Origin of the sequence: Streptomyces sp. CA-250714 (genome assembly GCF_050936705.1) — a bacterium.
In the GTDB taxonomy this organism is placed as follows: domain Bacteria; phylum Actinomycetota; class Actinomycetes; order Streptomycetales; family Streptomycetaceae; genus Streptomyces.
Genome location: NZ_JBNJMI010000001.1, coordinates 2106170 through 2221512, shown reverse-complemented (window position 1 = coordinate 2221512; position 115343 = coordinate 2106170). Strand labels below are relative to the sequence as shown.

The 115343-nt window shown below is 70.6% G+C and carries 78 protein-coding genes, 1 tRNA gene, 1 rRNA gene, 1 pseudogene and 1 riboswitch (1 of these 82 cut by a window edge); of the genes and pseudogenes, 57 read left to right on the top strand and 24 right to left on the bottom strand.

Going from position 1 to position 115343, the window contains the following annotated elements:
- The 3 genes from rrf to ACQEU8_RS09665 form a co-directional block, all read left to right on the top strand.
- Positions 1-59 (top strand): 5S ribosomal RNA (rrf, locus tag ACQEU8_RS09675); it begins 58 nt to the left of the window's first position.
- A gap of 98 nt (positions 60-157) precedes the next feature.
- A complete protein-coding gene (locus ACQEU8_RS09670) occupies positions 158-862 on the top strand; it encodes a DegT/DnrJ/EryC1/StrS family aminotransferase (RefSeq protein ID WP_433098891.1) in 705 nt (234 codons plus the stop codon).
- Between the two features lie 71 nt (positions 863-933).
- Positions 934-1006: transfer RNA gene (locus ACQEU8_RS09665), tRNA-Thr, on the top strand.
- Between the two features lie 81 nt (positions 1007-1087).
- On the opposite strand, the gene ACQEU8_RS09660 is transcribed toward ACQEU8_RS09665, so the two are convergent.
- Complete coding sequence (locus ACQEU8_RS09660) at positions 1088-3709, bottom strand: SpoIIE family protein phosphatase (protein ID WP_433098889.1); 2622 nt, start codon at positions 3707-3709, stop codon at positions 1088-1090.
- Positions 3710-4170: 461 nt separating this feature from the next.
- On the opposite strand from ACQEU8_RS09660, the gene ACQEU8_RS09655 reads away from it, so the two are divergent.
- The 8 genes from ACQEU8_RS09655 to ACQEU8_RS09620 all read left to right on the top strand — a co-directional run bounded on the left by ACQEU8_RS09655 (position 4171) and on the right by ACQEU8_RS09620 (position 18540).
- Positions 4171-9840: a HAMP domain-containing protein gene (locus tag ACQEU8_RS09655; protein ID WP_433098887.1), complete on the top strand. Its 5670-nt coding sequence runs from the start codon at positions 4171-4173 to the stop codon at positions 9838-9840.
- A 248-nt stretch (positions 9841-10088) separates the two neighbouring features.
- A complete protein-coding gene (locus ACQEU8_RS09650; RefSeq protein ID WP_433098885.1) occupies positions 10089-10787 on the top strand; it encodes a response regulator in 699 nt (232 codons plus the stop codon).
- Between the two features lie 210 nt (positions 10788-10997).
- Entirely contained in the window at positions 10998-13781 is a 2784-nt protein-coding gene (locus ACQEU8_RS09645) for a DNA translocase FtsK (RefSeq protein ID WP_433098883.1), read from the top strand.
- 276 nt (positions 13782-14057) lie between these two features.
- Positions 14058-14858 carry a RodZ domain-containing protein gene (locus tag ACQEU8_RS09640; RefSeq protein WP_433098881.1) on the top strand — a complete coding sequence of 267 codons (801 nt, stop codon included), beginning with the start codon at positions 14058-14060 and terminating at the stop codon, positions 14856-14858.
- A 113-nt stretch (positions 14859-14971) separates the two neighbouring features.
- A complete protein-coding gene (gene rimO / locus ACQEU8_RS09635; RefSeq protein ID WP_433098879.1) occupies positions 14972-16624 on the top strand; it encodes a 30S ribosomal protein S12 methylthiotransferase RimO in 1653 nt (550 codons plus the stop codon).
- Entirely contained in the window at positions 16621-17445 is an 825-nt protein-coding gene (pgsA, locus tag ACQEU8_RS09630) for a CDP-diacylglycerol--glycerol-3-phosphate 3-phosphatidyltransferase (RefSeq protein WP_433098877.1), read from the top strand. The genes rimO and pgsA overlap by 4 nt, the downstream gene beginning before the upstream one ends.
- Positions 17442-18029, top strand: a complete 588-nt coding sequence (locus ACQEU8_RS09625) for a CinA family protein (RefSeq protein ID WP_433102276.1) — start codon at positions 17442-17444, stop codon at positions 18027-18029. Before pgsA ends, ACQEU8_RS09625 begins: the two co-directional genes overlap by 4 nt.
- A 130-nt stretch (positions 18030-18159) precedes the next feature.
- Positions 18160-18540, top strand: coding sequence for a helix-turn-helix domain-containing protein (locus ACQEU8_RS09620; RefSeq protein WP_209240443.1), 381 nt, complete (start codon positions 18160-18162; stop codon positions 18538-18540).
- A 564-nt stretch (positions 18541-19104) separates the two neighbouring features.
- On the opposite strand, the gene ACQEU8_RS09615 is transcribed toward ACQEU8_RS09620, so the two are convergent.
- On the bottom strand, positions 19105-19899 hold the full coding sequence (locus ACQEU8_RS09615) for an SDR family NAD(P)-dependent oxidoreductase (protein WP_433098874.1): 795 nt from the start codon (positions 19897-19899) through the stop codon (positions 19105-19107).
- Between the two features lie 33 nt (positions 19900-19932).
- Positions 19933-20799, bottom strand: coding sequence for a DNA-formamidopyrimidine glycosylase family protein (locus ACQEU8_RS09610; protein ID WP_433098872.1), 867 nt, complete (start codon positions 20797-20799; stop codon positions 19933-19935).
- Positions 20800-20956: 157 nt separating this feature from the next.
- Between ACQEU8_RS09610 and ACQEU8_RS09605 the strand changes: the two genes are divergently transcribed.
- Positions 20957-21592, top strand: coding sequence for a MarR family winged helix-turn-helix transcriptional regulator (locus tag ACQEU8_RS09605; RefSeq protein ID WP_433098870.1), 636 nt, complete (start codon positions 20957-20959; stop codon positions 21590-21592).
- 60 nt (positions 21593-21652) lie between these two features.
- Here the strand turns inward: ACQEU8_RS09605 and ACQEU8_RS09600 are convergent, their stop codons facing one another.
- Complete coding sequence (locus ACQEU8_RS09600; protein WP_433098868.1) at positions 21653-26485, bottom strand: DNA glycosylase AlkZ-like family protein; 4833 nt, start codon at positions 26483-26485, stop codon at positions 21653-21655.
- A gap of 187 nt (positions 26486-26672) precedes the next feature.
- Here ACQEU8_RS09600 and ACQEU8_RS09595 point away from each other — a divergent pair, with 187 nt between their 5' ends.
- The 3 genes from ACQEU8_RS09595 to ACQEU8_RS09585 all read left to right on the top strand — a co-directional run bounded on the left by ACQEU8_RS09595 (position 26673) and on the right by ACQEU8_RS09585 (position 28714).
- Positions 26673-27524 carry an AraC family transcriptional regulator gene (locus ACQEU8_RS09595; RefSeq protein ID WP_433098866.1) on the top strand — a complete coding sequence of 284 codons (852 nt, stop codon included), beginning with the start codon at positions 26673-26675 and terminating at the stop codon, positions 27522-27524.
- A gap of 189 nt (positions 27525-27713) precedes the next feature.
- On the top strand, positions 27714-28412 hold the full coding sequence (locus ACQEU8_RS09590; protein ID WP_433102274.1) for an AzlC family ABC transporter permease: 699 nt from the start codon (positions 27714-27716) through the stop codon (positions 28410-28412).
- The gene (locus ACQEU8_RS09585; protein WP_433098864.1) at positions 28409-28714 is read left to right on the top strand and encodes an AzlD domain-containing protein; all 306 of its coding nucleotides are present in this window, start codon (positions 28409-28411) and stop codon (positions 28712-28714) included. The genes ACQEU8_RS09590 and ACQEU8_RS09585 overlap by 4 nt, the downstream gene beginning before the upstream one ends.
- A gap of 45 nt (positions 28715-28759) precedes the next feature.
- Here ACQEU8_RS09585 and ACQEU8_RS09580 read toward each other — a convergent pair whose 3' ends face one another.
- Positions 28760-29665, bottom strand: coding sequence for a hypothetical protein (locus ACQEU8_RS09580; RefSeq protein WP_433098862.1), 906 nt, complete (start codon positions 29663-29665; stop codon positions 28760-28762).
- 79 nt (positions 29666-29744) lie between these two features.
- On the opposite strand from ACQEU8_RS09580, the gene ACQEU8_RS09575 reads away from it, so the two are divergent.
- The 4 genes from ACQEU8_RS09575 (at position 29745) to recX (ending at position 33564) form a co-directional block, all read left to right on the top strand.
- Positions 29745-29939: a DUF3046 domain-containing protein gene (locus ACQEU8_RS09575; protein ID WP_433098860.1), complete on the top strand. Its 195-nt coding sequence runs from the start codon at positions 29745-29747 to the stop codon at positions 29937-29939.
- Positions 29940-30261: 322 nt separating this feature from the next.
- Positions 30262-31368 carry an AI-2E family transporter gene (locus ACQEU8_RS09570; RefSeq protein WP_433098858.1) on the top strand — a complete coding sequence of 369 codons (1107 nt, stop codon included), beginning with the start codon at positions 30262-30264 and terminating at the stop codon, positions 31366-31368.
- Between the two features lie 303 nt (positions 31369-31671).
- Complete coding sequence (gene recA, locus ACQEU8_RS09565; protein ID WP_433098856.1) at positions 31672-32844, top strand: recombinase RecA; 1173 nt, start codon at positions 31672-31674, stop codon at positions 32842-32844.
- Between the two features lie 3 nt (positions 32845-32847).
- Positions 32848-33564: a recombination regulator RecX gene (gene recX, locus ACQEU8_RS09560; protein WP_433098854.1), complete on the top strand. Its 717-nt coding sequence runs from the start codon at positions 32848-32850 to the stop codon at positions 33562-33564.
- 21 nt (positions 33565-33585) lie between these two features.
- Here the strand turns inward: recX and ACQEU8_RS09555 are convergent, their stop codons facing one another.
- From ACQEU8_RS09555 to ACQEU8_RS09530, 6 genes are all read right to left on the bottom strand, one after another.
- Entirely contained in the window at positions 33586-35664 is a 2079-nt protein-coding gene (locus ACQEU8_RS09555) for a glycoside hydrolase (RefSeq protein ID WP_433098852.1), read from the bottom strand.
- 350 nt (positions 35665-36014) lie between these two features.
- A complete protein-coding gene (locus ACQEU8_RS09550; RefSeq protein WP_433098850.1) occupies positions 36015-37730 on the bottom strand; it encodes an FAD-dependent monooxygenase in 1716 nt (571 codons plus the stop codon).
- Between the two features lie 215 nt (positions 37731-37945).
- Positions 37946-38878 (bottom strand): amino acid ABC transporter permease, encoded by a 933-nt coding sequence (locus ACQEU8_RS09545; protein ID WP_433098848.1) that lies wholly within the window; start codon positions 38876-38878, stop codon positions 37946-37948.
- Positions 38875-39522, bottom strand: coding sequence for an amino acid ABC transporter permease (locus tag ACQEU8_RS09540; RefSeq protein ID WP_433098846.1), 648 nt, complete (start codon positions 39520-39522; stop codon positions 38875-38877). The genes ACQEU8_RS09545 and ACQEU8_RS09540 overlap by 4 nt, the downstream gene beginning before the upstream one ends.
- Positions 39523-39703: 181 nt before the next feature.
- Positions 39704-40615: a glutamate ABC transporter substrate-binding protein gene (locus ACQEU8_RS09535; protein WP_433098844.1), complete on the bottom strand. Its 912-nt coding sequence runs from the start codon at positions 40613-40615 to the stop codon at positions 39704-39706.
- A 111-nt stretch (positions 40616-40726) separates the two neighbouring features.
- A complete protein-coding gene (locus tag ACQEU8_RS09530; RefSeq protein ID WP_433098842.1) occupies positions 40727-41512 on the bottom strand; it encodes an amino acid ABC transporter ATP-binding protein in 786 nt (261 codons plus the stop codon).
- 339 nt (positions 41513-41851) lie between these two features.
- Here ACQEU8_RS09530 and ACQEU8_RS09525 point away from each other — a divergent pair, with 339 nt between their 5' ends.
- Entirely contained in the window at positions 41852-42577 is a 726-nt protein-coding gene (locus ACQEU8_RS09525; RefSeq protein ID WP_433098840.1) for a response regulator transcription factor, read from the top strand.
- 26 nt (positions 42578-42603) lie between these two features.
- The gene (locus tag ACQEU8_RS09520; RefSeq protein ID WP_433098838.1) at positions 42604-44031 is read left to right on the top strand and encodes a sensor histidine kinase; all 1428 of its coding nucleotides are present in this window, start codon (positions 42604-42606) and stop codon (positions 44029-44031) included.
- Here ACQEU8_RS09520 and ACQEU8_RS09515 read toward each other — a convergent pair.
- Together ACQEU8_RS09515 and ACQEU8_RS09510 are read right to left on the bottom strand one after the other, a co-directional pair.
- The gene (locus tag ACQEU8_RS09515) at positions 43997-47068 is read right to left on the bottom strand and encodes an alpha-mannosidase (protein WP_433098836.1); all 3072 of its coding nucleotides are present in this window, start codon (positions 47066-47068) and stop codon (positions 43997-43999) included. The genes ACQEU8_RS09520 and ACQEU8_RS09515 overlap by 35 nt on opposite strands.
- Positions 47069-47154: 86 nt before the next feature.
- The gene (locus ACQEU8_RS09510) at positions 47155-48153 is read right to left on the bottom strand and encodes a TAXI family TRAP transporter solute-binding subunit (RefSeq protein ID WP_433102272.1); all 999 of its coding nucleotides are present in this window, start codon (positions 48151-48153) and stop codon (positions 47155-47157) included.
- 348 nt (positions 48154-48501) lie between these two features.
- Here ACQEU8_RS09510 and ACQEU8_RS09505 point away from each other — a divergent pair, with 348 nt between their 5' ends.
- From ACQEU8_RS09505 to ACQEU8_RS09495, 3 genes are all read left to right on the top strand, one after another.
- Complete coding sequence (locus ACQEU8_RS09505; protein WP_433098834.1) at positions 48502-48966, top strand: ATP-binding protein; 465 nt, start codon at positions 48502-48504, stop codon at positions 48964-48966.
- 82 nt (positions 48967-49048) lie between these two features.
- On the top strand, positions 49049-50569 hold the full coding sequence (gene miaB, locus ACQEU8_RS09500; RefSeq protein ID WP_433098832.1) for a tRNA (N6-isopentenyl adenosine(37)-C2)-methylthiotransferase MiaB: 1521 nt from the start codon (positions 49049-49051) through the stop codon (positions 50567-50569).
- 134 nt (positions 50570-50703) lie between these two features.
- On the top strand, positions 50704-51411 hold the full coding sequence (locus ACQEU8_RS09495) for a class III extradiol dioxygenase subunit B-like domain-containing protein (protein WP_433098830.1): 708 nt from the start codon (positions 50704-50706) through the stop codon (positions 51409-51411).
- A gap of 205 nt (positions 51412-51616) precedes the next feature.
- Here the strand turns inward: ACQEU8_RS09495 and ACQEU8_RS09490 are convergent, their stop codons facing one another.
- Both ACQEU8_RS09490 and ACQEU8_RS09485 read right to left on the bottom strand, forming a co-directional pair.
- Positions 51617-51889, bottom strand: coding sequence for an antitoxin (locus ACQEU8_RS09490; protein ID WP_433098828.1), 273 nt, complete (start codon positions 51887-51889; stop codon positions 51617-51619).
- Between the two features lie 53 nt (positions 51890-51942).
- On the bottom strand, positions 51943-52284 hold the full coding sequence (locus tag ACQEU8_RS09485) for a hypothetical protein (protein ID WP_433098826.1): 342 nt from the start codon (positions 52282-52284) through the stop codon (positions 51943-51945).
- 254 nt (positions 52285-52538) lie between these two features.
- Here ACQEU8_RS09485 and miaA point away from each other — a divergent pair, with 254 nt between their 5' ends.
- From miaA to hflX, 6 genes are all read left to right on the top strand, one after another.
- Positions 52539-53507, top strand: a complete 969-nt coding sequence (gene miaA / locus ACQEU8_RS09480) for a tRNA (adenosine(37)-N6)-dimethylallyltransferase MiaA (RefSeq protein ID WP_433098824.1) — start codon at positions 52539-52541, stop codon at positions 53505-53507.
- Positions 53508-53614: 107 nt separating this feature from the next.
- Entirely contained in the window at positions 53615-54139 is a 525-nt protein-coding gene (locus tag ACQEU8_RS09475; protein WP_433102270.1) for a hypothetical protein, read from the top strand.
- Positions 54140-54216: 77 nt separating this feature from the next.
- Entirely contained in the window at positions 54217-55110 is an 894-nt protein-coding gene (gene dapF / locus ACQEU8_RS09470) for a diaminopimelate epimerase (RefSeq protein WP_433098822.1), read from the top strand.
- Positions 55111-55265: 155 nt separating this feature from the next.
- Positions 55266-57395, top strand: coding sequence for a RelA/SpoT family protein (locus ACQEU8_RS09465; protein ID WP_433098820.1), 2130 nt, complete (start codon positions 55266-55268; stop codon positions 57393-57395).
- Positions 57396-57592: 197 nt separating this feature from the next.
- Positions 57593-59140: a M1 family metallopeptidase gene (locus ACQEU8_RS09460; protein ID WP_433098818.1), complete on the top strand. Its 1548-nt coding sequence runs from the start codon at positions 57593-57595 to the stop codon at positions 59138-59140.
- A gap of 215 nt (positions 59141-59355) precedes the next feature.
- Positions 59356-60852, top strand: a complete 1497-nt coding sequence (gene hflX, locus ACQEU8_RS09455) for a GTPase HflX (protein ID WP_433098816.1) — start codon at positions 59356-59358, stop codon at positions 60850-60852.
- Positions 60853-61040: 188 nt separating this feature from the next.
- Here the strand turns inward: hflX and ACQEU8_RS09450 are convergent, their stop codons facing one another.
- Together ACQEU8_RS09450 and ACQEU8_RS09445 are read right to left on the bottom strand one after the other, a co-directional pair.
- On the bottom strand, positions 61041-62240 hold the full coding sequence (locus tag ACQEU8_RS09450; protein WP_433098814.1) for a trypsin-like serine peptidase: 1200 nt from the start codon (positions 62238-62240) through the stop codon (positions 61041-61043).
- A gap of 72 nt (positions 62241-62312) precedes the next feature.
- Entirely contained in the window at positions 62313-63539 is a 1227-nt protein-coding gene (locus tag ACQEU8_RS09445) for a trypsin-like serine peptidase (RefSeq protein WP_433098812.1), read from the bottom strand.
- 291 nt (positions 63540-63830) lie between these two features.
- Here ACQEU8_RS09445 and ACQEU8_RS09440 point away from each other — a divergent pair, with 291 nt between their 5' ends.
- From ACQEU8_RS09440 to ACQEU8_RS09425, 4 genes are all read left to right on the top strand, one after another.
- Complete coding sequence (locus ACQEU8_RS09440) at positions 63831-65933, top strand: IucA/IucC family protein (RefSeq protein WP_433098810.1); 2103 nt, start codon at positions 63831-63833, stop codon at positions 65931-65933.
- 41 nt (positions 65934-65974) lie between these two features.
- Positions 65975-66676 carry a GNAT family N-acetyltransferase gene (locus ACQEU8_RS09435; protein ID WP_433098808.1) on the top strand — a complete coding sequence of 234 codons (702 nt, stop codon included), beginning with the start codon at positions 65975-65977 and terminating at the stop codon, positions 66674-66676.
- A gap of 74 nt (positions 66677-66750) precedes the next feature.
- Positions 66751-68553 carry an IucA/IucC family protein gene (locus ACQEU8_RS09430; RefSeq protein WP_433098806.1) on the top strand — a complete coding sequence of 601 codons (1803 nt, stop codon included), beginning with the start codon at positions 66751-66753 and terminating at the stop codon, positions 68551-68553.
- A 159-nt stretch (positions 68554-68712) separates the two neighbouring features.
- Positions 68713-70695 carry an ATP-dependent DNA helicase gene (locus ACQEU8_RS09425; protein ID WP_433098804.1) on the top strand — a complete coding sequence of 661 codons (1983 nt, stop codon included), beginning with the start codon at positions 68713-68715 and terminating at the stop codon, positions 70693-70695.
- Between the two features lie 135 nt (positions 70696-70830).
- Here the strand turns inward: ACQEU8_RS09425 and lexA are convergent, their stop codons facing one another.
- Positions 70831-71562, bottom strand: coding sequence for a transcriptional repressor LexA (gene lexA / locus ACQEU8_RS09420; protein WP_433102268.1), 732 nt, complete (start codon positions 71560-71562; stop codon positions 70831-70833).
- A gap of 831 nt (positions 71563-72393) precedes the next feature.
- On the opposite strand from lexA, the gene nrdR reads away from it, so the two are divergent.
- From nrdR to ACQEU8_RS09385, 7 genes are all read left to right on the top strand, one after another.
- Entirely contained in the window at positions 72394-73083 is a 690-nt protein-coding gene (gene nrdR, locus ACQEU8_RS09415; RefSeq protein ID WP_433098802.1) for a transcriptional regulator NrdR, read from the top strand.
- Between the two features lie 160 nt (positions 73084-73243).
- A complete protein-coding gene (locus ACQEU8_RS09410) occupies positions 73244-76141 on the top strand; it encodes a vitamin B12-dependent ribonucleotide reductase (RefSeq protein WP_433098800.1) in 2898 nt (965 codons plus the stop codon).
- 295 nt (positions 76142-76436) lie between these two features.
- Complete coding sequence (locus ACQEU8_RS09405; RefSeq protein ID WP_433098797.1) at positions 76437-77045, top strand: YdbC family protein; 609 nt, start codon at positions 76437-76439, stop codon at positions 77043-77045.
- Between the two features lie 15 nt (positions 77046-77060).
- Entirely contained in the window at positions 77061-77720 is a 660-nt protein-coding gene (locus ACQEU8_RS09400) for a histidine phosphatase family protein (protein WP_433098795.1), read from the top strand.
- Positions 77721-77732: 12 nt separating this feature from the next.
- A complete protein-coding gene (locus ACQEU8_RS09395) occupies positions 77733-78935 on the top strand; it encodes an ADP-ribosylglycohydrolase family protein (RefSeq protein WP_433098793.1) in 1203 nt (400 codons plus the stop codon).
- A gap of 164 nt (positions 78936-79099) precedes the next feature.
- Complete coding sequence (locus tag ACQEU8_RS09390) at positions 79100-79777, top strand: ribonuclease HII (protein ID WP_433098791.1); 678 nt, start codon at positions 79100-79102, stop codon at positions 79775-79777.
- 113 nt (positions 79778-79890) lie between these two features.
- The gene (locus tag ACQEU8_RS09385; protein WP_433098789.1) at positions 79891-80508 is read left to right on the top strand and encodes a hypothetical protein; all 618 of its coding nucleotides are present in this window, start codon (positions 79891-79893) and stop codon (positions 80506-80508) included.
- Between the two features lie 241 nt (positions 80509-80749).
- Here ACQEU8_RS09385 and ACQEU8_RS09380 read toward each other — a convergent pair whose 3' ends face one another.
- Positions 80750-82939 (bottom strand): DEAD/DEAH box helicase, encoded by a 2190-nt coding sequence (locus tag ACQEU8_RS09380; RefSeq protein WP_433098787.1) that lies wholly within the window; start codon positions 82937-82939, stop codon positions 80750-80752.
- A gap of 139 nt (positions 82940-83078) precedes the next feature.
- Between ACQEU8_RS09380 and ACQEU8_RS09375 the strand changes: the two genes are divergently transcribed.
- The 6 genes from ACQEU8_RS09375 (at position 83079) to ACQEU8_RS09350 (ending at position 93408) form a co-directional block, all read left to right on the top strand.
- On the top strand, positions 83079-84320 hold the full coding sequence (locus ACQEU8_RS09375; protein ID WP_433098785.1) for a DUF4192 domain-containing protein: 1242 nt from the start codon (positions 83079-83081) through the stop codon (positions 84318-84320).
- 95 nt (positions 84321-84415) lie between these two features.
- Entirely contained in the window at positions 84416-85171 is a 756-nt protein-coding gene (locus tag ACQEU8_RS09370) for an NUDIX hydrolase (RefSeq protein ID WP_433098783.1), read from the top strand.
- 127 nt (positions 85172-85298) lie between these two features.
- A complete protein-coding gene (locus ACQEU8_RS09365) occupies positions 85299-88031 on the top strand; it encodes an ABC transporter ATP-binding protein (RefSeq protein ID WP_433098781.1) in 2733 nt (910 codons plus the stop codon).
- Positions 88032-88325: 294 nt separating this feature from the next.
- The gene (locus ACQEU8_RS09360; protein WP_433102266.1) at positions 88326-89363 is read left to right on the top strand and encodes a FadR/GntR family transcriptional regulator; all 1038 of its coding nucleotides are present in this window, start codon (positions 88326-88328) and stop codon (positions 89361-89363) included.
- Positions 89364-90627: 1264 nt separating this feature from the next.
- A complete protein-coding gene (locus ACQEU8_RS09355) occupies positions 90628-92238 on the top strand; it encodes an RNA polymerase sigma factor (protein WP_433098779.1) in 1611 nt (536 codons plus the stop codon).
- Positions 92239-92532: 294 nt separating this feature from the next.
- A complete protein-coding gene (locus tag ACQEU8_RS09350) occupies positions 92533-93408 on the top strand; it encodes a serine protease (RefSeq protein WP_433102264.1) in 876 nt (291 codons plus the stop codon).
- 308 nt (positions 93409-93716) lie between these two features.
- Here ACQEU8_RS09350 and ACQEU8_RS09345 read toward each other — a convergent pair whose 3' ends face one another.
- Positions 93717-93941, bottom strand: a complete 225-nt coding sequence (locus tag ACQEU8_RS09345; RefSeq protein ID WP_433098777.1) for a DUF7455 domain-containing protein — start codon at positions 93939-93941, stop codon at positions 93717-93719.
- Positions 93942-94497: 556 nt separating this feature from the next.
- Here ACQEU8_RS09345 and ACQEU8_RS09340 point away from each other — a divergent pair.
- From ACQEU8_RS09340 to ACQEU8_RS09330, 3 genes are all read left to right on the top strand, one after another.
- Entirely contained in the window at positions 94498-96621 is a 2124-nt protein-coding gene (locus ACQEU8_RS09340; protein WP_433098775.1) for a DNA gyrase/topoisomerase IV subunit B, read from the top strand.
- A gap of 292 nt (positions 96622-96913) precedes the next feature.
- Positions 96914-97372: a DUF485 domain-containing protein gene (locus ACQEU8_RS09335; RefSeq protein WP_433098773.1), complete on the top strand. Its 459-nt coding sequence runs from the start codon at positions 96914-96916 to the stop codon at positions 97370-97372.
- A complete protein-coding gene (locus tag ACQEU8_RS09330; RefSeq protein WP_433098771.1) occupies positions 97369-99030 on the top strand; it encodes a solute symporter family protein in 1662 nt (553 codons plus the stop codon). Before ACQEU8_RS09335 ends, ACQEU8_RS09330 begins: the two co-directional genes overlap by 4 nt.
- Positions 99031-99050: 20 nt before the next feature.
- Here the strand turns inward: ACQEU8_RS09330 and ACQEU8_RS09325 are convergent, their stop codons facing one another.
- Both ACQEU8_RS09325 and ACQEU8_RS09320 read right to left on the bottom strand, forming a co-directional pair.
- Positions 99051-100754, bottom strand: coding sequence for a sensor histidine kinase (locus tag ACQEU8_RS09325; protein ID WP_433102262.1), 1704 nt, complete (start codon positions 100752-100754; stop codon positions 99051-99053).
- 166 nt (positions 100755-100920) lie between these two features.
- The gene (locus ACQEU8_RS09320) at positions 100921-101874 is read right to left on the bottom strand and encodes a sucrase ferredoxin (RefSeq protein ID WP_433098769.1); all 954 of its coding nucleotides are present in this window, start codon (positions 101872-101874) and stop codon (positions 100921-100923) included.
- A gap of 194 nt (positions 101875-102068) precedes the next feature.
- Between ACQEU8_RS09320 and ACQEU8_RS09315 the strand changes: the two genes are divergently transcribed.
- Positions 102069-103286: a CobW family GTP-binding protein gene (locus ACQEU8_RS09315; RefSeq protein WP_433098765.1), complete on the top strand. Its 1218-nt coding sequence runs from the start codon at positions 102069-102071 to the stop codon at positions 103284-103286.
- Between the two features lie 92 nt (positions 103287-103378).
- Here ACQEU8_RS09315 and ACQEU8_RS09310 read toward each other — a convergent pair whose 3' ends face one another.
- Positions 103379-105838 carry a DNA gyrase/topoisomerase IV subunit A gene (locus tag ACQEU8_RS09310; RefSeq protein ID WP_433098763.1) on the bottom strand — a complete coding sequence of 820 codons (2460 nt, stop codon included), beginning with the start codon at positions 105836-105838 and terminating at the stop codon, positions 103379-103381.
- Between the two features lie 274 nt (positions 105839-106112).
- Here ACQEU8_RS09310 and ACQEU8_RS09305 point away from each other — a divergent pair, with 274 nt between their 5' ends.
- The 3 genes from ACQEU8_RS09305 to ACQEU8_RS09295 all read left to right on the top strand — a co-directional run bounded on the left by ACQEU8_RS09305 (position 106113) and on the right by ACQEU8_RS09295 (position 110119).
- Positions 106113-107453, top strand: a complete 1341-nt coding sequence (locus ACQEU8_RS09305; protein ID WP_433098761.1) for a M16 family metallopeptidase — start codon at positions 106113-106115, stop codon at positions 107451-107453.
- A gap of 86 nt (positions 107454-107539) precedes the next feature.
- Positions 107540-108910 carry a M16 family metallopeptidase gene (locus ACQEU8_RS09300; protein ID WP_433102260.1) on the top strand — a complete coding sequence of 457 codons (1371 nt, stop codon included), beginning with the start codon at positions 107540-107542 and terminating at the stop codon, positions 108908-108910.
- Between the two features lie 215 nt (positions 108911-109125).
- A riboswitch (cyclic di-AMP (ydaO/yuaA leader) is annotated at positions 109126-109283 on the top strand.
- A 14-nt stretch (positions 109284-109297) separates the two neighbouring features.
- Positions 109298-110119 carry a M23 family metallopeptidase gene (locus tag ACQEU8_RS09295; RefSeq protein WP_433098759.1) on the top strand — a complete coding sequence of 274 codons (822 nt, stop codon included), beginning with the start codon at positions 109298-109300 and terminating at the stop codon, positions 110117-110119.
- A 172-nt stretch (positions 110120-110291) separates the two neighbouring features.
- On the opposite strand, the gene ACQEU8_RS09290 is transcribed toward ACQEU8_RS09295, so the two are convergent.
- Positions 110292-110573, bottom strand: a complete 282-nt coding sequence (locus tag ACQEU8_RS09290; protein ID WP_433102258.1) for an HPr family phosphocarrier protein — start codon at positions 110571-110573, stop codon at positions 110292-110294.
- Positions 110574-110674: 101 nt separating this feature from the next.
- Here ACQEU8_RS09290 and ACQEU8_RS09285 point away from each other — a divergent pair.
- The 3 genes and pseudogenes from ACQEU8_RS09285 to ACQEU8_RS09275 all read left to right on the top strand — a co-directional run bounded on the left by ACQEU8_RS09285 (position 110675) and on the right by ACQEU8_RS09275 (position 115309).
- Positions 110675-113421: pseudogene (locus ACQEU8_RS09285) on the top strand (GNAT family N-acetyltransferase).
- A 71-nt stretch (positions 113422-113492) separates the two neighbouring features.
- The gene (locus tag ACQEU8_RS09280; protein ID WP_433098757.1) at positions 113493-114092 is read left to right on the top strand and encodes a DUF5998 family protein; all 600 of its coding nucleotides are present in this window, start codon (positions 113493-113495) and stop codon (positions 114090-114092) included.
- Between the two features lie 23 nt (positions 114093-114115).
- Complete coding sequence (locus ACQEU8_RS09275; RefSeq protein ID WP_433102255.1) at positions 114116-115309, top strand: alkaline phosphatase family protein; 1194 nt, start codon at positions 114116-114118, stop codon at positions 115307-115309.
- Positions 115310-115343 lie beyond the last annotated feature (34 nt).

The window sequence follows — 115343 nt, the reverse complement described above, 5'->3', positions numbered from 1 at the left end:
CTTTCAGCGCCGATGGTACTGCATGCGGGAGTGTGTGGGAGAGTAGGACACCGCCGAACGATCTTTACAAGTCGTGGTCCCTGGACGTCAGTCCAGGGACCACGACTTTTTTGTGTCTGGTCACCGGCAGTTCACGTTACGTGGACATGATCCGACCATGGCGACAACACAGTTGAGCGCAGCAGGCGTCGGTGCAGGTGACGAGGTCGTGGTGCCGTCGTTCGGCGGAGCCGACGTCGCGCAGGCCGTGCGGGACCTCGGAGCCCGGCCCGTCTTTGCTGACATCGATGCCGATACCTACTGTCTCGATCCCGCGTCCGCGGCAGGTGTGGTGACCTCGCGGACTGCGGCCATCGTTCCCGTTCACCTCTTCGGTCGCTCCGCGGATATGACCGAACTGCGTGCGCTGGGGGCGGAGCATGCCGTTCCTGTCGTCGAGTGGGAGCAGCTGCCTCGTACGGATGCGATCGACGCGGTGCGGAGGCGCCAGTACGCCACGTACCTGGGGCGTCGGCTCAGGGGCGTCGTCGTGCCGGCGGTCGGGGAGGGGGTCGAGCACGCTTTCACGGCGTATGTCGTGCGGGTGCTCGGGAACGGGCGTCCGGACCGGGATGCCTTTCGGCGGGCGCTGCGGATGAGGGGCGTCGAATGTGACGTTCCTGTGCGGGTGCCGGCCCACCGGTTGCCGGAGTACGCGCAGTACACCGAATACGCGCCTGCTGTGCGGTTGCCCGAGGCGGAGCGGGCTGCCGACGAGTGCCTGTCCTTGCCGTTGAGCGCTGCCATGACGAAGAAGGACCTGCACCGTGTGGTGTCGGCCTGCAACGGGCTTGGTGGGCTGTTGCAGGAGCGCGCCAGCTGAGTGTGATGGGGCGGTCCAGCGCCAGTTCGATCCAGTGCCGTGGATCGGGTAAGATCTCTTCCGCTGACCGCGCCCCAATAGCTCAGTCGGCAGAGCGTCTCCATGGTAAGGAGAAGGTCAACGGTTCGATTCCGTTTTGGGGCTCTTCATAAGCGAGTTGAAGGCCCCCGCCAATTGGCGGGGGCCTTCTTCGTTGGTGCACCGTTGTGGCGTGCCCCGTAGCTTCTACTCCGGGACCCGCATCGCCAGAATGGCCATGTCGTCCGAGGGGGCGTCGCTGGCGAAGCGTTCGACAGCGCGCATGATGCGGGCTGCCACCGCACCGGCGTTGAGTCCCGTGCAGGTGCCGAGGACGTCGGCCAGGCCGTCGTCGCCGAGCATGCGGGTGCCCTCGCGGCGTTCTGTCACGCCGTCCGTCACGCACAGCAGTACGTCGCCCGGGTCGAGGGAGACGGTCTGCTCGTACAGCTCCAGGTCCTCCATGACGCCCAGCAGTGGCTGGGGGTCGGCGGCGGGTTCGACGCTGCCGTCCTGGCGCAGGCGCAGCGGCAGGGGATGGCCCGCGCAGACGACCTTCAGCTCGGCGCTGCCGTCCTCCTGAGGGTGCATCTCGCCGTAGAGGAGGGTGAGGAAGCGGCTGCGCGCCCCCTCGTCGAGGATGGCGGTGTTGAGGCGCTCCAGTACGGCCGGTCCGCCGAGGCCCTCGCGGGCGAGCAGGCGCAGCGCGTGCCGGGCCAGGCCGGTGACGGCGGCGGCCTCGGGGCCCGTACCGCAGACGTCGCCGATGGCGAAGCCGTAGACGCCTTCGCGGATCTCGAAGAGGTCGTAGAAATCGCCGCCGACCTCGTTGCCCTCGCCTGCGGCGCGGTAGATGACCTCGCGCTCGATCCCGCCTGTGATGTCCGGGAGTTCGGGCGGCAGGAGGCTGCGCTGGAGGGACTGGCTGATGGCGGTGCGCTCGGAGTAGAGGCGCGCGTTGTCCAGCGCGAGGGCGGCACGGCGGGAGAGGTCCTCGGCCAGTTCCAGGATCTCCTGGCGGAACCGCTCGTCGGTGGGTTTGCCCAGGGTCAGCATGCCGATGACGCGGTTGCGCGCCACCAAGGGCAGGACGACGGTCTCGCCGCCGACGGCCGCCGCGGTGGCCAGGCTCGTGCCGGCGGAGAGCTGGTGGTCCTCGCCTTCCAGCGAGACGCTGCGCAGCGAGGTGCGCATGGCGGCGGAGTGTGCGGCCTCGGTGGGAGCCGTCCACACGCGGGCTCCGGGCGTGGGCACGGGCTCGGGTGGGTCGACCTTGGCGAGCAGTCCCTTGAGGTTGTCGATGCGGTCCTCGTCCTCGTGCAGTACGTAGGACAGCTTGGGCTCGGAGCCCTGGTCGGCGACGGTGTAGACGGCGCACCAGGTGGCCAGGGTGGGGACCGTCATCTGGGCCATCAGGGCGAGCGTCTGGTCGCGGTCGAGGGTGCCGGCGAGCAGATCGGAGGCTTCGACGAGGAAGGAGAGCGAGCCGCGCCGCAGCCGTTCCAGCTCGGTGAGGCGGGCACGTTCCACGGCGAGGGCGATGCGGTCGGCGGCGAACTGGAGGCGCAGCGCCTCCTCGTTCGTGTACCGGCCCGGTGCCTCGGTGGCGACGCCGAGGGAGCCGGTGAGCCGGCCCTCGACCTTGAGGGGGACGGTGACCACGGAACGCATGCCCGTGCCGTCCAGCAGAGGTACGGCGCCGGGGACGACGGTGAGGTCCTCGTGTACGGACGGCATACGGGCCGAGCCGTACCGGCCGCTGCCGGTCTCCACGGGGACGCGGGCGAAGCGCTGGCGGGCCGAGGGGAGGCCGGTGGAGGCGCGGACCTCCAGCTCCGTCTCGTCGTCGGTGGCCAGCAGCAGATACGCGGAGTCGCCGTCGAGCATGTCCCTGGCACGTTCCACGGTGCGCTGGAGCAGGCCGTCGAGGTCGTCGGGGGCGGGGGAGCCGATGAAGACCTCGAAGGGGTCGGCTGCGGACTGCTCCTGGGAGTCGCCGGCGGTGCCGGTGTTGTCGTGCGAGTGGACGCGGGGCGGGGACTGGAGTACGGCGCGCTCGTGCTCGCGCACCAGCAGGCAGACCGTGGAGGGCTCGCCGTCGCTGTCGCGTACGCGCAGGTGGGAGGCGTAGACGGGGATGGTGCGGCCGTCCGAGCCGCGCATGCCGTAGGAGCCCTCCCAGCGGGAGAGGCGCAGCGCCTCGGCGACGCCGGTGCCGGTGCCGGGGGTGTGCGGCCAGGCGGCGAAGTCGGTGAGCGGCTTGCCGACGACCTGTTCCGCCGGATAGTCGAACAGTTCGGTGGCGTCTTCGTTCCAGGCGCTGATCGAGCCGCTGCGGTCGACCTGGATGACGGCTACCCGGACGCGGGTGTCGGTGACCGGCAGGGCGGTGTCCGGGAGCGCGGGGCCTGCCGTACGGGTACCGACGGGGCGCTCGGGGAGGTCGAGACGGAACCAGACGCGCTTGTCGGCCGCGGTGTAGTCGACGCCCCAGCGGGTGGCCAAGGCCGAGGCCAGCAGCAGTCCGCGGCCTCCCTCGCGGTCGGGGCTGGCGGGCTGCGGATTGACCTCCTGGAGCGGCAGCTCACGCTCCGGGTAGCGGTCGATGACCTCGATGCGGACGCCGTCCTCGTCGCGCAGGCACAGCACCTCCGCGGCGGTTCCGGCGTGCACGACGGCGTTGGTGACCAGTTCGCTGGTCAGTACGACGGCGTCGTCGACGATGTCGGACAGGCCCCAGCCCTGGAGGGTGTCGCGTACGAAGCCGCGCGCGGTGGCGACGGACCGGCCCACCGGTTCGAAGGTGGCGGCGGCTCGTGCGGTGATCACTGGTCTCCCCATGGATGTCCTGTCGGCCAGGCGCACTGGTGTGCGCTGTGCGGTCAGGGCCGTAACGGTCCCTGCCTCGTCGTTCGGGCCTTGTTGTGAGCCCACGGCGTTCGGGGGGATCCCGGTGGGGAATCCCCCGCGCTCGGCGCTCTGCTCTTGCGTCACCGCAGCGCCCCTCCGTCGCCCTTCGTACTCACACCGCTGCCCCCTGCGAAGCCCCTACCCATCCGACCCGGTCGGGCACCCCGCCGACATGGGGGTGAACGGACAGCCGGGTGCCAGGTTACTTACGTATCCACGGCGAGTGGCTGCCGGATGCGGGTGATTTCCCTCCGGGTCCGCGAACGCAGTGCGATATGCCATGCTGCCGAACTGTTATCGCCGGGTTCGGGCAGGGTGAAACACTGGGAAGGCTCGGAGTACAAGGGCCCGGGCAGGAAGGTCGACCCGCAGGAGGGGCAGTGGAGTCTGGCGCAACCGCGCGTAGCGGCAACACGCGCGTGAAGGGCGGACGGTCCCGGAGGAGCGGGACGATCGAGGTGGACGCCGCCGCCGTCAACAAGCTCCTGGCAGGGCTGACGGCGATGCGGGACGGGAATTTCCGCAAGCGGCTCACCGTGACCGGAGAGGGCCCGATGGCCGAGATCGCCGCGGTCTTCAACGAGGTCGCGGACCAGAATCTGCATCTGACGGGCGAGCTGTCCCGGGTGCGGCGTGTGGTGGGACGTGAGGGAAAACTCACAGAGCGGTTGCAGACCGGTACGTGTGAGGGCTCCTGGGCGTCGGCGATCGACGCGGCGAACGCGCTGGTGGACGACCTGGTGTGGCCCGTCTCCGAGGTGGGCAGGGTGCTGTCTGCTGTCGCCGACGGTGACCTGGAGCAGCGCATGGATCTGCGCTCGCGCGGGGCCGAGGGCGGCGGGCATCCGCTGCGCGGGGAGTTCCTGAAGGTCGGCCGCACGGTGAACGGGCTGGTGGACCAGCTTTCGGCGTTCACGGACGAGGTGACCCGGGTCGCCAGCGAGGTGGGCACCGAGGGAAAGCTGGGCGGCCAGGCGCGAGTGCGCGGAATGTCCGGTTCCTGGAAGGATCTGACCGATTCCGTCAACACCATGGCGTCGCGGCTGACGGCCCAGGTGCGGGACATCGCGCTGGTGACGACGGCGGTCGCCAAGGGTGACCTGTCACGCAAGGTGACCGTTCATGTCGCCGGCGAGATGCTGGAGCTGAAGAACACCGTCAACACGATGGTCGACCAGCTCTCCTCCTTCCAGTCCGAGGTCACCCGGGTCGCGCGCGAGGTCGGCACCGAGGGTGAGCTGGGCGGCCAGGCGCGGGTGCAGGGCGTCGCGGGCGTGTGGAAGGACCTGACGGACTCCGTCAACCTGATGGCGGGGAATCTCACCTCCCAGGTGCGGGAGATCGCCCAGGTGACCACGGCGGTGGCCAATGGCGATCTGTCGCAGAAGATCACCGTGAACGCGCGGGGCGAGGTGGCGCAGCTCGCCGAGACGATCAACGCGATGACGGACACGCTGCGTACACTCGCGGACGAGGTCACACGGGCGGCGAGCGAGGTCGGCACCGATGGCGTGCTGGGCGGCCAGGCGGTCGTCCCGGGCGCTGCCGGGATCTGGAAGGATCTGACCGATTCGGTCAACTCCGCCTTCCGTAATCTGACCGCTCAGGTGCGGGACATCGCGCAGGTGACGACGGCGGTGGCGAACGGTGATCTGTCGCAGAAGGTCACCGTGGATGTCTCCGGTGAGATGCAGGAGTTGAAGAACACCGTCAACACGATGGTGGACCAGCTCTCCGCGTTCGGTGCGGAGGTGACCCGCGTCGCCCGGGAGATCGGCGTCGAGGGTGAGCTGGGCGGCCAGGCGGCCGTGCCCGGCGCGGCCGGCACCTGGAAGGATCTGACCGACTCGGTCAACACCGCCTTCCGCAACCTGACGGGCCAGGTGCGCAACATCGCGCAGGTGACGACGGCGGTGGCGAACGGTGATCTGTCGCAGAAGGTCACCGTGGACGTCTCCGGCGAGATGCTTCAGCTGAAGAACACCGTCAACACGATGGTGGACCAGCTGTCGTCCTTCGCCGAGCAGGTGACCCGGATGGCCAGGGATGTGGGCACCGAGGGCCGGCTGGGCGGTCAGGCGCGGGTGGACGGCGTCTCGGGCACCTGGAAGGACCTGACGAACTCCGTCAACTTCATGGCCAACAACCTGACGTCCCAGGTGCGGCAGATCGCTCAGGTGACGACGGCGGTCGCGCGTGGTGATCTGTCGCAGAAGATCGAGGTCGATGCCCGGGGCGAGATCCTGGAGCTGAAGAACACCATCAATACGATGGTCGATCAGCTCTCCGCCTTCGCCGACCAGGTCACGAGAGTGGCCCGGGAGGTCGGTACGGAGGGTCGGCTGGGCGGCCAGGCGCAGGTGCCGGGCGTTGCGGGTGTGTGGCGCGATCTGACCGACTCCGTGAACGGTATGGCGGGCAACCTGACCTCTCAGGTGCGCAACATCTCGCAGGTGGCGACCGCGGTCGCGCGTGGTGATCTGTCGCAGAAGATCGACGTGGACGCGCGGGGCGAGATCCTGGAGCTGAAGACCACGCTGAACACGATGGTGGACCAGCTGTCGTCGTTCGCCGAGGAGGTCACCCGGGTCGCCCGCGAGGTCGGCACGGAGGGCATCCTGGGCGGCCAGGCGGAGGTCAAGGGTGTCTCGGGCACCTGGAAGGACCTCACGCAGTCCGTGAACTTCATGGCGAACAATCTGACCTCGCAGGTCCGCAACATCGCCGAGGTCACCACGGCTGTCGCGCAGGGCGATCTGTCGAAGAAGATCACCGTCGACGCCAAGGGCGAGGTCCTCGCCCTGGTGACGACCGTCAACACCATGGTGGACACGCTCTCGTCGTTCGCCGAGCAGGTGACCCGGGTGGCCCGCGAGGTGGGCACCGAGGGCATTCTCGGCGGGCAGGCCAGGGTGCGTGATGTGTCGGGCATCTGGAAGGACCTCACCGACAACGTCAACATCATGGCCAACAACCTGACCAGCCAGGTGCGCAACATCTCCCAGGTCGCCACGGCGGTCGCGGGCGGTGACCTGACCAAGAAGGTCACCGTCGAGGCCAGTGGCGAGGTGGCGCAGCTCGCGGACACGGTCAACACGATGGTCACCACGCTCTCGTCGTTCGCGGAGCAGGTGACTCGGGTGGCCCGTGAGGTGGGCACCGACGGCGTGCTGGGCGGTCAGGCACGTGTGCAGGGCGTTGCGGGTACGTGGAAGGACCTGACGGAGTCCGTGAACTCCATGGCGTCCAATCTGACCGGCCAGGTGCGGCAGATCGCCATGGTCACCACCGCCATCGCCAAGGGTGATCTGACCAAGAAGATCGACATCGAGGCCAACGGTGAGATCCTCCAGCTGAAGACGACCATCAACACGATGGTCGACCAGCTGTCGTCGTTCGCCGAGCAGGTCACCCGGGTGGCCCGTGAGGTGGGCACCGAGGGCCAGTTGGGCGGTCAGGCGCGGGTGCCGGGTGTTGCCGGTACGTGGAAGGACCTGACCGACTCCGTCAACGAGATGGCGGGCAACCTGACCCGTCAGGTGCGGGCGATTGCCGAGGTCGCCACCGCGGTGACCCGCGGCGATCACAATGTCCGTATCGATGTGGAGGCGGCGGGGGAGATCCTGGAGCTTCAGGGCTACATCAACACGATGATCGCCAATCTGCGGGACACCACTCAGGCCAACCAGGAGCAGGACTGGCTCAAGGGCAACCTGGCGCGGATCTCCGGGCTGATGCAGGGCCGCCGCGACCTGCGGGACGTGGCGGGGCTGATCATGAGCGAGCTGACGCCGGTGGTCTCCGCGCAGCACGGCGCGTTCTTCATCTCGCTGCCCGAGGGCACCCCCGAGGGCGCGGTGGGCGTCGGCGCCGGGCCCGGCGAGGACGGCAAGTACGAGCTGCGGATGCTGGGCAGCTACGGCTACTGCACCGACAGCATGCCCACGTCCTTCCTGCCCGGCGAGTCGCTGATCGGTACGGCGGCGAAGGAGAAGCGCACCATCGAGATGGGCAATGTGCCGCCCGGCTATCTGAAGATCTCCTCGGGCCTGGGTGAGGCGCCGCCCGCACATCTGGTGGTGCTGCCCGTCATCTTCGAGGGCACGGTGCTCGGCGTGATCGAGCTGGCGTCGTTCCAGCCGTTCGGGCAGATCCAGAAGGACTTCCTGAACCAGATCGCCGAAATGATTGCGACGAGCGTCAACACCATCAGCGTCAATATGCGTACCGAGCGGCTGCTGGAACAGTCGCAGGAGCTGACGGCGCAGCTGAAGGAGCGCTCGGCGGAGCTGGAGAACCGGCAGAAGGCCCTCCAGGAGTCCAACGCGGCGCTGGAGGAGAAGGCCGAACAGCTCGCCCAGACCAACAGCGACATCGAGATCAAGAACCGGGAGATCGAGGAGGCGCGGCAGGTTCTGGAGGAGCGTGCCGAGCAGCTGTCGGTCTCGATGCGCTACAAGTCCGAGTTCCTGGCCAACATGTCGCACGAGTTGCGTACGCCGCTCAACTCGCTGCTGATTCTGGCCAAGCTGCTGGCGGACAACGCGGAGAACAACCTCTCGCCCAAGCAGGTCGAGTTCGCGGAGACCATCCATGGCGCGGGCTCGGACCTGTTGCAGCTGATCAACGACATCCTCGATCTGTCGAAGGTCGAGGCGGGCAAGATGGATGTCAGCCCGACGCGGATCGCACTGGTGCAGCTGGTCGACTATGTGGAGGCCACTTTCCGGCCGCTGACGGTGGAGAAGGGGCTGGACTTCTCGGTGAGCGTATCCCCGGAGCTGCCGGCCACGCTGCACACCGACGAGCAGCGGCTCCTGCAGGTGCTGCGCAACTTGCTGTCGAACGCGGTCAAGTTCACCGACAGCGGCGCCGTCGAGCTGGTGATCCGCTCGGCCCGTTCGGATGTGCCCGACGCGATCCGCGAGCAGATGCTGGAGCACGGTTCGCTGCGGGATCCGGACTCGGAGCTGATCGCCTTCTCCGTGACGGACACCGGTATCGGTATCGCGCAGAGCAAGATGCGCGTCATCTTCGAGGCGTTCAAGCAGGCCGACGGCACCACCTCGCGCAAGTACGGCGGAACGGGCCTGGGGCTGTCCATCAGCCGGGAGATCGCGCGGCTGCTGGGCGGTGAGATCTACGCGGTCAGCGAGCCGGGCCGGGGCTCCACCTTCACCCTGTACCTGCCGCTGCACCCGACGGAGCTGCCGCCGCAGGGCTACGGACAGCTCGCCTCCGGCAGCGGCCCGCTGGCCCTCCCCGAGGCGCGGACGGGCGCGGCGGCGGCTCCGGCTGCCGAGTCCGAGGAGGCGGCGCGCCCGGCACCCGGTGAGGGCGCCGAGACGCCCCCCGTAGCGCCCGAGCAGACCGCGGAGGAGGCGGCGCACTCACTGGCCGACCGGCGGCGGCTGCGGGACGCCAGCGGCCAGGCGCAGCCCGAACTGCCCCCGGAGGCCCGGCCGTCGGGCCCGTCGGCCGAGAACGGCGCCGGGGTGGTCAACGGGACGGCCAACGGCGCGGGGCCACGGGGCAACGGGGCTCAGCGGGCGGCCGCGCCCGGCGAGCAGCCGGGCGGGGCACCGGCCGAGACCGCCGAGGCGTCCGGACAGGGAGTGGCCACCCAGGGTGACCAGGAGGCCCCGGCCACCGCGGCCGGCGACACCGGTGATCTGGCCGGCCGGAAGGTGCTCATCGTCGACGACGACATCCGCAACGTCTTCGCGCTCACCAGCGTGCTGGAACAGCACGGCCTGCAAGTGCTCTACGCCGAGAACGGCAGGGAGGGCATCGAGGTGCTCGAGCAGCACGACGACGCGGCCGTGGTGCTGATGGACATCATGATGCCGGAGATGGACGGTTACGCCACGACAGCGGCCATCCGCAAGATGCCGCAGTTCGCCGGGCTGCCGATCATCGCGTTGACCGCCAAGGCGATGAAGGGCGACCGGGAGAAGAGCATCGAGGCCGGTGCTTCCGACTACGTCACCAAGCCGGTGGATACTGATCATCTGTTGGATGTCATGAGGCGGTGGATGGAGGGCGGGTGAATATGACACCGTGTCGATGAGGGCCACATGTTGACTCAGTGTGGTCAAGCGCGTGTGGAAACACGGTAAACCGGGAACCTTTTGGTCCCCTGGGGCGTTTCTGCTACGTGCACAGTGACATCACGGTGACAGGGTGTGGCGGGCCGCAGGGTGCGGCTACCATGACCGGCACAAGGACGGGCGGCGGCGACAGGAAGCCGCTCCCAGGGGCGGCGTCCGAAAGGCTGCCGGGGCGAGGAGGACGGGCCATGGTGCAGAAGGCCAAGATCCTCCTGGTCGATGACCGGCCGGAGAATCTGCTGGCGCTGGAGGCCATTCTCTCCGCGCTCGATCAGACGCTGGTACGGGCATCGTCAGGGGAGGAAGCGCTCAAAGCGCTGCTGACCGACGACTTCGCGGTCATTCTGCTGGATGTCCAGATGCCGGGGATGGACGGCTTCGAGACAGCCGCCCATATCAAGCGCCGCGAGCGCACCCGCGACATCCCGATCATCTTCCTCACGGCCATCAACCACGGCCCGCACCACACCTTCCGCGGCTACGCGGCCGGTGCGGTCGACTACATCTCCAAACCGTTCGATCCCTGGGTGCTGCGGGCGAAGGTCTCGGTCTTCGTCGACCTGTACATGAAGAACGTTCAGCTGCGCGAGCAGGCGTCGCTGCTGCGGCTCCAGTTGGAGGGCAACGGCAGCGGCGAGCGGCGCCCCGGCACTGCCGAGGACGGCGACGAGGCGCAGGGCCTGCTGGTCGAGCTCTCCGCGCGGCTGGCGGCCGTAGAGGAGCAGGCGGAAGCGCTCACCAAGCAGCTGGGCGACTCGGCTGACGCGGCGACAGCTGCGACGGCCGCACATCTGGAGCGCAAACTGGCCGGGTTGCGCAGCGCACTTGACGCGTTGGGTCCCGGCACGGACGGCGATCCCTCGCACCAGGTGTCCTCCCAGAACTGACCCTCCCCGGAACGGAACGGGTCCCTCCGGCGGAACGGAACTGTTCCCTCCGGGTGTTCACCGAGCCCGCTTCCTCCGGGGCCGGCACGTTCTTCCGGAACTCTCACGCTCGTCCCGCAACTGACGCCAGGTCCGGAACCGTGGCCTGGGGCAGGTGTGGTGCCCCGGGCATCCGTGCCTCGGGTGCCTGGCACAGGTAACCTCACACCTATGGCCTCACGTGCGTCGGGAACAGGAAAGGCTGCCAAGAAAGCACCCGCGAAAAAGGCTGCCCCGAAAGCCGCGAAGGCGGCCCCGGCGAAGAAGGCGCCGCCCAAGAAGGCACCCGCCAAGAAGGCCCCGGCCAAGGGCGGCAAGGGCAAGGGGGCGCCGTCGCCCACCAGTGGCGTCCTCAAGGTGCTGAAGGCGTGCTGGCTCGGTCTCGCGCACGCCGTCGGCGCCGTCTTCCGCGGGATAGGACGCAGCGGCAAGGCGCTGGATCCGGCCCACCGCAAGGACGGCCTGGCGCTGCTGCTGCTCGGTATCGCACTGATCGTCGCGGCGGGTACCTGGTCCAACCTCCAGGGCCCGGTGGGCGATCTGGTGGAGATGCTGGTGACCGGGGCGTTCGGCAGGCTGGATCTGCTGGTGCCGATACTGCTCGGCGTCATCTCCGTGCGGCTGATCCGCCACCCGGAGAAGCCCGAGGCCAACGGCCGTATCGTGATCGGGCTTTCGGCGCTGCTCGTCGGTGTGCTGGGGCTGGTCCACATCGGCTGCGGCGCGCCCGGCAGGGGCGAGGGGGACGACGCGCTGCGGGACGCGGGTGGCCTGATCGGCTGGGGTGTCTCCCGGCCGCTGATCGCGGCCATGGGCGAGATGCTGGCCGTGGCGCTGTTGGCGCTCGTCACCGTCTTCGGGCTGCTCGTCGTGACGGCCACGCCGGTGAACGCCATCCCGCAGCGGCTCCGGGCCGCCGGGGTCCGGCTCGGTATCGTCCAGCCGGTGCCCGGCTACGACTACGACGTCGAGCCGGACGAGGAGGAGCCGGCCCCGGCGCGGCGGGCACACACCATGCGCAAGGAGCAGATCGCGCCCGCGCTCGCCGAGAAGGAGGCCCTCGACCGCCGTCGGCGGGCCGGCCGCCAGGGCAGGCGGAGGACCGGGACGCAGGAGCCGCTGCCCGAGGACGGCGTCGTGGTCAGCGGGAGCGCGGGCGAGACCGAGCGGACGCTGGACGCGGTGGATGTGGCCGCCGCTGCCGCCGCCTCGCTGGACGGCGCCGTGGTCAACGGAATCCAGCCCTCGCCGGTGGTGGCCGATCTGACCAGCTCCGTCGCCAAGTCCCGCGGCAGGAAGCGCCGGAGCCAGCACGCGGAGCCCGCGCTACCGGGCGCACGAGGCGAGGAGGGCCAAGTCCAGCATGCTGCTCCCGCCGCCGACGAGGCCACCGAGCGCACCCCGGTACCCGACCTGACCAAGGCGCCGGCGCCGCCGGAACCGGCAGAGCTGCCCCCGCGGGCTGAACAGCTCCAGCTGTCCGGGGACATCACCTACGCGCTGCCGTCGCTCGACCTGCTGGAGCGTGGCGGTCCCGGCCGTTCCCGCAGCGCCGCCAACGACCAGGTGGTGCAGTCGCTGACCACCGTCTTCACCGAGTTCAAGGTGGACGCCGCGGTCACCGGCTTCACCCGCGGCCCGACCGTCACCCGTTACGAGGTCGAACTGGGCCCGGGCGTGAAGGTCGAGAAGATCACCGCGCTGGCCAAGAACATCGCGTACGCCGTCGCCAGTCCCGATGTGCGCATCATCAACCCGATCCCCGGCAAGTCCGCGGTGGGTATCGAGATCCCCAACAGCGACCGCGAGATGGTCAACCTCGGCGATGTACTCCGCTCCGCCGAGGCAGCGGGCGAGGAGCACCCGCTGCTGGTCGGGCTCGGCAAGGATGTCGAGGGCGGCTACGTCTCGGCCAACCTGGCGAAGATGCCGCACATCCTGGTCGCGGGCTCCACCGGCTCGGGCAAGTCCTCCTGCATCAACTGCCTCATCACCTCGGTGATGGCCAGGGCCACGCCGGAGGATGTGCGGATGGTGCTCGTGGACCCCAAGCGGGTCGAGCTGACCGCCTACGAGGGCATCCCGCACCTGATCACGCCGATCATCACCAACCCGAAGAAGGCCGCCGAAGCGCTCCAATGGGTCGTCCGCGAGATGGATCTGCGCTACGACGACCTGGCGGCATTCGGATTCCGCCACATCGACGACTTCAACGACGCCGTGCGCACGGGTCGGGTGCAGGCGCCGGAGGGCAGCGAGCGGGAGCTGACGCCGTACCCGTATCTGCTGGTCATCGTCGACGAGCTGGCGGACCTGATGATGGTGGCTCCGCGTGACGTGGAGGACGCGATCGTCCGGATCACCCAGCTGGCGCGGGCCGCGGGCATCCACCTGGTGCTGGCCACCCAGCGGCCGTCGGTCGACGTCGTCACCGGCCTCATCAAGGCCAACGTCCCCTCCCGGCTCGGTTTCTCCACCTCGTCGCTGGCCGACAGCCGCGTCATCCTCGACCAGGGCGGCGCCGAGAAGCTCATCGGCAAGGGCGACGGGCTGTTCCTGCCGATGGGCGCCAGCAAGCCGATCCGGATGCAGGGCGCCTACGTCAACGAGCGAGAGATCCATGCGGTCGTCGAGCACTGCAAGGCGCAGATGACGCCTGTCTTCCGGGAGGACGTGACCACCGGCCAGAGCAAGAAGAAGGAGATCGACGAAGAGATCGGCGACGACATGGATCTGCTCTGCCAGGCGGCGGAGCTGGTCGTCTCCACCCAGTTCGGCTCCACCTCGATGCTCCAGCGCAAGCTGCGGGTCGGCTTCGCCAAGGCGGGGCGGCTGATGGACCTGATGGAGTCGCGGGGCGTGGTGGGCCCCAGCGAGGGCTCCAAGGCGCGGGACGTGCTGGTCAAGCCCGACGAGCTGGACGGGGTGCTCGCGGCCATCAGGGGCGGCGAGTAGGCCCGCACAGCACTGCCGACACCGGCTGCACGGGCGGCACAGCTCACTCGAAAGGGCGAGCGAGGCAACCGTTTCCGTGGTCTATACGTCAAGTTGAGGGAAGGGACGGCTAAGGCGTCGGCGCACCCGGTTCGTACGGGCGCCAGTCGGCGCGGCTCGGTCATACGTACGCCATACATATGGCGTACAAAGTTGCTCCGCCCGCTTGCCCCACCCTTTTGCCTCGCCCCTAGACTGAACCTCCAGCAGGTGGCTACACGCTCGAAAGGCGCCCCCGTGTCCATCGGCAACTCCCCCGAAGAGGACCGGCCCCCGGTCGGTCGAGCCCTCCAGCAGGCCCGAATCGACGCACGGTTGACCGTGGAAGAGATCAGTACCTCCACGCGGGTGCGAGCCCCGATCGTGCAGGCGATCGAGCAGGACGACTATTCCCGGTGCGGTGGGGACGTGTACGCGCGCGGTCACATCCGCACGCTCGCGCGCGCCGTCGGGCTCGACGGTGACGCCTTGGTCGCGCAGTACGACGAGGAGCACGGCGGCCGCCCCGAGCCGACCGCGCCCGCCACGCTGTTCGAGGCGGAGCGCATCCGCCCCGAGCCGCGCAGGCCCAACTGGACCGCGGCCATGGTCGCCGCCATCGTCGCGGTGATCGGTTTCGTCGGCTTCACCCTGGTCAGCGGTGGCGGCGGGGACTCGGGCAAGCAGGCCGCAGAGGAAGCACCGTCCCCGGCCCCCTCCAAGCCCGCCGACAAGCCGTCCCCCTCCAAGACGAGCGATCCCAAGCCCTCCGAGAGCGCCATCGCAGGGGCACCCGGCGACAAGGTCACCGTGCGGATGACCGCGGAGAAGGGCAACAGTTGGGTCTCCGCGAAGGACCACAACGGGCGGCTGGTCCACGAAGGAGTGCTCAAGGAGGGGCACTCCAAGACCCTCACCGACGACAAGCGGCTCGATCTGGTGCTCGGCAACGCGGGCGGCGTGAAGCTGTACGTCAACGGCAAGCAGGTCAAGCACGCGGGCGAGGTCGGCCAGGTGCAGCGGCTCAGCTACACCCGCGGCGACCCCGAGGCCGGCTGATCCGCCGGTCCCACTGCTGACCTGGTCCGGGCGGCTGACCTGCCCGGGCCGGTGAGCTGGGCGGCCGCAACCTGGCGGCGGGCGGTGCCGACGGGACGAAGTAGGCTGAGCCCATGCCCGAACGCCGTACCGTCGCCCTTGTCACTCTCGGCTGCGCACGTAACGAGGTGGACTCGGAGGAGCTCGCAGGCCGCCTGGCGGCGGATGGCTGGGACCTCGTCGAGGACGCCGCCGAAGCAGATGTCGCCGTCGTCAACACCTGCGGTTTCGTCGAGGCCGCCAAGAAGGACTCCGTCGACGCGCTGCTGGAGGCCAACGACCTCAAGAGCGCGGCCCGTCAGGGCGAGGGCAGAACCCAGGCCGTGGTGGCCGTCGGCTGTATGGCCGAGCGGTACGGCAAGGAGCTCGCCGACGCGCTGCCGGAGGCGGACGGGGTCCTCGGGTTCGACGACTACGCGGATATCTCCGACCGGCTCGGGACGATCCTGAGCGGTGGTGTGCACGCGCCGCACGTCCCGCGCGACCGGCGCAAGCTGCTGCCCGTGAGCCCCGCAGAGCGCCAGGGCGCCGCTGTCGCGCTGCCCGGGCACGGAGCTGTGGAGAAGGCCGGGACGGCGGATTCCCGGGCGGCACAGGGGGCGCAGGAGTCCGCTGAGGCGGCTGAGTCCGCGCCCGCCGACCTGCCCGAGGGGATCGCGCCCGCCTCGGGGCCGCGCGCGCCGCTGCGGCGGCGGCTGGGCAGCAGCCCCGTCGCCTCCGTCAAGCTCGCCTCCGGCTGCGACAGGCGCTGCTCCTTCTGCGCCATTCCCTCCTTCCGCGGCTCCTTCATCTCCCGCCGCCCCGCGGACGTGCTCACCGAGACCCGCTGGCTGGCCGAGCAGGGCGTGCGGGAGATCATGCTCGTCTCGGAGAACAACACCTCCTACGGCAAGGACCTGGGCGACATCCGGCTGCTGGAGACGCTGCTGCCCGAGTTGGCGGCCGTCGACGGCATCGAGCGGGTGCGGGTGAGCTACCTCCAGCCCGCCGAGATGCGGCCAGGGCTGATCGACGTCCTCACCGGCACCGAGAAGGTGGCGCCGTACTTCGATCTGTCCTTTCAGCACTCGGCGCCGGGAGTGCTGCGTGCGATGCGGCGCTTCGGTGACACCGACCGTTTCCTCGGACTGCTGGAGGAGATCCGTAAGCGAGCGCCCCAGGCCGGTGTGCGGTCGAACTTCATCGTCGGCTTCCCCGGCGAGAGCGAGCAGGACCTGGCGGAGCTGGAGCGCTTCTTGACCGCGGCCCGCCTCGACGCGATCGGAGTGTTCGGGTACTCGGACGAGGAGGGTACGGAGGCCGCCGGATACGCGGAGAAGCTGCCCGCCGACGAGGTCGCCGAGCGGCTCGCGCACATCTCGCGGCTTGCCGAGGAGCTGACCGCCCAGCGCGCCGAGGAGCGGGTGGGGGAGACCGTGCGGGTGCTGGTCGAGGCTGTGGACGAGGAAGAGGGTCCCCTCGGGCGCGGTGCGCACCAGGCTCCGGAGACCGACGGCCAGGTGCGGCTGCTGCTGCCGGAGCCGGCCGGTCCTGCGGACGGGGAGCAGGAGCTGACGGTCGGCCGTATGGTCGAGGCGCGGGTGGTCGCGGCCGAAGGCGTGGATCTCGTCGCGGAGCCGCTCGTGGCGGCTGTTGCGGGCCATGGTGCCGTTCCGGCCACGCGCGCCGGTGCCCTCGGCACTGCTGCTGACGGACCTCGCCGGGCCGGCGAGGAGGCGGGCAGATGACCGGAGTGCCGGCCTCCGCGGCACGGCGTGGCACCGTTCCCAAGCCGAAGGCGGTGAGCACCGTACGCCCTGTGAGCCTGTGGAACATCGCGAACATCCTGACCATGGTGCGGCTGCTGCTGGTACCGGGGTTCGTGCTGCTCATGGTGGCGAACGGCGGGCACGATCCGGCCTGGCGCTCGTTCGCCTGGGCCGCCTTCACCGTCGCCATGATCACCGATCTGTTCGACGGGGAGCTGGCCCGCCGGTACAACCTCGTCACCGACTTCGGGAAGATCGCCGACCCCATCGCGGACAAGGCGATCATGGGCGCTGCGCTGATCTGCCTCTCCGCCCTCTCCGACCTGCCCTGGTGGGTCACCGGCGTGATCCTCTTCCGGGAGCTGGGCATCACGCTGCTGCGGTTCTGGGTGATCCGGCACGGAGTGATTCCGGCCAGCCGCGGCGGCAAGCTGAAGACCCTCGCCCAGGGCGTCGCCGTCGGCATGTACGTCCTGGCGCTGACCGGGCCGCTGGCGACGGCCCGGTGGTGGGTGATGGCGGTGGCCGTCCTCCTGACCGTCGTCACCGGCCTCGACTACGTACGGCAGGCCGTGGTGCTGCGCCGGGCGGGGCTGGCGGCCGAGGCAACGGCAGCCGGACCGTCCGCGGCCGCTCCGTCCGCCCCTGGGGATGCGGGGGAGGCTGACGACGACGGCGCAGCGCACGACGGTGGTGGCGGAGAGAACGTAGCTGCGGCGGGGGACGGTAGTAACGCCGAGGACGCGGGGAACGAAGTAGACCCGGGAGGCGAGGGGAACGCAGGGGGTGAACGGTCCTGACGGATGTGGAATCGCGGGCCGGCGGTGTGCTGGCGCTGCTCGCCGGGCGGAGCCAGACGCTCGCCGTCGCGGAGTCGCTGACCGGGGGCTTGATCGCCGCTGAGATCACAGCCGTCCCTGGTGCCTCACGAGCCTTCTGCGGTTCCGTGACGGCATATGCGACCGCGGTCAAGAGGGATGTACTCGGGGTGGACGGGGCACTCCTTGAGGAGCGGGGCGCTGTCGACGCCGAGGTCGCGCTCGCGATGGCGCGGGGCGTACGCACTGCTCTGGGCGCCGACTGGGGCCTCGCGACGACGGGTGTGGCCGGTCCGGAGCCTCAGGACGGGCAGCCGGTCGGAACGGTGTTCGTCGCTGCCGTCGGCCCAACGGCCGAGGCGGTGGTGGAGAAACTGCGGCTCGAAGGCAGCCGGAGCGGCGATCGAGCCGGTGACAGCGGTGAGGAAGCCGGGGAACGTGTGCGTGCCGGGATTCGTACGGAGAGTGTTCGAGGAGCGCTGGAGCTGCTCTACAAGGAACTGATCGAAAATGCTGGAGGGCAGGATAGGGAACAGACCGGGGGGAATGGATGTTTGCAGCCCTGAGTGAACACGACATCGCTCCCCGCACGGCTGCGTGCCAAGGCGGTACGGTGGAGCCTGAAGGAGTCGGGGCCAACTGGCCGTCCCGATACAGGCTGTGGAAGACGCCGCGCGTTGAGAGGGAGGAGCACCGATGATTCTGCTCCGTCGCCTGTTGGGTGACGTGCTGCGTCGGCAGCGCCAACGTCAGGGTCGTACCCTGCGCGAAGTCTCTTCGTCCGCCAGGGTCTCGCTCGGATACCTCTCCGAGGTGGAGCGCGGCCAGAAGGAAGCCTCGTCCGAATTGCTCTCGTCGATCTGTGACGCACTCGATGTGCGGATGTCCGAGCTGATGCGAGAGGTCAGTGACGAGCTGGCGCTCGCGGAGCTCGCCGAGTCCGCGAAGAGCGACGCAGTGCCCGCGCCGATGCGGCCGGTGCTCAACCCGCTGTCCGTCACCTCGGTCACCGGAGTGCCCGAGGAGCGTGTCACGATCAAGGCGCCGACGGAGGCCGTGGACGTGGTCGCCGCCTGACCGCCGTGTGACGTCCTCGGCCGTGCACCTCTGCCGTGCGCGTCGGCCGTGTGACGTCGGTGGCGCGAAGGGCGCATGAGACGAACGACAGACCCCGCTGGAGGAACCCGGCGGGGTCGTCTCGCGTTCGGCGCCGCGGAGTCGCTGGACGTACGCCAGGACGCGGACGCTCCTCAGGCTGCGGACTGCTCGTCGCACTGTGTGACCTACGCTTCGTGGTCGCGCGGTTGCCCGGAGTGCGGGACGATGGCCGTGTTCTCGACTTCGTCGATGGTCTCGCGTCCCTGCCGCGCGCGGCGTTCCCGCCCGGTGCGGACGAGTGCCGTCGCGGGAGGTGGCGGCGTGCCGGGTGTGAGCCCCTTGCTGCTGTGCCGCTGGGTGATCGGCAGCGCCTGTACGGTCGGCTGGTTGTGTGCGATATGGCGGGTGGCCGTAGGGGAAGGCGGCCCGGTGGAAGCTTCGGTGACAGCGGGGGGATGGGGGCTGAGCGTGATACCCGTGCATGTGGCGCGGGGCGGCGCGGGGGAGAGGGGCCGAGGCGGGGAGCGGGTGGCGCCCGGCGGGCTACCACGGCATCGCGACGCCGCCGTTGGGGCGCAGGATCTGCCCCGTTGTGAAGGATGAGGCGTCCGAGACCAGGTGCAGCACCGCGTGGGCGACCTCCTGGGCCTCACCGACCCGCCCCAGCGGCGACATCCTGGCCAGGGCGGCCTCCGCACGCTGCCGGCTCGCCGCGTCGTCCCGTTCCGTCATGGGCGTACGCACCCAGCCGGGTGCCACCGCGTTGACCCGGATGCCGTGCTCGCCGAGCTCGGTGGCGAGGGTTTTTGTCAGCTGGACGACGGCGGCCTTGGCGACGCCGTAGCACAGCAGCCCGGGGGAGCCGGTGTCGATCGCACCGGAGGCCATGGTCACCAGGGCGCCCCGGGTGCCGGTTCCGATCATGCTGCGGGCGGCTTCCTGGCAGGTGTGGAGGACTCCCTTGAAGTTCACGGCGAGTACCCGGTCCAGGTCCGCCTCCTCGGTCTCCAGCACCGTGCTGCGGTGCATGATTCCGGCTATTGCCGCGGCGATGTCCAGGCTGCCGCCCGTGCGCACTGCCGCCGCGACAGCGTTGCTGAGTGCCGCACGGTCGGTCACCTCCAGTGGGTGCGCCCAGGCGTCGCCTCCCGCCTGCTTGATCAGCTCCGTGGTGCGGGCCAGGCCCTTCTCGTCCCGGTCGGCGCAGTGCACGGCCGCGCCCGCCTGGGCGAGCAGTACGGCGGTCGCGCGGCCGATGCCGCTGGCGGCGCCGGTCACCAGGGCGGTGCGGCCGGTCAGGTCGTATGCCGGGAGGCTGCTGTACGCCGGAGGGCTCATGGTGAACGACGCTACGGAGAACCTGACGGAGCGTCAATTGCTCGGTGGCCTGTGGTCGCTGGGCGCCGCGCGGTCGCCGCTGGGTTCACCGGCCGTCGGGGGCTGGCAGTGCGGGCAGTACCAGACCGTGCGGGGGCGGTCCGGCGGTCCGTGGGAACCGGTGCGAATCGGGGTGCCGCAGCGATAACAGGGGCGGTTCTCGCGGCCGTACACCGCCAGATTGCGGTCGGGGCGCGGGCTGTTGGTCGTACGGCGGCGGACGCGGTCCTTGTTCGCCTCCAGCAGCCGCTTGGCCGCGGTGAGCAGACGGGTCGGCAGCGGAGGCGGCAGTGAACCCACCGGGGCCCAGGGCGAGGTGCGGGCGAGGAAGCACAGTTCGGTCGCGTAGACGTTTCCGATGCCCGCCAGGTTGCGCTGGTCCAGCAGCGCCTCGACCAGCGGCCGTGCCGGATCCTGGAGCAACCGCCGCTCGGCTTCGGCCGCGTCCCAGTCGGGTCCGAGCAGATCGGGCCCCAGGTGGCCGACTGCCGTGAACTCCTCCGCAGTGCGCAGCAGTTCCAGCACAGGGAGCTGGATTCCGGCCGCCGTGTGCGAGTCGGTGGCCAGCAGTGCGCGGACCTGGTGTGCCGGTCCGAAGCCGCCGGGAGGGCTGGTCCTGCCGGGCGGGTTGGCCTTCACACGCCAGGAGCCCTCCATACCCAGGTGCGAGTGCACCGTGAGGCCGCCTTCGAGGCGCATCAGCAGGTGTTTGCCGCGCGGAGTGACGTTCAGCAGCGTGCGCCCGGACAGATCGACGGTGGCCAGCCGGGGCACCCGGAAGTCCGTACGGGCCAGCTGGTGCCCGGCCAGTGCGGAGTGCAGGGTGTGCGCCGTACGCCAGACGGTGTCTCCCTCGGGCATCCGACCGTCACTCCTTCAGTGATCTTCCGGCATCCTGACGGCATCGCGGGCCATCACCGGCTCCTTGTGGACATATGCCCATGGTCGCAGGAACCACTGGCCGAACCGGGGACAGCGACGAGAAGTGGGAGACGATCACGGGATACGATCCGGGGCCATGGGGCAGTGGGGATACGAACGACAGCACGACGCGCTCGACGTGGACGGAGAGGCCGAGGCCGAGCAGAGGGATGCGCTGGAGGGGGCGCGGGACTGGGTCGACGACCATGTCGACCGCTGGCAGCCGGTGCTGCCCGAGCTCAACCCCCATATCGAGGGCGCCGTCACCCGCATGCAGTTCCTCGCCGACCATCTGCGGCGGGCGGGAGAGCAGGCCCTGGCGGAGTTCGGGCTGCGCCGGGAGGAGCATGAGGCGCTGCACATGCTCGCCGGACACGGCGGCCGAAGAGACCTCACCCAACTCGCCCTCGACCTGGGAGCGGCCCCCAGCACCTTGTCCGAGCGGCTGGACGTCCTGGAGAAGCGCGGCTTCGTCACCCGTGAGTCCGCCGGCGGCCGGACCACCGCCGAGGGCGAGCAGGGTGAGCGGATTGAACTCACCGATGAGGGGCACGCCACCTGGCTCGCCGCCATAGAGGCGGCCGGCGAGGAAGAGCGCCGCCTGTTCGGCGCCCTCGACTGGCACGAACAGCGTCTTCTGGCCGGTCTCCTCCGCCAGATCATGCTGGCGACCGAGACGTACGACGGGACAGCCGGGACGGACGACCAGGACTGGACGTACGACCAGGGCTGACGGACCCCGTTGCGGGCCGACCCGGTGGGCGGCAGGCGGTAGGGCGCTGCCGCCTGCCGTCTAACCCGCCCGCAGCCGCAGACCACGCGGGGTCGGGTGGAAGCCCGCGGCCTCCAGCGCCGTGCCCAGCGGGGCGGAGAGCGCCGCCGTGCCGTTGACCCGCTCCACCGTGACAGTACCCAGCGCGCCTTGGCGTGCTGCCTGAGCCAGCGCTTCGACGGCGGCCGCCAGCCGGGCGGTGCCGGGCTCGCCGCCGGCTGCGGCGGCCGGCTGAGCCTGGGACTCCCTGGTGGCGCCCTCCGGCGCCTCGGGGTCGTGCGTCCAGGCCAGCAGCGTCTTGCCGCCCCGCTCGACGTACAGCGTCAGCACGCCGTCGACCAGCACCACCAGCGCGCCCGCCTTGCGGCCCGGCTTGTGGGTGGCGCCCGGCGGGGGCGGCGGCCAGGGCAGCGCGGCGCCGTAGGCGTTCGCCGGGTCGGCGGCGGCCAGCACCAGCGCGCGCGGGCCGGTGCGTGCGCCGCCCGGGCGCGAGTCGCCGTACACCCCCGGAGTGCCGTACGCACCCGTGGCTTCGCCCTCCCGTTCGCGGGCAGTACTGACCGCGCGCAGCCTGTCCACGGCGCCGTCCATCGCGAACTGTGCGGCGCCCAAGCCTTCGACCACATAGCCGCGCCGCGCCTGCCCGCTCTCTTCGAAGGCGGACAGCACCCGGTACGCGGCGGAGAAACCGCCCTCCACTCCTTCGGCGGCCACCGCGCCACGGGTCACCACGCCGTGCCGGTCCAGCAGCGTGCGGGCCAACGCGTGCGCCCGGTGGGTGGGTTCGCTCTCCGGCTCGGGCAGCAGCGACCAGCGGCCCGCGACGGTCGGTGGCGCGGAGGCCGGTGCACGGCCCGGCCCTCTCCGTCCGACACCGCTGCCCGCGGCCACCGCGGCAGCGGTGAACGAGCCGTAACGACCGCGTGGGGTTGGCCGCTTGGCGCGGTGTGCCGACGCTCCCGCCGTACGTCCTGAGCCCAGCAGCGCCCGCAGCGGCGCGAGCGTGTCGCCGGTGACCCTCCCCGACCAGACCAGGTCCCACAGTGCCTCGGTGAGTTGCGGATCGGTCGCCTCCGGGTGCGCGGCGCGTGCTCGTTCGGCAATCTGCCGGAAGAACAACCCGTATCCGCCCTCCAGTGCGGAAAGCACCGCCTGGTGCACCGGTGTCAGCTCCAGGGGATGCGGGGGAGGCAGCAACAGCGGGGCGGTGTCGGCCAGATGGAGGGAGATCCAGCCGTCATTGCCCGGCAGCGCCCCCGCGCCCGCCCAGACGATCTCCCCCGAGGCCGTCAGCTCGTCCAGCATGGGCGGGGCGTAGTCGGCGACCCGGCCGGGCAGCACCAGCTTCTCCAGCGCGGACGCGGGAACGGGCGCGCCCTGCAACTGTTCCACCGTGCGCAGCAGTCCCTCGACGCCGCGCAGGCTGTTGGTGCCCACGTGCTGCCACTGCGGCAGAAACGCGGCGAGTGCCTGGGGAGCGACCGGCTCCAGCTCCTGCCGGAGTGCCGCCAGCGAGCGGCGGCGCAGCCTGCGCAGCACGCCGGCGTCACACCACTCCTGGCCGATACCCGAAGGGTGGAACTCCCCCTGCACCAGCCGCCCGCTCGCCGCCAGCCGGTGCAGCGCGCCGTCCGCGACGGCGGTGCCGAGACCGAAGCGGGCCGCGGCGTCGGCGGAGGTGAACGGGCCGTGTGTACGGGCGTAGCGCGCCAGCAGGTCGCCCAGTGGATCGGCGACCGGCTCGGTGAACGCCTCGGGTACGCCGACCGGCAGCGCGGCACCCAGCGCGTCCCGCAGCCGTCCGGCGTCCTCGACCGCGGCCCAGTGCTCCCGGCCCGCGATCCGCACCCGGATGGCCCGGCGGGCCGCCTCCAACTCCGGTGCCCAGCCCGGCTCGGCGCCGCGCTCCGCGAGCTCGTCCGAGGTGAGGGGGCCCAGCAGCCGCAGCAGATCCGCCACACCCTCCACGTCCTTGAGGCGGCGGTCCTCGGTGCGCCACTGGAGCTCCCGCTCCAACTCGTGCAGCACATCGGCGTCCAGCAGCTCCCGCAGCTCCGCCTGGCCCAGCAGCTCCGACAGCAGCCGCGAGTCCAGGGAGAGTGCGGCGGCCCTGCGTTCGGCCAGCGGCGAGTCGCCCTCGTACAAGTACTGCGCGACATAGCCGAACAGCAGGGAGCGGGCGAACGGGGACGGCTCCGGGGTGGTGACCTCGACCACCCGCACCCGGCGGGACTCGATGTCGCCCATCAGCTCCGTCAGGCCCGGCAGGTCGAAGACGTCCTGGAGGCATTCGCGGACCGCCTCCAGGATGATCGGGAACGAGCCGAACTCGCCGGCCACCTGGAGCAGCTGGGAGGCTCGCTGCCGCTGCTGCCACAGCGGGGTGCGCTTTCCCGGGCTACGGCGCGGCAGCAGCAGCGCGCGCGAGGCGCACTCCCGGAACCGGGCCGCGAACAGTGCCGAGCCACCCACCTGGTCGGTGACGGTCTGCTCGATCTCGCCCTTGTCGAAGAGCACGTCGCTCACGCCCAGCGGCGGCTGGTCGGGGTCGGCCGGCAGCTCCTGCTCCGGCGTACGAGGGGAGCGCGGCTCTGCGTCGAACTGCGGGTCGAACAGATCGAGGTCCATCAGCTCGGCGTCCGGCAGGCGCAGCACCAGTCCGTCGTCGGCGTGCATGACCTGGGCGTCCATGCCGTACCGCTCCGTCAGCCGCGCGCCGATGGCCAGCGCCCAGGGGGCGTGCACCTGCGCGCCGAACGGGGAGTGCACCACGATGCGCCAGTCGCCCAATTCGTCGCGGAACCGCTCCACGACGATCGTCCTGTCGTCCGGCACATGACCCGCGGCCTCGCGCTGCTCCCCCAGGTAGGCCAGCAGATTGCTGATCGCCAGCGCGTCCATGCCGGAGGCCGCCAGCCGCTCCTCGGCCTGCTCGCGGGTCAGCGAGCCGATCTCGCGCAGGAAGGCGCCCAGTGCCCGCCCCAGCTCCAGCGGCCTGCCCAGCTGGTCGCCCCGCCAGAACGGCAGCCGCCCCGGCACCCCCGGCGCGGGAGTGACCAGCACCCGGTCGCGGGTGATGTCCTCGATCCGCCATGTCGTCGTCCCCAGGGTGAAGACATCGCCGACCCGGGACTCGTAGACCATCTCCTCGTCCAGCTCCCCGACACGGCCGCCGCCCTTCTTCGGGTCGGCGCCCGCCAGGAACACCCCGAACAGCCCGCGGTCCGGGATGGTGCCGCCGGAGGTGACGGCCAGCCGCTGCGCCCCCGGGCGGCCGGTGACCGTGTTCGCCACCCGGTCCCACACCAGGCGCGGACGCAGCTCAGCGAACGCGTCGGACGGATACCGCCCGGCGAGCATGTCCAGCACCGAGGTGTACGCGGACTCCGGGAGCGCGGCGAAGGGTGCGGCCCGCCGCACCAGAGCCAGCAGTTCGTCCACGTCCCAGGTGTCGACGGCCGTCATGGCGACGATCTGCTGGGCGAGGACGTCCAGCGGGTTGGAGGGGATGCGCAGCGCCTCGATGGCGCCCTCGCGCATCCGCTCGGTGACCACGGCGGACTGCACCAGATCGCCCCGGTACTTCGGGAAGACCACGCCTGCCGAGACCGCGCCCACCTGGTGGCCCGCCCGCCCCACGCGTTGCAGCCCGGAGGCGACCGAGGGTGGCGACTCGACCTGGATCACCAGATCGACGGCGCCCATGTCGATCCCCAGCTCCAGGCTGGAGGTGGCCACCACGGCGGGCAGCCTGCCTGCCTTGAGGTCCTCCTCGACCTGGGAACGCTGCTCCTTGGAGACCGAGCCGTGGTGCGCCCGGGCGATGAGCGCCGGCGCACCCGTGACCGCGCCCGCGTTGCCCATCAGCTCAGCCGGTGAGTGGTCCTCGGGCATGGGCTCGCCCGTGGCGCGCTCGTAAGCGATTTCGTTCAGCCTGTTGCACAGCCGTTCTGCCAGGCGGCGGGAGTTGGCGAAGACGATGGTGGAGCGGTGCTCCTGGATGAGATCGGCGATCCGCTCCTCCACGGAGGGCCAGATCGACGGCTTGCCGCCGCCACCCGGGCCCGCAGCGTCGGGCCCTGCCGCGTCCTGCACGGGGGAACTGCCCAGCTCGCCCATGTCCTCGACAGGCACCACCACCGACAGCTCGAACTGCTTGCCCGAAGGCGGCTGCACGATCGCGGCGTTCCGGCGGGGCGAGAGAAAGCGGGCCACCTCATCCACCGGGCGCACGGTCGCCGACAGCCCGATACGGCGCGCGGGGCGCTCCAGCAGGTGATCCAGCCGCTCCAGGGAGAGCGCCAGATGAGCACCGCGCTTGGTGCCCGCCACCGCGTGCACCTCGTCGACGATGACCGTCTCGACGCCGGATAGCGCGTCACGGGCACCGGAGGTCAGCATCAGGAACAGCGACTCGGGCGTGGTGATCAGGATGTCCGGCGGACGGCGGGCGATCGACCTGCGCTCGGCTGCGGGCGTGTCACCGGAGCGGATCCCGACCTTGATCTCCGGCTCGGGCAGACCCAGCCGTAGTGACTCCTGGCGGATGCCGGTGAGCGGACTGCGGAGATTGCGCTCCACATCGACGGCGAGCGCCTTCAGCGGCGACACGTACAGCACCCGGCAGCGCTTGAGCGGGTCGGCGGGCGGCGGCGTGGCGGCCAGGGCGTCCAGCGAGGCGAGGAAGGCGGCCAGCGTCTTGCCGGATCCGGTCGGCGCCACCACCAGTGCGTCCGACTCCTCGGCCAGCGCACGCCAGGCCCCCTCCTGCGCCCCGGTGGGCTCGCTGAAGGCACCCGTGAACCATGCACGGGTCGCCGGTGAGAAGGCGTCCAGCGCCGATGTCCGACCCATGCTCCCCATCGTGCAGCACGGCACTGACAGCGGCCCGGGTCCGGCGCCGATGCCGATGCGGAGGCCGCGTCCGGCGCCGATGCCGATGCGGACGCCGCGTCCGACGCCGCCGACGCCGGAAGTGGCGGCCCCCGTCGGGCGGGGGACCGGCACCGCGCGGTGCGTCGGCGGGGCGGAGAATGGGGGCATGACGCAGAGGGAGAGCGCGCACTACTGGCAGTCACCGAAGCTGCCAGGTGTCGACCTGCTGCGTGCCCGCTACGTCCGTAAGACCTTCGCGCGGCACACGCACGAGACGTATGTGATTGCCGCGATCACCGAGGGCGTGGAAGCGTTCCACCACGGCGGCAGCGTGCACCGGGTGGGCCCCGGCGGACTGGCACTGATCAACCCCGACACGACGCACACCGGGCACGCCGGTGTACCCGAGGGCTGGCGTTACGAGGTGCTGTATCCGGACGCCTCCCTGGTGGCCCGGATCGCGGCCGAGACCACCACCATCCGGGGCACCCCGGGGTTCACCGCCCCGACGGCTGACGACTCCGTCGCTGCCCGCCAGGTGCAGGCGATACACCGGGCGCTCGAGGAGGGCAACGCACTGGCCGCCGACACTCTCATGCACACGGTGGTCGCCCGGCTGCTGCGACTGCACGGAGGTCCGCTGCCCGAGCGGTCAGTGCGCACAGCAGGCGCTCAGTACGCACTGCGGGCCCGCGCGGTGCTGGAGGAGCGGATGGCGGACCCGCCGTCCCTGGAGAGCCTCGCCGCCGAACTGGGCACCAGCCCCTTCGCGCTGCTGCGCGCCTTCCGCCGGCTGTACGGAATGCCGCCGCACGCCTGGCTGACGGACGCGCGGGTGCACCGGGCACGTGCCCTGCTGGACGCGGGGCTGCCGCTCGCCGAGACCGCCACCGCCGTCGGCTTCACCGATCAGGCCCATCTGACGCGGCACTTCGGGCGGATCATGGGCGTCCCGCCCGGCGCCTACCGCCGCGGCCGTGCAAAAACGTACAAGAATGCGTGGCACCCGGCCTCCTAGCGTGACCGTGTGCCAGAGCAGAGAGAAAACTTCGACCAACCGGAGGCGCCGGACACCGGTCCGGCGCGGAAGACCCTCGTCATACCGCACGCACCCGATGAGGGCGCACCGGAAAGTCCACAGGGCCGCCACGACGACCGCGCAGCCGTACGGGACGGCTGTGCAGTCCTACGGAACGACCGTGCTGTCGTGCGGGACGCGCTGGGTGTGGGGATCGCCGTCGGGCTGTCCGGATTCGCCTTCGGCGTGACCGCCGCCGGTGCCGGTATCTCCCTCGCCCAGACGTGTGCGCTGAGCCTGTTCGTGTTCACCGGAGCCTCGCAGTTCGCCCTCGTCAGCGCGCTGGCCGCCGGTGGCGCCCCGCTGACTGCTGCAGCCGGTGCCTTCTTCCTGGGGTTCCGGAACGCCTTCTACGGGCTGCGGCTGTCGCGGCTTCTGGGGCTGCGCGGCGGTGCCCGGATCGCGGCCGCGCACTGGGTCATCGACGAGACCTCGGCCGTCGCCCTCGCACAGCGCGGGCAGCACGCCGTCCGGCTGGGCTTCACCGTCACCGGGGCGACGCTCTTCGCCCTCTGGAACCTCACCACCCTGCTCGGCGCGCTGGGCGCGGAAGCACTGGGGGACACGGACACCTGGGGCCTGGACGCAGCAGGCCCAGCCGTTTTCCTCGCCCTGCTGGCGCCCATGCTGCGCACTGCTGTCGAGCGGGTGACAGCAGGACTCGCTGTCGTCCTGGGTCTGGGGCTGCTTCCTGTACTGCCCGCTGGTGTGCCGGTCCTGGTGGCCGCACTGGCGGCACCCCTGGTCCTGCTGGTGCACAGCAGAGGGCTGCCGAAGCACCAGGGGGAGCGGGACGAAGAGCGGACGGCGAAGGAGGAGTCGCGGTGAGTGTATGGATCGCCATAGGGGCCACGGCTCTCGGCTGCTATCTGGTGAAGCTGCTCGGCCTCTCGGTGCCCGCAGGCGTGCTGGAGCGGCCGTTGGTCCAGCGGCTGGCCGCGCTGCTGCCAGTGGCACTGCTGGCAGCACTGATCGCTCAGCAGACCTTCGAAGACCAGATGTCCCTGGTGCTCGACGCGAGGGCGGCGGGCCTGGGCGCAGCGGCTGTCGCACTGGTGCTCCGTGCCCCGTTCCTCGTAGTCGTCGCCGCTGCCGTACTGGTCACGGCAGGCGTACGAGCGCTGACCTAGGCGGTGACCGGATCTTGTCCGGCCCTCGGGTTCTCGCCGAGCCGCTCAGAGGCGCCCGTACGCGCGCAGCGTATGGAGGGCCTTCAACGTCACCAGAGGGCGTCCTTCCAGTGCCGTTCCCGGTGCCCATCTGCGCCAGTTGATGTCCCATCCGCCGTCGTCCTGCTGGCGGCCGGCCAGATGGTCGAGTCCGCGTTCCAGCTCCACGTCGGAGAACCAGCGGCGGGCCAGTGAGTCGGGCGTGCGCGCGAAGTCGGTCACATAGTGGTACTCGCCCGGGGCGTACCCGTCGGGGAGGGGGAAGTCGGCTGTGCGGTCCGGGTCCGTCACGGCGAGGCGCTGCTCGCGTACGAGCGTGCCCAGCCGCCCCGCGGCGGCCTCGGCGCGCGGCCGGTCGGGCACGCCGTCGAGGAAGGCGAGCGCTGCCCGTACCTCGTAGGGATGGGTCTTGCCCATCGACTCGATGGTGTTCCAGCAGTAGTCCGTGGCGCGGAACAGCCAGGCGTGCCAGACGCTGTTGCGATGCAGGGTGCCGACCACGGGGCCGGTCGCCAGCAGGTCGCTGGGCGGCGAGTCCGACACCGGGATCCACGGCGCGGCCGGGTAGCCGCGCAGCGAGGGATGCACAGCGGGGAGGGCGCCCTCCGTGGTGGAGACCGCCGTCAGATAGCGGCCGATGCGTTCCACCCGCTGCCCGGCACAGCGACCGATGCTGTCCAGCACCCGCACAGCGGTGGCGGTGTGCAGCGGCTGGCTCACCGGACCGCGCAGGTCGGGCTCCAGCGCGTGACCGTAGCCGCCGTCAGCGTTGCGGTAGGCGTCGAGCGCCGTCTCGACAGTGCTCGGGTCACCGTCCAGGAAGTCGTGCTCGAAACGCCGCTGTTCCAGCACGCGCGCCGTCAGCCAGATGAAATTCTCCGCGCGGGAGAGAACCGATCCACAGGGAGCCATTCTCCGACGGTAGGCCCGCGCGGCCCCCGGGTCACTGCTGTCGGCCGGAGCCAACCCTTCAGGGCGGGATACTGGAGTCATGCGGTTGACGGACTTCTGGCAGCGGATGGCGGAGCACTTCGGCGAGGCGTACGCCGACTCCTTCGCGCACGACCATGTGATGTCCGGTCTCGGCGGCCGGACAGTGCACGAAGCGCTGGCCGCGGGCTGGGACGCGAAGGACGTCTGGCGCGTGGTGTGCGACGTCATGGAGGTCCCGGCGCACAAGAGGTGAGTCGTTTACCGGACGCCGTGTCCCGGAGCGCGAAACTTGCCCGGTGGGTGCACCAGACGACGGCGACCGGGACCGGAACAAGAGGGACGGCGACGGAGAGCGGGACGGTCGCGCCGAGGACGACACCGGGAGGGGCCGTGCGGCCGGGGCGTCGGGTGGCGGTGAGGGCTTGCCGGGTGGGAGCGGGGGACAGCCGAGCGGGAGTGCGGGCGCGCAGAGTGGGCGTGCGCACTCGCCGGGTGGGAGTGCGGACGCGCCGGGTGGGAGTGCGGGCCCGCCGGATGCGCCGCAGGGCCCGCAGCGGGAGGCGCGGTCTGCACGGATGCCCCGGTGGTTGCCGCGTGCCTTTGTGCTCGCCCTGGCCCTCTTCGGTGCCTATCAGATCCTCAGCTGGGCGTTTCTGCGCACTCTTGGACTGCTGCTGAACGTCCTGATCGCGTTCTTTCTGGCACTGGCGATGGAACCCGCCGTCGCCGCTCTGGCCCGGCGCGGAATGCGGCGCGGGCCGGCCACCGCGCTGGTCTCCGTGGTTCTCCTGGCAGCCGCGGCCGGGTTCTTCGTGGCGCTCGGCTCGCTCTTCGCCGAGCAGGTCAGCCGCATCGTGGAGAACCTGCCCCGGTACGTCTCCGAGGTGCTGCGCTGGAGCAACACCCACTTCCACACCGATCTGGACGTCGACAAGCTCCGCTCCAAGGTCATCCACTCCGACTGGGCGCAGAATTTCCTGCGCAGCGGAGCGCAGAACGTGTGGGGCATCTCCGCGACCGTGCTGGGCGGGGTCTTCCAGCTCCTGACGGTGGCCCTGTTCACCTTCTACTTCGCCGCGGAGGGGCCGCGGCTGCGGGTGGCACTGTGCTCCGTACTGCCGCCCGCGCGGCAGGCGGAGGTGCTGCGTGCCTGGGAGATCGCGGTGGTCAAGACGGGGGGCTACATCTTCTCGCGTGCTCTGATGGCGCTGATCTCCGCCGGTGCGCACTACGTCTTGCTGGTGCTGCTCGGGGTGCCCTACGCCGCCGCGCTGGCCGTCTGGGTCGGGGTGGTCTCGCAGTTCGTGCCCACGGTCGGCACCTACATCGGCGGTGCGCTGCCGCTGCTGATCGCGTTCACCGTCGATCCCTGGTCGGCCTTGTGGGTGCTGGTGTTCATCGTGATCTACCAGCAGCTCGAGAACTACATCCTCCAGCCGCGCATCACCGCGCGGACCGTGGACATCCATCCCGCGGTCGCCTTCGGCTCGGTGATCGCCGGGACCTCGCTGATGGGGGTCGTCGGCGCGCTGGTCGCGATCCCCGCCATGGCGACGCTCCAAGGGTTCCTCAGCGCGTATGTGAAGCGCTACGACGTGCCGGACGAGCGGGTCGGAGCAAGTGCGCGGGAGCGGCGGGGCCGGAGTGGACGCGGGCGGTGGTGGCGGCGGGGCCGCAGCTGAACGGGGGCGACTTTCGCGGGGATACGACCTGATTCCGCGGGCCCACGACCTGCGTCCTTCTGCGGGCGCACGGTCCGCACCGCGTCCGCGAGACCGCCTCTCACCTGCGGTTTTCCGAGTTATCCACAGGAAAGCGGGGCGACTTGACGCAAAATTCGAACATCGATTCTTATAGAGGCTCCGGCGAGCACGCCCGCTCAGGCCATGGCCCAGTGAGCGCGGGTCCGGACCGATTGTCAGTGGCAGGCGCTAGCGTCGTTTGACGTGAAGCGATCGACTCAAGCAAACAACCGGGTGGCACCCATGGCAGGAACCGACCGCGAGAAGGCGCTCGACGCCGCGCTCGCGCAGATTGAACGGCAATTCGGCAAGGGCGCCGTGATGCGCATGGGCGAGCGGCCGAACGAGCCGGTCGAGGTCATCCCCACCGGGTCGACCGCCCTTGACGTGGCCCTCGGCGTCGGCGGTCTTCCCCGCGGCCGGGTGGTCGAGGTCTACGGACCGGAGTCCTCCGGTAAGACGACCCTGACCCTGCACGCGGTGGCCAACGCTCAGAAGGCAGGCGGCACGGTCGCCTTCGTGGACGCCGAACACGCGCTGGACCCCGAGTACGCCAAGCGTCTCGGTGTGGACACGGACGCGCTGATCCTCTCCCAGCCGGACAACGGCGAGCAGGCCCTCGAGATCACCGACATGCTGATCCGGTCCGGCGCGCTCGACCTGATCATCATCGACTCGGTCGCGGCGCTGGTGCCCCGGGCCGAGATCGAGGGCGAGATGGGGGACTCCCACGTCGGCCTCCAGGCCCGGCTGATGAGCCAGGCGCTGCGGAAGATCGCCGGTGCGCTCAACCAGTCCAAGACCACCGCGATCTTCATCAACCAGCTCCGCGAGAAGGTCGGCGTGATGTTCGGCTCTCCGGAGACCACCACTGGTGGCCGTGCGCTGAAGTTCTACGCCTCGGTGCGGCTCGACATCCGCCGTATCGAGACGCTGAAGGACGGCACCGACGCTGTCGGCAACCGCACCCGCGTCAAGGTCGTCAAGAACAAGGTCGCGCCGCCCTTCAAGCAGGCCGAGTTCGACATCCTCTACGGCATGGGCATCAGCCGTGAGGGCGGCCTGATCGACATGGGCGTGGAGAACGGCTTCATCCGCAAGTCCGGCGCCTGGTACACGTACGAGGGCGACCAGCTCGGCCAGGGCAAGGAGAACGCCCGCAACTTCCTGCGGGACAACCCCGACCTCGCCAACGAGATCGAGAAGAAGATCAAGGAGAAGCTGGGCATCGGCGTGCAGCCGCAGGAGCCGACGGGCGAGCCGGGCGCGGATGCCGCGGAAAGCACTCCGGTAGCGCCCCCGGCGGCAGACACACCGGACGGCGCGGACGCCGCAGCGGCCAAGACCGTCCCGGCCCCCGCGGCCAAGGCGGCGAAGACGAGCAAGACGTCCAAGGCCGCCGCGGCCAAGAGCTAGCCCGTGACACGGCGCAGCGACTGGCCGGAGTACACCCAGGACCCGCCCCCGCCCCCGGCCTCCGTCCCTCGGGACGACGGCCCGGTGGCGGACATCCAGGACAGCGATGGTCCCGCTTCGTCGAGGGCCGAAGCGGGACCATCGCGTGCGTCGTCCCGGACCCCCGGCCGAGGCCCGGACGGGGGCCGGGGCTCGGGGCGGGACGCCGAGCCGCAGGATCCGGTCGAGCGGGCCAGAGCCATCTGTCTGCGGCTGCTCACCGGCACGCCCAGGACGCGCAGGCAACTCGCCGACGCGCTCCGCAAGCGCGAGGTGCCCGAGGATGCCGCCGAGGAGGTGCTGGCCAGGTTCGAGGACGTCGGCCTGATCGACGACTCCTCGTTCGCCGCCGCCTGGGTGGAGTCCCGCCACCACAGCCGGGGGCTGGCCCGCAGAGCGCTCGCTCGCGAACTGCGGACCAAGGGCGTGGACTCCTTGGTGATCGACGAGGCGGTCGGCCAACTCGACTCCGAGCAGGAGGAGGAGACCGCACGCGCCCTGGTGGCCCGCAAGCTGCGCTCCACCAGAGGGCTCGACAGGGACAAGCGCCTCCGTCGGCTGGCCGGAATGCTGGCTCGTAAGGGCTACTCCGAGGGCCTCGCCCTCCGGGTCGTCCGGCGAGCGCTGGAAGAGGAGGGGGAGGATCCCGAAGTACTGGAAGAGCACTTTCCCGGCCTGTGAGGGGAAGGCCGCCCGGGTGGTTCAGCCCTGGGCCGGGCAGAGTCGGCGGGTCTTGGACTCGTTCTTGAGCTTCGCGTCCACACAGCCGCCGGGCAGCCCGGCATAGGCCTTCTTGCCGAAGTTGGCCGTCACCGTCAGGGTGCCGTCGCCGAACACCGAGCGCTGGACCTGGTGGTCGCCGGTCAGCCGGCGGAAGTCCGTCATCCGTTCGGTGCCGGCAGCCCGGTGCAGGGGCGCGAAGTAGCGCTGCAACTCGGCCATTTCCTTGCCGGTGGAGTCCAGGGTGGCGTCGGTGAGGACGAAGTTGAGCGGGGTGTTGTAGAGCACCGACATCAGCGCGCGGTCGGTCTTCTGCGCCGGGAGCTTGTCGTAGGGCATCTCCCAGCGGTCGGTATTGATCAGCGAGTCATGCAGGGCGGTCTCGTACAGCGGGACCCGGTAGGCGGGGTCGAACATCGACTTCGCCAGCGGCGCCGGAAGCTTGGTTGGCTTGAAGAACGCGCCGGGCGCGCCGGCCGGATAGTAGGTGCCCCACTTCTTCTTGTCCTTCTGGAACGCCCACAGCCCGTCGTTGACCGGGGTCTGCGCACCGTGGTTGAAGGCGAGCACCGGCGCCGACCAGGAGACGGCGGACTCCGAGCCGACGACGAAGCCGTCCTTTCCGCCGAGCGCGCGCATACGCGCCATCCGGTGCGCCCGGTCCTGTTTCTTGGTCATCGGATGGCTCTTGGAGAAGTCGCTGAACAGCTCACCAGCCGCGTCCACGTCCAGGAAGACGCTGTTGGCCCCGTTCTTGGTCATCTTCTTGGCGCGCTTGGCCAGATAGTGCTTCGTGGGCTCCGACTTGGCGAACGCCGCAGAGCTGAGGTAGCAGCCGCGTCCGCGGAAGCCGGTCTTGATCTTGCCCTTCCAGTCGCGTATGCAGTAGTCCGGATAGACCGTGTCTGGCCATTTGGCGACCGGGGTGTCGGCGTTCTTCGGGTCCTGTCCGTTGGCGTAGGTGTCATAGGGGCCGACGAGATAGCCCTGCTTCTTGGCGGCGGCCACCGCCTTCCTGTTCATGGGGCGGTCGTCGGCGTCGTAGCCGAGCCACAGTCGGGTGTTGCCCTGCTTACGCAGTTGCCGTACGGCCTTCGCGCTGCGGGCGCCGCCCCACAGATAGGCGTGTTGGGCACCGAGCAGTTTTTCGACCTCCGGACTTTCGGCGATCTTCTCCTTGAGGGTGCGCAGTTGGCCGTGCTCGCGCAGCCAGCGGTGGTAGTCGGCGGCCGGCGCGACGGGGGAGGCAGAGGTGAGGGAGAAGTTCACGGTGTAGTCGAGGGTCTTCTCGCGGCGGGAGAAGCCGTGCTTGGCGGTCGCGTTCAGCTTTCCCCCGGCCGAGGCGAAGCCCAGCGAGGTGCCGACGCTCTCGGGTACGAGATAGCTGACGCCGTGTCCGCCCGTGGTGTAACCCCACAGCGGCAGGGTGAGAGAGCCCAGCTCGGCCTCGGTGCCCACGAGGCCCGCCTGCTCGGAGTTCCAGAAGGTGTCCTTGGCCGGTACGGACAGCCCTTCGCCCCGCGGCACCTGAAGGGCGGCGTTCTTTCCGGCTGTTCCGGTGCCCTTGCCGGTGACGGGCCAGGCGAGTTTGCCGTCCCGCTGCGAGTGCACCGTCATCCGCAGCCGTCCCCGCTCGCCGGCCGCGGTCACCCGCAGCCCCTTGGCGGGGTACGACCAGGAGGCGCGGGAGCCGTGGACCTCGACGGCGCTCGGTTTGCCCAGCCCTTCGGTGCCGGCCGCGGCGGAGACCGGGACGGTCGCACCGCCGTCGGTGCGGCCCGTGACCCGGAGCGAGGCGGTGTCGACCGTGGTGGTGCCGCCCGCCACCGGGATGTCGACCGCGTCGCCGTGCACGCGGGGTGCCGCGGCGGGGGAGCCCGCACCCGGCCCCGCGAAAGCGGCGTAACCCGCCGAGGCGGTGGTCGCCGTGACTGCGAGCGCCGCCGCGATGCCGAGGGCACGGTTGCGCCGTCGGCGCGCGGCTCCCGCGGTGTCCCTGTGTCCCCGCCGTTGGTGGGTCTGCTGATTGTCCCCGTGCAGGGGGATCTCCGGTTCGTCCATGATCGCCAGCATGGAGAGGGCGGTTAAGAGCGATCTAAGAGCGACCGTGCAGCAACGTACCCCCGCCCGCATGCAGGCGCCCCCGCGCGCAGGCGCACTCCCACCCGCCGACGCACCCCGCCCCCGCGCGCAGGCACGCGCCGCCCCGCGTGCCCCCCGCGCGCAGGCGCACGCCGCCCCCCGCCTAGGCGCACCCCCACGGCAGATGCACCCCCACGCGCAGGCCCCCACCCGCAGACGCACCCCACCCCCGCGCGCAGGCGCACCCCCACGCGCAGATGCACCCCCCGCGGCCAGGCACGCGCCGCCCTCCGCGCAGGCCCCCGCAGACACGCCCCCTCCCCGCCCGCTCAGCCGTGCGCCCCTCCGCGTACCACCTCGGCACACGTGCGCAGCGCGCTGGAGCGCCCCGCGGGGAAGGCGGCGGCGAGGTGGCCGTCGGCGCGGACGGCCAGCACGGTGTGTGCTGCCGCCCCCGGATAGCTCTCGGCGACCAGCAGCGTGGCGCGCAACGGCAACCCGTCGACGGCGGCTGCCAGTTCGGGCATCATGCCCGCTGTCAGCCAGTGCCGGCTGTCCCACACCCCGGTGCCGGGCGCCACCAGCAGCACCAGCAACTCGCCGCCAGGACCACCCAGCCACTCGTGCAGACTGCCGCGCGACCCGTCGGTGGCCGTGACCGGAACGTCGCACACCGGAGCGCCGGGTGCCGTACCGACGGGCACCTCACCGATGCTCCCGCGTGCCGGTGTCAACGGCGTGCGGGTGTACGCGGGTGGCGCGCCCAGCAGGCCCCGCCCCAGGTGACCGTCGGTGAGCAGGCCCAGATGGGCGCGCGCGCCCCCGCCGGGGAGCAGCGCGCGCAGTCCGCCGCCGCGCCGTACGACGGGCAGGGCCTGGTCGACGGCGCGCAGCCGGGCGACCATGGCGCCGCGCCGTTCCGTTTCGTAGCTGTCCAGCAGGGTGTCCGCTGCCGGGCCGTGCCCGTGGTGCCAGGCCAGTGCGAGTTTCCAGGCGAGATTGGCGGCGTCCCGCAGTCCCTCGTCGACGGACTGCACCCCCAGCGCACCGGTCAGATGCGCGGCGTCCCCGGCGAGGAAGGCCCGGTTCACGCGCCAGTGCCGGGCCAGCCGCTGGTGCGCGGTGTGGACACCGGTGTCCACGAGTTCATACGGGCCGATGCCGCTGCCCGCGCCACCGTTCTCGGCCCCGGCCCCCCGGCCGTCCGCTCCGTCGGGCGTGAACCGGGCAGGTGCGGCAGTTGTGGCTGGTCGGGCGGACTTCTCCGCGGACTTCTGCGACTCCTCGGACCAGACGGCGAGCGTGTCCGCCACCCGTTCCAGCATCTCCTCCGGCGTCACCAGGTCGCCGCGCGGCGGCAGCAGCCAGTCCAGCCGCCACAGGCCTCCGGCGAGCGGCCGGGCCGCGACCTCGCCCGGCGTACCACCCGGGTCGCGGTGCAGCAGTGCGCCGCCCACCTCTCCGGGCTCCCATGCGCCCTCGTCGTCGTACTCGCCCTCCTCCCACGGAAGCCGCACCCGCAGCGCGGCGACCGCGTGCCGCTCGACGGCCGTACGACCCGGGAAACGCACCCCGAGCAGTTTGCGGACCATGGAGCGGGCGCCGTCGCAGCCGACGGCGTAACTGCCGCGCCACCAGGTGCCGGAGGAGCCACGGGTGTGCACCGTGACGCCACTCGCGTCCTGTTCCAGCAGGTCGACATGGCTGTCGGTGACGATCCGGGCGAGTTTCTCGTCCGCCAGCGCGCTGCGCAACGTGTGCTCCAGGGCGTGCTGTTCGATGTGCACCGGTGCTTGTTCCGGGGGGATGTCGACCGTGTCGATCTGCTGCGCGCGCCGTTGGGTCCGCCAGGAGCGCCAGCGCAGTCCGGGCAGCGCGGGCAGCACGGCGGCGGTGTCGGGGCGCAGGACGCAGGTGCGCGCCGCGCGGGGCAGCGGGTTGCCGTCGGTGGAGTCCAGGACGAGGGAGGGAACGGCGTGCCGGGCGAGAGCGAGGGAGAGGGCGAGCCCGGCCGGACCCGCCCCGACGACGATCACCGGATCCACAGTGTGGAGACCTCACAGCCCTGGTGGTGCTGACGGGGGCGGGGTTTCTCCGGGGGTGGAGCCTGGTGCGCGATCACGCTGGTATGCAACCCATTGCCTGAGCGGGCGTCAAGTGAGGCCCTGAGATGGCGAGGCGGGTGGCGGTGGTGCCCTGCGGGCAGTCACCGCCACCCGCCTCGATGGGGCAGGGGCCGCGGTCGGCGTGGTGGATGGCCTCAGTTCTTGGGGATCTCGTCCTGGATCTCGTCCCTGGGCTCCCTGGGCGCTGGAGTCGGAGTGAGGTCGGTCCCGCCGGCCGGCGCGATCTCCTTGAGCTCCTTCGCCTCAGCGGGCACGATGCCCGCCTTGGACCGGCGGCCGCGCTTCTCGACGAACTTGGCCAGCCAGGCCAGGGCGAGACACAGCGCGATGTAGATGGCACCGAAGACGATGACCGTCTGGACGGTCGGATAGACGCCGCCCACCGGGGTGTTGTTGGCGATGAGCCGGGCCGAGTACAGCAGCTCCGGGTAGAGGATCATGAAGCCCAGCGAGGTGTCCTTCAGGGTCACCACCAGCTGGCTGATGATCGAGGGCAGCATGGAGCGTACGGCCTGCGGGAACAGCACCGAGGCTGTCACCTGGGTCTTGCGCAGTCCGAGCGCGTATGCCGCCTCGACCTGGCCCTTGGGTACCGCGTTGACACCGGCGCGCAGCACCTCGGCCTGGACACAGCCGTTGTAGATGGTCAGGCCCAGCACGAGCGCCCACATGGGCGTCATCTCGCCGACGATGCCGACCCACAGGGCGAAGATCGTGATCAGCAGCGGGATCGACCGGAACAGGTCGATGAAGACGACGGCCACCCAGCGCACCGGCTTGTGGTCCGACAGCCGTGCCACACACAGCACTACGGCGAAGGCCAGCGAGAAAACACCCGCCAGGGCGAACACCTTCAGTGTGGACAGCAGGGCGTCGAGGATGTTCTCCCGGATGCCCGCGTAGTTGAAGATGTCCCACAGCTCGCCCGCGAACTGCCCCTTGTCGTACAGCCGGTAGCAGACCCAGGCGATCAGGCCGAGGAAGGCCAGACTGCCGACGACGGAGTAGATCAGGTTACGGACGCGAGCCTTCGGGCCTGGCGCGTCGAACAGGACGCTCGCGCTCATCGGGCGACCTCCAGACGGTTCTCCAGCAGCCGGAAGAGGCCGTTGATGGCGTAGGTGATGATCAGGTAGCCGAGGGTGATCCAGATGAAGATCACGGCGATGTCGTAGCCGTCGTTGCTCAGCGTCTTCTGGATGTTGAACAGATCGACGTTGTCGAAGGCGCCGGCAATCGCGGTGTTCTTCGTCAGGGCGATGAATATGCTGCTCAGCGGCGGTACGACCGAGCGCGTGGCCTGGGGGAGCACCACGATCCGCATGGTCTGGGTGAACGTCATGCCGATCGCGCGGGCGGCCTCGGCCTGGCCCATCGGCACGGTGTTGATGCCGGAGCGCACGGCCTCGGCGACGAAGGCGGAGGTGTAGAAGCCGCAGGCGCAGACGGCCAGGATGAAGGAGTTGACGCCGGGGAAGAGCACCTTGGGCACCACGAAGAACGCCACCAGGAAGAGCAGCGTCAGCGGGGTGTTCCGCAGCACCGTCACCCACAGGGTGCCGAATATGCGCAGCGGCGGCACGGGCGAGACGCGGCAGCCCGCGATCACCAGGCCGAGCACGACGGCGAGCAGCGCGCTGACGACCGTCAGCCACAAGGTGCCGAGGAATCCCTCGCGGAACAGCGCCAGGTTGTCGAGAAGTACGTTCATGAATTCTCCGCGAGGAGTCGCGTAGGGGCGGCGGAAAGGGCCGGACCGGGCACGGGGCTGTCACCCGCCGGGTGGGGGGCGACGCCGGAGTGAACGGAGTGCCCGCGGGAGTGGAAGGCGTGCCCGCAACAGCACGCCCCGCCCCGCGCGGCGCTGGCGCCGGGGAGCGGGGCGTGGGGCATCACTTCTCGGTGATCTGGGGCGGCGTCTTGAACTTGGAGCCGGACTTGCCCAGCGTGGCTTCGTACGCCTTCTTGTAGTCGCCGTTGTCCTGGTGCTTCTTGATCGCGTCGGCGACGGCCTTCTGGAGGGCCTTGTCACCCTTCTTCAGCCCGACGCCGTAGGGCTCGTCGGAGAACGGCTTGCCGACGACCTTCAGCTTGCCGGGGTTCTGCGCGGCGTAACCCATCAGGATCGCGTCGTCCGTGGTGACCGCGTCGACCTGGCCGTCGAGGAGCTGCGAGACGCACTCCGAGTACTTGCTCAGCTCGGTGACCTTGGCGCCGTACTTGGGCTCCTTGATGGTCTGGAGCGGGGTCGAGCCGACGATGGAGCAGACCTTCTTGCCCTTGACCGAGTCCGGTCCGGTGACCGCCTTCTCGTCCTTGCGGACGAGCAGCGAGGCGCCGGCGTGGAAGTACGGACCGGCGAAGTCGATCTGCTTCTTGCGTTCGGGGTTGATCGTGTACGTACCGATCATCAGGTCGACGTCGCCCTTGGAGACGGTGGTCTCACGCGCTCCGGAGTCGACCGTCTTCCACTCGATCTGCTTGGGGGAGAAGCCCAGGTCGGCCGCGATCATCTTGGCCATCTCGATGTCGAAGCCGGAGTACTTCTTGGTCGACTGGTCCTGGAAACCGAGGTAGGGCTGGTCGGCCTTGGCGCCGATGATGATCTTCCCGCGCTTCTGAGCCTTCTTCAGGACGGCCGAGTCGATCTTGACGTCCTTGGCGACCGAGTACTTCGGCAGCGCCTTCTCGTCCGTCTGGTCCTTCGGCTTGTCGCCGGCGGACCCCTCCTTGCCACCGCAGGCCGCGGTGGCGGCGAGAGCCAGGACAGCGGCTGCCGCCGCGGCGGTCTTGTGGAACTTCATAGTGAACATCCCTTGCTTGAACAGTCGTTGGCCCAGTTCGCTGGTGCGCCGCCCGTTCGGCGCGCCGTCCCGCCGGGACGGGGCCGTGGGTGCGGGCTCAGTGGTGCAGGCTCAGTGGTGCAGGATCTTCGAGAGGAAGTCCTTGGCACGGTCGCTGCGCGGGTTGCTGAAGAACTGCTCGGGGGCGGCCTCTTCCACGATCCGGCCGTCCGCCATGAAGACCACGCGGTTCGCGGCCGACCGGGCGAAGCCCATCTCGTGCGTGACGACGACCATGGTCATTCCGTCCCGGGCCAGCTGCTGCATGACTTCCAGGACTTCATTGATCATCTCGGGGTCGAGGGCCGAGGTCGGCTCGTCGAAGAGCATCACCTTCGGGTCCATCGCCAGTGCCCGGGCTATCGCGACACGCTGCTGCTGGCCGCCGGAGAGCTGCGCGGGGTACTTGTCGGCCTGGTTGCCGACGCCGACCCGGTCGAGCAGTGTGCGGGCTTTCTCCTCCGCCACCTGCTTGTCCGTCCTGCGGACCTTGATCTGGCCCAGCGTGACGTTCTCCAGCACCGTCTTGTGCGCGAAGAGGTTGAAGGACTGGAAGACCATGCCGACATCGGCACGGAGTTTCGCCAGTTCCTTGCCCTCCGCGGGCAGCGGCTTGCCGTCGATCGTGATGCTGCCCGAGTCCACCGTCTCCAGCCGGTTGATGGTGCGGCACAGCGTGGACTTGCCGGACCCCGAGGGGCCGATGACGACCACGACCTCGCCCGGGGCGATGGTCAGGTCGATGTCCTGGAGGACGTGCAGCGCACCGAAGTGCTTGTTGATGTTGTCCAGCACGACCAGCTTGTCGGTCGCGGACTCGGGACCGCCTGCGTCCTTGGTCACCGATACTTCGCTCATCGACGTGTAGCTCCGTCCTCGTCGGTTGCGAGGACCTTAGTGAGCGGTCGGCGTGACCGTCATTACATCTGAGCTGAAATTGAGCATAACGATCCGGCTGCGGCCCCCCACACTGGGTAAAGAGTGCGATGGGGCTGACAGGCGGCTCCGCGGCCCGCCCGGCTCCCGGTCGGTGACCGGCCAGGACGGTCGCCGTAGCGGCTGGATGACGGTCGTCGTACCGGCTGTATAACGGATGCCCCCGCGATCCCGGAGAACCCTTGACTCACCTGCGCCGATCGGCGTTGATGCACTGTTGGGCCGTTCGCCGGAGGCGGTGGAAAAACAGGAGGGTGTCGGGTGAGACTGCTGCTCGTCGAGGACGACGACCGCGTCGCCGCGGCGCTCTCCGCCGTGCTCGCGCGGCACGGCTTCGAGGTCACCCACGTGCGCAGCGGCGCCGAGGCACTCGACGAATTGCTGGTCGGCGGCCAGGAGGGACCCGGTTTCGCCGTCGTACTGCTCGACCTGGGCCTGCCCGACCAGGACGGCTTCGAGGTGTGCGGCCGCATCCGCCGCACCAGCTCCACCCCGGTGATCATGGTGACCGCCCGTGCCGACGTACGGTCCCGGATACACGGGCTCAACCTGGGCGCGGACGACTATGTCGTCAAGCCCTACGACATGGGGGAGCTCCTGGCCCGCATCCACGCGGTCGGCCGCCGTACGGTCGGCGAGGAGGCCCCCTCGGCCGGTGAGCGGGGGGCCGCCCAGCGCACGGACGGGGCCGGCACGCTCCGGCTGGGCGCCGTGACCATCGAGCTGCCCACCCGGCAGGTGAGCGTGGACGGCGCTGTGGTGCCGCTGACCCGTAAGGAGTTCGACCTGCTGGCGCTGCTGGCCCAGCGTCCCGGAGTCGTCTTCCGGCGCGAGCAGATCATCAGCGAGGTCTGGCGCACCAGCTGGGAGGGGACCGGGCGCACCCTGGAGGTGCACGTCGCCTCGCTCCGCTCCAAGCTGCAGCGGCCCGCGCTCATCGAGACGGTGCGCGGGGTGGGCTACCGCATGGCCGCCCAGGGCGACTGACCGGCCAGGCCGACCGGAACGACGACGTGCGCAGCCGCCTCCTCCCCCTCCTGATCATCCTGCTGGCCGGGATCCTGCTCGCCCTGGGATTCCCGCTGGCGGTGAGCCAGGCACAGGCCGAGCAGCAGCGGGTGGTGGTCGACAGGATCGACGACACCGCGCGCTTCGCCTCGCTCGCCCAGTTCGTCACCTCCACCAGTCAGCCGGACGAACGCCGGGACACCCTCCAGCACGAACTGAACCGCTACCACGATCTCTACGGCATCCGTGCGGGTGTCTTCTACCGCGACGGCCGCACCATGGCCGCCTCTCCTGACGGCTGGCGGGTGCCGGGCGAGAGCCAGGAGGCGGGCAGGAAGGGCCGGCCGGACGGCGCGCGTGCCTTCGCCGAGGCACTGGCCGGGCGCCGCAGCCACGACCCGCCCCAGGTGTGGCCCTGGCAGGGCGACGGCCGGATCGCTGTCGCCTCTCCCGTCATCCGGGACGGTGACGTGGCCGCCGTGGTGCTGACCGACTCGCCCACCGGGCCGATGCGGTCGCGGATCCTGCGCGGATGGCTGGCCATCGCCGTCGGTGAGGGCGCCGCGATGCTGCTGGCCCTTGGGGCCGCGCTGCGCCTCACCGGATGGGTGCTCAAGCCCGTACGGACCCTGGACCGGGCCGCCCACGAGATCGCCACCGGCAAGCTCACCTCCCGCGTCGTCGACTCGGTGGGCCCTCCCGAGCTGCGCAGACTGGCGCACTCCTTCAACGAGATGGCGGGCAATGTGGAGAGCGCGCTGGAGCAGCAGCGCGCATTTGTCGCCGACGCCTCGCACCAGCTGCGCAACCCGCTCTCCGCGCTGCTGCTGCGGATCGAACTGCTCGCACTGGAGCTGCCCGACGGCAACGAGGAGATGGCCTCCGTACGGGCCGAGGGCAAGCGCCTGGCGCGGGTGCTGGACGACCTGCTCGACCTGGCACTGGCCGAACACTCCGACACCGCGCACGTCCAGCTGACGGACGTCGCCGAGATCGCCGCCGAACGCGTCGCCGCCTGGCGGCCCACCGCCGAGCAGAAGGGCGTGGAGCTGACGGTGTCCGGACAGTCGGCCGCCACCGGGTGGGCCGACCCGGTGGCGCTCTCCAGCGCGCTGGACGCCGTTGTGGACAACGCCGTGAAATTCACCCCGGAAGAGGGCTGCGTCACCGTCACGGTGCGCGCGGAGGGCGACAGCGTGACGGTCGAGACGGCGGACGGCGGTCCCGGGCTGACCGACGAGGAACTGGAGCGGGTGGGCGACCGCTTCTGGCGCAGCGGCCGCCACCAGAACGTCTCCGGCTCGGGACTCGGCCTGTCCATCACCCGCGCCCTGCTGGCCGGGGGCGGCGCCGGGCTGTCCTTCGCACACAACGAGCCGCAGGGACTGCGGGTGCTGATCACCGTTCCCCGGAACGCCCCAGACGCAGAGTGAGGATCTGGAAGGGCCGCAGCGTCACCCTGACACCGGCTTCCTCCACGGTGTGGTGCGCCTGCGGGTCGGACAGCGGCCGCTCCAGTAGATCCGTCTCGGTCACCGAGGTGACGGGGAAACCCGGTGCCAGCAGTGCGCTCGCCCGGCCGCCCAGCGACTCGTAGAGGCGTACGACCACATCGCCGCTGCGGTCGTCCGCCAGTTTCACCGTCTCGGCGACGATCTGGTCGCCCTGCTCGCCCTCCAGCGCCACCAGTGGTGTGACGGGGCCGCCGTCGCCGTGGACGGTCCGCTCGGGCAGGTTGATCCAGTGGCCCTCGCGCACCGCGTCCTGGAGGGTCGCGCCCGGCACCAGCCCGTAGCGCATCCGGTGCCTGCCCTGGTCCGTCTCCGGGTCCGGGTAGCGGGGTGCGCGCAGCAGCGAGAGCCGGACCGTGGTGGTCTGGCCGCCGTCCTCGCGGATGTCCCGTGTGACGTCGTGCCCGTACGTCGAGTCGTTGACCAGCGCGGCACCCCAGCCCGGTTCCTCCACGTGCAGCCAGCGGTGCGCGCAGATCTCGAACTTCGCCGCCTCCCAGGAGGTGTTGGTGTGAGTGGGCCGGAAAACGTGCCCGAACTGCGTCTCCGCGGCGGACCTGTCGGCCTTCACATCCAGCGGGAATGCCGCCTTGAGCAGTTTCTCGCTCTCGTGCCAGTCGACTTCGGCCTCCATGAGCAGTGCGGCGCTGCCCGCGCACAGGGTCACCGTCTGCACCACGGTCGACCGGCCGAAGGACCGGGTCGCGCGGACAGTGGCACTGTTTCCGTCGGCCTCGGCGACGGTCAGCTCGTCGGCGTGCGTCAGATCGGTGGCCGTGTGCCGGTAGAACGAGTCGACATCCCAGGCGTCCCAGTGGTTGGGCAGGTCGGGGTGCAACTGGAGGAGGTTGGCCGCCTGCCCCGGTGCCACCGCCTCCCGCCCGGCGCGCTGGTCGTACGCGGAGACGACCAGACCCCGGTCGTCCACCTCCACGCGCAACAGCCCGTTGTCCAGCGTCCAGCCGCCGCGCGCCCGCTCGGCCACGGTGACGGCTCCTTCGCCCTGTGCGGGCCCGTGCGGTCCGTGACCGCCGGCAGTCCGCGCGCCGCCCGCGGGGATGCCGCGGCGGAAGTGCGGGGAGCCGTTGAAGACCAGCTCACGCTCCCCGCGCCCGGCGAGGGCCCGCTGCGCCCCGTCGACGATCCCCGTCAACTCCTCGGCCACGCGCGCGTACGTCTCGCGGGCTTCCCGGTGCACCCAGGCGATGGAGGAGCCCGGCAGGATGTCGTGGAACTGGTGCAGCAGCACCGTCTTCCACAGACGCTCCAGCCGCTCGTACGGATACGCATAACCGCTGCTGCGCACAGCCGCGGTCGCCGCCCACAGTTCGGCCTCGCGCAGCAGTGACTCCGAACGCCGGTTGCCCTGCTTGGTCTTGGCCTGCGAGGTGTACGTCCCCCGGTGCAGCTCCAGATACAGCTCGCCCTGCCACACCGGTGCGCCCGGATACTCCTGCTGCGCCTTCTCGAAGAACGCCGCGGGCTTCTCGACGGTCACCCGCGGCGAACCGTCCAGATCGCGCAGCCGCGCCGCGCGGGCCAGCATCTCGCGGGTCGCGCCGCCCCCGCCGTCGCCGTAGCCGAACGGGACGAGCGAGCGGGAAGCGGCGCCCTTCTCACGGAAGTTGCGCGCCGCGTGGGCCAGCTCCTCGCCGCTGAGCGTCGAGTTGTAGGTGTCGACCGGCGGGAAGTGGGTGAAGACCCTGGTGCCGTCGATGCCCTCCCACCAGAAGGTGTGGTGCGGAAAGGGGTTGGTGCTGCTCCAGGAGATCTTCTGGGTCAGGAACCACCTGGAGCCGGACAGCTTCACCAGCTGCGGCAGGGCCGCCGTGTAGCCGAAGGAGTCGGGTAGCCACACCTCCTGCGTCTCGATCCCGAACTCCTCCAGGAAGAACTTCTTGCCGTACCCGAGCTGACGCGCCATGGCTTCGCCGCCCACCATGTTGGTGTCCGACTCCACCCACATGCCGCCCACAGGAACGAACCGGCCCTCGGCGACCTTCTCCTTGACCCTGGCGTACACCTCGGGCCGGTGTTCCTTGATCCAGGCGAACTGCTGGGCCTGCGACATGGCGAAGACGAACTCCGGACGGTCGTCCATCAGCGCCACCATGTTGGACGCCGTACGCGCCACCTTCCGCACCGTCTCGCGCAGCGGCCACAGCCACGCCGAGTCGATGTGCGCGTGCCCCACCGCGCTGATCCGGTGCGCGGAGGCCCGTGCGGGGGCCGTCAGCGCTGCTGTGAGCCGCTCCCGGGCCCGACCGGCGCTGCCGGGAACGTCGGCCAGGTCCAGGGCGTCCAGCGCCCGCTCCAAGGCGCGCAGCAGCTCCCACCGGCGGGCGTCCTCCAGCGGTAGCTCACGCATCAGCGAGCCCGCCACCTCGAGATCCAGCGCCAGCTCCCACACCTGCGGTTCGAAGACCGCGAGATCCATCCGCGCCAGCCGGTAGAGCGGCGCACTGTCGGCGGTGAGCACATCACCCTGATAGGTCGGCGTCTGCGGCGTGTTGACGACCGGGTTCGAGGCCGCCTCCACGAACAGCTCGATCTCCTCCCCGCCGGCGGCCGGATCCGCCAGCCGCACCCAGGAGTTGCGCGGGTGCAGCCCTTTGACCGCCTCGCCGTCCGCGCGGTAGACCAGCCCCTCGCACTGGAAGCCCGGCATGTCCCGCTCGAAGCCGAGGTCCAGCACGGCCTCCACGGTCCGGCCGGCCCACGCGTGCGGCACCTGTCCGGTCACCCGGAACCAGGTGGTGCCCCAGGCCGGCCCCCAGGCCTCTCCCACGGCGGCCGGCCGGTAGGGCGCCGAGATGCCCTCCACGACCGGTACGGGCTCTCCCGGCGCCTCCCAGCGCTCCACGGTCAGCGGCAGCGCGGAGGTGTGGACAGCGGGCCGTACGCGCTCCTCCAGCACCCGGCGCAGCCGGTCCTCGACGGTGCGGCGGTCGTCATGCATCGATCGGCTCCTTGGTGGGGTCGGGGCCTGGCGTCGGCAGCGACGTTCCGGTCAGGACGATGATTTCCGTCAGGACGATGATCCCGTCAGGGCTTGGCCGAGCGGTAGTAGCGGCGTGCTCCCTCGTGCAGCGGCACCGGGTCTGTGTAGATGGCGGTGCGCAGGTCGACCTTCTGGGCGGCGTGCACCTCACGCCCGATCTGGTCCCTGCTCTTGATGACGGAGCGGGTGATGCCCTCCGTCAGTTCGGCGTCCGTGCGGTCCATGGTCACCAGAATGTTGGCAATGGCCACGGTCTTTACGGACCGGCCGCGCTGCACGGTGGGATAGGCGTCGGGTGCCATCACGGCCGCGCGGTAGTAGCGCATTTCGGGGCGCTGTTCGTGCAGCCGGGGCAGCAGATCGCCGAGTGGCACCAGACGGATGTCCGTCCGTTCCGCCAGCCGCTCGATGGCACCTGTCGGCAGTCCGCCCGACCAGAAGAACGCATCCAGCTTGCCCTTGGACAGCAGCTTGGGCATCGTGTCGATGCCCTTGCGCACCGGGCGCACATCGTGGTCCATGTCCAGCCCCGCGGCCTTCAGCAGCCTCTTGGTCACCAGAGCGACCCCGGAGCGCTTCTCACCGACCCCCACACGCAGCCCTTTGAGGTCCTTGGCGCTGTCGACGGGCGAGTCCCTGGGCACGACCAGGTGCATGTAGTCGTCGTACAGCCGCGCGCACGCCCGGATGTGGGAGGCGCCCTTTCCGCCCTTCTCCTGGTAGGCGGCGAGCGCGTCGGAGGCGGTGATGGTGAAATCCGCCTGCCCGGAGACGATCCGCGACACGTTCTGCACCGAACCCTGGCTGTGCTGGAGCGTGAGATCGACCTGCGGCAGATCCCGGCCCAGCCGCTGCTTGAACAGCGTGCCGTACCGCTCGTACACCCCGGTGCGCACACCGGTGGCGAAGGTGATCTTTCCACTGGGCGAAGAGGAAGGGGATGGCCGCAGCCACCACACCAGCAACCCGCACACCACGAGCACCGCGGTAGCCGCCCACAGGAGGCGTCGCCGACCGGTGCTGAATCCGTCCGGGCGGCGCATCGGACGGGACACCGTTCGCGGACGCAGGCTGGCCATGACAGGCGATACTGCCAGCACCGCGGCCACGAGGGGAGTGGTGGGCGTCACCCGAAGCCCTCACCAGGAGCGGCAGTCCCCGTGCGAACGCGCCGATTCGCGAACTGCAAATTTCACACTGTCGCTTGCTGAGTGGAAGTGCGTGGGGCCATAGTGACGGTCAGACCACGCGCGTCACGGCTCTTCCAGGGCCGGGACCAGCTCGACGGAAGGCGCCTCCACGTGTACGCCGCCCCCGCTCGCAGGGATCCCGCAGCAGCCTCCACGACAGCGTCTGCGTCTCCGGCGTCCGACGGTGCCCCGCACCCGGCAGTGCCGTCCGGACACGCGGAAGACCCCACCTGGCAGCTGCGCTTTCCAGCACGGGAGCAGTACATCGCCCGGGCGCGTGTCGCCCTCACCGCGTGGCTGAAGGAACGGCAGGACCCGGAGATATCCGCAGAGGCGGTGGACGACGCCGTACTGCTGCTCTCCGAGCTGACCACCAACGCCGTCGTGCACACCCGCTGTCTGCCCGACGCCGAGCTCGTCTGCCGCGCCTCCCTCGCCGCCCGGGAGACCCCCACTGCCGCACTGCTGCGCATCGAGGTGCACGACCACGCGGAAGGTGACGACAGGCCGCAGCTGAAGGACAGCGAGGACGCCGACGAGAGCGGCCGGGGCCTGTGCATCGTGGCCGCGCTCGCCGCCGACTGGGGGGTGCGGCCCTCCTCAATCACCGACGGCAACGCGGTATGGGCGACGCTGCGGCTCCCCGGTGAACTCCCCGCCGAGTGACGTGTGTCACAGTGCCCCGGTAGCGGTGCGGGGCACCCGCCCGGACGGCCGGGCCACCCGCGAGAACGCCTACCCTTGTCGCATGAGCAGCAGTGACCGGAGTCAGACAGTGGACGTCAAGGGGACGTACGAGGTGCGCACCTTCGGGTGCCAGATGAACGTCCATGACTCCGAGCGGATGGCGGGCCTGTTGGAGGACGCCGGCTACGTCCGCGCGCCCCAGGGCGCCGACGCCGCTGACGTCGTCGTCTTCAACACCTGTGCCGTACGCGAGAACGCCGACAACCGGCTCTACGGCAACCTCGGCCAGCTCGCGCCCAAGAAGGCCGCACGCCCCGGCATGCAGATCGCGGTCGGCGGCTGTCTGGCCCAGAAGGACCGGGACACCATCGTCAAGAAGGCGCCCTGGGTCGACGTCGTCTTCGGCACCCACAACGTCGGCAAGCTGCCCGTCCTGCTGGAACGCGCCCGCCTTCAGAACGAGGCGCAGGTCGAGATCGCCGAGTCGCTGGAGGCGTTCCCCTCGACCCTGCCCACCCGCCGCGAGAGCGCCTACGCGGCCTGGGTCTCGGTCTCCGTTGGCTGCAACAACACCTGCACCTTCTGCATCGTCCCGCAGCTGCGCGGCAAGGAGAAGGACCGCCGGCCCGGCGACATCCTCGCCGAGATCGAGGCGCTGGTCGACGAGGGCGTCAGCGAGATCACCCTGCTCGGTCAGAACGTCAACGCCTACGGCTCCGACATCGGCGACCGCGAGGCCTTCAGCAAGCTGCTGCGCGCCTGCGGCCGCATCGAAGGACTGGAGCGCGTCCGGTTCACCTCGCCGCACCCCCGCGACTTCACCGACGACGTGATCGCCGCCATGGCCGAGACGCCCAACGTGATGCCGCAGCTGCACATGCCGCTCCAGTCCGGCTCCTCGCGCATCCTCAAGGCGATGCGCCGCTCCTACCGGCAGGAGCGCTTCCTCGGCATCATCGAGAAGGTCCGCGCCGCCATCCCCGAGGCCGCGCTCTCGACCGACATCATCGTCGGCTTCCCCGGCGAGACCGAGGAGGACTTCGCCGAGACGCTGCACGTGGTGCGCGAGGCCCGGTTCGCCCAGGCGTTCACCTTCCAGTACAGCAAGCGCCCCGGTACGCCTGCCGCCGAGATGCCAGGACAGATCCCCAAGGAGGTCGTCCAGGAGCGCTACGAGCGACTGGTCGCCCTCCAGGAGGAGATCTCCTGGGAGGAGAACAAGAAGCAGGTCGGCCGCACGCTGGAGCTGATGGTCGCCGAGGGCGAGGGCCGCAAGGACGACGCCACCCACCGGCTGTCCGGCCGCGCCCCCGACAACCGACTGGTGCACTTCACCCGGCCCGAGCAGCCTGTGCGCCCCGGCGACGTCGTGACCGTCGACATCACCTACGCGGCGCCGCACCACCTGCTCGCCGAGGGCCCCGCCAAGGCCGTACGCCGCACCCGCGCAGGCGACGCCTGGGAGCGCCGCACCACGGCGCCCGAGGAGCAGCAGCAGGGCAAGGGCGTCATGCTCGGCCTGCCCTCTGTCGGCGCCCCGGACCCGCTGCCCGCCGCCACCGGCGGCTGCGGCCTGGGCTGATGCACGGGCCGACCGGCAGGGCGTAGATCGTCGGCCACAACCGTGTCACCTGTTTCAGCCGATCTCGCACGCTCGGGTGAGTCACGGCGCGGGCAGGGTGGGAAGTGGTTCGTACGGCACTTAAGCTGCGCGCCATGCTTGTCGCCGCAGCCGTATGCCCCTGCCCCCCGCTGCTCGTGCCCGAGGTCGCGGGCGGCGCCGCTCCCGAGATGGACGCGGCGCGTGCCGCCTGCTACGACGCCCTCGGCGTACTGGCAGCGGCCCGCCCCGACCAGCTGTATGTGCTCGGCCCCGCCGAACCGTCCGGCCGCGGTCCGCATCCGCAGGGCGCGCGCGGGTCGTTCGCCGGATTCGGCGTCCCCCTCGAAGTGAGCCTCGGCAAGGGCGAGCCCGCCCGGCGCGAGCTGCCCCCGTCGCTCGCTGTCGGCGCGTGGCTGCTGGAGCGCACCGACTGGACCTGCTGCCCGGTCGAAGGGCTGGGCATCGGAGAACCGCTCGCGCGGGCCCGCTGTGCGGAGACGGGCCGCGAGCTGGCGGCGCAGGCGGACCGGGTGGCGCTGCTGGTGATGGGCGACGGCAGCAACTGCCGCACGCTCAAGGCACCCGGCTACTTCGACGAGCGGGCCGCCGCCTTCGACGCGGAGGCGGCCCGTGCGCTGGGTGACGCCGACACTGCCGCACTGCTCGCGCTGGACGAGGAGCTCGCGTACGAGCTGAAGGCCGCCGGCCGCTCTTCCTGGCAGACCCTCGCGGGCGCCGCGCAGGGTGCCGATCTGGCCGGACGGCTGCTGTACGACGAGGCGCCCTACGGCGTCGGCTACATGGTCGCGAACTGGTCGTAACGGGGCGTACTCACCGGCGCACTCACGTCAGGGCGCACGCCGCCACCGGTGTGTGCCGCCACCCGTGTACGCCGTCACGGGCGTACGCACAAGGCAGCGGGGGTGCGGTGCCGATGCGCACCGGACACCCCCGCTGAGCGCCGACGATCTGCCGGAAGCCCGCTGTGCCGGAGATCCGCTCCTGGCGGGCGCCGGCTGTGCGGGCTCAGGACCCGGAGGTACCGCCTCCGCCGCCCGTCGGGCCGGAGCCGCTGCCGCCCCCGCTGGGTCCGGAGCCGGTCTGACCGCTGCCCGAGCCGCCTTCACCGCGGCCTTCGTCGCCGAGCCGCCGCGTCGCGTCCTTGGCCTTCTGGGCACCGGTGTTGATCTTGTCGCTGTACTTGCCCTTGGTCTTGGAATCCGCAAGCTTCGCGGCCTTGTCCACGCCCTGCTGGACCTTGTCGCCGTGCTGGCCGAGCATGCCTTTGATCTTGTCCATGAAGCCCATCGCGGTCCCCTTTCTGCCATGCCGTGCGGGCCTGGCCGCGCGGCCTATTTGCGGGCGTTCTCGCCCGTCTCGCTGTCGGCGGCCTGGTCGGCCGACGGCTGCTTGGGAATGCCGACGTTCGCCTCGACAGTACCGGCACCGCCCGCGTCGGCCGCCTCTGTTGCGTCGGCCGCCGGTGCGGCCTCGTCGGTACCGGCCGCATCGCTCGCGGGTGCCGTGGCTTCGGCCTCGGCGGCCGACGGGCTCTCCCTGGAAGAATCGCCGTCCGGGCTCTGCGCTTCGCCCTGACCCGGCGTTCCGGCATCCGGCCCCGGCTGTACGGACCCGTCGCCCTGCCCGGCGGCGCGCTCCTCCGCTCCGGCTTCCTGCGCTCCGGTTTCCTCCACGGGGGTGGCGTCACGGCTGTCCTGTGTTGACTTGCTGGACGAACGACGGAGAAGCTTCGCAAAAACGCCCATATCTACTCCAGATCCTACTCGTGTGGGCGAAATCCCGCGCCTTGCGGAGCGTCCCATTGCGCCGCCCCGGGGCACCGGTGCGGAAACCGGCTGTCGGAACCTCGCAACGGGCAACGACCCCGCGAGCGTCCCGTCACGTCGCTCGTTCGAGAAGCCACAGGCGGGTTTGCGAGACTTGACCCGTGAATGCCGCAGCCGCCCCCTCGCCCGCCTCGTCGGACTCCCCGCTCTCCGTACCGGTCGTCGCCGTCGTGGGCCCCACAGCGGCCGGCAAATCCGACCTCGGAGTCTTTCTCGCCCGCGAGCTCGGCGGCGAGGTGATCAACGCCGACTCGATGCAGCTCTACCGCGGCATGGACATCGGCACCGCCAAGCTGACCGTCGAGGAGCGGCAGGGCGTACCGCACCACTTGCTCGACATCTGGGACGTCACCGCTGCCGCGAGCGTCGCGGAGTACCAGCGGCTGGCCCGGGCCGAGATCGACCGGCTGCGTGCCCAGGGGCGCATACCCGTGCTGGTCGGCGGCTCCGGACTGTATGTGCGCGGGGCACTGGACGCCATGGAGTTCCCCGGCACCGACCCGCAGGTGCGCGCCCGGCTGGAGGCGGAGCTGGCCGAGCACGGTCCGGGCGTTCTGCACGCACGGCTGGCGACGGCCGATCCGGAGGCCGCCCGCGCCATCCTGCCCAGCAACGGACGCCGCATCGTGCGCGCCCTGGAGGTCATCGAGATCACCGGGCGGCCCTTCACGGCGAATCTGCCCGGCCACGAGGCCGTCTACGACACCGTGCAGATCGGTGTGGACGTGGCCAGGCCCGAACTGGACGACCGGATCGCCCGCCGGGTGGACCGGATGTGGGAGGCCGGGCTGGTGGACGAGGTACGCGAGCTGGAGCGGCACGGGCTGCGGGAGGGGCGCACGGCTTCGCGCGCCCTCGGGTACCAGCAGGTGCTCGCGGCGCTGGCGGGGGAGTGCACGCTCGAGGAGGCGCGCGCGGAGACGATCCGCGCTACCAAGCGTTTCGCGCGCCGTCAGGATTCCTGGTTTCGCCGGGACCCACGGGTGAACTGGCTCAGTGGGGCGTCGGCGGACAGGCGGGAACTGCCTGGTGCTGCGCTGGCGTTGCTCACGAAAGCGGTTACAGCCTGATCACGTGATGGCATCGGGAAGCCCTGCGCAACCGTCCCGTTACCCCCGGCGTGCCATCATCGACCATCGTTGGGTGCCGTGAAGCGGAGTTGGGAGGGCGCGTGGCAATGGAGGCCAGCCCTCGGGACAACTCCTCACCTGCGGATGCCGAGCCACTGTCGGACCGGGAGCCCTTGTCGGACGCCGAGCCGCTGTCGGACCAGGAGCCGTTGTCGGATCCCGAACCGCTGTCGGACGGTGAGCCGCCGGAGGAGTCCGCCGCGGAGGAGCCCGAGCCGGAGCCAGGTCCTCCGGTGGAGCCGCACGAGCTGCGTCCGCAGCGCAAGCTGCGCCTGTGGCAGCTGGCACCCATCGTGGTGCTCGGCGCCCTCGGCTCGCTGATGTTCGCCTTCCCGCTCGCCTTCGAGCCCGGCGGCAGCTCGGGAGCTGTGGTTTCGATGCTCGGACTGCTGCTGTGCGGTTGCGCGGCGGGGTGGGGTGTGATGGCAGCCCGCAGGGTGGGGCACACCTGGCCGGGGCTCCCGGCACGCGGGTCCGGCGGACGTCCGGACTGGCGTGTGGTCCTGATCTACGCCGTCGTGGTCTGCACCGCCGTCGTGCTGGCCGTCTGGCGAGTCGCCAGGCTGCGCTGACCAGTCGGCTGCCTGTACCAGTACCCGCGTACTGCCCGCACCTGGGGGCGCGCATGATCTCCCGTACGATCGACAGCGTGACCAGCGCATCAGGCGTGCCGTTCCTCAAGGGCCACGGCACAGAGAACGACTTCGTGATCATTCCGGACCCGGACGGGCTGCTCGACCTGTCGCCGCAGGCAGTGGCCCGGCTGTGCGACCGGAGGGCGGGCATCGGCGGTGACGGTGTGCTCCGCGTCGTCCGCTCGGCTGCGCACCCTGAGGCGAAGCCCATGGCCGCCGAGGCGGAGTGGTTCATGGACTACCGCAACAGCGACGGCTCCGTCGCCGAGATGTGCGGCAACGGGGCCCGGGTCTTCGCACGCTATCTGGAGCGTGCGGGGCTGGCCGCTCCCGGCGACCTCGCCATCGCGACCCGGGCGGGCGTGCGCAAGGTCCACATCGCCAAGAACGGCGGTGACATCGCCATCGCCATGGGCACGGCCCAGCTGACGGAGCCGGACCACCCGACGGACGGGACCGGGGACAGGATCACCGTCAGCGTCGAGGGGCACACCTGGCCGGTGCGCAAGGTCGGCATGGGCAATCCGCACGCCGTCGCGTTCGTCTCGGACCTGGCGGACGCCGGCCGGCTGCTGGACCCGCCCGAGGTGCGGCCTGCCGCCGCCTACCCGGACGGCGTCAATGTGGAGTTCGTCGTGTCCCGGGGGCCCCGGCATGTCGCGCTGCGCGTGCACGAACGGGGCGCTGGAGAGACCCGCTCCTGCGGCACCGGCGCCTGCGCCGTGATGGTCGCGGCAGCGCGCAGGGACGGCGCCGACCCGCGCAGGGACGGCACCCCGGTGACCTACACCGTGGACGTGCCCGGTGGCCGGCTGGAGATCACCGAGCGGGCCGACGGCGAGATCGAGATGACCGGCCCGGCCGAGATCGTCGCCGAAGGCAACATCGAACCGGGTCTGCTTCCCTGAGCGCCCCGGCATCGCCGCTCCTGTGACGCGCCGCTGACCCGCCGTCGCACGATGGGGTGATCCGCCTCACGCCGGACAGGAGCCGGTCGGCGGCACATGATGGGGTCGGTAGCATCGCACCCCCGGCCCGGGGTGCGCAGGAGCGGGAGGTGCCCATGAGCGCGGTGCGCAGTCTGCGGAAACTCAGCAGAGTGGCACTGCTGGGCGCCACGCCACGGGACTCCCTGCCGGACGCCATCGAGCACGTCGCGAAGGTGCACAGGGCGCACCACCCGGGGGCCGATCTGCGACCGCTGCGCAAGGCCTACATGCTGGCCGAGTCCTCGCACCGGGGACAGATGCGCAAGAGCGGTGAGCCCTACATCACCCACCCCCTCGCGGTCACCCTGCTGCTGGCCCAGCTCGGCGCTGAGACAACCACGTTGACCGCCTCCTTGCTGCACGACACTGTCGAGGACACCGCGGTGACGCTCGAACAGGTACGGCGCGAATTCGGGGACCAGGTCTGCTATCTCGTCGACGGTGTCACCAAGCTGGAGAAGGTCGACTACGGTTCGGCAGCCGAGCCGGAGACGTTCCGCAAGATGCTCGTCGCCACGGGCAACGACGTACGGGTCATGTCGATCAAACTCGCCGACCGGCTGCACAACATGCGCACCCTGGGCGTGATGCGGCGTGAGAAACAGGTCCGCATCGCCAAGGTGACCCGGGACGTGCTGATCCCGCTCGCCGAACGGCTCGGCATCCAGGCGCTCAAGAGCGAACTGGAGGACCTGGTCTTCGCGATCCTCCACCCCGAAGAGCACACCAGGACACGCGAGTTGATCCGCGAGCACAACTCGCATCCCGACCCGCTGACGGGTTTCGCCGCGCAGGTGCGCCGCACACTGCGCGAGGCCGGGATCACCGCGCAGGTGCTCATCCGTCCACGGCACACGGTTTCCGTGCACCGGCTGCGGCTCAAGCGCGGCCAGTTGGGCGACTGCGACTTCGCGCGACTGCTGGTCCTCGTGGACGAGGACGCGGACTGCTATGCGGTGCTGGGGGAGTTGCACACCTGTTTCGCTCCCCTGGTCTCCGAGTTCAAGGACTTCATCGCCGTCCCCAAGTTCAACCTCTACCAGTCGCTGCACACCGCGATCGCCGACGAGCAGGGCAGGGTCGCCGAGGTGCTCGTACGCACCCGCCGGATGCACCAGGTGGCCGAGACCGGTGTCATCGCCCTCGGCGACCCGCACGCTGCGGCGGAGCCGGCTGCCGACGCGGACGGAGGCGCGGCCACCGCTGACGGAGCCGGGGAACGGACCGACCCGACCCGTCCCGGCTGGCTCTCCCGTCTGCTGGAGTGGCAGAGCCACGCGCCCGACCCGAACACCTTCTGGCAGGAGCTGCGCGACGAACTGGCGCAGGACCTGGAAATCACCGTCTACTGCGCCGTCCCGGGAGCGGAGGGCCCCGGCGGCGGCGCGCTGCCGCTGCCTGCCGGCGCGACCTGTGTGGACGCCGCGTACGCCCGGCTGGGGGAGGCGGCTCACCGGTGCATCGGGGCCCGCGTCAACGGCCGGCTGGCGGCGCTCACCACGGTGCTGCGGGACGGGGACGCGCTCCAGCTCTTCCTGGAGTCCAGCCACGGCAGCCCCTCGGGGCCGTCCCCTGAGTGGCTCGACCACGTCCGCACCCCGTCCGCGCGGCTGGCCATCCGCGAGTGGCTCGCCGCGCACAGCCGGCGCGAAACCGACGACCCCAGGAACGAGCGCACCCCAGCCGAGAGCGACCGCCTCCCGGGCCTTGAGGAGGAGCAGCAGGCGGAGCACGCGGAGTACGGGGAGAACATCCCTGTGGTGCCCGGCCACCCCGGCACGCCCGTTCGGCTCGCCCGCTGCTGCACGCCCGTACCGACTGACGCGGTCACCGGGTTCCCGGTGCGGGGCGGTGCCGTCACAGTGCACCGCGACAGTTGCCGGTCGGTGGCCCGGATGGCCTCCGACGGGCGCCTCACCCTGCCGGTGCGCTGGGAGCAGAGCGACGCCGGATGCAGGGTCACCCTCCGGGCCGAGGCGTTCGGGCGGCCGCATCTGCTCGCCGACCTCACCGAGACCATCGCCGCCCAGGGCGCGGCCGTCGTATCGGCCGACGTCGAACCTCCACGCGAACAGCGTGTGCGGCACACCTACACTCTCCAACTCCCCGACGCGGCAGGGCTGCCCGCACTGATGCGCGCCATGCGGCGGGTGCCGGGGGTCTACGACGTCACCCGCGCCGTCCGCCAGGCCGCCGCGAACTGACGGGCTGTCGCACGCGAACTGACAGCTTCGCGCAGGCTGTCCGCTCGGCGGGGCATCGGGCCTTACGAGCATCGGACCGTACAGGCATCGAACCGTACGGGCACCGGACGTACGGGCGGAGGCGCGGTACGTCCCCTTTCGGGTGGACGAGCCCGGACGGCGTCGGCACCGGCAGCAGCCGCTGGTAGCGATGATCCATGGCCTTCTCAGCCCTCGCAGCCTTCACCCGCTCACCCGCCGGACGACGCGGCGCGGTCGCCGGCACGGTCACCGCCACAACCCTCGCCCTGCTCGGCGCCGCGCTCCCCGCACCGAAGGCCGCCGGTATCGGCGACCATCTCTTCCCGCATCTGGGCAACCCCGGCTACGACGTCAGTGCGTACGACATCTCCTTCGACTACAGCGGTGACAACAGCAAGCCGCTCACCGCCCGGACCGTCATCGACGCGCGCGTCACCGCCGGACCCCTGGACCGGTTCAATCTGGACTTCGCGGGCGGTGACGTCCGCTCGGTCGAGGTCAACGGGCAGTCTGCCGAGCACGTCAGGGTGGGAGAGGACCTGGTGGTCACCCCGCGGGCACAGCTGCGGCGCGGTGCCTGGCTGCACATCGAGGTCCGGCACACCAGTGACCCCACCATCAAGAACGGCGGCTGGGTGCGCACCGATGACGGTCTGGCCATGGCCAACCAGGCCGACGCCGCGCACCGGGTGTTCCCCGGCAACGACCACCCGGAGGACAAGGCCATGTTCACCTTCCGGGTGCGGGCGCCGCGTGGGCTGACCGCCGTGGCGGGCGGACTGCCGGCCGGGCGGTCCCGCGCGGGGACGGACACCGTCTGGACGTACCGGATGGGCCACCCGATGGCCACCGAACTGGCACAGGTGTCGATCGGCCGTTCCACTGTTGTGCGCTCGACAGGCCCGCACGGGCTGCCGCTGCGCCACGTCGTGCCCACCAAGCAGCGCGAGGTGCTGGAACCGGCGCTGAACGAGACATCCCGGCAGATCGCCTGGATGGAGCGGCGTGCGGGAGCGTACCCGTTCGAGACCTACGGGCTGCTGGCCGCCGCGGCGCACACCGGCTTCGAGCTGGAGACGCAGACGCTCTCCCTCTTCGAGAGCGAACTGCTCGCCTCCCGAAAGTACCCGGACTGGTACAGAGAGTCGCTGATGATGCATGAGTTGGCGCACCAGTGGTACGGCGACAGCGTCTCCCCGCGCCGTTGGACCGATGTGTGGCTGAACGAGAGCCACGCGACCTGGTACGAGTGGGAGTACGGCGCGGAGCGGGGCGGTTTCCCGGTGGAGAAGCGGGCGCGCGCCGCGTACGAGCAGTCCGACGCCTGGCGCAAGCGCTACGGGCCGCCGGCCGCGCTCCTTCGGCCCCGCAACTCCGGCAAGATCCAGTTGTTCAGCCCCATCGTCTACAACGGCTCCGCTGTCGTGCTCTACGCGCTGCGCGAGCGGATCGGCAAGGAGGCGTTCGGACGGCTGGAGCGCGCCTGGCCGCACCGGTACCGCGACTCCAGCGCCACCACCGCCGACTTCATCTCCCTGGCCAGTGAGATCTCCGGCAAGGACCAGAGCGCGTTCCTGAAGAAGTGGCTCTACGGGAAGACCACCCCGCCCATGCCCGGACATCCGGACTGGTCCCAGCGGCAGCCGGCCAACAGCCCGGCCGGGAGCGGAACAGGGCATACGGGCGAGGGCTCTGCGAGGCCCGTCGCGCAGGATCACCCGTAGTCCTCGCTGCGCCACCACCCGTAGCCCGCCTGTGCCGCTCCCCGGGAAGCCCGGCAAATACGGGTGACGACGTCGCTGCGTCGTGCGACCATCCTTGTGGCCGCGTGGCGCGGCGGCACGGGAGCGGTCCTGAGCGGACCGGCCCGCCGGGGGAATCTTCCCCGCCGCCGGGGCGTTGTGCGGTACACAACCTTTCCTCGACCTTAAGGATCCACTTGACCCACTCCTCTTCCCTTCCACAGAACGGCCAGCGCATCACGACGAACCGCCGAGCCGGCGCCCTGATGGAAGAGGACGTCGCTCTTGGTCACACGTTCGACGAGAACCGTGACGGTGAACAGTTCGACCGCTCCGACCGGGCGGCGCTGCGGCGAGTGGCCGGTCTCTCCACCGAGCTGGAGGACGTCACAGAGGTTGAGTACCGGCAGCTGCGCCTCGAGCGCGTCGTGCTGGTCGGCGTCTGGACCTCCGGCACGGCGGACGACGCCGAGAACTCCCTCGCGGAGCTGGCAGCCCTCGCCGAGACGGCCGGAGCCCTGGTGCTCGACGGCGTCATCCAGCGCCGGGACAAGCCCGACGCGGCCACGTACATCGGCTCCGGCAAGGCCGCCGAGCTGCGGGACATCGTCCTGGAGACCGGCGCCGACACCGTGGTGTGCGACGGTGAGCTGACCCCTGGCCAGCTCATCCACCTCGAGGACGTCGTCAAGGTCAAGGTCGTCGACCGCACGGCCCTGATCCTCGACATCTTCGCGCAGCACGCCAAGTCCCGTGAGGGCAAGGCGCAGGTCGCGCTGGCGCAGATGAACTACATGCTCCCCAGGCTGCGTGGCTGGGGTCAGTCGCTCTCCCGGCAGATGGGTGGCGGTGGCTCCGGTTCGGCCGGTGGCGGCATGGCCACGCGTGGTCCCGGTGAGACCAAGATCGAGACCGACCGGCGGCGGATTCGCGAGAAGATGGCGAAGATGCGCCGGGAGATCGCGGAGATGAAGACCGGCCGTGAGGTGCAGCGGCAGGACCGCAGGCGCAACAAGGTGCCCTCGGTCGCCATCGCCGGCTACACCAACGCGGGCAAGTCCTCGCTCCTCAACCGGCTCACGGGCGCGGGCGTGCTGGTGGAGAACGCGCTGTTCGCCACCCTGGACCCGACCGTGCGCAAGGCCGAGACACCGAGCGGCAGGGGCTACACGCTGGCCGACACCGTCGGCTTCGTCCGGCACCTTCCGCACCACCTCGTGGAGGCGTTCCGCTCCACCATGGAGGAGGTCGGTGACGCCGACCTGATCCTGCACGTGGTGGACGGTGCGCATCCCGCACCTGAGGAGCAGCTCGCCGCAGTGCGCGAGGTCATCCGCGAGGTGGGCGCGGCCGACGTGCCCGAGATCGTGGTGGTCAACAAGGCGGACGCCGCCGATCCGCTCGTACTGCAGCGGCTCCTGCGGGCCGAGAAGCACGCACTGGTCGTCTCCGCCCGCACCGGCCAGGGTGTCGACCAGCTGCGAGAGCTGATCGACAACGAGCTGCCGCGCCCCTCCGTCGAGCTGGAGGTGCTGCTGCCCTACACCGAGGGCAAGCTGGTCTCCCGGGTGCACACCCAGGGCGAGGTGCTCTCCGAGGAGCATCTCGAACAGGGCACGCTGCTCAAGGCACGGGTGCACGAGGAGCTCGCCGCGGAGCTGCGCGCGTTCCAGCCGCTGGCCGCCCGGCCGTAGCCCGGCCGCCCGACAGACAAGGGCAGCAGGGCAGCCGGAAAGGCCGCGTACAACAGCACAGACAAGGGTCCGCCCCCTCCCGGAGACCGGGAGGGGGCGGACCCTTGTTCAGCTCTTCAGCTCTTCAGCTCTTCAATTTGTGCAGCTTTCGGCTTGTTCAGTTGTTCAGCGCGGATGCGGCGTGCCGGTCAGCCCTTGCGGCTGGCGGCGTTGAAGACCTGCTTGGCCGTCGAGCCCAGCTGCGGTCCCGCGAGCCAGGTGGCCGGCTGCGGGCCGATCGAGTTGACGGAGATCAGCTCGGGCTTGCCGCCGGCGCCCTTGATCAGCCAGGCGCCCCCCGAGGAACCGCCCGTCATGGTGCAGCCGATGCGGTACAGCGCGGGCTGCGACGGGTCGATCGTCAGCGCGCCGGGGCGGTCGGTGCACGAGTACATCCTGGCACCGTCGAAGGGCGGCGCGGCCGGGTAGCCGTAGCTGCTGACGCCGCGGATCCGGGACGACGAGGGCGCCTTGAAGTTGACCTTGATGGCGTTGCCGACGGTCTCCTCCAGCGACTTGCCGGACTTGTTCACCGGCTCGACGCGCAGCACCGCGAAGTCCTGCTGGGAGCCGCCGCCCCCGGACTTGGCGCCCTTCTGGATCCAGTAGTTGGTGGTCTGGGCCCACTTCACCCACCACTCGCCGTACGGAGCGACCTCCTGCGGCGGGGAGCTGTTGACCGCCGGCATGGAGCGGCCCTTGTCGTTGAAGGCCGGGATGAAGGTGATGTTCCGCAGCCAGCCGCCGCTCCTGCCGGAGTGGACGCAGTGGCCCGCGGTGGCGACCAGGTTGGACTTGCCCGGGTGGCGCGGGTCCTTGACGACCGTGCCGGAGCAGACCATCGGGCCCTCCGGGGTGTCCATGAAGACCTTGCCGGCCGGAGCCGCGTTCCGGGTGTACGGCGTCTTCACGGACCGCGCCTTGACCGGGCGCGGCTCCGCGGTGTTGGCGGCGCCCGAGGTGCTCTTGACGTTCTTGGGGACCTTCTTCTGGTTGTCCTCGGCCTTCTTCATCCGCCCCAGGTTCCAGTGGCCCTTGATGTAGGGGTTGACGAAGTCCTTGGCCTCACGCACCCACTGGTCCTTGTCCCAGTTCTTCCAGGCGCCGTTCTTCCACTTGTCGAGGTCCTGGAGCGAGGTGGGGAGGTCCTTCGGCAGCTTGTCGGGGATGCCGATCTGGTCCTTGCCGCCGCCGGAGTCCTGCGCGCCTTCCGAGGCGGCGGGCTTGGCGTCGTTCTTCTTGCCGGAGTCGTCGCCCGTGCAGGCGGTGGCGGTGAGCGCCAGCGTCGCGGCGAGCGCCGCTGTGACCAGGACCGGACGCCCGCGTCCGGCGCTGCGTATAAGTGACATGGTTCGAGGTCCCTTTGCCGTGTCGAACGGGAAGCGCGCGTCATGCGCACGGTGTTCAGGCCGCATCGGCGGTCAGCTCTCCCTGCTGATCGCGTCGAAGACGGCCTTGGCCTCCTTGCCGAGGCGGGCGCCGGCCAGCCAGTCGGCGGTGATCGGGCCGATGGAGGTCACCGAGAGCAGTCGGGTGCCCGAGGCGTCGAGCCAGGGGCCGCCGGACGATCCGGCCGTCATGGTGCAGCCGATCCGGTACATGGTGGGCTGTCGCGGGTCGATGGTGAGACGGCTCGGCTTGTCGGAGCAGCGGTACATCCTGGCCCCGTCGAAGGGCGGTGCCGCCGGGTAACCCACAGCGCCGAGGCTCTTGATCGACTTGACCCGCGGAGTGCTGAACGCGGCCTGGACGGCGCCGCCCGCCTTCTCCTCCAGCGAGGCGCTGCTGCTCTTGTCCTCGGGCTGCACCTGTAGCACCGCGAAGTCCTGCTGGGCGCCCTTGCCGCCGCGCTCGGCGCCGTTGTCGATCCAGTGCTTGGTCGTACGGGCGCGCTTGGCCCACCAGATGCCGTCGGGGGCCACGTCACCCTTGGAGGCGTTCGCCAGCTGCTGGTTCGACAGGCCCTTGGGGTTGTAGTCCGGCACGAAGACCACATTGCGGTACCAGCCCTTGCCCGCGCCGCCGTGCACACAGTGGCCTGCGGTGGCGACCAGGTTGGACTTGCCGGGGTGGCGCGGGTCCTTCAGGACCGACCCGGAGCAGACCATCGCGCCCTTCGGGGTGTCCATGAAGACCTTGCCGACGGGCAGCTTGTCCTTGGTGTACGGCGTCTTGACGGCGGCGGCCTTGACCGCCTTCGGGGTCGGGTCGGTGACGCCCTCGTCCTCACCGGTGCCGTCGCTGCCGCCGCTGGGCTTGTCGTCGATGTCCGAGTCGTCGACCTTGCGGTCGTTGCCGTCCGCGTCCTTCATCCGGTCCGGGTTCCACAGGTCACGGATGATCGGGTTGAAGAAGTCCTTGGCCTCCTTCAGCCACTTGTCCCGGTCCCAGTTCTTCCAGGCGCCCTTCTTCCACGCGTCCAGGTCGTCAAGGGAAGTCGGCAGATCCTTCGGGAGGTCGTCAGGGAGTCCAAGGTCCTTCTTGGCGTCCCGGCTCGGCTTCTTCTCCTGGGAGGCAGCCGGGCGGGGCTTGTCGTCCGCCTTGTCGTCCTCCGGGCCGCAGGCTGTAGCGGTGACCGCCAGTACGGCGGCAACCGCTGCCGCGGCCGGCGCCGGGCGGCGCCGCGCGGACCTGGCTATCGATGACATCGCTGAACTCCCCCTGAATGGATCTTGTGCCTGTTGACTTGTCATGCACCTCGCCGGAGCGGGGCGGGCCCCCACTATGCCCGGTGGTGTTCGGGACGGGCACACCAGGGTGTGCGGTTCCCCAGCGCACACGCGGTCGCAGCGCGCCCCCGGATTGCCACGTATTCCGCTCCAAGCGGAGAGGGATCTTCAACGAGCCCGTGATTCGGGGCCGTTCACCTCGTTGGTGCCTCTGGGGGACAGTGGCTCGCTGCCCAGCGCGCCCAGTCGACACCAGCCAAGGAGACCTGAGTGAACGCGCGCTCCGGAGCCGACGAGCCCAAGGACCCGGTCCGTCAAAGGCCAGCTGACCTGATCGAGCCGACGGTCCCGCAGCAGGGGCGCCGTATTGCTCCGCATTACGGCGAATTGCCGGAGCACAGCGCACCGCAGGAGGTCCGCGAGCCCTCGGTGCGCCACGAATCGCCGGGCCGCCCCGAAATGCCGCAGTACCGCGAAGTCCAGCAGCGCTGCGAAGTCCAGCAGCGCCGCGATCCACTGGAGCACCCGGACCCCCGCGTTGCCGCCGACGCCGCGGCGCTGGAGAACCTGCTGCGCTGCTGGGTGCGCGAGACGGCTCCGGCCCGCCCCCAGGACGGGTTGCTGCGTATCCCGCTGCCTGCCAGTGGCACCGCGCTGCTGGTTCCGGTACGGCACTGGTCGCCCGTCGGATGGCACCGGTTCGACCCGCCGTACCTCGAGAGGGCGCCCGAATCCGCCATGCCGCTGCAAGCTGTCGCGGTCGCCGCGCTGATCGGACGCGAGGCCGCACACGCCACCCGGCGCGTCGGCGGGACCAGGCCAGGTGCCGGGCCGGTCGAGGGCGCGAGCGCCGCCGAGAACACCGCACTGGTGGGCCGTGTCGCCGACTCCGTACAGCGCACCGCCCGGTTTCTCGCCGACCGTCGCGAGCACCCCGAACCCCCGCCCGGGACCGACCCGTTCCTGGAGGGCGAGCAGGCGCTGGTCTTCGGCCACCCCCTGCACCCCACGCCCAAGAGCCGGGAGGGGTTCTCCGACGCTGAAGAGCGCACGTACTCGCCCGAACTGCGCGGCAGCTTCCCGTTGCACTGGATGGCCGTCCACCGCTCGGCGCTCGCGGGGGACTCCGCATGGACGGACCGGGGCAGGCCCGTCTCTGCCACCCAACTCGCGCTGCGGCTGAGCGGGCAGGCACTGGTCGGACGCCTACCCGAGGAGTACGTACCCCTGCCCCTGCACCCCTGGCAGGCCAGGGAGGTACGGCACGACACCGCCGTCCGCGCACTGCTGGACAGCGGACTGCTGCACGATCTGGGGCAGACGAGAGAGCACTGGAGCCCGACCTCGTCGGTGCGCACCGTCTTCCGGCCGGACAGCACCGCCATGCTCAAACTGTCCGTCGGGCTGCGCATCACCAACTCCCGCCGCGAGAACCTCCGCAAGGAACTGCTGCGCGGCGTGGAGGTGCACCGACTGCTCCGCGGTGATCTGGGCCGCGCATGGCGGGCGGCCCACCCTGGCTTCGACATCGTGCGCGACCCGGCCTGGCTCGGCGTCGACGTCCCCGGCGAGGGACGGCTGCCCGGCTTCGACACCGTCATCCGGCACAACCCCTTCGGCGCGGGGGAGGACGCCGTCTGCCTCGCGGGTCTGACAGCGCCCGTCCCGCTCGCCCCCGCCCCCGACGCACCCCCGCGCGCCACCTCCGCCCCCACCACACCTGACCCCGGATCGCACAGCCCACCCGGCGCCCTGCGCTCCCGGCTCGACCGTACGGTCCGCGCCCTCGCCCGGCGCACCGGGCGGCAGGTGGGAGCGGTGGCGGCCGAGTGGTTCCTGCGCTATCTGGACGCCGTCGTACGACCCATCCTCTGGCTGGACGCGCACGGGGGCATCGCCCTGGAGGCGCACCAGCAGAACACCCTCGTTCTGCTGGACGAACACGGCTGGCCGCAGGGCGGGCGCTACCGGGACAACCAGGGGTACTACTTCCGCACCTCCCACCGGGAGGCGCTCAGCCGTCGGCTGCCCGGTGCGCAGCTCGGTCTGGAGAGCGACACCTTCGTCGACGACGAGGTCACCGACGAGCGCTTCGCCTACTACCTGGGTATCAACAACGTCCTCGGCCTCATCGGCGCCTTCGGCTCCCAGCAGCTCGCCGACGAGCGACTGCTGCTCGCGGCGTTCCGGCGCTTCCTCCAGAGCGCCGCACGCGAGGAGCCCGCCTCGCCGCTCGCCGCGCTGCTGCTCGACTCTCCCACGCTGCGCTGCAAGGCGAATCTACTCACCCGGCTGCACGGCATGGACGAACTCGTCGGCCCGGTCGACACCCAGTCCGTCTACGTCACCCTCGACAACCCGCTCACCCTCTGACCACCTGGCCCTCGGCCCCTCGCACGAGAGGAGACGTCGTCATGCCGCACCCCCAGCCGGGTTCCGCACCGCCGGCCGGTATCCCCGGCGCGGACCCGGCGGAATCCGGCTCCAGCACCAGCAGCGACGACCCCCTCACAGCCCCCAGCGACACCACCGACGAGGACACTCTCGACCTCGAACTGCCCCCCGCGAGCCGGCCCGCTGTCGCGACCGAGGCGGGCCGGTTCCAGTTGGTGCCCGTCCGCCTCGCCCTCGATCTGCCGTTGATCTCCGCCTGGATGAACGACCCGGCAGTGGCGGCCTTCTGGGAACTGGCCGGCCCCGAACGGGTCACCGAGGCCCATCTGCGCGCCCAACTGGAGGGCGACGGACGCAGCGTCCCCTGTCTCGGGGTGCTCGACGGCGCACCGATGAGCTACTGGGAGCTCTACCGCGCCGACCTCGACCCGCTCGCCCTGCACTTCCGCACCCGGCCGTACGACACCGGCCTGCACCTGCTCATCGGCGGAGCTGCGCACCGGGGGAGAGGGCTCGGCACGCTGCTGCTGCGTACGGTCGCCGATCTCGTGCTGGAACAGCGCCCCCGGTGCACGCGGGTGCTGGCGGAACCGGACGTGCGCAATGTCCCCTCCGTCGCCGCCTTCCTCGGTGCGGGCTTCCGGTTCAGCGCCGAGCTCCAGCTCCCCGGCAAGCGCGCGGCCCTGATGGTGCGGGACCGCGAGCTGCGCCACGCGCTCTGACCCGGCGGCCGCGGCCCCGCGTGCTCCGCGGCCTCCGACATCTGAATCCACGCCTCCCACAAGGAGCAACTCCCGTGTCCCGAACCTCGTCCTCTTCCTCCTCCCGTGACGTAGCACCGCTAGCCGTCCCCGCGGGCCTCGAATCAGGGGCCGACCACTGGAACCGAGCGACCCGGCGGCTGCTCGCCAAGATGATCGGCGAGTTCTCCTACGAGGAGATCCTTCAGCCGCAGCCCGCGCCCGGCGCCGGACCCGGGTGTTACGTCCTCCCCGTCGACGACGACCTCACCGTCCGCTTCCGGGCCCGCCGAGGTGCCTACGGTCACTGGAACGTCGACGCCAACTCGCTGGAGCCCGGACTCGACCCGCTGCGTTTCGTCTCCCGCGCCCGGACCCTGCTGGGGCTCAGCGGTGAGACGGCCGGCCACTACATCCGCGAGCTGACCGCCACGCTCACCGCCGACACCCATCTGCTGGCCTCCGCCCTGCCCGTCGCGGATCTCGCCTCGCTGGGCTACGCCGAGCTGGAGGGGCACATGGCCGGACACCCCTGGCTGGTCGCCAACAAGGGGAGACTCGGCTTCTCCGGTGCCGACGCCGCATGCTGGGCACCCGAGATCCGCACGGCGCGCCCGCTGCCCTGGCTCGCCGTCCACAGGGGGGTCGCGACGTACAACGGCGTGCCCCGGCTGGCCGACGCGGAGCGGCTGTACGCGCGCGAGCTGAGCGACGAGACCATTGCCGCCTTCCACCAGCTGCTGCGCTCGCGCGGAGTGTCCCCGCAGGACTACCTCTGCATGCCCGTGCATCCGTGGCAGTGGGACGAGACAGTCGTGCCGCTGTTCGCCGCCCAGCTGGCCGCGCAGGAGATCATCCCGCTGCACAGTGACGGCGATCTGCGGCTGCCGCAGCAGTCCATCCGTACGTTTCTGAACATCAGCAGGCCCGACCGGCATGCCGTCAAGCTGCCGCTCGCCATTCTCAACACGCTGGTGTGGCGCGGTCTGCCGACCGACCGTACGCTCGCCGCCCCGGCCGTCACCGGCTGGGTGCAGGGGCTGTGCGAGAGGGACGCGTTCCTCTCCGAGGAGTGCCGGGTGATCCTGCTGGGCGAGGTCGCCTCCGTGGCCGTCTCGCACCCGGTGTACGAGCCACTGGAGGACGCGCCCTACCAGTACCGCGAACTGCTCGGCTGTATCTGGCGCGAACCCCTCGTCCCGCTGCTCGGTGCGGACGAGCGGGCCCGTACGCTCGCCTCGCTGATCCACACCGACGCGCACGGCAACTCCCTCACCGCCGAACTGGTGGCGCGCTCCCGACTGGAGCCCCAGGTCTGGCTGAAGCATCTGTTCGCGGCGCTGCTGCCGCCGCTGCTGCACTTCCTCTACCGCTACGGCACCGTCTTCTCGCCGCACGGGGAGAACGCCATCGTCGTCTTCGACGGGCAGGACGTACCGGTCAGGCTGGCCATCAAGGACTTCGTGGACGACGTCAACGTCAGCGCCGAACCGGTGCCCGAGCTCGATTCCATGCCGGAGGACGTACGACGTGTTCTGCTGACCGAACCCCCCACGTTCCTCACCCAGTTCATCCACTCCGCACTCTTCGTCGGCGTCTTCCGCTATCTGGCCCCACTGTGCGAGGCGCAACTCGGCGTGAGCGAGGACGACTTCTGGTCACTCGTCCGAGCCGAGATCGACCGCTACCACGAGCGTTTCCCCGCGCTGAAACCACGCTTCGAAACCTTCGATCTGCTCACCCCGCGCATCGAACGGCTCTGTCTCAACCGCAACCGGCTGCACGCCGACGGCTACCGCGACAGATCCGAGCGCCCGCACGCCGCGGTCCATGGGACGGTGCGCAATCCGCTGTACTGAGGGCGGTATCGCCTTACGGAACGGAAAGCCGAACCGAGCGTGCTCAAATGCTCGCGGAGTGCGCCTGTGCGGGCTGATCCGGTCGTGGCCGGAAGGAACCGTTCGCCGGGGGAAGCAGCGGGGCGGAGTGTCAGTGGTGCCGCGTAAGGTGTCGGGTCTATGAGCAAGCCCGCCCTCACCGAACTCCTCCAGGCCGCCGTCACCGCCGTCGCCGGCACCGAACGCCCAGGTCAGGCCGCGATGGCCGAGGCCGTTGCCGAGGCTGTCGAGACCGGCCGCCACCTCCTCGTCCAGGCGGGCACCGGCACCGGAAAGTCGCTCGGCTATCTGGTTCCCGCGCTCGCCCACGGTGAGCGGGTGGTGGTCGCCACCGCCACGCTCGCCCTCCAGCGCCAGCTGGTCGAGCGCGATCTGCCGCGCACCGTCGAGGCCCTGCATCCACTGCTGCGCCGCCGGCCGGAGTTCGCCATGCTCAAGGGCCGCTCGAACTATCTGTGTCTGCACCGGCTCCACGAAGGCGTCCCGCAGGAAGAGGAGGACGGGCTCTTCGACCCGTTCGAGAGCGCGGCCCCCACCTCGAAGCTCGGCACGGATCTGCTGCGGCTGCGCGACTGGTCCGACGAGACGGAGACGGGCGACCGCGACGACCTCAAGCCGGGCGTCTCCGACCGCGCCTGGGCCCAGGTCTCCGTCTCCTCCCGGGAGTGCCTGGGGGCAAAGAAATGTGCGTACGGCGCCGAGTGCTTCGCGGAGGCCGCCCGGGAGCGCGCCAAGCTGGCCGACGTGATCGTCACCAACCACGCGCTGCTGGCCATCGACGCCATCGAGGGCGCCCCGGTGCTCCCCGGCCATGAGGTGCTCGTCGTCGACGAGGCGCACGAGCTGGTCTCCCGCGTCACCGGAGTCGCCACTGGAGAGCTCACCCCCGGCAGCGTCAACCGTGCCGTGCGCCGCGCCGCCAAGCTGGTGGACGAGAAAGCAGCCGACCAGCTCCAGACCGCCTCCGAAACCTTCGAACGACTGATGGAGCTGGCCCTCCCCGGCCGGCTGGAGAAGGTCCCGGAGGACCTGGAGTACGCCCTGATGGCGCTGCGTGATGCCGCGCGCACCTGCCTGAGTGCGCTGGGCAACACGAGGGACAAATCGGTCCAGGACGAGGACGCGGTCCGCAAGCAGGCCAAAGCCTCGATCGAGAACGTCCATGACGTCGCCGAACGGATCCTGGAGCACTCCGAGTTCGACGTCATCTGGTACGAGCGGCACGAGCGCTACGGAGCCTCGCTGCGGGTGGCGCCGCTGTCGGTGTCCGGCCTGCTGCGGGAGAAGCTCTTCGCCGACCGCTCCGTCATCCTCACCTCCGCCACCCTCAAACTGGGCGGCGACTTCAACGGGGTCGGCGCCTCACTGGGCCTCGCCCCGGAGGGGATCGTCAGTGAAACGGATGGCGAGGAGGCCGAGACGCCGCCCTGGAAGGGCCTGGACGTCGGCTCCCCGTTCGACTACCGCAAACAGGGCATTCTGTATGTAGCCAAACACCTGACTCCTCCCGGCCGTGACGTCCAGCGCAGCGACATGCTGGACGAACTCGCGGAGCTGGTGGAGGCGGCGGGCGGCCGGACGCTGGGGCTCTTCTCCTCCATGCGGGGCGCGCGGGCCGCCGCCGAGGAACTGCGCGGCCGGCTGGGACTGCCGATCCTGCTCCAGGGCGAGGAGACGCTGGGAGAGCTCATCCGGCGGTTCGCGGACGACGCGGAGACCTGTCTGTTCGGCACGCTCTCGCTGTGGCAGGGCGTGGATGTGCCGGGCCCCAACTGCCAGCTGGTGGTGATGGACAGGGTGCCGTTCCCGCGCCCCGACGACCCGCTGATGAGCGCCCGGCAGAAGGCGGTCGAGCAGGCCGGTGGCAACGGCTTCATGGCGGTGGCGGCCACCCATGCGGCGCTGCTGATGGCGCAGGGCGCGGGCCGGCTCGTACGGGCGACGGGGGACCGGGGCGTGGTGGCGGTCCTGGATCCGCGGCTGGAACGGGCCCGGTACGGCAGCTTCCTGCGGGCCTCCATGCCCGACTTCTGGTACACGACCGACCGCAATCAGGTCCGCCGCTCCCTCTCCGCCATCGACGAGGCAGCCAAGCAGGCGTAGTTCGGCCGGTGGGCCGCTCACAACGGCGGGCCGCCGGTTCCGGTGCGGAGGGAACCAGCGGCCCGTAAGCCCTCGGCCCGGATTGTGGGCCGCCCAGCAGTCTGTCGTATGTCGTGCAGAGAGGAGACGAGGGGCTCAGACCCTGCGCAGCACGGCGACGACCTTGCCGAGAATCGTCGCGTCGTCACCCGGGATCGGCTGGTACGAGGAGTTGTGCGGCAGCAGCCACACATGGCCGTCCTCGCGCTTGAAGCGCTTCACGGTGGCCTCGCCGTCGAGCATCGCCGCCACGATGTCGCCGTTCTCCGCGACGGGCTGGCGGCGTACGGTGACCCAGTCGCCGTCGCAGATCGCGGCCTCGATCATCGAGTCACCGATGACCTTGAGGACGAACAGCTCGCCGTCGCCGACCAGTTGGCGCGGCAGCGGGAAGACGTCCTCGACAGACTCCTCGGCGAGGATGGGTCCGCCCGCGGCGATCCGGCCGACCAGCGGCACATAGGAGGCCGACGGCTTCCCCGCGGTGTCGGCGGCGGCCTGGGCGCTGCTCGGGGCGTCCGAGCCGCGTACCTCGTAGGCACGGGGGCGGTGCGGGTCGCGACGCAGGAAACCCTTCCGCTCCAGGGCCATCAGCTGATGCGCCACCGAGGAGGTGCTGGAGAGCCCGACCGCCTGGCCGATCTCCCGCATGGACGGCGGGTAGCCGCGCCGCTGGACCGAATCGCGGATCACCTCGATCACCCGGCGCTGCCGATCGGTGAGTCCAGAACTGTCGGCGCGGATGCCTGGAGGTCGGCCGGGGAGCGAACGCTTCGCTTGTTGGCCTTCCTGAATCTCTGCGTTCATGGCGTCATTCGCGGGCTGAATTTCGTCAATCGGCTGAGCTGCTGCCTGCGCTGCGCGGTTCTGGGAGGTGATGGTGGCGCTGTCTGCGGTCGTGGTCACGTCGTCGGCCCCTCTCGAGAAGTTCTCCCTAGCTGGACAACGGTAGTTGGTTTCGAAAGGTTGCGCCAAACACACGTTCGAGTGAAAATCCGGAGTTCGCCTGACTTCTACAGCTCGATGGGTGTATAGGTCGCGCCGCCTGTCTCACCGGGCGTAGCGGGCCCTTTCGGAATGTGCGGACGCCGCGTATGTCGTGTGTCGCTGTCATGTGCCTCGGGGTGCCTCTGTCATGCGCCTCGAGCGCACCGAACAAACATCGCGTACGTCGTTCCTGAGCGTTTCCTCGCCGCGCTCAGCGTCGCCGTCGCGAGTGTTTCCGAGCCTTGTTTCCCGTCGCCGCCCGTTGCTGTCCGTAATTACATCTGCCGTCGAACTTTTGTCCCGCCGCGTCGCCACTTCGGGTCACCACCGCGCCGCCGCCGCTCCGTCGTCGCGCCACCGCACTGCCCGCGGCAGCTCGCCGCTGTCCCGCACAGTCTGGCAGGCGTGCCCCGGCGGCTGCCCGCCGCCCCGCTTCGCGTAGGCTCGTAGGCCGTGTCGGGGAGCGACACGCGTGGTGGCCGACTTGACCATCGGCTACCAGATCTAGTGGTTTGATGAGCGCGCGCCACCAGAAGTTGTGTCCCCGGGTGCTCACGCTGGGGGATCTTCGCCTATGCTGGTGGCCCGTCGAGGGGCCCCTGTGACGGGGGTGCCACGGCGTGATCTGTCATGCACGGTGAGGGCCCTGTGGGCTCTGGGAGGGTGGAAACGATGCATTGCCCCTTCTGCCGGCATCCCGACAGCCGCGTGGTCGACAGCCGCACGGCCGACGACGGAGCGGCCATCAGACGGCGGCGCCAGTGCCCCCACTGCTCCCGTCGCTTCACGACCGTGGAAAATGCATCACTCACAGTGATCAAGCGCAGCGGCGTCACCGAGCCCTTCAGCCGGGACAAGGTGATCGCCGGTGTCCGCAAGGCGTGCCAGGGGCGCCCCGTCACCGAGGACGCTCTCGCCCAACTCGGACAGCGGGTCGAGGAAGCCGTCCGGGCCACCGGGAGCGCGGAGTTGTCCACGCATGACGTCGGACTCGCCATACTCGGCCCGCTCCAGGACCTCGATCTGGTCGCCTATCTGCGATTCGCCTCGGTCTACAAGGCGTTCGAGTCCCTGGAGGACTTCGAGGCGGCCATAGCCGAACTGCGCGAAGCGCATCCGCGTCACCCCGACCCCGGCTCCGGCCCCGGAGCACAGGGCGGCGAGACCGCCGGTGGCCAGGAGGAGGCCGGTGCCCGGGAGGGGGGCGTCCGGGCCGGTAAGGGCCGGACGGCCGGGGGAGAGGCGCAGGCGTCGTCCGGGGTACCCGCGCCCACCGGCGGTGCCGGGGCCCGGCTGGCGGACACCCCGGGCGAGCAGGCCGACGGGGCCGACGGCGCCCCCGCGGCCGCTGCCGCCGACTGAGCGGCCGGCCCCGCGGTGCGGGGCCCACAGCCGGGGCACGACCTCGGCGCACACAGAGACCTGGCCTGGACACGCACCGTGTCCGGGCCACCAGACAGGCACAGTTCTCGGGGAAGAACCGGGGCATGTTGGGGCGTTATGCCCCACACAGGGAGGCGGAATGACAGAGACGACGAGCGGCCCGGCACGCGGCTCCCGCGCAAAGGGCGGCAAGGCGAACAACGGACTGCGCATCGAGCGCATTCACACGACCCCCGGAGTGCACCCGTACGACGAGGTGAACTGGGAGCGCCGCGACGTCGTCATGACCAACTGGCGCGACGGCTCGATCAACTTCGAGCAGCGTGGCGTCGAATTCCCCGACTTCTGGTCGGTGAACGCGGTCAATATCGTCACGAGCAAGTATTTCCGCGGTGCCGTGGGGACCCCGCAGCGTGAGAACAGCCTCAAGCAGCTGATCGACCGGGTGGTGAAGACCTACCGGGCGGCCGGTGAGCAGCACGGGTACTTCGCCTCCCCCGAGGACGCCGAGATCTTCGAGCACGAGCTCGCCTACGCCGTGCTGCACCAGATCTTCGCCTTCAACTCCCCGGTCTGGTTCAACGTCGGAACCAAGCAGCCCCAGCAGGTCAGCGCCTGCTTCATCCTGTCCGTCGACGACTCGATGGAGTCGATCCTCGACTGGTACAAGGAAGAGGGCATGATCTTCAAGGGCGGCTCCGGGGCCGGCCTGAACCTCTCCCGTATCCGCTCCTCCAAGGAACTCCTCTCCTCGGGCGGCAACGCCTCGGGCCCTGTCTCCTTCATGCGCGGTGCCGACGCCTCCGCAGGCACGATCAAGTCGGGCGGCGCGACCCGCCGCGCCGCCAAGATGGTCGTCCTGGACGTCGACCACCCCGATGTCGAGGCGTTCATCGACACCAAGGTCAAGGAGGAGGAGAAGATCCGCGCCCTGCGCGACGCGGGCTTCGACATGGACCTGGGCGGCGAGGACATCGCCTCGGTCCAGTACCAGAACGCCAACAACTCGGTGCGCGTGAACGACGAGTTCATGAAGGCCGTCGAGTCCGGCTCGAAGTTCGCGCTGCGTGCCCGGATGACCGGTGAGGTCGTCGAGGAGGTGGACGCCAGGAAGCTCTTCCGCAAGATGGCCGAGGCCGCCCACGTCTGCGCCGACCCCGGCATCCAGTACGACGACACCATCAACCACTGGCACACCTCGCCGGAGTCGGGCCGTATCACCGCCTCCAACCCGTGCAGTGAGTACATGCACCTGGACAATTCCTCGTGCAACCTGGCATCGCTGAACCTGATGAAGTTCCTGCGCGACGACGACAGGGGCAACCAGGCCTTCGACGCCGAGCGCTTCGCGAAGGTCACCGAGCTGGTCATCACGGCGATGGACATCTCCATCTGCTTCGCCGACTTCCCGACCGAGAAGATCGGCGAGACCACCCGCGCCTTCCGTCAGCTGGGCATCGGCTACGCCAACCTCGGCGCCCTGCTGATGGCCACCGGCCACGCCTACGACAGCGACGGCGGCCGCGCCCTCGCCGGTGCGATCACCTCCCTGATGACCGGCACCTCCTACAAGCGGTCGGCCGAACTCGCCTCCGTGGTCGGCCCGTACGAGGGGTACGCCCGTAACGCCGAGGCGCACCGCCGGGTCATGAAGCAGCACAGCGACGCCAACGACGCCGCGACCCGGATGGACGACCTCGACACCCCGGTGTGGGCGGCCGCCACCGAGGCGTGGCAGGACGTGCAGCGGCTCGGTAAGAAGAACGGTTTCCGCAATGCGCAGGCATCGGTGCTGGCCCCGACCGGCACCATCGGCCTGATGATGGACTGCGACACCACCGGCGTCGAGCCCGACCTGGCCCTGGTCAAGTTCAAGAAGCTCGTCGGCGGCGGCTCCATGCAGATCGTCAACAACACGGTGCCCAAGGCGCTCAAGCGCCTCGGCTACCAGCCCGAGCAGATCGAGGCGATCGTCGAGCACATCGCCGAGCACGGCAACGTCGTGGACGCGCCCAGCCTCAGGCCCGAGCACTACGAGGTCTTCGACTGCGCCATGGGCGAGCGCTCCATCTCCCCGATGGGCCACGTACGGATGATGGCGGCAGCCCAGCCGTTCCTGTCCGGCGCCATCTCCAAGACGGTCAACATGCCCGCGAGCAGCACCGTCGAGGACGTCGAGGAGATCTACCTCCAGGGCTGGAAGCTCGGCACCAAGGCGCTGGCCGTCTACGTCGAGAACAGCAAGGTCGGCCAGCCGCTGTCGGCGAAGGCCAAGGAGGAGAAGAAGGCGGAGGCGACGGAGCCGGAGAAGGTCGTCGAGTACCGCCCGGTCCGCCGTCGGCTGCCCAAGGGCCGCCCCGGCATCACCACCTCCTTCACGGTGGGCGGCGCCGAGGGCTATATGACGGCCAACTCCTACCCGGACGACGGCCTCGGTGAGGTCTTCCTCAAGATGTCCAAGCAGGGCTCCACCCTGGCGGGCATGATGGACGCCTTCTCCATCGCCGTCTCCGTCGGCCTCCAGTACGGCGTTCCGCTGGAGACCTACGTCTCGAAGTTCACCAACATGCGCTTCGAGCCGGCCGGTATGACGGACGACACCGATGTGCGGATGGCGCAGTCGATCGTCGACTACATCTTCCGCCGCCTGGCGCTGGACTTCCTCCCGTTCGAGACCCGTTCGGCACTCGGCATCCACTCGGCGGCCGAGCGCCAGCGTCACCTGGAGACGGGCTCCTACGAGGCGACGGAGGAGGAGTTCGACGCCGACGCCCTGGCGCAGTCGGCCCCCAAGGCCGAGCAGTCGGTGGCCCCCGCTGAGGAGGCCAAGGACGCCAAGGACGCGCAGCGCACGGCCACCGAGCCGGAGGCCGCGACACCCGCGCCGAGGGAGGCCCACAACTCCACGGAGCTGATGGAGATGCAGCTCGGCCTCAACGCCGACGCACCGCTGTGCTTCTCCTGCGGCACCAAGATGCGCCGCGCGGGCAGCTGCTACCTGTGCGAGGGCTGCGGCTCGACCAGCGGTTGCAGCTGACGGGCCGCGCTGCTGACGGCGCTTGGTGAGAGCCGGCAGCCGCGGGTTCGTACCGCGGGTTGAGGGCTCGTACCGCTGACCGGGGCGGGGACCGACCGAGTGGTCGGTCCCCGCCCCGGACGTTTGTCCGGGGGGAACCGGAGGAGCAGTGGTCGTGCCGGGGGAGACCACGGCCGGGGGGCCGTATCCGAAGGTGACCAGGCGAGGCGCGTCGGAAAGCGGGCACATCAGTACGAGGCACGGGGGTGCCCTCGACCGGGGTAGGGGGTCGCTGAGATGGCCGTACGATAGCGCGGTGCTGGTCAAGTGGATGCGCTGCACCGTCGTCGACCGCCCGGGGTTCGCACGGGCACAGCGGAAATGGGCAGGGCTGCTCGGCGAGCCCGGTTTCCGGGGGCAGGGCGGCGGATGGAGCCGGTCCCGGGAAGGAGTCGTCCACCTCTTCGGCTTCTGGGAGAGCCGCGCCTTCTACGACTCCTTCATGGCACGCTCCCACGACCGGCTGCACGCCGCCCAACTCGGCACATACAAGGAGATGCAGGTCAGGCTCTTCGAATACCGCTTCGACGTGAAGACCGGCTTCCGTCCCGTCTTCGCGGACGCGGACCTGCTGCGCGTGGCCCACTGCCGGGTGCGCCCCGACCGGATCGAGCACTACACGCTGATGCAGGAAAAGGTGTGGAACCCGGCGATGGCCGGTTCCCCCGGGATGCTGCGCGGCGTCTTCGCTCAGGCGAACACGGAGGACGAGTTCCTGGTCCTCTCGATGTGGGACTCCACCGCCGAATACGGAAAGTATCGGGTGGAGCGCGTGGAGCGGTTGGCGTTGCGAGCCCAGACCGGCGCCGACATCACCCACGTCACCGGGGACGTGATCGATCTGGAGCCGTCCTGGACCGTCTGACCTAGGGTGGAGCTCATGGCACGTCCTCGCCGTATCGTCCTGCTCCGCCATGGAGAGTCGGAAGGAAACGCCGACGACAGCATCTACGAGCGCGTGCCTGATCACGCACTGCCACTGACCGAGCGCGGGCTGCGTCAGGCCGAGGAGGCAGGCAAGCGACTCCGCGAGGTCTTCGGCGACGAGCGCGTCTCCGCCTACGTGTCGCCCTACCGTCGCACCCGCGAGACCCTCGCCGCCCTCGCCATTGGCCCCGAGCAGATGCGAGTGCGCGAGGAGCCCAGGCTGCGCGAACAGGACTGGGGGAACTGGCAGGACCGGGAGGACGTACGGCAGCAGAAGAAGTACCGCGACGCATACGGCCACTTCTTCTACCGCTTCGCCCAGGGCGAGTCCGGCGCCGACGTCTACGACCGGGTCGGCGCCTTTCTGGAGAGCCTGTGGCGCAGCTTCGATGCGCCCGACAACCCGCCGAACGTACTGCTGGTCACACACGGGCTCACCATGCGGCTGTTCTGCATGCGCTGGTTCCACTGGACCGTGGAGGAGTTCGAGTGCCTCTCCAACCCACGCAACGGTGAGACCCGCGCCCTCCTCCTCGGCCCCGACGGCCGCTACCACCTCGACCAGCCATTCGAACGCTGGCAGACCCCCCGTCCCTACGGAAGCCGCCGCTAACATCGTCGGAACATGAGCGCTCGATTCCCTGCCTCCGTCCCTGCCCGCGCTGAGCGGGTCTCCCGTGCCCTCGCCAGCCTGCGCGGCCTGGCCGTGGGCGATGCCCTCGGCTCCCAATTCTTCGTCCCCACCAACCTCTCCTCTCTGCGCCGCCGGGAGCTGCCGCCCGGCCACTGGCAGTGGACCGACGACACCGAAATGGCCGCCTCCGTGGTGGCCGTGCTCGCGGCGCACGGTCATATCGACCAGGACGCGCTGGCCGCCTCGTTCGCCGAGCACCACGACTTCGACCGCGGCTACGGCCCCGCGGTGAACCGGATGCTGCGGCTCATCCGCCAGGAGGGCGGCGACTGGCGCCAGTTGGCCGCTTCCCTCTTCGAGGGCCAAGGCTCCTGGGGGAACGGCGGCGCCATGCGGGTGGCCCCGCTCGGCGCCTGGTTCGCCGACGACCCGGAGCGCGCAGCCGACGAAGCCGAACGCTCCGCCGAGGTCACCCACCGACACCCCGAAGCCGTCGCCGGCACCCGCGCTGTCGCCGCAGCCACGGCCCTCGTCGCCGCTACGGAACCCGGCCGCCCCGAGGCCCCCGAGCGCCCGGCCGACTGCCTGGACGACGGCCCGGACGAGGCAGCGGCAGGAGCCCCGGAGGTCGGCGCCGGTACGGTCGACGGCCCCGGCCCCGGTGCGGTTGGAGATCCCGGCGTCGGTACGGTCGGCGGTTCCGGCGACCGCGCACGGAGCGGAGCTGCCGGCGGAAGCGGTGCCACCGGTGGGCGGGGAGGCGGGACCGCGGGCGACCGTCCGGGCCGAGGCCCGGACGAGGCCGATGGCGGGCCGACCGCGCCACTTACCCCCGAGACACTCCTGGCCCGCGTCCAGGAACTCGTCCCCCGCAGCGCCGTACAAGCCGGGCTGCGCCGCGCCGCCGATCTGCTGGACTACGCCGACGTCGGCACTGTCGCGGCGGTCCTCGGCTGCGGCCGTCGCACCAGCACACAGGACACGGTGCCGTTCACGCTCTGGGCCGCCGCCCGGAATCTGGGCGACTACCGCGCGGCCTTCTGGACCACCGCGAGCGCCGGTGGCGACGTGGACACCACCTGCGCCATCGTCGGCGGGATCGTGGCGGCCGCAGGACCCGGTTCGGCTCCACCCGAGGAATGGCAGGAACGCACCGAGCCATTTCCCACCTGGCTCCTCGACGCGGTGCGCTGAGCTACCCCGAGCCGGAAGTCGAGAGAGCGCGCTCCATTTCGCGGACTCTCCGTCACCAATTCACCCCCTTCCGCGATCAACGCTGCCTTGTCCCGACTCATTCACCGTCTTCTGCGGACTCCCCTGAACTCCCCGCCCCCACAGCGGATACGCTAGTTATTGCCATGCCGTACGAGTCTCCAACCCATCGCGTCGAGCGCTCGCTCCGCGCCACCACCGGTGCCAAGATTGTCGCCGGGGTGGATGAGGTCGGCCGTGGAGCCTGGGCGGGACCCGTCACGGTCTGCGCCGCGATCACAGGTCTGCGTCGTCCTCCCGCCGGCCTCACCGATTCCAAACTCATCCCCGAGCCCCGCCGCAGCGAGCTCGCCGAAGAACTGATCAGTTGGGTCACCGCCTACTCTCTCGGTCACTCCACGCCAGACGAGATCGACGAACTCGGCATGACCGCCGCCCTCCGGCTCGCCGCCGTCCGCGCCCTGGATGGCCTGCCCCAACGCCCCGACGCCGTGATCCTGGACGGCAAGCACGACTACCTCGGAGCGCCCTGGCGCGTGCGTACCGTCATCAAGGGCGACCAGTCGTGCGTCGCCGTCGCCGCCGCCTCCGTCATCGCCAAGGTCCGCCGCGATGCCCTGATGGCCGAACTCGCCCCCGAGCACGCAGAGTTCGGATTCGAGGACAACGCCGGATACCCCTCACCGGTGCACAAGGCGGCCCTGGAAAAGATTGGCCCCACCCCGCATCACCGGCTGTCCTGGGCGTTTATGGATGCCCTGACCCGTTGGAAGCACCTCAAGCGCATCCGGAGCGAGCCCACAGAACAGATCGGCCTCTTCTGAACCGGAACTGTTGGACGGCGCCGTCACGAAGTACCGGAACTCCGCCGCGGGAATACCCGCGTAACCCGTACCCGCTGACACGTCTGTTTCCTTCATTTGATAGACAACACCTCATGCCTCTCACTCCCGAGGAGCCACAGATTTACGAGAGCGTCCCGGGCGCCCGCGCATCAGCGGGAGCATCCCGAACTCCGCAGGCATCCCGCACCGCAGCCCCTATTCCCGGCCCTCGCCAAGCATCGCGCCCCACACCACCGCGCGGCGCCGGCAAAGGCCCCAGCACTCCCGGCCGCCCCGGCGGCCCTCGCCAGGCGAATCCGCCGGGCTCGGCCAAGCCCTCCTCTCCGGCCACCACTGCCCGGATCCAGCTGATCGCCGCGACCGACGCGACCGCGGTGGAGGTTGCCGACGAGACCGTCGACAAGCTCCTCGACGAGGGCCGGGCGCCCGGCGAGATCCTGCTCCTGACCACCGGTGGCCAGCACCCCTGGGCGGAGCATGAGCTCTCCTTCGGCGAGGACTCGTACTGGCGCCAACTCGCCGACGCCGAGGACGTCTTCTGCGCCCACGCCTCCGTCGTGACCCGCACCACCCAGCGCCCTGTCGTGCTGCTGGCCGTCAACGGCGGTACCGACCCGGAGGCGGCAGCAGCACTGCCCGCGGCCCTGGACAAGGCCACCGAACAGCTCATCGTCTGCGGCGACCCCGAGCGCGTGCGCGCCCTGCTCTGACCATGCCCTCGCCTAGGCAGGTGCTGGCCGCGACGCGGCGCTGACTCGATGGGGCCGAGCCCGGAGGGCGAGATCCGAGTGGGGGGGCGCCCCGAGCGGAGGCGGTGCGCCGAACGGTGACGGAAGCGCCCGGCACCAGGTCCCCGAGCGGGCTGGAGTCACCTCCTTTGTTGCAACGCCGTGATCACGATGGTCTGTTGGGGTACTGCGGCACTCTCCGGGGGTCAGTTGTGCCGTCCGGTCAGGTCTGGGATGCGAGAACCAGCGGCAGCACCTCCTTGGCGCCGGCTCGGCGGAGCATCCGCGCGGCTACTGCGAGCGTCCAGCCCGTGTCGGTGTAGTCGTCCACCAGCAGGACGGGGCCCTCCAGCATGGGGAGGGACTCGGCCAGCTCCGGCGGCAGCGCCAGCGTCTCGTGGACCGCGCGCAGACGCTGTGCTCCGTTGCTGCGTGCCGCGTTCATCACCCCGAATTCGTCGGCGCACGCCACCGCACCGAGCAACGGGATGCGGCCGATGTCGGCAATCCGCTCAGCGAACGACCGCACCAGTTGTGGGCGGGTGCGGGACTCGACCGCCACGATGCCCGCCGGCCGCTCGGATGCCTCAGGTGCCCCCGAGGCCCAGCCGCCGGGTCCCTTGGCCCAGTCCGAAAGCACGGTCACCGCGCCGTGCAGTACATCGTCCGGGACCGGTCCGTCCCCTCCCTGCGCCGACAGCAGCGGACGCAGCCGGTTCCCCCAGCCGATGTCGGACAGCCGCCCGAGGGCCCGCCCGGGCGACGCCTGCTGCTGCTCGGGGATCCGTCCTTTGAGATCCAGGCCAACGGCCTTCATGCCGGTGGGCCACATCTTCCGGGGCTCGATCCGCACCCCGGGCCTGCGCAGCTCGCCGCGGGCTGCCACGATGAGGGACTCGTCGACCTGTGGACTGAATCTGTTGCCGGCGCAGTTGTCACACCTTCCGCAAGGCGCCGCTTCTTCGTCGTCAAGTTCGCGCCGCAGGTATTCCATCCGGCACTCCGTCGTCTCGGCATAGCCGCGCATCGACCGCTGCTCGGCCTGGCGTTGCCGTTCGACCCACTCGTACCGGTCGGCCTCGTAGTGCCACGGTCGGCCCGTGGCGATCCAGCCGCCCTTGACCCGCTGCACGGCTCCGTCCACATCGAGAACCTTCAGCATCATCTCCAGCCGGGAACGGCGCAGCTCCACACGAGGCTCCAGGGCAGCCAGCGACATCGGGCCGTCCGAGGAGGCCAGCACATCGAGGGTGCGCCGCACCTGCTCCTCCGGGGGGAAGGCCAGCGATGCGAAGTAGCGCCAGATCGCTTCGTCCTCCTGGCCGGGCAGCAGCAGCACTTCCGCATGGTCCACACCGCGGCCCGCCCGGCCGACCTGCTGGTAGTAGGCGATGGGGGAGGAGGGCGAGCCGAGGTGGACGACGAAGCCGAGATCCGGCTTGTCGAAGCCCATGCCCAGCGCCGAGGTCGCTACCAGAGCCTTCACACGGTTGGCGAGGAGATCGGCTTCTGCGGCTTCGCGGTCGGCGTTCTCCGTCTTGCCCGTATAAGAGGTCACCTCGTGTCCGCACTGGCGGAGGAAGGCCGCCACCTCTGTGGCGGCGGCCACGGTGAGGGTGTAGATGATGCCCGAACCCGGCAGGGATTTGAGGTGTTCTCCCAGCCAGGCGAGACGGTGCGGAGCATCGGGCAGCCGCAGGACGTTGAGGCTCAGGCTCTCTCTGTCCAGGGAGCCGCGGAGCACCAGCGCTCGGGCCGAGTCGGCTGGGCCACCGCCGTCCGCCGTGCCTCCGGTGCCGAGCTGGTCGGCCACGTCCGCCGTGACGCGTGCGTTGGCCGTGGCGGTGGTGGCCAGCACCGGAACGCCCGTCGGCAGTTCGGCAAGCATGGTGCGCAACCTCCGGTAGTCCGGGCGGAAGTCGTGCCCCCAGTCGGAAATGCAGTGTGCCTCGTCCACGACGAGCAGGCCCGTGGACGCGGTGAGGCTGGGCAGCACGTGATCGCGGAAATCCGGGTTGTTGAGGCGCTCCGGACTGACCAGCAGCACGTCGACTCTTCCCGCAGCGACCTCCTCTTCGATGGTCCGCCAGTCCTCCGGATTCGCGGAATTGATCGTGCGGGCTTGGATTCCGGCGCGTGCGGCGGCCTCCACCTGGTTGCGCATCAGTGCCAGCAACGGCGAGACGATCACCGTCGGCCCCGACCCGCGCTTGCGCAGGAGAGCGGTCGCCACGAAGTAGACCGCCGACTTGCCCCAGCCGGTGCGCTGCACAACCAGCGCCCTTCTCCGCTCCGCGACCAGCGCCTCGATGGCCCGCCACTGGTCGGCGCGCAGCCTGGCCGTACCATCGCGGTCGCCGACGAGGTCGGCGAGCACCAAGTCGGCCTCTTGCCGCAGCTGTGTGTCACTCATGCGTCCATGCAACCCGATGCTTCCGACATCCGCAGACCCGGCCTGTGGAAAACCCGGAATTAATATGACAAGCACACGAGTCGGGTTCGCTGTGGATAACTGACGACCTCGCATTCCCGATTCGCGCGACCGTCGAGGCATGACACAGCACGACCGCGAACCCCGCGGCAACGAACCGATTCCTCCCCGTTCCCAGGACGCGACCTCCCAGGACCCAACCCCCGCCCCGCAGGCAAGCGTGTCCCTGCGAGATCCCGCCGAACTCGCCGAGGCCCTGCCCTACCTGCTCGGCTTCTATCCGGACGACTCGCTCGTGGTCGTCGCGCTCCACGGCGAGCGTGGACGGTTCGGCGGGCGCCTCAGGATCGGTATCCCCGACGCCGAGAGCGGCTGGCCGGCCTTCGCCCCGCAGATCGCCGAATGCCTGGACTCGAGCTCGCGAGCCCGGGGCGCCCGCCCTGACGGTGCCTTGATCTTCCTTTGCCAGGAGCCGGGGGAAGGCCACACCGGTAGGGACGTCATGCAGCGGCTGCGCCCGTTGGTACAAGAGTTGCGCCGCGCCTGCGGAAACCTGGAGATCCCCGTCTACGAAGCCCTGTGTCTCTCGGACGGCAGGTACTTCTCCTACTGCTGTCCCGATTCACGCTGCTGCCCGCCTGAGGGCGTCCCCTTGGCAGAGGCCAGTACCTCGGCGATGGCCGTCGCGGCCGCGTATGCAGGCGTGCCGATGCACGGCTCACTGCGCGAGATGGAGAGGCGTCTGCTTCCGCTGGGGCCACCGTTCGCCGAGGAACAGACTCGTGTCCTGGACAGCGTGAGCGCGGAGCTCACTCCCCGCATGCTGTCCTCCGAAGGCCGGGAACAGGTGCGGACCGAGACCTTGGCCCTCCTCGGCCGGCTGATGGAGCGCTTCCAGCGGTGCTCTCCTACGGCGGCGACGCAGACCAGCCAGGACGCGCACGACGACGGCCTGCTCAGTCATGACGAAGCCGCCACGGCGATCCTCGGCCTCCAGGACCGGGAGACCCGCGACGAGGCGGCCGAGTGGATGGATGGGGCGGATGTAGCACCGGCCCTCCGGCTCTGGCGGGCACTGGCCCGGCGCTGTGCGGGTCCCTACATCGCATACGCAGCGGCCCTGCTCACACTGGCCGGCTGGGTCGCCTGGTCAGGAGGCGACGTGCCGACAGCGCGGGTGGCGCTCGGCCTCGCTCTGCGGACCGACCCCGACTACCTCTTCGCCCAACTCCTGCACCACGCCTGCAACGAGGGGCTCGACCCCAAACAGGTGCGCCACTGCTTGAGGAATGAATCGGGAACAGAACAGGCCGACGGAGATGGTGAGCAGCCGGGCGGGACAGAGGGCGATGCCGCTGTGTGAGGGTGCGTCCGACGTGCTTCGGCCGATGACGAAGAGGCGCGAGTGGTACCGCGGAACGGACTGTTTATCGTCAAGGAGACGACTATGATCACGCCATGCCCTATGATCCGTCGGCCTTCCCGCCTTTCGCCGTCACCGTCGACCTCGTGGTACTCACCGTGCGCAAGGATGCGCTCTATGCCCTGGTCGTACGTCGCGGGGAGCCGCCGTATCAGGGCCGGTGGGCACTGCCTGGCGGTTTCGTGCGAGGCGACGAGGACTTGGAGGCCGCGGCGGCACGCGAGCTCACCGAGGAGACCGGACTGCGCTCGCAGGCCCTCGAGGACCAGGATGCGGGGGCGCATCTGGAGCAGCTCGCCACCTACGGCGCACCTCAGCGAGATCCCAGGATGCGAGTGGTCAGCGTCGCCTACCTCGTCCTCGCGCCGGACCTGCCCTCGCCCACCGCGGGCGGAGACGCACGTGGTGCCCGATGGGCGCCGACGGACACGCTTCTCGGCGCGGGCGACGGGGCAGGGTGGGAGGCCGAGCAGCAGGTGCCGCTCGCTTTCGACCACGACCAGATCCTGCGGGACGGGGTGGAACGGGCGCGATCCAAGATCGAATATTCCTCGCTCGCCACCGCCTTCTGCCCGCCCGAGTTCACTGTGGGGGAGCTGCGGCGGGTCTACGAAGCAGTGTGGGGCGTGGCGCTCGATCCGCGGAACTTTCACCGTAAGGTCACGGGAACGCCCGGGTTCCTGGTGCCGACCGGTGGAACGACGACCCGTCAGGGCGGTCGGCCGGCCCAGTTGTTCCGTGCTGGAGGGGCCACGCTACTCAATCCGCCCATGCTGCGCCCCGAGGTCTGAGGCCGGAAGGGCAGTCGCGGTTTGACCCTGCTTCCAGGGCGGGGCTGGCCGAGCGGCTACCTGGAAAGTCGGAAATGTCGCGTTATCTTGCAGAGGTGCGTCCGCCACGCGTTCTGCGGGAGAAGCGATGATTCAGGCCATCGGACTGACCAGTGCGGTCCGGCGCAAGCGCCTGCCGCGTGTCGACGACCTCACCTTCGAGGCGCGCTCCGGCCAGGTCACGGTGTTGCTGGGCCCGGCTGGTTCGGGCAAGAGCGAGGCTCTGCGGCTGATGCTGCAACTCGTTCCGGGGCGCGGCGTGGCGCTGTTCCGGGGGCGTCCGGTGCAGCGGATCCCGCATCCTGCTCGGGAGATCGGAGTGCTGCTCGGCGATGTCCCCGGCCACCCGGCCCGGACTGCTCGGGGCCATCTGCGCATGCTGACCGCGGTGGCGGGGGTGCCGATCGAGCGGGCGGACGAGGTCTTGGACGTGGTCGGGCTCAGCGGGTTGGCGGACCAGCGGCTCGGTGACTTCTCGCTCGGGATGGACCGCAGGCTCGGGATGGCGGCGGCGTTGCTGGGAGACCCGCACACGCTGGTGCTGGACGAACCGACTCGTGGGCTGTCGCCGCGAGAGGCCAGCTGGTTGTACGGGTTGCTGCGTGGATACGCGGAGCAGGGCGGACTGGTGCTCCTCACCTCGCGGGACCCGAAGGAGACGGCGCGGCTCGCGGACCGGGTGGTGTCGATCGACCGAGGTCGGCTCGTGGCCGATCAGGAGGCCGCCGACTTCTCCCGGACCAGGCTCCGTCCTCGGGTGGCGGTCAGGACACCGCACGCGGAACGGTTCGCGGCCGTGCTCTCTCAGGAGGCGCGGAGCGCGGAGCGGACGGACAGCGGACGCGGGGCCGTCGAGGTGGTGTGCGAGGGAGGCAGCCGGGTCTCGGTCTACGGGAGCAATTGCGCAGCGGTGGGGGAGTCCGCCTATCGGCACGGGATCCTCGTGCACAGGCTGACGGAGGAGATCGGGGACGCCGGGGACAGCACCCGGCCGGGGCCGCTGGACCGGGCGGACGGAAGACCTCCCCGACGAGACGCGGGGAGCTCGGCGGCTGTTGCCACCGCCGAGAGCACGGGGGAAGAGGCGAAGGGGGCAGGCATGGGGGTCTGTTATGTGGACGATGTGGGTCAGGCGGTGCGCGGGGATTCCGCAGCGCGGGAGGGAGACGGGGACGTCGCAGCGGCCGGGCAGGCCTCCGTTCCTGCTCCCGGCAGCTACAAGCCGGGGAGCGCGACACCGGCGCGGGGCAGCACAGCCGCAGCAGAGGTGGACCCGAAGGCCGGAACCGGCGCAGGCGTCGTTCCCGCCTCCGATGCGGGTGGTGAGCGGGGCGCCGAGGCGGGGCCGGGCGGGGCGGGAGCGCACCCAGCCGTGGAGGGCCGGCCCGCGCAGGGGCAGGAGCCGGGGCCGACGGTCGAAGGCAGCGAGATGCCGGAGGGGGCACTCGTTCCGGTGGGGCACGAGAAATCGGAGACCGTCGCAGGGGGTTCTCCGGGGGGCCCGGGGCGTCGGTCGCAGCGGTCACCGAGCCGGTCTTCGGGTGGGACCGCTCGGTTCGGTGCTGACCAGGCGCCCGAGCCACCAGCTCCGAATCCGTCCCCGGCCTCGGGGGGGTCAGGCCCGGCTTCGGGTCCAGCTGCGGCTCCGGCCGTGGACGCAGGACCGGCAGTGAAAAAGTCGGCCCCCGGGGCCAGCGTCTCCGGTGTTCCTGCTTCGGCCACTGCTGCAACCGGGAACGCCGCTTCCGTCTCGTCGGGGAGGGAGACCAGGAGCAGCGCGGAGGCGACCCAGACCCGTGGCCGCCGGGAGAGGAATGCCGCGACAGGTCGTTTTCGGTTGCGGGGCGCTGCCTCCCTTGTAGGCGTGGGCAGGAGCGAGGGAGCGAAGCGCAAGGCGGGGAGCGGCCTTCCGGAATTGCCTGTGGTGCGCAGGCCGGGGCCGGTGGCGCCGCTCCGATACGAACTGCTGCGGTTGTTCGGTGTGCGGACGCCGTGGGTGCTGATCACGCTGGCACTGGTGTCCGGGCTGGCAATCTCGCTCGTGGTGGCCGGAACGGGCGCGGGAGTCCCGGCCGACGCCGCGACGGGTAGCGCAGCTGGTCTGAAGCTGCTCACCGGGTGGCCGCCGGGGTCGCCGTTCTTCGTGCCGCCAGCGGCGGTCGTGGCGGGGCTGATGGGAGCCATGGCGTTCGGGGAGGAGTTCCGGTACCCGGCGCTCGTACCGGCGCAGGTGCCGGTGCCGCGCAGACTCGGGCTGCTGGTGGCCAAGCTCGTGGTGACGGCTGGGATGGGGGTGGCCCTGTGCCTGGCGACCGTGGTCTGCAACGCGGCGGCACTCACCCTGTTCTACGGAGCGGACAGCCTGGCGCGGTCCTTCCCCGAGCACACGTTTGATTTCGCCAGTCTGACCAGCTTCTCCGTTCCCGGTGGGGCCGGAGCCGGGGCCATGGTGCCCTCGCTGGGGGTGCAGGTGATGGCGGTACTCGCGCTCTGTGTCGGATGTGCCTGGGCAGGGCTGTTGGCCGCCGGAGTGTTCCGGTCGACCGCGCTGGGTGTGGCGGCAGTTGTGGCTGTGCCTGCGCTGGTGGCGCCACTGGTACGGAAGGCGGCGGTCGGTTCCGGGGGCGAGTCGTTGGAGGGGCTGCCGGAGCGCCTGCGCTCGGTGCTGCTCTTTCCCTGGCCTTCGGCGGCGGAGCAGTCCGGTGCCGTGGCGATGGGGGTCGTGTCTCAACCGGTGGGCCGGGCCCTCGCGTTGTCGGTGACCGCCCTGTTCTGTGCCTACGCCCTCACGTCCCTGCGAGGTCGGCCGAGACAGCGGTAACCGGCAGGAGAAGGCGGCGGGCGCGGGCCGCGGACAGTCGTACGACGGGGCGGGATTGGGCTGCCGCGCGCCGGAACCGCCGCAAATCCGCCAGTTGTTCACATGCCGACTGTGCCAATCCGGCACTCAAGGGCGGCAGATGGCTCTGACCACCAATGATGTGGTCCGCTCTTTCCGATAAGGCGTCAATTGTAAGGAAGTCAGCGATCACCCTTTCGTGTGCTTTTCACCAAAGCCCTCAAGACAGTCCTGACCTCGGCCGACACAAGGGTCGTGACTACCCTTGCGCACTCCATGATGACCGCGGCTCGCCCCGTCGACACCGGCCTCGCAGGCCCGGGCGAGCTCGACCGCTACGCATACGCCGAGTCCACGGGAACGGCGCGTACCACAACCAACGCCTCGGCGTGGGAGGGTTCCGAGGCTGAGATGAACCGAGTGGGCCGACGTGCGTCCGGTAGCCGAGGCAGGGGCCTGCACGGCCAACTCGTCCAGCAGCTGGGCCAGATGATCGTCTCGGGGGACCTGGGCGCCGACCGTCCGCTCGTCCCGGAGGAGATCGGCCAGCGCTTCGAGGTCTCGCGTACGGTCGTACGTGAATCCCTGCGCGTCCTCGAGGCCAAGGGGCTCGTGAGCGCGCGCCCCAACGTCGGCACCCGGGTCCGGCCCGTCAGCGACTGGAACCTGCTCGACCCCGACATCATCGAATGGCGGGCCTTCGGCCCTCAGCGGGAGGGGCAGCGACGCGAGCTCTGCGAGCTGCGCTGGGCCATCGAGCCCCTCGCGGCCCGCCTCGCCGCTGGACAGAGCCACGACGACGTACACCAGCGCCTCGGCGACATGGTAGAGATCATGAGCCATGCTCATGCTCAGGGCGACACGCTCACGTTCTCGCGCGCCGACGCCGAGTTCCACGGGCTGATCCTTCAGGCCGCGGGCAACCGGATGCTGGAGCACCTCTCCGGCATCGTATCCTCCGCGCTCCAGGTCTCGGGCGGGCCGACCGCCTGCTGCGAGGCCCCGACGGAGAACGCCGTCGCGCACCATCGGCGGGTCGTCGACGCGCTCGTCGCGGGTGAGGCGGCCGTCGCCGAGGCCGCCATGCGGCAGGTGCTGAGCGGGCACGCCGAGTCGGTGGCCGCCGCGCAGCCCGCGCAGGGCGCACCCGCTCCGGCCGCTTCCGGTCAGCCGGCTCAGGCGACGCAGCCCGCGCAGGCCGCACAGCCGGGAAGCCACGGGGTGCCCGCCGGGGCGGGCCAGCCGGGTCAGCCGGGCGGTGCCGGTGCCGCCGGCGGGGCGGACCATGTGGTTCCCGCCCCTCGCGAGCACTGACCGGCGCGGGCGCGCTCCGGGCAGGTCGGCTTCCGTGTCCGGCCGCCTCGGTGGCGCTCGCCCGGCGGTTCGCGCCCCGGGTGGGTGGCAGGCGCAGCCCCTGGAGGGCGGTGCGGGTCGGTCCTGCCGGGTCGTTGCCCGGCCCCGCGAGACGGGTCGAGGCGGACCGGGCTTGCCGGGGACTCCACGCCCTCGGTCCGGTTCCTGTCAGCGGCTCCGGCTCCGGCTCCGGCTCCGCCCCGGCCCCGGTTCCGGTTCCGGTCCGCGGAAGGTGACCGCAACGTGCGGCCCGACGGGGCCCGCCTCGGGCCGGACTCGTATCAGCGGGTCGGGCTTGCGCCGCAGGTCGGGGCTCCGGGCTGCGGAGGCGGCTTCCGCCTGCGGATGGGCCTCGTGCCAGCGGGGCGGACCCACGCTTTCCGACAACCCGCCGGAGCACGGCCGCGCGGCGCCGGCTTCCGGGCGGACCGGTGACTTCCGGTTCGACCCGTGTCCGCTGGTCGGGCTCGCTCCCGCACGCACGGCTTCAGGCTGTGGGCTCGGCTCCCGCTCGGTCTCGGGGTTCCGGCGATGCGTACGACGGCCGTGCCTCCGCCCTCCGGTGGCACGGCCGTCCGTGTGAGTCGCCTGCGCGCTGTCGGCTGCTCGCCGGAGGTCCCGGCGCAGTCCGGCCAGCGGACCGACGCGCCTGAGTAGGTGTCTAGCTTCGCGCCACGGCCGCGTCCCGCACCTGAGCAGGCGTACCTGAGACCCGCAGCCGAGCCCGCCCCACCGAGCCGTACCGGTGAGCCCCGTACCCAGTCCGCGTATCCGAACCCAGCACCCGAGCTCCTACGCTCAATTCTTGCCCCCGACCCGGTCTCTCGCCCGAGCCACCCCACTCCCACGAGTCAGGGGCCCCGGATCCACCCCGTCCGTTGGCCCCCGCAAGCCGAGCCCACGCCCGCGCCCCGTTCAACGCCCACCCCGGCGCCCCACCCCCGAGTGCTCACCCACACGGGCAGCTGTGCTCACCCACACGGGCACCCGATTAGTCTGGTTATCACCGTGCATGAGCGGGTATGCGGTGTGACTCGGGCCACGTGAATTGGGCGTAACGCTTCCCGTTCCCATGCGATGACTCAAGAGGTGACAGCGGAGGAGGGAATACGGGCGCTCCGTCCGGGGCTCTTGTTCCTACCCGTTATTTCTCCACTGCTCCGCCCGCGCCGTCGGTTCATCCCCACCGGCGGTCCGCCGTTTCCATCGTTCCGAGAGGTTGTTCGTGTCGGCCAGCACATCCCGTACTCTCCCCGCGGAGATCGCCGAATCCGAGTCCGTGATGGCGCTCATCGAGCGGGGGAAGGCTGAGGGGCAGATCGCCGGCGACGACGTACGTCGGGCCTTCGAGGCTGACCAGATTCCGCCAACCCAGTGGAAGAACGTTCTGCGCAGCCTCAACCAGATCCTCGACGAGGAGGGTGTGACGCTGATGGTGAGTGCAGCCGAGGCGCCCAAACGCACCCGTAAGAGCGTCGCAGCGAAGACCCAGGCCAAGCGCACCGCCACCAAGACGGTCGCCGCCAAGACCACCCAGGCCAAGAAGGCCACCCCAGCGAGCGCGGCTCCCGCTGCCCCGGCCGCCCCCTCCGCTCCCGTCGCGGGTGCAGCCGCGGGGCAGGAGGCCGCCGGGGAGGAGGCTGCGCCGAAGCCCGCGAAGAAGGCCGCGGCCAAGAAGACCACGGCGAAGAAGACCGCAACCAAGAAGACGGCGGCGGCGCCCAAGAAGACAGCAGCCAAGAAGTCCGTCGTCGACGAACTCCTCGAGGGTGAAGAGGAGCTGGTGGAGGACATCGCCGCCAAGCCCTCGGGCAAGCCCGGTCCCGAGGACGGCCCCGGACCCGAGGTCAAGAACGAGAACGAGGGCTTCGTCATCTCCGACGATGACGAGGACGACGCGCCGGCGCAGCAGGTCGCCGCCGCGGGGGCGACGGCCGACCCGGTCAAGGACTACCTCAAGCAGATCGGCAAGGTGCCGCTCCTCAACGCGGAGCAGGAGGTCGAGCTCGCCAAGCGGATCGAGGCCGGTCTCTTCGCCGAGGACAAGCTTGCCGCCGAGGAGAAGCTGGCCCCCAAGCTCCAGCGAGAGCTGGAGATCATCGCCGAGGACGGGCGCCGCGCCAAGAACCACCTGCTGGAAGCTAACCTCCGACTCGTGGTCTCGCTGGCCAAGCGCTACACGGGCCGCGGCATGCTCTTCCTGGACCTGATCCAGGAGGGGAACCTCGGTCTGATCCGTGCGGTCGAGAAGTTCGACTACACGAAGGGCTACAAGTTCTCGACGTACGCGACGTGGTGGATCCGCCAGGCCATCACCCGCGCCATGGCCGACCAGGCCCGCACCATCCGGATCCCGGTGCACATGGTCGAGGTCATCAACAAGCTCGCCCGTGTGCAGCGCCAGATGCTCCAGGACCTGGGCCGCGAGCCCACACCGGAGGAGCTGGCGAAGGAGCTGGACATGACGCCCGAGAAGGTCGTCGAGGTCCAGAAGTACGGTCGCGAGCCGATCTCGCTGCACACTCCGCTGGGTGAGGACGGCGACAGCGAATTCGGTGATCTGATCGAGGACTCCGAGGCGGTCGTCCCGGCGGACGCGGTCAGCTTCACGCTCCTCCAGGAGCAGCTGCACTCCGTGCTCGACACGCTCAGCGAGCGCGAGGCGGGCGTCGTCTCGATGCGTTTCGGTCTGACCGACGGCCAGCCCAAGACGCTCGACGAGATCGGCAAGGTCTACGGCGTGACGCGTGAGCGCATCCGTCAGATCGAGTCGAAGACGATGTCCAAGCTCCGTCACCCCTCCCGCTCGCAGGTTCTGCGGGACTACCTGGACTGACAGGCACGGCGTACAGACAACGGCACAGCGCAGACGCACGCGGAGGCCGGTGAACCCCGAACCAGGGGTTCACCGGCCTCCGCGTTGCTGTGCGTGTGGCTGGGCGGGGCGTTGCCGGCAGTGGCTGGTCCCGCGCAAGGCGCCCCGGGGCCCCGTATACGGCCCGATATCCGTACGCGTCATCGAGCATCCGGCGCACATCCCGGGTGGCCCGGGATGCGACTCGCGTGGAGGCGGAACACCCTGGGTAGTCACACAGTTCCGTACGGTCAGGAGGTCGGTCTCATGCGATCGATGCGCTGTAAGCGAACACGCGCCAGCCGAACCCCGGTGCCCCCAGGAAATCGTCTCCTCAGCCTGGGGGCGGCGCTGATAGCGGCGTTCCTCGCGCAGGCGGTCCCGCAGGCCGCGGCGCAGAGCGCCGCGCACAGCAGGGGCTCCGACCGTGTCGTCATCGGCGGCGCGCCGGTGAACGCCGAGGCGCATCCGTGGGTGGTCGCGCTCTCCAGCCGTGACCGGTTCGGCCCGCAGCGTTCGGGCCAGTTCTGCGGGGGTGCCGTCGTCGGCCCGCGTACGGCGATCACGGCTGCGCACTGCCTCACCCGGGAGGTGCTGGGTGCCGATCCTTCCCAGGTCAGCGACCTGCGCGTGATCACGGGACGGGGGGATCTGACGACCACGGCGGGCAAGGAGATCGCGGTCGAGTCGTCGAAGGTCAACCCGGACTACGACCCCAGGAGCAACAGGGGTGACATCGCCGTACTGCGGCTGGCGTCCCCCGTGCCGCGGGAGTCCGTCATTCCGATGGCCCAGCAGGGCGACCCGGCTTACCAGGCGGGCACTCCGGCCTCGGTCTACGGCTGGGGCGACACCACGGGGCGCGGGGACTATGCGAACACGCTGCACGCCGCGCGGGTGAATGTGCTGCCGGACACGGACTGCCGGCGTGCCTACCCCGGCTCGGCGAACGGCACCTACGACTCGGGCACCATGATGTGCGCGGGGACGAAGCAGGGCGGCAGGGACGCCTGTCAGGGGGACAGCGGCGGCCCACTGGTCGCCCAGGGCAAGCTCGTGGGCCTGGCCTCATGGGGCGTCGGCTGCGGCGAGTCGGGCAGGCCGGGCGTCTATACGCGGCTCTCCGCGGTCGGATCCGTAATCCACGCCTAGGACGGCGTGGTCGAACGCGGAGGGACCTGAGAGGGGCGTGGAGCGCGCCCTGAGGGGTCTGGGGTCCGGTGGGGCGCGCCGGGGGCGCGAGCCCGGTCCGGGCAAGACGCCGGGCGGCCTGGGCAGGACGCCGGACGGGTCCCGGTAAGACGCCGAACGGTCTGGGTGAGACGCCGGACGGTCCGGGCAAGGCGCCGGAAATGACGAGGGCGGACGGTCCTCCCGGGAGTCGGGGGGACCGTCCGCCGGTTCCGGCCTGTGCCGGGATAGCTCGTCGGACGTGGACGCGAAGGCGTCGAATCAGCAGGTCATCGTTCGTCTTCGGTGGCGGGAGTCGCGGTGAGCTTCTCCGTCTCGTCCTGTATCTCCGCGGCGATCTTCTTGAGTTCCGGCTCGAACTTGCGGCCATGGTGGGCGCAGAACAGCAGCTCTCCGCCGCTTGTAAGGACAACGCGCAGGTACGCCTGTGCGTTGCACCGGTCACAGCGGTCTGCTGCCGTCAGCGGAGTCGCGGGGGTCAGAACTGTAGTCACGTCGCCTCTTCTCTAGCTCGACGAGCTGTCGTACCAGGGTCAACATCCAACCAGGCCGAAAACGTTCCCGCACTGGCCTTCATTCCCGGACTTTTTTGGCCGGGAGGCCGGATTGTTGCCGGGTGGCGGCGAATGGGCCGTATTGCAGGGGTTGGGAGCTTTCCGTCGGTAACCGTCGGTGTGGTCCGTCGGTGTGTTCGGTCTGTTGTTGAATCTGTGACGGTGGGTGGTGGCGGGTCCTGCCAGTGGCGCTGACAGGTCCTCGTCGTGCCGTTGTGTTGTCGTCCGACTCCGGGCCGTTCCAACCCTTCGTTGTGGAGGACGTGCCCGGAGCCTAAATGGTTCATGCCTGGATGGGAACGTGATGTGTGCGGCACCAGGATCCGTTATCGAACAGAATATCGAAGGTGAGCTAGCATGGCAGTTCTCCTGATCCGTCTCCTGGGTCGCACACGTCCGTCTCCTGGGTCGCGCGCCACGTGCCGTCCTGGGCCTCGGTACCCTCTGACGCGGCAACCCAGCCGTCTCAAGCAGAATTCAGCGAGGAGCGAACCGCGTGACCGCCGATATGTCCGTGCCGTCCACCGCACTGCTGACCGGGGCAGACCGCGAGGGCGGTTCCAATTACACCGCGCGGCATCTGCTTGTCCTGGAAGGGCTGGAGGCTGTCCGCAAGCGGCCGGGCATGTACATCGGCTCGACCGACAGTCGCGGGTTGATGCACTGCCTCTGGGAGATTATCGACAACTCGGTTGACGAAGCCCTGGGCGGGTACTGCGACCGGATCGAGGTCACCCTCCATGAGGACGGCTCGGTCGAGGTCGGCGACAACGGCCGGGGCATTCCTGTCGACGTGGAGCCCAAGACGGGGCTCTCCGGTGTCGAGGTCGTGATGACCAAGCTGCACGCCGGCGGCAAGTTCGGCGGCGGCGCCTACGCGGCCTCCGGTGGTCTTCACGGTGTGGGTGCCTCTGTCGTCAACGCGCTCTCCTCCCGGCTGGACGTCGAGGTCGACCTCCACAGCAGGACCCACAGCATCAGCTTCCGCCGCGGTGTGCCCGGCATCTTCACCGAGTCCGGCCCCGACGCGCCGTTCGACCCCTCCAGCGGGCTGCTCAAGGGGAAGAAGATCCCCAAGAACCGATCGGGCACCCGGGTGCGCTACTGGGCGGACCGGCAGATCTTCCTGAAGGACGCCAAGCTCTCCCTGGAGACGCTGCACGCGCGTGCCCGCCAGACCGCGTTCCTGGTGCCCGGGCTGACGATCGTCGTACGGGACGAGCGTGGGCTGGAGGACGAGGGGGTGGTCGAGGAGACGTTCCACTACGACGGCGGCATCAGCGAGTTCTGCGAGTACCTCGCACAGGACAAGGCAGTCTGTGACGTACTGCGGCTCCAGGGGCAGGGCACGTTCAAGGAGACCGTGCCGGTGCTGGACGACCGTGGTCACATGATCCCCACCGAGGTGCAGCGCGAGCTGGGTGTGGACATCGCGCTGCGTTGGGGCACCGGCTACGACACGACGCTCAAGTCGTTCGTGAACATCATCGCCACCCCCAAGGGCGGCACCCATGTCGCGGGTTTCGAGCGTTCGGTCACCAAGACGGTCAACGAGGCGCTGCGTACGCACCGGTTGCTGAAGGTCGCCGACGACGACGTCGTCAAGGACGACGCCCTTGAGGGGCTGACCGCCGTGGTGACGGTGCGGCTGGCCGAGCCGCAGTTCGAGGGGCAGACCAAGGAGGTACTGGGCACCTCGGCGGCCTCGCGTATCGTCGCGCAGGTCGTCGCCAAGGAGCTGAAGGCGTTCCTGACGTCCTCCAAGCGGGACGCCAAGGCGCAGGCCCGGGCCGTACTGGAGAAGGTCGCCGCCGCGGCTCGTACGCGTATTGCCGCGCGGCAGCACAAGGAGGCGCAGCGCAGGAAGACGGCGCTGGAGTCCTCCGCGCTGCCCGCCAAGCTGGCCGACTGCCGTGCCGACGACATCGACCGCACCGAACTGTTCATCGTGGAGGGCGACTCCGCGCTCGGCACTGCCAAGGTGGCGCGGAACTCTGAGTTCCAGGCGCTGCTGCCGATCCGCGGCAAGATCCTCAACGTCCAGAAGTCGTCCGTCTCGGACATGCTGAAGAACGCCGAGTGCGGGGCCATCATCCAGGTCATAGGAGCCGGGTCCGGGCGGACCTTCGACATCGACCAGGCTCGCTACGGCAAGGTCATCTTCCTTGCCGACGCGGACGTGGACGGGGCCCATATCCGCTGTCTGCTGCTGACGCTCTTCCAGCGCTATATGCGGCCGATGGTGGAGGAGGGGCGCGTCTTCTCGGCCGTACCACCGCTGCACCGGATCGAGTTGATCAACCCGAAGAAGGGGCAGGACAAGTACCTGTACACCTACTCGGACAACGAACTGCGCCAGACGCTGCTGGAGCTGGAGAGCAAGAAGGTCCGCTACAAGGAGTCCATCCAGCGCTACAAGGGTCTGGGTGAGATGGACGCCGATCAGCTGGCCGAGACCACCATGGACCCGCGGCACCGCACTCTGCGCCGTATCAACATCAGCGACCTGGAGGCGGCAGAGCAGGCTTTCGACCTGCTGATGGGCAGCGAGGTGGCGCCGCGCAGGGAGTTCATCAGCTCCTCCGCCGCGACGTTGGACCGCTCGCGCATCGACGTCTGAGCGACGGGGACGTTTCAACGGTTGCGGACTTCTCAGTAACTGCCGACGTCGGTTGTCCAAGTGACAGCCGACGTCGGTTCGTTTGAGCGACCGTCGAGGTCGGATCGTCCGACCGACCGTCGATGTCGGATCGTTCGGGTGGCCGTCGACGTCTGATCGTCTGACGGCCATGAGCGTCTGGTCGACGTCCGGTGAGACCCATCCTTTCGCCCGGTGACCGGGCTGTCACCTGAAGGGGTGAAGGGGCGGGATTGTGCTGAATGTGATCTGGGGCCTGCGCGCATCCTGAGGCATGCGCATCGACGATCCCTGGTACGACGCCCTGGCCACGGGCGACCCCGAGCCCAACAGCGCCCCTCCCGGCCCGCCGCCGCCCCGGCAGCGGCAGACGAGCTCGCCCGATGCGCGCGAGGTGTATCTGGCCGTACAGCACAGCACTGCCTTTCAGCAGGTCCGTCGCCGGTACCGGCGCTTCGTGCTGCCCGTCAGCGCGGCGTTCCTGCTGTGGTATCTCGGCTATCTGGTGCTGGCTGTCAGCGCGCCGGGGCTGATGGCCAGACCCGTGGCCGGTGTGCTGAACGTCGGCATGGCCGCGGGGCTCGCGCAGTTCGCCACCGCGTTCCTGCTGACGTGGCTGTACGCGCGCCACGCCCGGCTGCGCAGGGACCGGCTCGCCCTCGAAATCCGCTGGGAGACCCAGGAGATGACCCGTGGGGCCGGGTCCGCGCCGGTCGGGGAGGGCGTGCGGTGAGCGGCGGTCATCAGTTGCTGACCCTGCTGCTGTTCAGCGCCGTGGTCGTTGCCACGATGGCCATCACGAGCTGGGCGGGCAGCAGACGGCAGGGCTCACCGGAGGAGTTCTACGCGGGTGGCAGGCTCTTCACCCCGATGGAGAATGGTTTCGCCATCGCCGGTGACTATCTGTCCGCAGCTTCCTTCCTCGGAGCAGCCGGTCTGATCGCGCTCTACGGCTACGACGGAATGCTCTACTCCGTGGGATTCCTGGTGGCGTGGCTTCTCGTCCTGCTGCTCGTCGCCGAACTGGTCCGCAACTGCGGGCGCTTCACCCTCGCCGACGTCGTTGCCGCACGGGTGCGCGAGCGGCCGGTGCGGATTGCGCTGGGGTGTTCGTCGGTGACGGTCTCGGTGCTGTATCTGGTGGCGCAGATGGTCGGCGCGGGCAGCCTGGTGGCGCTGCTGCTGGGCGGCCACGGGGGAGCGGCGTACACCTGGACGGTGTCGGGGGTGGGCGCGCTGATGGTGTTCTACGTCGTCTGCGGCGGGATGCGGGCGACCACGTGGATCCAGATCGTCAAGGCGGTTCTGCTGATGGGCGGCGCGCTGGCGCTCAGCGTGCTGGTGCTGCTGCGTTTCGGTGGCGATCTGTCCGCACTGCTGACCAGCGCGGCCGAACGCAGCGGCCACGGTAAGGACTTCCTCGCCCCCGGCTTGCGCCACGGCGGCGCCGGCTGGACCTCGCGGCTCGACTTCCTCAGCCTCGGCCTGGCGCTGGTGCTCGGTACGGCAGGGCTGCCGCACATCCTGGCGCGCTTCTACACCGTGCCCACCGCGCGTGCCGCCCGTCGCTCGGTTGTGTGGGCGGTCGGGCTCATCGGGAGCTTCTATCTGCTGACCATCGTCCTCGGCACCGGCGCGGCTGCGCTGGTGGGCAGCGACGCGGTGCGCCGGTCGAACGCTGCCGGGAACACCGCTGTGCCGCTGCTGGCGGCCGAGTTGGGCGGTGGCGCGGATTCCACCGGGGGAGGCGCCCTGGTGGCTCTGGTCGCAGCGGTCACCTTCGCCACCATCCTGGCCGTGGTCGCGGGCGTCACCCTCGCCGCCTCGGTCGCGGTGGCACACGATCTGTACGCGTCGCTGACCCGGGGCAAGCGGCCCGAGGAGTGGCGGCGTTCCGGCGTATGGGAGCGCCCTGGCCGGTGGGAGCCGCCCCGGGAGCAGGGCCGGGTGAACGAGGTCGCCGTCGCACGTGTGGCCGCTGTCCTCATCGGGGCCGTCGCCGTCGGGTTGAGCCTGCTCGCACAGCAGTTGAACGTGGTGTTCCTGGTGGGTCTGGCCTTCGCCGTGGCCGCCTCGGCCAATTTGCCGGTGCTGCTGTACGCCCTCTTCTGGCGGCGCTTCACCACGCGGGGCGCCCTCTGGTCCGTATACGGCGGGCTGGTGCCCGCGGTGGCGCTGGTGGCGCTCTCGCCGGTCGTCTCGGGCGGTCCGCAGGCGCTGTTCCCCGGCCGGGACTTCGCGTACTTCCCGCTGGAGAACCCCGGGATCGTCTCCATCCCGCTGGGCTTCCTCGCGGGCTGGCTGGGCACGCTCCTGTCCTGTGGCGGTCCCGACGCGGCCGGGCACGCCGAGACGGAGGTGCGCTCCCTCACGGGCGCGGGCGCGGTCTGAAACGCGGACCGGTGGGCACCTCACGGGCGCTGCGTGACATCCGCGGGGCCGCGTTCCGGGTGGAGGGCTTCGGGGAGGACGACGGTGAACTCCGCGCCGCCGTCCGGGCCCCGGCCCACCCGTGCGGTGCCACCATGGCGCTCCGCGAGCCGCCGTACCAGCGCCAGGCCGAGCCCGCGGCGGCCGTGTGCCGGCGGTTCCTTGGTGGACCAGCCCTCGGTGAAGACGGCTTCATGGTGCTCGGGCGGGATACCGGGGCCGCTGTCGCTCACTCGCAAGGTGAGCCCGGTCGGCGCTGGGCCGGTGCCGGGGACGAGCGCGACCGTCACCCGGGCACCGGGCGAACCGGCTGCCGCGTCAAGGGCGTTGTCGACCAGGTTGCCCAGCACGGTGGCCAGCTCCGGCGGGTCCACCAGGCAGTCGGGCAGCAGCGTGCCCGGTGCGATGCGCAGGGCGACGGAACGCTCGGCGGCCACCGTGGCCTTGCCGACCAGCAGCGCGGCGAGCATCGGATCGTGGATGTGCTCGGAGACCTGCTCGGCCGTTGCCCGGTGTGCCCCGACGGCCTCGCTCAGATAGTCCACCGCGTCCTCGACCATGCCCAGTTGCAGCAGACCGAGCAGGATATGCATCCGGTTGGCGTGTTCGTGGTCCTGCGCGCGCAGGGCGTCGATCAGCCCCTGGGAGCCGTCGAGTTCCCGGCCGAGGCGCTCCAGTTCGGTTCTGTCGCGCAGGGTGGCGACGGCGCCGCCGTCCTCGGTGGGCATCCGGTTGGCGACCAGTACCCGCCCGCCGCTGACGGACAGCAGATCGGACCCCGGCACCTCGCCCGCCAGCACCTTGGCCGTACGCCCGGGGCCCAGTGCCTCCTGCGGGGACAGCCCGATGTGCTGCTTGTCCAGGTCGAGCAGCCGCTGCGCCTCGTCGTTCACCAGCCGGATCCGTCCCGCGGTGTCCAGTGCGACGACGCCCTCCCGGATGCCGTGCAGTACCGCCTCCCGTTCGGCCAGCAGTGCGGTGATGTCGGAGAACGCCAGGTCGTGGGTGCGTTTCTGGAGCCTGCGGAAGACGAGCAGCGCGGCGAGCGCGCCCACCCCGAGCGCGGCGCCCGCGTACGCCAGCAGCCCTGGAACGGCCCGGGTGAAGCGGTCGCGCACGCTGTCGTAGGCGATGCCGACCGAGACGGCTCCGACGACCTTCCCCGCCTCGTCCCGCAACGGCACCTTGCCGCGTGCCGATCTGCCCAGGGTGCCCTCGTCGATGTGGTGCACCTCCCGGCCGGCCAGTGCGGGCCCCGGGTCGGTGGAGACCCGGTGGCCGATGCGGTCGGGCTCCGCGTGCGACCAGCGGATGCCGCGGGTGTCCAGCACCACGATGTAGCTGGCGCCGGTGGCGTGCCGGATGCGCTCGGCGAGGTGCTGGACGGGCCCGTTCCGGGTGGGCCCCGCGCCGTCGGTGAGCAGGTCGTCCAGGCCGGGTTCAGCCGCTGTCGCCTGGGCGATGGCCAGTGCGCGACGGGACGCCTGGTCGTCGAGCTGCTCGCTGAACGGCGCCAGGAACAGCCCGGTGGCCACGGCGGTCACCCCGGTGACGACCGCCAGCAGCATCAGCAGCACCTGGGACGACACGCGCTGTGGCCAGCCGGGGGTACGCGGTTGCCGGGGCCGGCGGCGAGGGCGTATGCGAAGCCGGCGTCGTACGGATACGCCTCGGGCCGAGGCCATGCCGGAGAGGGACACGGGCAACCTCACGGCGGGAGGGAACGGGCTGCGGGCCGATCCCCCGGACGGGGGGACGTAGCCGGACGGTATCCACCCGGCTCCCCGGACGCACCAGGCCGGACGCCGCCCGTATCTCCGGTGCGGCAGGGCGGCAGCTCCCGCCGCGGCCTCAGGCCGGGTCGGCGGCAGGCAGCTCCGCGATCCGTACGACATCCATCCGCACCTGGGCGACCGGGGCGGCACCGCAGCTCGCGGATACGGGAGGCCCGTCGGTGGACTCGGCGAGGGTGACCCGCCAGCGGCGCCCATCCATATGCGCGACGGTCACGCTCCAGCGCCCGCCTTCCGGCCTCGCCCGCACGGCCCCCACGGCGCGCACGGTCCGGACGGTCAGCGCGTGCGTGCGGGTCTCGCCCGTGCGCTCCCGTACGGCCAGGTCGGCCGCCTGCCCTGGGCGGTCCCAGGCCGAGCGGCCACGGCAGCCGTCCGTCAGCACGTGGCCGTCCCGTACGGCGTCCAGTACGCCCTTCACGGCGGGGGCGCCGAGCCGTCCGTACGCGTAGCCGTAGGGCAGCACCAGCAAGGTGGGTGCGAAGCGGTGGCCGCCAATGTGGGTGATCTCCCAGACGTTCGCCCCGCCGGACGCTTCGAGTTCGGCCGCCAGTGGCCTGCCGAGCAGCGCGCAGCAGCGGTCCCTTTTCCCGTTGGTGCACACCAGCGCGAGCGGGTCACCCTCGTACGGCCGCCAGCCGGGACCGAGCGCCGGAGCGCCATCGAGCGCCGCGAAATCCAGCTCCCGCAGCGCTCCCAGACCGTTGCCCGGTAGCACCGCCGTACGGACCCAGGAGTCGCCCGGGACCGTACGCGCGAGGAAGACCTGGTGCTGTGCGGTCGGGGGGCTGTCCGCGTGCCGTCCGGGGCGCCGGATCAGCGCGACCCGGCCACCGTGCGCGGCTGCCGCGGCATCGAGGGCCTGCCCTAGCTCCGGGTCGAGACGGCTCTCGGTCAGCGCCTTGTTGCCCCACGGGCCCGGCTGCTCGATCAGCAACCAGGTACGGGCTGTCGCCGCCGTCCCCGCGAGGGGCTCGGCCAAGGCCTGGGAGGCCGTCGCACACGTGCTCACACAGGTGAGCCTAACCTGGGTGACCATGCCCGGCGCGGGCACGCTGCCGCGCGTCGCCGCCGGCGGTCAGCCCTGAGCGGGGAACCGGAAGGCCTCCTTCGGTACGATCGGCAGCCGTTCCGCGGCCGCGGGAACCGCCGGCCGCAGGAGCTTCAGGAGCTGCAGGGGCGGACGAGGCAGGAGGGGCGGAACGCGTGCGCGATGCGGAGGTCGGTGCCCGACGGGGCGCGGTGGGCGACCGGATCCCGGTCGTCGTACTGGCCGGGTTCCTCGGCTCAGGGAAGACCACCCTCCTCAACCATCTGCTGCGCCGCGCCAGAGGCACCCGCATCGGTGCGATCGTCAACGATTTCGGCAGCATCGAGATCGACGCCATGGCGGTGTCCGGCCAGGTGGACTCGATGGTCTCCATCGGGGACGGCTGCCTGTGCTGTGCCGTGGACACCAGCGACATGGACGAGGTGCTGGACGTCCTCGCGCGCCCCGCGGCCGGTATGGATGTCATCGTGATCGAGGCCAGCGGGGTGGCCGAGCCGGAGACGCTGATCCGGATGGTGCTGGCCAGCCGCAGCCCGTACATCGTCTACGGCGGGCTGGTGGAGGTCGTCGACGCGGCGGAGTTCGAGGCCGTACGCGCGCGCCATCCCGAACTCGAGCGCCATGTGGGCGCGGCCGACCTGCTCGTCCTCAACAAGGCCGACCGTGTGACCGACGAGCGCCGTGCGGCGCTCCATGCGGAGCTGCACCGGCTCAGCCCCGGAACGCCTGTGGTCCCCGCCTCGTTCGGCCGGGTCGATCCGGCGCTGCTGTTCGACCGCGTACAGCGCGAACGGCCACCCGTCGAACAGCTCTCGTTCGACTCGCTGCTGTACGGCGACGGAGACAGCGATGGCGGTGAGCACGAGCACGGGTGCGGCGGGGAGGGGTGCCACGTGGAGCACCTGCATGCCGCCTACGAATCGGTGGAGTTCGCCTCGGACAGCCCGCTGGACCCCCGCCGCTTCCTGGAGTTCCTGGATGCCAGGCCCGAGGGGCTGTACCGGATCAAGGGCTATGTGGACTTCGGCGCGGCCGATCCAGACAACCTGTACGAGGTGCATGCCGTGGGCGGCTTCCTCCGGTTCGCACCGGAACGGCGGGCCCGCTCCGAGGCACGGCGTACGGAGCTGGTGCTGATCGGCGCCGGGGTCGACGGCGCGGCGCTGCGCGACGGGCTCCATGCGTGCGCCATCGGTCCCGAGGGCCCGGACGAGCACGCGCTGTGGGGAGTGCTCCGGTATGTGGACGGCTCCCCCGACGATGAGCCGGACGCGCTGGTTGGGCCTGAGGACGAGCTGGACGCGCTGGTCGAGGACACCGACGAAGCCGTCGACGAGGCGGACGACGCCTACCCCAGCCCCTCGCCGCTGTAAGGCTCGACTCGCCGTTGTAAGGCTCGACGCCGCTGCGGGCTCGACGCCGCGGCGGGAGGGTGCTGGGGCCAGCCCCCCAGCACCCCCGGCCACTACACCGGCCCGGCCACCGCCGCGACCTGCTTCTTCAGCGGCAGACCCGAACCGTCCCTGCGGGGATCGGGTTCGGGCAGCTCGGCGGGGGCGCCGGTCTTGGTCGCCGCCAGAGCGGGCGTGGCGCCGGCCCAGGCCAGCCGCAGCCGGTCCTCTCCCTTGAGGAAGCGCTGGCAGCGCACACCGCCCGTCGCGCGCCCCTTGCGGGGGTACTGGTCGAACGGGGTGAGCTTGGCCGTGCTCAGTGAGTCGTCGAGGGTGCCCTCGGAGCCGGCTGCCGTGAACACGGCCGCCTCGGCGCCCGGGTCGACGGCGCCGAAGAAGATCACCTTCGCGTCCTGGGCCAGCTTGACGCCCGCCACGCCGCCCGCGGGGCGGCCCTGCGGGCGTACCTGACCCGCCTGGAAGCGCAGCAGTTGCGCGTCGTCGGTGATGAAGACCAGGTCCTCCTCGCCGGTGCGCAGCTCGGCTCCGCCGACGATGCGGTCACCCTCCTTGAGGGTGATGACCTCCAACTCCCCCCGGTTCGCCGGATAGTCGGGCACCACGCGTTTGACGACGCCCTGTTCGGTGCCGATCGCCAGGCCCGGCGAGGACTCGTCCAGCGTGGTGAGACAGACCAGCGTCTCGTCGCCCTCCAGCGTGAGGAACTCCGAAATCTGCGCGCCGCCCGCCAGATTGGGCGAGGTGGCCGTCTCGGGCAGCTGCGGCAGGTCGACCACTTGCAGTCGCAGCAGCCGGCCGGACGAGGTCACAGCGCCGACCTCGCCGCGTGTGGTGGCTGGTACGGCGGAGACGATCACGTCGTGCTTGACGCGCTTGGCGGACTCGCCGAACTCCATGCCGCCGTTGGCCGTACGGGCCAGCAGACCGGTCGAGGAGAGCAGCACCCGGCACGGGTCGTCGGCGACCTCCAGCGGCACTGCGGCAACCGGAACCTCGGCGGAGTCCAGCAACTCGGTGCGGCGCGGGGTGCCGTACTTCTTGGAGACGGCGGACAGTTCGGAGGAAACCAGCTTGCGCAGCTCCGCGTCCGACTCCAGGATCCGGGTCAGCTGCTCGATCTCGCCCTTGAGCCGGTCCCGCTCGTCCTCCAGCTCGATGCGGTCGAACTTGGTGAGCCGGCGCAGCGGGGTGTCGAGGATGTACTGGGTCTGGATATCGCTGAGGTCGAAACGCGCGATGAGGGACGCCTTGGCCTCCGCGGCGTTCTCACTCGACCGGATGATTCTGATGACCTCGTCGATGTCGACGAGCGCCACCAGCAGGCCCTCCACCAGATGCAGCCGGTCGCGCCGCTTGCCGCGCCGGAACTCGCTGCGCCGCCGCACCACGTCGAACCGGTGGTCGACGTAGACCTCCAGCAGCTCCTTGAGGCCGAGGGTGAGCGGCTGGCCGTCCACCAGCGCGACGTTGTTGATGCCGAAGGACTCCTCCATCGGCGTCAGCTTGTACAGCTGGGACAGCACGGCCTCCGGGTTGAAGCCGTTCTTGACCTCGATGACCAGACGCAGCCCGTGCTCGCGGTCGGTGAGGTCCTTGACGTCCGCGATGCCCTGGAGCTTCTTCGCGTTGACCAGGTCCTTGATCTTGGAGATGACCTTCTCGGGGCCGACGGCGAACGGCAGCTCGGTGACCACAAGACCCTTGCGCCGCGCCGTGACCTGCTCGATCGACACGGTGGCACGGATCTTGAAGGTGCCGCGCCCGGAGACGTAGGCGTCCTTGATGCCCTCCCGGCCGACGATCTTGCCGCCGGTCGGCAGGTCGGGGCCCGGGATGAAGCCCATCAGGGTCTCAAGGTCCGCACCCGGGTGCTTGATCAGATGCCGGGCCGCCGAGATGACCTCGGTCAGGTTGTGCGGCGGCATGTTCGTCGCCATGCCGACCGCGATCCCCGAGGAGCCGTTCACCAGCAGGTTGGGGTAGGCGGCGGGCAGTGTGACGGGCTCCTGCTCGCTGCCGTCGTAGTTGGCGCCGAAGTCGACCGTCTCCTCGTCGATCGACTCGACCATCAACCCGGCGGCAGGCGCGGAGCGGCACTCGGTGTAGCGCATCGCCGCGGGCGGGTCGTCGTTGCCCAGCGAGCCGAAGTTGCCGTGGCCGTCCACCAACGGCAGCCGCATGGAGAAGTCCTGCGCCATGCGCACCAGCGCGTCATAGATGGGCGAGTCACCGTGCGGGTGCAGCTTTCCCATCACCTCGCCCACCACGCGGGCGCACTTCACATACGACCTGTCGGGGCGCAGGCCCATCTCGTGCATCTGGTACAGGATCCGGCGCTGTACGGGCTTCATCCCGTCGCGGGCGTCGGGCAGCGCGCGCGAGTAGATGACCGAATACGCATACTCCAGATAGGAGCCCTGCATCTCGTCGACGACGTCGATGTCGACGATGCGCTCCTCGAAGTCCTCTCCCGGCTCCGGTGCCGGTGTACGGCTTTTACTGCGGCGGGCCATCGCGGCTGCGGCTCCTTCGCTGCTTCGTGCTGTCGCTCTTGTGCTCTCGGGTCGTGCTCTCGGAGGTCGTGCTCTCGGACCGACATGCTCTCGGTCGACCATTGTGGACCGCCGCACTGACAGGGCGGTCGCTCGGTAGACCGTACGGGAACTTCGCACCTTGTCGGCGTGGTTGCATACAGTGACAGGGCCGCCGGTCGCGTGAGGCGCCAGGCGGTCGGCAGTTCCCGGCGCCAGGCCGGGATACCCCCGCGAGCGAAGGGACTCCACGCCCATGGGTCACACGGCCACGCCCCCGCCGGCCACCGGTGGGCTGACAGCGACGGAGCACCGGCTGGCCAACGGCCTGCGGGTGGTGCTCTCCGAGGATCATCTGACCCCCGTCGCCGCTGTCTGCCTCTGGTACGACGTCGGTTCCCGTCACGAGGCGAAGGGCCGCACCGGCCTGGCCCACCTCTTCGAGCACCTGATGTTCCAGGGCTCGGCCCAGGTCAAGGGCAACGGGCACTTCGAGCTGGTGCAGGGCGCCGGCGGCTCGCTGAACGGCACCACCAGCTTCGAGCGCACCAACTACTTCGAGACCATGCCGGCCCACGAGCTGGAGCTCGCCCTGTGGCTGGAAGCAGACCGGATGGGCTCGCTGCTGGCCGCGCTGGACGAGGAGTCCATGGAGAACCAGCGTGACGTGGTCAAGAACGAGCGTCGCCAGCGCTACGACAACGTGCCCTACGGCACCGCCTTCGAGCGGATGACCGCCATGGTCTTCCCCGAGGGCCACCCTTACCACCACACCCCGATCGGCTCCATGGAAGACCTGGACGCGGCCTCCCTCCAGGACGCGCAGGAGTTCTTCCGTACGTACTACGCGCCCAACAACGCCGTGCTGTCCGTCGTCGGCGACATCGACCCGGAGCAGACACTCGCCTGGATCGAGAAGTACTTCGGCTCCATCCCGGGGCACGACGGCAAGCGCCCCCCGCGGGACGGCGTGCTGCCCGAGCTCATGGGTGAGGAGAAGCGCGAGGTCGTCGAGGAGGACGTGCCCTCCCGCGCGCTGATGAACGGCTACCGCCTGCCGCACGACGGCACCCGCGAGGCGGACGCAGCTGACCTGGCGCTGACCGCGCTCGGCGGCGGCGAGTCCTCCCGCCTCTACACCCGGCTGGTGCGGCACGACCGCACCGCGGTGGCAGCCGGTTTCGGCCTGCTCCGGCTGGCCGGCGCCCCCTCGCTGGGCTGGCTGGACATCAAGGCGTCCAGCGGCGCGGAGATCGCCGACATCCAGGCGGCGGTCGACGAGGAGCTGCGCCGCTTCGCGGAGGAGGGGCCCGGCGAGGAGGAGATGGAGCGGGCCCAGGCGCAGTTGGAGCGCGAGTGGCTGGACCGGCTGGCCACGGTCGGCGGCCGTGCCGACGAACTGTGCCGGTACGCGGTCCTCTTCGGCGACCCGCAGCTGGCGCTCACAGCGGTGCGGCGGGTGCTGGAGGTGACCCGCGAGGAGGTGCGGGAGGTGGCGGCCCAGCGGCTGCGCGCCGACAACCGCGCCGTGCTCGTGTACGAACCGCTGGCGGACGAGGACGAGCCGGCGAACGAGGACGAGGAGACCGGGCAGTGAGCGAGACACCGGCGAGCACGAGCCAGAGCCCCGCGGCAGTGGCGGGCACCAGCCCCGCGGGCATCGCGGAGACAGCAGGGAAGAGCATGGAGTTCCACCCCCAGCCGCCCAGCGGCACCCCCAAGCCGTGGGCCTTCCCCACCCCCGAGCGCGGCACGCTGCCCAACGGGCTGACGGTGCTGCGCTGCCACCGCCCGGGGCAGGAGGTCGTCGCCGTCGAGGTGACCCTGATGGCGCCGCTGGACGCGGAGCCCGAGGGGCTGGACGGGGTCGCCACCATCATGGCCCGCGCGCTGAGCGAGGGCACGGACAAGCACACGGCCGAGGAGTTCGCCGCCGAGCTGGAGCGGTGCGGCGCCACGCTCGACTCGAACGCCGACCACCCCGGTGTGCGGGTCTCGCTGGAGGTGCCGGTGTCCCGGCTGCCCAAGGCGCTGGGCCTGCTCGCCGACGCGCTGCGCGCACCGGCGTTCCCCGACAGCGAGGTCGAACGGCTCGTCGCCAACCGGCTCGACGAGATCCCGCACGAGCTGGCCAACCCGGCCCGCCGCGCCGCCAAGGAACTCTCCCGCGAACTCTTCCCCGCCGCGTCGCGGATGTCGCGGCCCCGGCAGGGCACCGAGGAGACGGTGCGGGGCATCGACGCGGCTGCCGTACGCGCCTTCTACGAGGCCCATGTGCACCCGGCGACGGCCACCGTCGTCGTGGTCGGCGATCTGGAGGGCGTCGATCTGGACGCGGCGCTCGCCGAGACCCTCGGCAGCTGGACGGGAGCCGCGGCCGCGCCCCGCCCGATGTCACCGATCACCGCGGACGACTCGGGCCGGGTCGTCATCGTGGACCGGCCCGGAGCGGTGCAGACGCAGCTGCTGATCGGCCGCGTCGGCCCCGACCGGCACGACCGGGTGTGGCCCGCGCAGCTGTTGGGCGTCTACTGCCTGGGCGGCACCCTCACCTCCCGGCTGGACCGGGTGCTGCGCGAGGAGAAGGGCTACACCTACGGCGTACGCGCGTTCGGGCAGGTGCTGCGCTCCGCCGAGGACGGCACCGGAGCCGCGCTGCTGGCCATCAGCGGCTCGGTGGCCACCGATGTGACGGGGCCCGCGCTGGACGATCTGTGGCAGGTGCTGCGGAAGCTGGCCGCCGAGGGCCTGACCGACGAGGAACGGGACGTGGCGGTACGGAACCTGGTGGGTGTCGCGCCGCTGCGCTACGAGACGGCAGCGGCCGTCGCGGGGACGCTGGCCGACCAGGTCGAGCAGTATCTGCCGGACGACTACCAGGCCAGGCTCTACGCCCAACTCGCCGAGACGGGCACGGTGGAGGCCACGGCGGCGGCGGTCAGCTCGCTGCCCGCCGACCGGCTGGTGACGGTGCTGGTCGGCGACGCCTCGCAGATCGCCGATCCGGTAAGGGAGTTGGGGATCGGCGACGTCAAGGTGGTCTCCGGTTCGTAGAGCCCGCGGGCGGGGCGCGAACGGCAGTAGGAAGTGGGGCCCGGGAGGAGGAATCACTCCTTCCGGGCCCCTCTCAATGTCCGTTTCTGTCGCGATTGCTGATGAGTTGGAGTGTGGCGTACGTGACAAACCCAGGGATTCGTTTGCCGCTCGGAGTTGGGCCCGATTAGCGTCGTTGCCGCTGTCCGTCAGAAGTGACCGCACCCGCGGCCGACGGACAGCGATCGCCGAATCCCCGAGGCGCACCTGCCGAGGGGGACCGGGGACCCAGGTCCCATTGGGGTGAATCGGACGGCCTCGCAAGAGGCGGCCCGTAGGAGACCTTCCTGCTCCGAACCCGTCAGCTAACCCGGTAGGCGAGAAGGAAGGAAAGGAGTACGCCTCCGTATGGCGTTCACCCGTGCCACTGGCAAGCACAGGCGTCCGAGCAAGGCCCGCAGGGCCGCAGGGGGAGCGGCAGGCATAGCCGGCCTCGCCACCGTGGGCGTCGTCGGGTCCATCGCCTCCCCCGCCTTCGCCGCGAGCGGCGGCCAGAACAACGCCCCCGTCAAGCACAACGCCAAGGTGAGCGAGGCCGTCGCCGGCCCGATCTCCGAGACGCTGGACCAGCAGGCATACGAGCAGGCCCTCCAGGCCGAGCAGACCCATGCCGAGACCGAGGCCAAGGAGGAGGCCGCCAAGGCGAAGGCGGAGGCCAAGCGGAAGGCCGACGAGGCCAAGCGCAAGGCGGCCGCCGAGAAGGCCGAGAAGGAGCGCGCGGCGAAGGAGAGGGCCGCCCGCGAAGCCAAGCGGGCGAAGCTCAACGCCTATGTGGCGCCCGTCGAGGGCTCCTACGTCTCCACCGGTTACCAGCAGGGCGGCGGCATGTGGTCGTCCGGCAGCCACACCGGCGTCGACTTCCACGCGGGCATGAACACCCCGGTCCAGTCCGTGGCCGCCGGCGAGGTCGTGGAGGCCGGCAACGGCGGTGCCTACGGCAACAACATCGTCATCAAGCACAAGGACGGCACGTACACGCAGTACGGCCACCTCAACTCGATCGGTGTCTCGGTCGGCCAGCAGGTGAAGCCGGGCCAGCAGATCGGCCTCTCCGGCTCCACCGGCAACTCCTCGGGCCCCCACCTGCACTTCGAGGCGCGTAGCTCCGCCGAGTACGGCTCGGACATCGACCCGGTCGCCTACCTCCGCGACCACGGCGTGAAGCTCTGACCGGACGTCGCGGCTGAGCCCGTCGCGGAGACCGCCCCCGGCCTGGGGAGCACGAGGGGGGCGCTGCACCGCCAGGTGCAGCGCCCCCCTCGTAATTGTCCGCCGCGACGGCGAGCAACCACCGACCACAGGGTCCGGCGGTATCCGCGACGGCCTAAGCCCTCACGTTCGGTCAGACCGTTTCGGGCAGCTCCTCCAGGCCCTCGGAGACGAGCTTGGCCAGCCGGTCGAGGGCCTGCTCGGCGCCGTCCGCCTCGGAGGCGAGGACGATCTCCTCGCCTCCCTCGGCCCCGAGGCCGAGCACACCGAGCATGGAGGCCGCGTTGACGGGATTGCCCTCGCCCTTGCGGACGGTGACCGGGACCCCGGCTGCCGAGGCGGCACGGACGAAGATGGAGGCGGGGCGGGCGTGCAGCCCCTCGGCCCAGCCGACGGTGACGCGGCGCTCAACCATGGTGTTGCCCTTCGGGTCGTCGAGATTGTTCTTGTCCGTGACAATACGACGCACCTCCGAGCCCCTCAGCACGCGCCCTCCCTCCGCCGTACGCTGGCCCCATGCCGAGCCCCGAGGAGCGCGCCTATCCGGCCCACTGGGAAGCGGACATCGTGCTGCGCGACGGCGGTACGGCCCGGGTCCGGCCGATCACCCCCGACGACGCGGAGCGGCTGGTCAGCTTCTACGAGCAGGTGTCCGACGAGTCGAAGTACTACCGCTTCTTCGCGCCCTACCCCCGGCTGTCCGACCGCGATGTGCGCCGCTTCACGCACCACGACTACGTCGACCGTGTCGGCCTGGCGGCGACCATCGGTGGCGAGTTCATCGCGACCGTCCGCTACGACCGCATCGACCACCTCGGCCGCCCCGCCAGTGAGCCCGCCGACGAGGCCGAGGTCGCCTTCCTGGTCCGCGACGACCAGCAGGGCAGGGGAGTGGCCTCCGCGCTCCTCGAACACATCGGTGCCGTGGCCAGGGAGCGCGGCATCCGCCGCTTCGCCGCCGAGGTGCTTCCCGCCAACACCAAGATGATCAAGGTGTTCACGGATGCCGGATACTCCCAGAAGCGCAGCTTCGAGGACGGCTCCGTGCACCTCACCCTCGACCTGGAGCCCACCGAGCGCTCGCTGGCCGTCATGCGGGCCCGGGAACAGCGTGCCGAGGCCCGCTCCGTCGCCCGCCTGCTGGCCCCCGGCTCCGTCGCCGTCGTCGGCGCCAGCCGCAGCCCCGGCGGCGCCGGGCGTGCCGTACTGGGCAGCCTGCGCACCGCGGGTTTCCCGGGGCCGCTCTACGCCGTCAACCACGCGCTGGACCCCGCTGCGTCGCCGACCCTGGCCGGGGTGCCCGGGTACCGGTCGGTGCGGGAGATCCCGGAGCGCGTCGATCTGGCCGTGCTCGCCGTCCCCGCCGACCAGCTGCACGCCGTCGTCGGCGACTGCGGTGAGGGGGCCGTGCGGGGCCTGGTCGTCCTCTCCGAGGGGGTCGGCCGGGACGAGCAGCGCGAACTGGTCCGCCTCGCCCGGTCCTACGGCATGCGGCTGATCGGTCCCGGAGCCCTCGGCCTGATCAACACCGGCGAGGACGTACGGCTCAACACCACCCCCTCGCTGCGGATGCCCGCGCGCGGCAGAATCGGCGTCTTCACTCAGTCCGGCGCCATCGGCATCGCCCTGCTCGACGGGCTCGACCGGCGCGGCATCGGCCCCTCCTCCTTCGTCTCCGCGGGCAATCGCGCCGACGTCTCAGGGAACGACCTGCTCCAGCACTGGGACGAGGACGCGGCGACCGACGTCGTGCTGATGTACCTGGAGTCCATCGGCAACCCGCGCAAATTCACCCGGCTCGCCCGGCGTACCGCGGCCCGCAAGCCGGTGGTCGTCGTCAAGGGCGCCCGGCAGCGCGGCAGCGCACCCCCACCGGGCCACGCCGCGCCGGCGGCCCGCACCCCCGACGCCACCGTCTACGCGCTGCTGCGCCAGGCGGGCGTACTGATGGTGGACACCTTCACCGAGCTGCTGGACACCGGCGTACTCCTGTCCGAACAGCCGCCACCCGCGGGCCCGCACGTCGGCATCCTCGGCAACACCGACGCGATGAGCCTGTTGACCTACGACGCCTGCCTCACCGACGGACTGCGCCCCCGCCCCGTCGTGGCACTGCCCAGCTCGGCCGGGCCCGGCGACTTCGGCAGGGCGCTGCGGGAGGCGCTCACCGACGCGGCCACCGACGCCGTGCTGGTCACCGTCATCCCCTCCGTCCCAGCGGAGCTGCCGGGCGGCACCGGCACGGCCGGGGCCGAGACCCCGCCCGACGGCCATGTCGAGGCCCTCGCCGACGCACTGCGGGAAGCGGTCGAGGCCGTCGCCGCCGCCGAGGGCGGTCCGCGCAAGCCCGTGGCGGTCGTCCACCTGGCGATGGAGGGCTTGCAGAAGGCGCTCGCCAGGCGCGGGCTGCCGTCCTACCCGACGCCCGAGCGGGCCGCCCGGGCCCTGGCCGAGGCGGTGCGCTACGCCCGGTGGCGCGCGGAAGCCGGAGAGCCGGGCAAGGTGCCCGACCTCGACGTCGACGAGTCCGCCGCAGCCGAGCTGCTGGCCCACGCGACCCCTGCCACCCCGAGCGCGGCCGGGCCCTCACCGATGAGGAGGCGGCCCGGCTGCTGCACAGCTACGGGATCGCCGTCCAGCCCACGCTGCCCGCCCCCGACGCCGACTCGGCGGTCGAGGCGGCCCGCACCCTCGGCTTCCCCGTCGCGCTCAAGACCACGGCGCCCCATCTGCGGCACCGCGCCGACCTGGGCGGGGTGCGGCTGGACATCGCGGGCGAGGCGGGGCTGCGCCGCGCCTACGGGGAGCTGACCGAAGCGCTCGGTGCCCCTGAGGAGCTGCGCCCTGTCGTGCAGGCGATGGCTCCGCGCGGCGTGGGCACGGTCGTGCGGGGCACGCTCGACCCGGCCATCGGCGCCGTCCTGTCCTTCGGTCTCGCGGGCCCGCCCTCCGAACTGCTGGGTGATACGGCACACCGGCTGGTGCCCGTCACCGACAAGGAGGCCGCCGGGCTGGTCAGGGCGATCCGCTCGGCGCCGCTGCTGTTCGGCTGGCGCGGGGCCGAGCCCTCGGACACCGCGGCGCTGGAAGAGGTGCTGCTGCGGGTCTCGCTGCTGATGGACGATCACCCGCAGGTGGTCGCCGTCGAGCTCGACCCGGTGGTGGTGGCACCCCGGGGTGTGACAGTGCTGAGCGCCGCCGTCCGGGTCGCGGACCCCGGATACCGCCCCGACCTGGGCGCCCGTAGGCTCCCGGCGTACTGACGGAGCACCGGGGGCGTACCAGGGGGAGCGGGCCGGGGCTGTGCCGCCGTACGGCCCTTAGGATGGCTGTCATGGCGAAGACCGGTACGACGACGCAGGGTCTGCGTGAGGCGATCGAGCGCAGCGGCTACTACCCGGCCCTCGTAGCCGAGGCTGTCGAGGCAGCGGTGGGTGGGGAGCCGGTGGCTTCGTACCTCGTGCATCAAGAGACGACGTTCGACTCCAACGAGGTCCGTCGCCACGTCACGGTCCTGGTGCTCACCCGCACCCGCTTCCTCGTCAGCCACACCGACGAGCAGGCGGCGGACGGCACCTCGCCCTCCCCGTACGCCACCACGTCCACCGAGTCGGTGAAGCTGGAGCGGATTTCCTCGGTCGTGCTCTCCCGGGTGGTGGCCAACCCGGAGTCCTACACTCCCGGCACCCTGCCCCGCGAGGTCGTCCTCACCATCGGCTGGGGCGCCGTCTCCCGCCTCGACATCGAGCCCGCCACCTGCGGAGACCCCAACTGCGAGGCGGACCACGGCTATACGGGCTCCGCCACCGCAGACGATCTCTCGCTGCGGGTCAGCGAGGCCGGTGACGGCCCGGACACCGTCCGTCAGACCCTCGCCTTCGCGCAGGCGCTGTCCGAGGCCACCGCCGGCACCCGGGTCGGACCCTCGCAGTGACCGCTGAGAACATCCCGCACCCGCTGCAGACCGCCCCGCACGACGGGGCTGTGCTGGACGCACCGCTCGACCCGCGCACCGCACCCGTTCCGCGCTACGGCTCCGGCTCCCTGGCCGATCTGCTGCCCTCCCTCGCCGCCGGACTCGGCGTCCCCGGCATGCGGACCGGGCTGGTCCTCCCGCCCGCCGACCGCGTCTGCGTCTTCCTGGTGGACGGCATGGGCTGGGAAGCGCTCAAGGCCCACCCCGACGAGGCGCCGTTCCTCACGTCGCTGCTACCGAGCTCCACCGCCGGCACGGGCGAGCCGATCACCTCCGGCTTCCCCTCCACCACGGCCACCTCGCTGGCTTCCGTCGGCACCGGCCGCGTCCCGGGCGAGCACGGACTGCCCGGCTACACCGCGCTGGACCCGGCCACCGGCCGGCTGATGAACCAGCTGCGCTGGCAGCCCTGGACCGAGCCGCACGTGTGGCAGCCGTACCCCACCGTCTTCCAGCAGGCCGAGGCCGCCGGAGTGGCCACCTGCCAGGTGACGGCACCGCACTTCGAACACACCCCGCTCACCAAGATCGCTCTGTCCGGCGGCACCTTCCTCGGCCGGCTCTCCGCCGAGGACCGTATGGACCTCGCGGCCGAACGCCTCGCCGCCGCGGGCCGCGCCCTCGTGTACACGTACTACGCGGAGCTGGACGGCAACGGCCACCGCTACGGCATGGACTCGGACGCCTGGCGCGGCCAGCTGATGTACGTCGACCGGCTCGCACAGCGCCTGGCCGAGCAGCTGCCGCCGCGCTCCGCGCTCTACATCACCGCGGACCACGGCATGGTCGACATCCCCGAAAACCCCGAGGCCCGGATCGACTTCGACGAGGACTGGGAGCTGAGCGCCGGCGTCGCCCAGCTGGGCGGCGAGGGCCGGATGCGGCACGTCTACGCGGTTCCCGGCGCGACGGGCGACGTGCACGCCGTCTGGCGCGAGGTGCTGGCCGAGCAGGCGTGGGTGGCGACCCGCGAAGAGGCCGTCGATCTGGGCTGGTTCGGCCCGGGCGTGGAGCCGCGGGTACGCGGCAGGCTCGGTGACGTGATCGCCGCGATGCGCGACGACATCGCCGTCGTGGCCACCCGGCGCGAGCCCAAGGAGTCCGAACTGATCGGGATGCACGGTTCGGCGACCGCGGCCGAACAGCTCGTTCCGCTGCTGGAGGTCCGCACCTGACGCTCCGCGTCCACGTCCCGTACGCGCGCCCCGG

Excerpts from the sequence above, each read along its gene's own strand:
- ACQEU8_RS09670 (WP_433098891.1), top strand. The coding sequence starts at position 158 with ATGGCGACAACACAGTTGAGCGCAGCAGGCGTCGGTGCAGGTGACGAG.
- ACQEU8_RS09650 (WP_433098885.1), top strand. The coding sequence starts at position 10,089 with ATGGTGCAGAAGGCCAAGATCCTCCTGGTCGATGACCGGCCGGAGAAT.
- ACQEU8_RS09645 (WP_433098883.1), top strand. The coding sequence starts at position 10,998 with ATGGCCTCACGTGCGTCGGGAACAGGAAAGGCTGCCAAGAAAGCACCC.
- rimO (WP_433098879.1), top strand. The coding sequence starts at position 14,972 with ATGCCCGAACGCCGTACCGTCGCCCTTGTCACTCTCGGCTGCGCACGT.
- pgsA (WP_433098877.1), top strand. The coding sequence starts at position 16,621 with ATGACCGGAGTGCCGGCCTCCGCGGCACGGCGTGGCACCGTTCCCAAG.
- ACQEU8_RS09620 (WP_209240443.1), top strand. The coding sequence starts at position 18,160 with ATGATTCTGCTCCGTCGCCTGTTGGGTGACGTGCTGCGTCGGCAGCGC.
- ACQEU8_RS09615 (WP_433098874.1), bottom strand. The coding sequence starts at position 19,899 with ATGAGCCCTCCGGCGTACAGCAGCCTCCCGGCATACGACCTGACCGGC.
- ACQEU8_RS09610 (WP_433098872.1), bottom strand. The coding sequence starts at position 20,799 with ATGCCCGAGGGAGACACCGTCTGGCGTACGGCGCACACCCTGCACTCC.
- ACQEU8_RS09605 (WP_433098870.1), top strand. The coding sequence starts at position 20,957 with ATGGGGCAGTGGGGATACGAACGACAGCACGACGCGCTCGACGTGGAC.
- ACQEU8_RS09600 (WP_433098868.1), bottom strand. The coding sequence starts at position 26,485 with ATGGGTCGGACATCGGCGCTGGACGCCTTCTCACCGGCGACCCGTGCA.
- ACQEU8_RS09595 (WP_433098866.1), top strand. The coding sequence starts at position 26,673 with ATGACGCAGAGGGAGAGCGCGCACTACTGGCAGTCACCGAAGCTGCCA.
- ACQEU8_RS09580 (WP_433098862.1), bottom strand. The coding sequence starts at position 29,665 with ATGGCTCCCTGTGGATCGGTTCTCTCCCGCGCGGAGAATTTCATCTGG.
- ACQEU8_RS09575 (WP_433098860.1), top strand. The coding sequence starts at position 29,745 with ATGCGGTTGACGGACTTCTGGCAGCGGATGGCGGAGCACTTCGGCGAG.
- ACQEU8_RS09570 (WP_433098858.1), top strand. The coding sequence starts at position 30,262 with ATGCCCCGGTGGTTGCCGCGTGCCTTTGTGCTCGCCCTGGCCCTCTTC.
- recA (WP_433098856.1), top strand. The coding sequence starts at position 31,672 with ATGGCAGGAACCGACCGCGAGAAGGCGCTCGACGCCGCGCTCGCGCAG.
- ACQEU8_RS09555 (WP_433098852.1), bottom strand. The coding sequence starts at position 35,664 with ATGGACGAACCGGAGATCCCCCTGCACGGGGACAATCAGCAGACCCAC.
- ACQEU8_RS09545 (WP_433098848.1), bottom strand. The coding sequence starts at position 38,878 with ATGAGCGCGAGCGTCCTGTTCGACGCGCCAGGCCCGAAGGCTCGCGTC.
- ACQEU8_RS09540 (WP_433098846.1), bottom strand. The coding sequence starts at position 39,522 with ATGAACGTACTTCTCGACAACCTGGCGCTGTTCCGCGAGGGATTCCTC.
- ACQEU8_RS09535 (WP_433098844.1), bottom strand. The coding sequence starts at position 40,615 with ATGAAGTTCCACAAGACCGCCGCGGCGGCAGCCGCTGTCCTGGCTCTC.
- ACQEU8_RS09530 (WP_433098842.1), bottom strand. The coding sequence starts at position 41,512 with ATGAGCGAAGTATCGGTGACCAAGGACGCAGGCGGTCCCGAGTCCGCG.
- ACQEU8_RS09515 (WP_433098836.1), bottom strand. The coding sequence starts at position 47,068 with ATGCATGACGACCGCCGCACCGTCGAGGACCGGCTGCGCCGGGTGCTG.
- ACQEU8_RS09510 (WP_433102272.1), bottom strand. The coding sequence starts at position 48,153 with ATGCGCCGCCCGGACGGATTCAGCACCGGTCGGCGACGCCTCCTGTGG.
- miaB (WP_433098832.1), top strand. The coding sequence starts at position 49,049 with ATGAGCAGCAGTGACCGGAGTCAGACAGTGGACGTCAAGGGGACGTAC.
- ACQEU8_RS09495 (WP_433098830.1), top strand. The coding sequence starts at position 50,704 with ATGCTTGTCGCCGCAGCCGTATGCCCCTGCCCCCCGCTGCTCGTGCCC.
- ACQEU8_RS09490 (WP_433098828.1), bottom strand. The coding sequence starts at position 51,889 with ATGGACAAGATCAAAGGCATGCTCGGCCAGCACGGCGACAAGGTCCAG.
- ACQEU8_RS09475 (WP_433102270.1), top strand. The coding sequence starts at position 53,615 with ATGGAGGCCAGCCCTCGGGACAACTCCTCACCTGCGGATGCCGAGCCA.
- ACQEU8_RS09465 (WP_433098820.1), top strand. The coding sequence starts at position 55,266 with ATGAGCGCGGTGCGCAGTCTGCGGAAACTCAGCAGAGTGGCACTGCTG.
- ACQEU8_RS09460 (WP_433098818.1), top strand. The coding sequence starts at position 57,593 with ATGGCCTTCTCAGCCCTCGCAGCCTTCACCCGCTCACCCGCCGGACGA.
- ACQEU8_RS09450 (WP_433098814.1), bottom strand. The coding sequence starts at position 62,240 with ATGTCACTTATACGCAGCGCCGGACGCGGGCGTCCGGTCCTGGTCACA.
- ACQEU8_RS09445 (WP_433098812.1), bottom strand. The coding sequence starts at position 63,539 with ATGTCATCGATAGCCAGGTCCGCGCGGCGCCGCCCGGCGCCGGCCGCG.
- ACQEU8_RS09435 (WP_433098808.1), top strand. The coding sequence starts at position 65,975 with ATGCCGCACCCCCAGCCGGGTTCCGCACCGCCGGCCGGTATCCCCGGC.
- ACQEU8_RS09425 (WP_433098804.1), top strand. The coding sequence starts at position 68,713 with ATGAGCAAGCCCGCCCTCACCGAACTCCTCCAGGCCGCCGTCACCGCC.
- nrdR (WP_433098802.1), top strand. The coding sequence starts at position 72,394 with ATGCATTGCCCCTTCTGCCGGCATCCCGACAGCCGCGTGGTCGACAGC.
- ACQEU8_RS09410 (WP_433098800.1), top strand. The coding sequence starts at position 73,244 with ATGACAGAGACGACGAGCGGCCCGGCACGCGGCTCCCGCGCAAAGGGC.
- ACQEU8_RS09400 (WP_433098795.1), top strand. The coding sequence starts at position 77,061 with ATGGCACGTCCTCGCCGTATCGTCCTGCTCCGCCATGGAGAGTCGGAA.
- ACQEU8_RS09395 (WP_433098793.1), top strand. The coding sequence starts at position 77,733 with ATGAGCGCTCGATTCCCTGCCTCCGTCCCTGCCCGCGCTGAGCGGGTC.
- ACQEU8_RS09390 (WP_433098791.1), top strand. The coding sequence starts at position 79,100 with ATGCCGTACGAGTCTCCAACCCATCGCGTCGAGCGCTCGCTCCGCGCC.
- ACQEU8_RS09385 (WP_433098789.1), top strand. The coding sequence starts at position 79,891 with ATGCCTCTCACTCCCGAGGAGCCACAGATTTACGAGAGCGTCCCGGGC.
- ACQEU8_RS09380 (WP_433098787.1), bottom strand. The coding sequence starts at position 82,939 with ATGAGTGACACACAGCTGCGGCAAGAGGCCGACTTGGTGCTCGCCGAC.
- ACQEU8_RS09375 (WP_433098785.1), top strand. The coding sequence starts at position 83,079 with ATGACACAGCACGACCGCGAACCCCGCGGCAACGAACCGATTCCTCCC.
- ACQEU8_RS09370 (WP_433098783.1), top strand. The coding sequence starts at position 84,416 with ATGCCCTATGATCCGTCGGCCTTCCCGCCTTTCGCCGTCACCGTCGAC.
- ACQEU8_RS09365 (WP_433098781.1), top strand. The coding sequence starts at position 85,299 with ATGATTCAGGCCATCGGACTGACCAGTGCGGTCCGGCGCAAGCGCCTG.
- ACQEU8_RS09360 (WP_433102266.1), top strand. The coding sequence starts at position 88,326 with ATGATGACCGCGGCTCGCCCCGTCGACACCGGCCTCGCAGGCCCGGGC.
- ACQEU8_RS09350 (WP_433102264.1), top strand. The coding sequence starts at position 92,533 with ATGCGCTGTAAGCGAACACGCGCCAGCCGAACCCCGGTGCCCCCAGGA.
- ACQEU8_RS09335 (WP_433098773.1), top strand. The coding sequence starts at position 96,914 with ATGCGCATCGACGATCCCTGGTACGACGCCCTGGCCACGGGCGACCCC.
- ACQEU8_RS09325 (WP_433102262.1), bottom strand. The coding sequence starts at position 100,754 with ATGGCCTCGGCCCGAGGCGTATCCGTACGACGCCGGCTTCGCATACGC.
- ACQEU8_RS09310 (WP_433098763.1), bottom strand. The coding sequence starts at position 105,838 with ATGGCCCGCCGCAGTAAAAGCCGTACACCGGCACCGGAGCCGGGAGAG.
- ACQEU8_RS09305 (WP_433098761.1), top strand. The coding sequence starts at position 106,113 with ATGGGTCACACGGCCACGCCCCCGCCGGCCACCGGTGGGCTGACAGCG.
- ACQEU8_RS09300 (WP_433102260.1), top strand. The coding sequence starts at position 107,540 with ATGGAGTTCCACCCCCAGCCGCCCAGCGGCACCCCCAAGCCGTGGGCC.
- ACQEU8_RS09295 (WP_433098759.1), top strand. The coding sequence starts at position 109,298 with ATGGCGTTCACCCGTGCCACTGGCAAGCACAGGCGTCCGAGCAAGGCC.
- ACQEU8_RS09290 (WP_433102258.1), bottom strand. The coding sequence starts at position 110,573 with ATGGTTGAGCGCCGCGTCACCGTCGGCTGGGCCGAGGGGCTGCACGCC.
- ACQEU8_RS09280 (WP_433098757.1), top strand. The coding sequence starts at position 113,493 with ATGGCGAAGACCGGTACGACGACGCAGGGTCTGCGTGAGGCGATCGAG.